The 115,343-nt window shown below is 47.4% G+C and carries 110 protein-coding genes (2 of these 110 running past the window's edge); 96 read left to right on the top strand and 14 right to left on the bottom strand.

Features of this window, described 5'->3' with window-relative positions; genetic code table 11:
• On the top strand, positions 1-259 hold the end of the coding sequence (locus tag U1I11_RS03400; protein WP_322903803.1) for a helix-turn-helix transcriptional regulator. The gene continues 683 nt to the left of window position 1, outside the view; 259 of the gene's 942 nt are visible here — the last part of the coding sequence; the start codon falls outside the window, past its left edge; its stop codon occupies positions 257-259.
• A gap of 190 nt (positions 260-449) precedes the next feature.
• Here U1I11_RS03400 and U1I11_RS03405 read toward each other — a convergent pair whose 3' ends face one another.
• The 4 genes from U1I11_RS03405 to U1I11_RS03420 all read right to left on the bottom strand — a co-directional run bounded on the left by U1I11_RS03405 (position 450) and on the right by U1I11_RS03420 (position 3,964).
• Positions 450-812 (bottom strand): hypothetical protein, encoded by a 363-nt coding sequence (locus U1I11_RS03405; RefSeq protein ID WP_322903804.1) that lies wholly within the window; start codon positions 810-812, stop codon positions 450-452.
• Positions 813-846: 34 nt separating this feature from the next.
• Complete coding sequence (locus U1I11_RS03410) at positions 847-1,569, bottom strand: hypothetical protein (protein WP_322903806.1); 723 nt, start codon at positions 1,567-1,569, stop codon at positions 847-849.
• Between the two features lie 421 nt (positions 1,570-1,990).
• Positions 1,991-3,214 carry an MFS transporter gene (locus U1I11_RS03415; protein ID WP_322903807.1) on the bottom strand — a complete coding sequence of 408 codons (1,224 nt, stop codon included), beginning with the start codon at positions 3,212-3,214 and terminating at the stop codon, positions 1,991-1,993.
• Between the two features lie 144 nt (positions 3,215-3,358).
• Complete coding sequence (locus U1I11_RS03420) at positions 3,359-3,964, bottom strand: TetR/AcrR family transcriptional regulator (RefSeq protein WP_322903808.1); 606 nt, start codon at positions 3,962-3,964, stop codon at positions 3,359-3,361.
• A 295-nt stretch (positions 3,965-4,259) separates the two neighbouring features.
• On the opposite strand from U1I11_RS03420, the gene rsmD reads away from it, so the two are divergent.
• From rsmD to U1I11_RS03435, 3 genes are all read left to right on the top strand, one after another.
• The gene (rsmD, locus tag U1I11_RS03425; RefSeq protein WP_322903811.1) at positions 4,260-4,877 is read left to right on the top strand and encodes a 16S rRNA (guanine(966)-N(2))-methyltransferase RsmD; all 618 of its coding nucleotides are present in this window, start codon (positions 4,260-4,262) and stop codon (positions 4,875-4,877) included.
• Positions 4,870-5,418, top strand: a complete 549-nt coding sequence (coaD, locus tag U1I11_RS03430) for a pantetheine-phosphate adenylyltransferase (RefSeq protein ID WP_322903813.1) — start codon at positions 4,870-4,872, stop codon at positions 5,416-5,418. The genes rsmD and coaD overlap by 8 nt, the downstream gene beginning before the upstream one ends.
• 212 nt (positions 5,419-5,630) lie before the next feature.
• Entirely contained in the window at positions 5,631-6,659 is a 1,029-nt protein-coding gene (locus U1I11_RS03435) for a YlbL family protein (protein WP_322903815.1), read from the top strand.
• 620 nt (positions 6,660-7,279) lie between these two features.
• Here U1I11_RS03435 and U1I11_RS03440 read toward each other — a convergent pair.
• From U1I11_RS03440 to U1I11_RS03450, 3 genes are all read right to left on the bottom strand, one after another.
• The gene (locus tag U1I11_RS03440) at positions 7,280-7,789 is read right to left on the bottom strand and encodes a DUF4188 domain-containing protein (RefSeq protein ID WP_322903817.1); all 510 of its coding nucleotides are present in this window, start codon (positions 7,787-7,789) and stop codon (positions 7,280-7,282) included.
• Between the two features lie 12 nt (positions 7,790-7,801).
• Entirely contained in the window at positions 7,802-8,437 is a 636-nt protein-coding gene (locus tag U1I11_RS03445; protein ID WP_322903819.1) for a TetR/AcrR family transcriptional regulator, read from the bottom strand.
• Between the two features lie 161 nt (positions 8,438-8,598).
• Positions 8,599-9,822: a nucleotidyltransferase gene (locus tag U1I11_RS03450; RefSeq protein ID WP_322903820.1), complete on the bottom strand. Its 1,224-nt coding sequence runs from the start codon at positions 9,820-9,822 to the stop codon at positions 8,599-8,601.
• Between the two features lie 398 nt (positions 9,823-10,220).
• Here U1I11_RS03450 and U1I11_RS03455 point away from each other — a divergent pair, with 398 nt between their 5' ends.
• The 29 genes from U1I11_RS03455 (at position 10,221) to U1I11_RS03595 (ending at position 39,474) form a co-directional block, all read left to right on the top strand.
• A complete protein-coding gene (locus U1I11_RS03455) occupies positions 10,221-10,727 on the top strand; it encodes a YceD family protein (RefSeq protein WP_322903822.1) in 507 nt (168 codons plus the stop codon).
• 62 nt (positions 10,728-10,789) lie between these two features.
• Positions 10,790-10,963: a 50S ribosomal protein L32 gene (gene rpmF, locus U1I11_RS03460; RefSeq protein ID WP_081604133.1), complete on the top strand. Its 174-nt coding sequence runs from the start codon at positions 10,790-10,792 to the stop codon at positions 10,961-10,963.
• Positions 10,964-11,645: 682 nt separating this feature from the next.
• On the top strand, positions 11,646-12,242 hold the full coding sequence (gene fapR / locus U1I11_RS03465) for a transcription factor FapR (RefSeq protein WP_322904487.1): 597 nt from the start codon (positions 11,646-11,648) through the stop codon (positions 12,240-12,242).
• Positions 12,226-13,209, top strand: coding sequence for a phosphate acyltransferase PlsX (plsX, locus tag U1I11_RS03470; protein ID WP_322903825.1), 984 nt, complete (start codon positions 12,226-12,228; stop codon positions 13,207-13,209). Before fapR ends, plsX begins: the two co-directional genes overlap by 17 nt.
• Positions 13,210-13,317: 108 nt before the next feature.
• The gene (locus U1I11_RS03475; RefSeq protein ID WP_322903827.1) at positions 13,318-14,304 is read left to right on the top strand and encodes a beta-ketoacyl-ACP synthase III; all 987 of its coding nucleotides are present in this window, start codon (positions 13,318-13,320) and stop codon (positions 14,302-14,304) included.
• A gap of 28 nt (positions 14,305-14,332) precedes the next feature.
• Positions 14,333-15,259, top strand: a complete 927-nt coding sequence (gene fabD, locus U1I11_RS03480; RefSeq protein ID WP_322903829.1) for an ACP S-malonyltransferase — start codon at positions 14,333-14,335, stop codon at positions 15,257-15,259.
• Between the two features lie 32 nt (positions 15,260-15,291).
• Positions 15,292-16,041 carry a 3-oxoacyl-[acyl-carrier-protein] reductase gene (gene fabG / locus U1I11_RS03485; RefSeq protein ID WP_322903830.1) on the top strand — a complete coding sequence of 250 codons (750 nt, stop codon included), beginning with the start codon at positions 15,292-15,294 and terminating at the stop codon, positions 16,039-16,041.
• An 81-nt stretch (positions 16,042-16,122) separates the two neighbouring features.
• Positions 16,123-16,356, top strand: a complete 234-nt coding sequence (acpP, locus tag U1I11_RS03490) for an acyl carrier protein (protein WP_322903832.1) — start codon at positions 16,123-16,125, stop codon at positions 16,354-16,356.
• A 116-nt stretch (positions 16,357-16,472) separates the two neighbouring features.
• Positions 16,473-17,711 carry a beta-ketoacyl-ACP synthase II gene (fabF, locus tag U1I11_RS03495; protein WP_322903834.1) on the top strand — a complete coding sequence of 413 codons (1,239 nt, stop codon included), beginning with the start codon at positions 16,473-16,475 and terminating at the stop codon, positions 17,709-17,711.
• Positions 17,712-17,723: 12 nt separating this feature from the next.
• Positions 17,724-18,416, top strand: coding sequence for a ribonuclease III (gene rnc, locus U1I11_RS03500; protein WP_322903836.1), 693 nt, complete (start codon positions 17,724-17,726; stop codon positions 18,414-18,416).
• Between the two features lie 160 nt (positions 18,417-18,576).
• Positions 18,577-22,149 carry a chromosome segregation protein SMC gene (gene smc / locus U1I11_RS03505; RefSeq protein WP_322903837.1) on the top strand — a complete coding sequence of 1,191 codons (3,573 nt, stop codon included), beginning with the start codon at positions 18,577-18,579 and terminating at the stop codon, positions 22,147-22,149.
• Between the two features lie 290 nt (positions 22,150-22,439).
• Positions 22,440-23,441, top strand: a complete 1,002-nt coding sequence (gene ftsY / locus U1I11_RS03510; RefSeq protein WP_322903838.1) for a signal recognition particle-docking protein FtsY — start codon at positions 22,440-22,442, stop codon at positions 23,439-23,441.
• Positions 23,442-24,180: 739 nt separating this feature from the next.
• The gene (gene trhA / locus U1I11_RS03515) at positions 24,181-24,828 is read left to right on the top strand and encodes a PAQR family membrane homeostasis protein TrhA (RefSeq protein WP_322903840.1); all 648 of its coding nucleotides are present in this window, start codon (positions 24,181-24,183) and stop codon (positions 24,826-24,828) included.
• A gap of 327 nt (positions 24,829-25,155) precedes the next feature.
• A complete protein-coding gene (locus U1I11_RS03520) occupies positions 25,156-25,521 on the top strand; it encodes a putative DNA-binding protein (RefSeq protein ID WP_322903842.1) in 366 nt (121 codons plus the stop codon).
• 165 nt (positions 25,522-25,686) lie between these two features.
• Positions 25,687-27,081: a signal recognition particle protein gene (gene ffh / locus U1I11_RS03525; RefSeq protein ID WP_322904489.1), complete on the top strand. Its 1,395-nt coding sequence runs from the start codon at positions 25,687-25,689 to the stop codon at positions 27,079-27,081.
• Between the two features lie 120 nt (positions 27,082-27,201).
• Positions 27,202-27,474 (top strand): 30S ribosomal protein S16, encoded by a 273-nt coding sequence (gene rpsP, locus U1I11_RS03530; RefSeq protein WP_322903844.1) that lies wholly within the window; start codon positions 27,202-27,204, stop codon positions 27,472-27,474.
• Between the two features lie 184 nt (positions 27,475-27,658).
• Positions 27,659-27,889: a KH domain-containing protein gene (locus tag U1I11_RS03535; protein WP_322903846.1), complete on the top strand. Its 231-nt coding sequence runs from the start codon at positions 27,659-27,661 to the stop codon at positions 27,887-27,889.
• A gap of 108 nt (positions 27,890-27,997) precedes the next feature.
• Positions 27,998-28,519 carry a ribosome maturation factor RimM gene (gene rimM, locus U1I11_RS03540; protein WP_322903848.1) on the top strand — a complete coding sequence of 174 codons (522 nt, stop codon included), beginning with the start codon at positions 27,998-28,000 and terminating at the stop codon, positions 28,517-28,519.
• Positions 28,519-29,424: a tRNA (guanosine(37)-N1)-methyltransferase TrmD gene (gene trmD, locus U1I11_RS03545; RefSeq protein ID WP_322904491.1), complete on the top strand. Its 906-nt coding sequence runs from the start codon at positions 28,519-28,521 to the stop codon at positions 29,422-29,424. Before rimM ends, trmD begins: the two co-directional genes overlap by 1 nt.
• An 11-nt stretch (positions 29,425-29,435) precedes the next feature.
• A complete protein-coding gene (locus U1I11_RS03550) occupies positions 29,436-29,810 on the top strand; it encodes a hypothetical protein (RefSeq protein ID WP_322903849.1) in 375 nt (124 codons plus the stop codon).
• 149 nt (positions 29,811-29,959) lie between these two features.
• Positions 29,960-30,304 carry a 50S ribosomal protein L19 gene (gene rplS, locus U1I11_RS03555; protein WP_322903850.1) on the top strand — a complete coding sequence of 115 codons (345 nt, stop codon included), beginning with the start codon at positions 29,960-29,962 and terminating at the stop codon, positions 30,302-30,304.
• A 487-nt stretch (positions 30,305-30,791) separates the two neighbouring features.
• Complete coding sequence (gene lepB / locus U1I11_RS03560) at positions 30,792-31,460, top strand: signal peptidase I (protein ID WP_322903851.1); 669 nt, start codon at positions 30,792-30,794, stop codon at positions 31,458-31,460.
• Positions 31,461-31,505: 45 nt separating this feature from the next.
• The gene (gene ylqF, locus U1I11_RS03565) at positions 31,506-32,366 is read left to right on the top strand and encodes a ribosome biogenesis GTPase YlqF (protein WP_322903852.1); all 861 of its coding nucleotides are present in this window, start codon (positions 31,506-31,508) and stop codon (positions 32,364-32,366) included.
• A 27-nt stretch (positions 32,367-32,393) separates the two neighbouring features.
• Positions 32,394-33,014, top strand: coding sequence for a ribonuclease HII (locus U1I11_RS03570; RefSeq protein ID WP_322903853.1), 621 nt, complete (start codon positions 32,394-32,396; stop codon positions 33,012-33,014).
• A 342-nt stretch (positions 33,015-33,356) separates the two neighbouring features.
• Positions 33,357-35,447 (top strand): hypothetical protein, encoded by a 2,091-nt coding sequence (locus tag U1I11_RS03575; RefSeq protein ID WP_322903855.1) that lies wholly within the window; start codon positions 33,357-33,359, stop codon positions 35,445-35,447.
• Entirely contained in the window at positions 35,444-35,761 is a 318-nt protein-coding gene (locus tag U1I11_RS03580; protein ID WP_322903857.1) for an EscU/YscU/HrcU family type III secretion system export apparatus switch protein, read from the top strand. Before U1I11_RS03575 ends, U1I11_RS03580 begins: the two co-directional genes overlap by 4 nt.
• A 293-nt stretch (positions 35,762-36,054) precedes the next feature.
• Positions 36,055-36,591, top strand: a complete 537-nt coding sequence (locus tag U1I11_RS03585; RefSeq protein ID WP_322903858.1) for a YraN family protein — start codon at positions 36,055-36,057, stop codon at positions 36,589-36,591.
• A gap of 341 nt (positions 36,592-36,932) precedes the next feature.
• Positions 36,933-39,002: a YifB family Mg chelatase-like AAA ATPase gene (locus U1I11_RS03590; RefSeq protein ID WP_322903860.1), complete on the top strand. Its 2,070-nt coding sequence runs from the start codon at positions 36,933-36,935 to the stop codon at positions 39,000-39,002.
• A 193-nt stretch (positions 39,003-39,195) separates the two neighbouring features.
• Positions 39,196-39,474 (top strand): hypothetical protein, encoded by a 279-nt coding sequence (locus U1I11_RS03595; protein ID WP_322903862.1) that lies wholly within the window; start codon positions 39,196-39,198, stop codon positions 39,472-39,474.
• 170 nt (positions 39,475-39,644) lie between these two features.
• On the opposite strand, the gene U1I11_RS03600 is transcribed toward U1I11_RS03595, so the two are convergent.
• From U1I11_RS03600 to treC, 5 genes are all read right to left on the bottom strand, one after another.
• Positions 39,645-40,073, bottom strand: coding sequence for a MarR family winged helix-turn-helix transcriptional regulator (locus U1I11_RS03600; RefSeq protein WP_322903864.1), 429 nt, complete (start codon positions 40,071-40,073; stop codon positions 39,645-39,647).
• Positions 40,074-40,202: 129 nt separating this feature from the next.
• Positions 40,203-41,282: a WD40/YVTN/BNR-like repeat-containing protein gene (locus tag U1I11_RS03605; protein WP_322903866.1), complete on the bottom strand. Its 1,080-nt coding sequence runs from the start codon at positions 41,280-41,282 to the stop codon at positions 40,203-40,205.
• 355 nt (positions 41,283-41,637) lie between these two features.
• On the bottom strand, positions 41,638-42,363 hold the full coding sequence (treR, locus tag U1I11_RS03610) for a trehalose operon repressor (protein WP_322903868.1): 726 nt from the start codon (positions 42,361-42,363) through the stop codon (positions 41,638-41,640).
• 506 nt (positions 42,364-42,869) lie between these two features.
• Positions 42,870-44,897 carry a PTS system trehalose-specific EIIBC component gene (gene treP, locus U1I11_RS03615; RefSeq protein ID WP_322903870.1) on the bottom strand — a complete coding sequence of 676 codons (2,028 nt, stop codon included), beginning with the start codon at positions 44,895-44,897 and terminating at the stop codon, positions 42,870-42,872.
• A 39-nt stretch (positions 44,898-44,936) separates the two neighbouring features.
• Positions 44,937-46,631: an alpha,alpha-phosphotrehalase gene (gene treC, locus U1I11_RS03620; RefSeq protein ID WP_322903872.1), complete on the bottom strand. Its 1,695-nt coding sequence runs from the start codon at positions 46,629-46,631 to the stop codon at positions 44,937-44,939.
• Between the two features lie 457 nt (positions 46,632-47,088).
• On the opposite strand from treC, the gene U1I11_RS03625 reads away from it, so the two are divergent.
• The 3 genes from U1I11_RS03625 (at position 47,089) to U1I11_RS03635 (ending at position 50,087) form a co-directional block, all read left to right on the top strand.
• Complete coding sequence (locus tag U1I11_RS03625; protein ID WP_322903875.1) at positions 47,089-48,168, top strand: NAD(P)H-dependent flavin oxidoreductase; 1,080 nt, start codon at positions 47,089-47,091, stop codon at positions 48,166-48,168.
• 298 nt (positions 48,169-48,466) lie between these two features.
• Positions 48,467-49,312, top strand: a complete 846-nt coding sequence (locus U1I11_RS03630; RefSeq protein ID WP_322903877.1) for an endonuclease/exonuclease/phosphatase family protein — start codon at positions 48,467-48,469, stop codon at positions 49,310-49,312.
• Between the two features lie 100 nt (positions 49,313-49,412).
• Positions 49,413-50,087 (top strand): sulfite oxidase-like oxidoreductase, encoded by a 675-nt coding sequence (locus U1I11_RS03635; RefSeq protein WP_322903879.1) that lies wholly within the window; start codon positions 49,413-49,415, stop codon positions 50,085-50,087.
• Between the two features lie 432 nt (positions 50,088-50,519).
• Here U1I11_RS03635 and U1I11_RS03640 read toward each other — a convergent pair whose 3' ends face one another.
• Positions 50,520-51,122: a hypothetical protein gene (locus tag U1I11_RS03640; protein WP_322903880.1), complete on the bottom strand. Its 603-nt coding sequence runs from the start codon at positions 51,120-51,122 to the stop codon at positions 50,520-50,522.
• Positions 51,123-51,576: 454 nt separating this feature from the next.
• Positions 51,577-52,005: an organic hydroperoxide resistance protein gene (locus U1I11_RS03645; protein WP_322903881.1), complete on the bottom strand. Its 429-nt coding sequence runs from the start codon at positions 52,003-52,005 to the stop codon at positions 51,577-51,579.
• Between the two features lie 409 nt (positions 52,006-52,414).
• Here U1I11_RS03645 and U1I11_RS03650 point away from each other — a divergent pair, with 409 nt between their 5' ends.
• From U1I11_RS03650 to infB, 60 genes are all read left to right on the top strand, one after another.
• Complete coding sequence (locus U1I11_RS03650; RefSeq protein ID WP_322903883.1) at positions 52,415-52,888, top strand: MarR family winged helix-turn-helix transcriptional regulator; 474 nt, start codon at positions 52,415-52,417, stop codon at positions 52,886-52,888.
• Positions 52,889-53,249: 361 nt separating this feature from the next.
• Positions 53,250-54,407, top strand: coding sequence for an ADP-forming succinate--CoA ligase subunit beta (gene sucC, locus U1I11_RS03655; RefSeq protein WP_322903884.1), 1,158 nt, complete (start codon positions 53,250-53,252; stop codon positions 54,405-54,407).
• A 41-nt stretch (positions 54,408-54,448) separates the two neighbouring features.
• Positions 54,449-55,378: a succinate--CoA ligase subunit alpha gene (gene sucD, locus U1I11_RS03660; protein WP_322903886.1), complete on the top strand. Its 930-nt coding sequence runs from the start codon at positions 54,449-54,451 to the stop codon at positions 55,376-55,378.
• A gap of 408 nt (positions 55,379-55,786) precedes the next feature.
• Positions 55,787-56,944 (top strand): DNA-processing protein DprA, encoded by a 1,158-nt coding sequence (dprA, locus tag U1I11_RS03665; protein WP_322903888.1) that lies wholly within the window; start codon positions 55,787-55,789, stop codon positions 56,942-56,944.
• Positions 56,945-56,972: 28 nt separating this feature from the next.
• The gene (topA, locus tag U1I11_RS03670; RefSeq protein ID WP_322903889.1) at positions 56,973-59,081 is read left to right on the top strand and encodes a type I DNA topoisomerase; all 2,109 of its coding nucleotides are present in this window, start codon (positions 56,973-56,975) and stop codon (positions 59,079-59,081) included.
• Positions 59,082-59,291: 210 nt separating this feature from the next.
• Complete coding sequence (trmFO, locus tag U1I11_RS03675) at positions 59,292-60,641, top strand: FADH(2)-oxidizing methylenetetrahydrofolate--tRNA-(uracil(54)-C(5))-methyltransferase TrmFO (protein WP_322903891.1); 1,350 nt, start codon at positions 59,292-59,294, stop codon at positions 60,639-60,641.
• Positions 60,642-61,008: 367 nt separating this feature from the next.
• Positions 61,009-61,551 (top strand): ATP-dependent protease subunit HslV, encoded by a 543-nt coding sequence (gene hslV / locus U1I11_RS03680; protein ID WP_322903893.1) that lies wholly within the window; start codon positions 61,009-61,011, stop codon positions 61,549-61,551.
• An 85-nt stretch (positions 61,552-61,636) separates the two neighbouring features.
• The gene (gene hslU, locus U1I11_RS03685) at positions 61,637-63,058 is read left to right on the top strand and encodes an ATP-dependent protease ATPase subunit HslU (protein ID WP_322903894.1); all 1,422 of its coding nucleotides are present in this window, start codon (positions 61,637-61,639) and stop codon (positions 63,056-63,058) included.
• A gap of 840 nt (positions 63,059-63,898) precedes the next feature.
• Positions 63,899-64,318, top strand: coding sequence for a flagellar basal body rod protein FlgB (flgB, locus tag U1I11_RS03690; RefSeq protein WP_322903896.1), 420 nt, complete (start codon positions 63,899-63,901; stop codon positions 64,316-64,318).
• Positions 64,319-64,321: 3 nt separating this feature from the next.
• A complete protein-coding gene (flgC, locus tag U1I11_RS03695) occupies positions 64,322-64,777 on the top strand; it encodes a flagellar basal body rod protein FlgC (protein ID WP_322903898.1) in 456 nt (151 codons plus the stop codon).
• 30 nt (positions 64,778-64,807) lie between these two features.
• Positions 64,808-65,122 (top strand): flagellar hook-basal body complex protein FliE, encoded by a 315-nt coding sequence (gene fliE, locus U1I11_RS03700; protein WP_322903900.1) that lies wholly within the window; start codon positions 64,808-64,810, stop codon positions 65,120-65,122.
• A 48-nt stretch (positions 65,123-65,170) separates the two neighbouring features.
• Complete coding sequence (gene fliF, locus U1I11_RS03705; RefSeq protein WP_322903902.1) at positions 65,171-66,802, top strand: flagellar basal-body MS-ring/collar protein FliF; 1,632 nt, start codon at positions 65,171-65,173, stop codon at positions 66,800-66,802.
• Positions 66,803-66,815: 13 nt separating this feature from the next.
• The gene (fliG, locus tag U1I11_RS03710; RefSeq protein ID WP_322903904.1) at positions 66,816-67,826 is read left to right on the top strand and encodes a flagellar motor switch protein FliG; all 1,011 of its coding nucleotides are present in this window, start codon (positions 66,816-66,818) and stop codon (positions 67,824-67,826) included.
• The gene (locus tag U1I11_RS03715) at positions 67,819-68,670 is read left to right on the top strand and encodes a FliH/SctL family protein (RefSeq protein WP_322903906.1); all 852 of its coding nucleotides are present in this window, start codon (positions 67,819-67,821) and stop codon (positions 68,668-68,670) included. Before fliG ends, U1I11_RS03715 begins: the two co-directional genes overlap by 8 nt.
• The gene (gene fliI, locus U1I11_RS03720) at positions 68,657-69,976 is read left to right on the top strand and encodes a flagellar protein export ATPase FliI (protein ID WP_322904493.1); all 1,320 of its coding nucleotides are present in this window, start codon (positions 68,657-68,659) and stop codon (positions 69,974-69,976) included. The genes U1I11_RS03715 and fliI overlap by 14 nt, the downstream gene beginning before the upstream one ends.
• A 6-nt stretch (positions 69,977-69,982) precedes the next feature.
• Positions 69,983-70,426 carry a flagellar export protein FliJ gene (fliJ, locus tag U1I11_RS03725; protein WP_322903908.1) on the top strand — a complete coding sequence of 148 codons (444 nt, stop codon included), beginning with the start codon at positions 69,983-69,985 and terminating at the stop codon, positions 70,424-70,426.
• 99 nt (positions 70,427-70,525) lie between these two features.
• Complete coding sequence (locus tag U1I11_RS03730; RefSeq protein ID WP_322903910.1) at positions 70,526-71,461, top strand: MotE family protein; 936 nt, start codon at positions 70,526-70,528, stop codon at positions 71,459-71,461.
• Positions 71,462-71,559: 98 nt separating this feature from the next.
• Complete coding sequence (locus tag U1I11_RS03735) at positions 71,560-72,975, top strand: flagellar hook-length control protein FliK (RefSeq protein ID WP_322903911.1); 1,416 nt, start codon at positions 71,560-71,562, stop codon at positions 72,973-72,975.
• Between the two features lie 21 nt (positions 72,976-72,996).
• Positions 72,997-73,902 carry a flagellar hook assembly protein FlgD gene (locus U1I11_RS03740; protein ID WP_322903912.1) on the top strand — a complete coding sequence of 302 codons (906 nt, stop codon included), beginning with the start codon at positions 72,997-72,999 and terminating at the stop codon, positions 73,900-73,902.
• Positions 73,899-74,279, top strand: a complete 381-nt coding sequence (locus tag U1I11_RS03745) for a TIGR02530 family flagellar biosynthesis protein (protein ID WP_322903914.1) — start codon at positions 73,899-73,901, stop codon at positions 74,277-74,279. Before U1I11_RS03740 ends, U1I11_RS03745 begins: the two co-directional genes overlap by 4 nt.
• Before the next feature lie 94 nt (positions 74,280-74,373).
• Positions 74,374-75,189 carry a flagellar basal body rod protein FlgG gene (gene flgG, locus U1I11_RS03750; protein ID WP_322903915.1) on the top strand — a complete coding sequence of 272 codons (816 nt, stop codon included), beginning with the start codon at positions 74,374-74,376 and terminating at the stop codon, positions 75,187-75,189.
• A gap of 149 nt (positions 75,190-75,338) precedes the next feature.
• Positions 75,339-75,563 (top strand): flagellar FlbD family protein, encoded by a 225-nt coding sequence (locus U1I11_RS03755; RefSeq protein ID WP_188776659.1) that lies wholly within the window; start codon positions 75,339-75,341, stop codon positions 75,561-75,563.
• Positions 75,560-76,045, top strand: coding sequence for a flagellar basal body-associated FliL family protein (locus tag U1I11_RS03760; protein ID WP_322903917.1), 486 nt, complete (start codon positions 75,560-75,562; stop codon positions 76,043-76,045). Before U1I11_RS03755 ends, U1I11_RS03760 begins: the two co-directional genes overlap by 4 nt.
• A gap of 57 nt (positions 76,046-76,102) precedes the next feature.
• A complete protein-coding gene (fliM, locus tag U1I11_RS03765; protein ID WP_322903919.1) occupies positions 76,103-77,101 on the top strand; it encodes a flagellar motor switch protein FliM in 999 nt (332 codons plus the stop codon).
• Complete coding sequence (gene fliY / locus U1I11_RS03770; protein ID WP_322903921.1) at positions 77,091-78,389, top strand: flagellar motor switch phosphatase FliY; 1,299 nt, start codon at positions 77,091-77,093, stop codon at positions 78,387-78,389. The genes fliM and fliY overlap by 11 nt, the downstream gene beginning before the upstream one ends.
• Positions 78,390-78,416: 27 nt before the next feature.
• The gene (locus U1I11_RS03775; RefSeq protein ID WP_188776663.1) at positions 78,417-78,782 is read left to right on the top strand and encodes a response regulator; all 366 of its coding nucleotides are present in this window, start codon (positions 78,417-78,419) and stop codon (positions 78,780-78,782) included.
• 12 nt (positions 78,783-78,794) lie between these two features.
• Positions 78,795-79,325, top strand: a complete 531-nt coding sequence (locus U1I11_RS03780; protein WP_322903923.1) for a flagellar biosynthetic protein FliO — start codon at positions 78,795-78,797, stop codon at positions 79,323-79,325.
• On the top strand, positions 79,322-80,089 hold the full coding sequence (fliP, locus tag U1I11_RS03785) for a flagellar type III secretion system pore protein FliP (RefSeq protein ID WP_322903925.1): 768 nt from the start codon (positions 79,322-79,324) through the stop codon (positions 80,087-80,089). The genes U1I11_RS03780 and fliP overlap by 4 nt, the downstream gene beginning before the upstream one ends.
• 59 nt (positions 80,090-80,148) lie before the next feature.
• Entirely contained in the window at positions 80,149-80,418 is a 270-nt protein-coding gene (fliQ, locus tag U1I11_RS03790; protein ID WP_322903927.1) for a flagellar biosynthesis protein FliQ, read from the top strand.
• A gap of 11 nt (positions 80,419-80,429) precedes the next feature.
• Entirely contained in the window at positions 80,430-81,224 is a 795-nt protein-coding gene (gene fliR, locus U1I11_RS03795; RefSeq protein ID WP_322903929.1) for a flagellar biosynthetic protein FliR, read from the top strand.
• Between the two features lie 32 nt (positions 81,225-81,256).
• Positions 81,257-82,345, top strand: a complete 1,089-nt coding sequence (flhB, locus tag U1I11_RS03800) for a flagellar biosynthesis protein FlhB (RefSeq protein ID WP_322903930.1) — start codon at positions 81,257-81,259, stop codon at positions 82,343-82,345.
• Positions 82,346-82,367: 22 nt separating this feature from the next.
• Positions 82,368-84,401: a flagellar biosynthesis protein FlhA gene (gene flhA, locus U1I11_RS03805; protein ID WP_322903932.1), complete on the top strand. Its 2,034-nt coding sequence runs from the start codon at positions 82,368-82,370 to the stop codon at positions 84,399-84,401.
• Positions 84,398-85,744, top strand: coding sequence for a flagellar biosynthesis GTPase FlhF (gene flhF / locus U1I11_RS03810; RefSeq protein ID WP_322903934.1), 1,347 nt, complete (start codon positions 84,398-84,400; stop codon positions 85,742-85,744). Before flhA ends, flhF begins: the two co-directional genes overlap by 4 nt.
• Positions 85,741-86,622, top strand: coding sequence for a MinD/ParA family protein (locus U1I11_RS03815; RefSeq protein WP_322903936.1), 882 nt, complete (start codon positions 85,741-85,743; stop codon positions 86,620-86,622). The genes flhF and U1I11_RS03815 overlap by 4 nt, the downstream gene beginning before the upstream one ends.
• A gap of 28 nt (positions 86,623-86,650) precedes the next feature.
• Positions 86,651-88,090: a protein-glutamate methylesterase/protein-glutamine glutaminase gene (locus U1I11_RS03820; RefSeq protein WP_322903938.1), complete on the top strand. Its 1,440-nt coding sequence runs from the start codon at positions 86,651-86,653 to the stop codon at positions 88,088-88,090.
• 44 nt (positions 88,091-88,134) lie between these two features.
• Entirely contained in the window at positions 88,135-90,213 is a 2,079-nt protein-coding gene (locus U1I11_RS03825; protein ID WP_322903940.1) for a chemotaxis protein CheA, read from the top strand.
• Positions 90,214-90,242: 29 nt separating this feature from the next.
• Entirely contained in the window at positions 90,243-90,701 is a 459-nt protein-coding gene (locus tag U1I11_RS03830) for a chemotaxis protein CheW (protein ID WP_322903942.1), read from the top strand.
• A 3-nt stretch (positions 90,702-90,704) separates the two neighbouring features.
• A complete protein-coding gene (locus U1I11_RS03835) occupies positions 90,705-91,331 on the top strand; it encodes a chemotaxis protein CheC (protein ID WP_322903944.1) in 627 nt (208 codons plus the stop codon).
• The gene (locus U1I11_RS03840) at positions 91,324-91,821 is read left to right on the top strand and encodes a chemotaxis protein CheD (RefSeq protein ID WP_322903946.1); all 498 of its coding nucleotides are present in this window, start codon (positions 91,324-91,326) and stop codon (positions 91,819-91,821) included. The genes U1I11_RS03835 and U1I11_RS03840 overlap by 8 nt, the downstream gene beginning before the upstream one ends.
• A gap of 3 nt (positions 91,822-91,824) precedes the next feature.
• Positions 91,825-92,280 carry a hypothetical protein gene (locus tag U1I11_RS03845; RefSeq protein ID WP_322903947.1) on the top strand — a complete coding sequence of 152 codons (456 nt, stop codon included), beginning with the start codon at positions 91,825-91,827 and terminating at the stop codon, positions 92,278-92,280.
• A gap of 15 nt (positions 92,281-92,295) precedes the next feature.
• A complete protein-coding gene (locus U1I11_RS03850; protein ID WP_322903949.1) occupies positions 92,296-93,084 on the top strand; it encodes a FliA/WhiG family RNA polymerase sigma factor in 789 nt (262 codons plus the stop codon).
• Between the two features lie 26 nt (positions 93,085-93,110).
• Positions 93,111-94,523 (top strand): DUF342 domain-containing protein, encoded by a 1,413-nt coding sequence (locus U1I11_RS03855; RefSeq protein ID WP_322903951.1) that lies wholly within the window; start codon positions 93,111-93,113, stop codon positions 94,521-94,523.
• A gap of 24 nt (positions 94,524-94,547) precedes the next feature.
• Positions 94,548-94,856, top strand: coding sequence for a hypothetical protein (locus tag U1I11_RS03860; protein ID WP_322903953.1), 309 nt, complete (start codon positions 94,548-94,550; stop codon positions 94,854-94,856).
• Positions 94,857-94,919: 63 nt separating this feature from the next.
• Positions 94,920-95,522, top strand: coding sequence for a hypothetical protein (locus U1I11_RS03865; RefSeq protein ID WP_322903955.1), 603 nt, complete (start codon positions 94,920-94,922; stop codon positions 95,520-95,522).
• Positions 95,519-96,217 carry a hypothetical protein gene (locus tag U1I11_RS03870; RefSeq protein WP_322903957.1) on the top strand — a complete coding sequence of 233 codons (699 nt, stop codon included), beginning with the start codon at positions 95,519-95,521 and terminating at the stop codon, positions 96,215-96,217. Before U1I11_RS03865 ends, U1I11_RS03870 begins: the two co-directional genes overlap by 4 nt.
• Before the next feature lie 206 nt (positions 96,218-96,423).
• A complete protein-coding gene (rpsB, locus tag U1I11_RS03875; RefSeq protein WP_322903959.1) occupies positions 96,424-97,122 on the top strand; it encodes a 30S ribosomal protein S2 in 699 nt (232 codons plus the stop codon).
• A gap of 255 nt (positions 97,123-97,377) precedes the next feature.
• The gene (tsf, locus tag U1I11_RS03880) at positions 97,378-98,028 is read left to right on the top strand and encodes a translation elongation factor Ts (RefSeq protein ID WP_322903961.1); all 651 of its coding nucleotides are present in this window, start codon (positions 97,378-97,380) and stop codon (positions 98,026-98,028) included.
• A 199-nt stretch (positions 98,029-98,227) separates the two neighbouring features.
• Positions 98,228-98,956, top strand: a complete 729-nt coding sequence (pyrH, locus tag U1I11_RS03885) for a UMP kinase (RefSeq protein WP_322903963.1) — start codon at positions 98,228-98,230, stop codon at positions 98,954-98,956.
• Positions 98,956-99,510, top strand: coding sequence for a ribosome recycling factor (gene frr, locus U1I11_RS03890; RefSeq protein ID WP_322903965.1), 555 nt, complete (start codon positions 98,956-98,958; stop codon positions 99,508-99,510). Before pyrH ends, frr begins: the two co-directional genes overlap by 1 nt.
• 64 nt (positions 99,511-99,574) lie before the next feature.
• Positions 99,575-100,339, top strand: coding sequence for an isoprenyl transferase (locus tag U1I11_RS03895; RefSeq protein ID WP_322903967.1), 765 nt, complete (start codon positions 99,575-99,577; stop codon positions 100,337-100,339).
• A gap of 51 nt (positions 100,340-100,390) precedes the next feature.
• Entirely contained in the window at positions 100,391-101,194 is an 804-nt protein-coding gene (locus U1I11_RS03900) for a phosphatidate cytidylyltransferase (protein WP_322903969.1), read from the top strand.
• A gap of 37 nt (positions 101,195-101,231) precedes the next feature.
• On the top strand, positions 101,232-102,377 hold the full coding sequence (locus tag U1I11_RS03905; protein ID WP_322903970.1) for a 1-deoxy-D-xylulose-5-phosphate reductoisomerase: 1,146 nt from the start codon (positions 101,232-101,234) through the stop codon (positions 102,375-102,377).
• Positions 102,378-102,553: 176 nt separating this feature from the next.
• Complete coding sequence (gene rseP, locus U1I11_RS03910) at positions 102,554-103,831, top strand: RIP metalloprotease RseP (RefSeq protein ID WP_322903972.1); 1,278 nt, start codon at positions 102,554-102,556, stop codon at positions 103,829-103,831.
• Between the two features lie 255 nt (positions 103,832-104,086).
• The gene (gene proS / locus U1I11_RS03915) at positions 104,087-105,544 is read left to right on the top strand and encodes a proline--tRNA ligase (protein WP_322903974.1); all 1,458 of its coding nucleotides are present in this window, start codon (positions 104,087-104,089) and stop codon (positions 105,542-105,544) included.
• A gap of 303 nt (positions 105,545-105,847) precedes the next feature.
• Complete coding sequence (locus U1I11_RS03920) at positions 105,848-110,167, top strand: PolC-type DNA polymerase III (RefSeq protein ID WP_322903976.1); 4,320 nt, start codon at positions 105,848-105,850, stop codon at positions 110,165-110,167.
• Positions 110,168-110,458: 291 nt separating this feature from the next.
• Positions 110,459-110,920, top strand: a complete 462-nt coding sequence (gene rimP, locus U1I11_RS03925; protein ID WP_322903978.1) for a ribosome maturation factor RimP — start codon at positions 110,459-110,461, stop codon at positions 110,918-110,920.
• A gap of 35 nt (positions 110,921-110,955) precedes the next feature.
• The gene (nusA, locus tag U1I11_RS03930) at positions 110,956-112,056 is read left to right on the top strand and encodes a transcription termination factor NusA (protein ID WP_322903980.1); all 1,101 of its coding nucleotides are present in this window, start codon (positions 110,956-110,958) and stop codon (positions 112,054-112,056) included.
• A gap of 135 nt (positions 112,057-112,191) precedes the next feature.
• A complete protein-coding gene (rnpM, locus tag U1I11_RS03935; protein WP_322903982.1) occupies positions 112,192-112,500 on the top strand; it encodes an RNase P modulator RnpM in 309 nt (102 codons plus the stop codon).
• Complete coding sequence (locus U1I11_RS03940; protein WP_322903983.1) at positions 112,493-112,834, top strand: YlxQ family RNA-binding protein; 342 nt, start codon at positions 112,493-112,495, stop codon at positions 112,832-112,834. Before rnpM ends, U1I11_RS03940 begins: the two co-directional genes overlap by 8 nt.
• A protein-coding gene (infB, locus tag U1I11_RS03945) for a translation initiation factor IF-2 (protein WP_322903986.1) crosses the window boundary here: on the top strand, positions 112,809-115,343 show its 5' portion. Its footprint extends 39 nt past the window's final position; the window shows 2,535 of its 2,574 coding nt (coding positions 1-2,535); its start codon is at positions 112,809-112,811; its stop codon lies beyond the right edge, outside the window. The genes U1I11_RS03940 and infB overlap by 26 nt, the downstream gene beginning before the upstream one ends.

Raw genomic sequence — 115,343 nt, forward strand, 5'->3', positions numbered from 1 at the left:
GTCTCAGCAAGCGATTTCGTTTCGCTGCCAACTGCCCGAGCTGACGGATGAAAAACGCTTAGAGGCACGTTTGCCACCTTCACTGCACTTAGAGCATAAGGATGGTGTATGGCAATTGTACGGCTGCTATGAGCCGGAGGAGATCGATTTTATGCTGGCGTATTTGGCAGGGCTAGGTACGGTTGTATCGGCGGTTGAGCCGTTGCAGTTAAAACAACAATTGCAAGCGTATTATCGTAAGTTGCTGGAGCGTTTATAAGGGAAGTGGAGAGATTGCTGTATATTCATCTGACCGAGATGAATTTTATTTTTGCAGTCGTTTTAAGTCCTTGTTGATTAAGGTTCCAGTACAAACTGATCATCAATTGAGTATTGTTCACTGCCAATGGCGAGGATTGGTTTAGACAGCAAGCGATTATAAAAGTATAGATAAGTGGAGTCGAGGCGTATCAACTAGAGAGATTAACTTTAATCTGTTGATCACCATTTTGATTTTCCAAATATACGGCATGTACTGCTCCAAATGAATTTGGTATTTGGATATCAAAACTGCCCCGTGGACGGAACAAAGCCAATGAACTGCCTTTCAATTGAATAAACACAGACCCATCCTTATAACTGACCTCATAACCCTTATAGTTATCTCCACTACCCATCAATTCTCCTTGCAGCTCGATCGTATGATTGGACAATTTTGCATGTTTAATCATAACTGTTGCTGGATCGATCACTTTATTAAAACTCATAACAATCCCCATTCCTAACAAGACAATCAATACTGCGCTTATTATTATAATTATTTTTTTTTTCATATTGAGTTGCCTCCAATGTTAAACGTTTTTTGATTTAAAAGGAGCGGCTGCGTATAGGGGCGTTTGCACCGTTTGCATAATAGACCAAATAGTCATTAGGAACAGCCATTCCTGAAATATATCCTGACTTGCTTTTAATAGAATTAGCTAAATTTTTAGGTGTATTAATAGTGCCTGCACTTAAGGTTGTAGCAGCAACAGTATTCCATATACCAACAGCAAATGATGAACAATTGTTAGTATAGCCCCAATCATCATGATTCTTAATATAATTATTTACTGCTTGTAGCTGCCCAGAGGATAAGTCTATTGTTAGAGAAACTCTACTTTTGTATGCATCTTGATTTGCAATAAATTTTTCTTCTAAATTATACCAGACTCCATTGTGTTCACTTTTATTTCCCCAAGTTCCGACTGAAACTGTTTTGCCTGGAGCTATGCCTGTTAATCCACCTACCTGTATAGCAGAAGTATTTGAATTTTTAATTGTTACAAAAGCATGGACACCAAAATCGGTAATATTACCGCTGCCAGAGGAACCTGTAGTATTTGAGCCGCCATCCGCAAAAATAGTTAACCTGGCAACATTATAATCGGGAGTTACTGCATTTGGATAAACAGTACCAGAATATACTGAATCTGTAACACTAATAGCTTCTGAAGCATAAATTTTTATAGCATTACTAGTAAAAAAAACTAATACTGTAAATACAAATAGTAGCAAAATCGGGATTTTAATTTTTTTTGGAAAACTCATATATATTTCTCCCCAATACAAAATAATTATGTATAACTTTGGCTGAAAGTTACAATAACAACATACTATCACGTAAAATACCAATTTAGCATAGTTCTAGCGATGTGTTTCCTTTTTGAAATTTTCATCTGTCAACATCACGTTTTCGTATCAACAAACACTGCTTCTTTCTACTTATCAACTCTTTTATCTATAAAATGAACTCAAAAGATTTTAAATTCATTAATATTAGCTGCTTATTTTCCCGTGTAAAAAACACCTTCAAACATCACGCCCCTATCTGCCGATAAGTGAACGTCACGCCCAAAGGTGTTCCGATTCCATTTATTAAACATACTCTATTATAACGATTAACGTTGTAACGCTCCATTACACATCAACCATCCACGAACGAGTAACGATGATCCTTATCCAGCGCTACTCAACTCGATTTCGCCATATCCGACTCCACTTCCCTACGCTGCGGCATTTGCGGCTTCACACGCAGTGACAACAGAAAGCAGAGCGTCAAAATAAACGCTGCCATCATATACGGATAATTCACATTCCAGTCGAACAATGCACCAGCCACAATCGGCCCAGCGATATTGCCAAGACTCGTGTAAGCGGAGTTCAGACCTGCCACGTACCCTTGTTCATTGCCTGCTTGTTGTGACAGCTGGGTGCCAATCGCTGGACGCAAAATGTCCATTGCCAGAAATACCGCAAATGTCACCGTAAAAATAAGGAAATACGTGTGTACGAGCAGTGTAAGCACGATAAACACCGCCGAAGCGAGCAGACAGATGATAATGAGCCGCTGTCCGCCAAATCGGTTGATCATCCAGCCGAAAATCGTCGCTTGCACGACCGCACCGGCGATTGAGCCAAACGTAATAATGATCGCGATATCCTGCGCTGTAAAGCCGAATTTATGATCGACAAATAGCGAGAATACGGTCTCATAATTCGCCAGCCCGAACGAAGCGACAAATACGATAATCAGACTGAGAAAATAAGGCTTGCGATACGATTGCAACAATTGACGCACCAGACTTTCACTATGGCTAGTGCTGTTCGCCAGCGCAGCACGCCGCTCCGGTGACAGCGATTCCGGCAACAGCAGCAACGTGGCAAGCGCGGCAACAACACCTGCAATCGCCGCCGCATAAAACGGGACACGAATGCCATATTCTGCGAGCAAGCCGCCGATGCCAGGGCCGATAATAAAGCCGGTTGTAATCGCCGCATTAATAAAGCCCATCGCTGCGCCGCGTTCTTCGTCAGAAGTTATATCGGCAGCATATGCCATTACGGACGGCATAATTAGCGCCGCCCCCAGACCGCCAATCGCACGTGATACAAATAGCAGTGCCGGCGCATACGCGATCGCAAACAACCATTCGGAAATCGCAAACACAAGCATACCGACAATAATGAGCTTTTTGCGCCCGATACGGTCTGACAAACGCCCGCTATAGGGCGAGAAAATAAGCTGGCTAATCGAAAAGGCAGCGACCATGAGACCGAGCACACTGCCGCCGATATGCAGCTCATTCATATACGTTGGCATAATCGGAATGACAAGCCCAATACCGGTAAACACCAGAAAAATATTAAACATAAGCAGCAACAGCGCTGCCCGATTACGCATTAACAGTGACATGATTTCCTCCATCAAATAACTGCGTGCCTGCTATAGCACGAGCCGAATCCGATCTATCGATTATATTGGAAACAATACATACTGAACATTCGGTCAGTAAAAAGCGATAAAAACACCGGATCACCAGCAGCGAGCTCGTTTACACTACGACTGCTTGGCTCCGGCTGCAATACCATACAAAAACGTATCGATCGCAAATCGATAATGCTCTAACACTTGCTCCAGCGGTTGGTTACGACAGACACGGCTCATGCCAACGACGATGCCTTCCAGCACGAGCGCTTTTTGCTCGATCTGTTCACCGCTAAATTCACCTCGATCTACGCCTTCTTGAATCAATTGACGATTAAATGATAGATGTTCTTGTATCATCGTGTTGATTTTGGCTTCAATCTCGCTTTTTTGCTCATCATTGCTAAAAAATTCATCGGCTGCACGGGTCAACGGATGGTTTAAATCTTCGCGCACAATCTGCTCGGCAAGTCCATACATTTTAGACGTGGCGGTGGAATAGGACGGCAAACGCGCTTGCCATTTTTCCAGCCAGTCATGATCCCATTCGTGCAGCAAGTAGGAAAACAGACCTTCTTTGCTTTTAAAATGGTAATAAATATTGCCTTTGCTGCTGCCGGTAGCGGCAACGATATCTTCGATCGAAGTCGCTTTGTAGCCTTTTTGCACGAACAGACTGCGTGCAGCTTCGCTTATTTTTTTGCGGGTTAGCTCGCTTTGAGCCTGTTTTTTGTTCATCGTCTCACCTCAACACTTTCGATACTGAACGTTTGTTCAGTATTGTAGCAGATGCGGCTTATAAAAGGCAAGCGAATGAGTGGATCATTTTGCAACGATCGCTCGATATGATACGATAACGTCGTGCATTTGCTTGCTGGGCAGCGTCCTGATGGGTAATGAACAGCAAACGGGAAAGTTGGATAGTGAACAGAACGTACACACGCAGGAACGGCATAGGTTGATGGTATACGTATACCGTCGTCTGTCTGAACTGTATGTCCTATACTATAGAAGAACGGGTGAATCGATCGGAATGAGAGTCATTTCTGGAAGTGCAAAAGGAAGACCGCTAAAGGCGGTACCGGGAAACGGAACCCGGCCAACGACCGATAAGGTCAAAGAGGCGATGTTTAGCATTATCGGCCCTTATTTTGCTGGCGGGCAGGTGCTTGATCTGTTTGCTGGAACGGGTGGACTTGGCATTGAAGCGCTCAGCCGTGGAATGGAACATGGCGTATTTATCGATATGGAATACAAAAGTATTGAAGTGATCAAAAGTAATGTACAGTCCGCCGGGCTGACGCAACAGGCGGAAATTTATCGCAATGAAGCAGGACGTGCGCTTAAAGTGCTGCAAAAGCGTGGTACGACATTTGATCTCGTCTTTCTCGATCCGCCATACCGGATGAAAAACGGAATTTTGCTAATGCAAGATATGCATGAACGAAACTTATTGCAGCCGGATGCTACAGTTGTGCTGGAATTTGAAACCGGGCATCCGTATCCGCCGGAATGTCCCCATTTTGTCGGTGTTCGGCAGGCGGTATATGGAGAGACATCGATTTATGTGTACCGGTATGAGCCGGAAGCCCAATTTGATCGATCAGCAAATGAGACAGCAGCACAGCAGGGAGGAACGATCGATGAATAACGATACGAGCAATTTGATCCAGATGACAGTAGCGAATGAACGGGGCGGCAGGCGCATTGCCGTCTATCCGGGCAGCTTTGATCCGGTGACGATGGGGCATTTGGACATTATTCACCGTGCGGCACGCCAGTTCGATACACTCGTCGTTGCTGTACTGAACAATATGAGTAAAAAGCCGCTGTTTACCGTCGAAGAACGGGTAGAGCAGTTGAAACAGGTTACCGCTGATCTGCCTAATGTGGAAATCGACAGCTTCCGCGATCTGCTTGCCAATTATATTCGCGAGCGTGAGGCACATGTGATCGTACGTGGCATTCGCTCGGTGACTGATTTTGAATATGAACTGCAAATGGCATCGATTAATCGTGAACTAAACCCGGATGCCGAGACGATTTTTATGATGACAAATCCGCGTTATTCGTATTTAAGTTCCAGTATGGTGAAGGAAATCGCCCGTTTTGACGGCCCGGTAGCAGACTTTGTACCGCCGCTAATTGAGCGGGAATTGCAGCTTAAATTTAGCGCGTCAACAAGTTCATAACAGACCAAAGCGGTTTGCCGCAGTCAAAGTGGATTTGCGACGTCTGGCATGGGATAATAGACGGACAGATAGGTCGTTATCGACATCGTTTTGTCCGTTTATTCCAGCCGTTGCGGCAACCGTGTACAGTATGCTTAAGCTGTACCGTTGCAGGTAGCGCAGGATAAAACTTGCCGTGGCGAATATCATCACAATGTAAAGGAGAGAACAGCATGTCCGGCCGATCCCTTAAATCCCCGTTTTCGCAAAAGCGAATATGGGTTTATTTGCTTTGTTTGATCCTGTTTGTGTATGTGCTTGTGTATATGCCGACTCCGTATGTAATTAATGCGCCGGGCGTTGTGGATGAGCTGAAGCCAATCGTACATGTGACCGACGGTGATCCGACCGAAAAAGGAACATTTATGTTGACGACGGTCTCGATCCGTTATGCGAATGCGGCGATGCTGCTCGCCAGCCTGTTCGATCCGTATGAGGACATTGGACCGAAGCCCGCCCAAAATGATCGCGAAGATTATGCCGCCGAGCAGCTCTACTATATGAGCAGTTCGCAGTCGAATGCGATCGCGGCAGCCTACAAAAAGGCAGGCGTTGCGTTCAAAATCGAACCGCAATACGTATTTGTCGTCGCCGTACCGCAAGGCGATAAAATGATCTATGCGGGCGATAAATTTGTACGTGTAGATGGACAGAACATTACCTCGATCCAGCAATTGGAACAAATGTTAAGCGGCAAAAAAGCAGGCGATACGGTCGATGTCGTCCTTGATCGCGCCGGTACGAATGTCGACGAAAAAATTAAACTGACCGAATTTCAAGATTCGATCGGACGCATCCGTGTCGGCTTTGGCGTAGCGATCGGAGAAGTGCAAAAAGTTACACCGGATGATCCCGCCCATGAAGTGAAATTTGCCGATACGAATATCGGTGGCCCGTCGGCAGGACTTATGTTCAGCCTGGAAATTTACAATCAACTCACACCAGGCGATCTAACCCGAGGTTATCGCATCGCTGGCACCGGTACGATCGATCCTGACGGTACGGTCGGTATTATCGGCGGAGTGCAGCATAAAATTGTGGCTGCACAGAACAAAGGGGCGGAAATCTTCCTCGTGCCACAAGGCAACTACGCCGATGCCAAAGCAGAGCTTGATCGTATACACTCTACGATGAAGCTCATTCCGGTCAAGACGATGGATGATGCGCTAAAAGCGATTGCCGCGCTGCCAGCCAAGTCGTGAAAGGTATGTTTATACCGTCAACCCGTATCATAGTTGAACCATGTACCGTGTTTGTAAAATAAGACGAGGACAGTTATGTATAACGATTAGCCTGCTCTTGGTAATGTATATGCGATCTGCTGTACAGTTTGCTGCCTGTTGTTCGACAACCATAACCGTATCATCAATCGCATCACAAAAAGGAAGCGGACATGATCCCGCTTCCTTTTTGCTGATCTGTAGTATAAACATACGTTGCATACCGGAACGATAAACTGTAAAGCTAGACAGAATACATTGTGGCACGGAACGTTGTTGCCGATGAAACGAGAAATGGCTGCAAATAACGCGCGCTTTATGTTGCAATGCCGAATGTTGTTGCCGATGAAGTGCGCAAGCTTGCTGAACGCAGTACTAGACAGAATACATAATGACACGACACGGAACGAACGCATCGTATTAAGCTAACCAATACAATATGTTGTGAGCATTGCGTTTCGGTAGTCAGCAGCAATAGAACACAGCTATGAGCTAGGCGACAGCATGACACAACTGGGCAGCATAATCGATTGCAACATAAATAGGCTTGAATAGGAAAAGAGCAACTGTATCGATCATCCAGCGATTGTACGGTGATACGTTTACTCTCCCGATTGCTGCATTGTTCCGGCTTCATGCTGTTTACCGAGCCGCGTCCGTTCGCGTGACGATTCACGTCCTGCGCCAATCGGACGCAAATCGCCTGCTTTGCCAAGCCCGGTCGCTGGCATATTGACGTAAATCGATTCATACGCTCCATTTTCGACCAAATACGTCTCATGATAAATGCCGACCGCTTGCCCAGCACGCGATTTGCGATTGAAGTTTTGCCATGCTTGCAAATGTTGGGCGCCATGTGCGTAATGCTCCAGTTGATCGTAAGAGCGCCAATACTGCACGATCGATACACCGCGCCCTGATACAAAAGGAGCAGCATCCAAAAATCCAAGCTCCGGATTGGCATACAGCTCTTTGAGCATCGGTCCCATCGCTTGCAACACCGGCAACCATTGACCGATCGCCAACCATTTGTTAATGCGCACACCGATAATAAATACGACAAACGGCCCTTCAATAGACGCCATCTGGCGTCCCGCAATAATCGGATTCATCGTTTTGCCTCCTTAGTGTCGTTCCAAACGGGCTAAATGCAGTTCGTAAAATCCGTGAATATCAGGTGACGCATACATACGCGCAGTCAAAAATGCGCCGTAAAACACCGTACAGAGCAGCTTAACCGCATCATCAATTTTTAGCTCAGGCGCAAGTGTACCTGCCGCCTGCGCCTGCATCATACAATCGCGGAACAGCGCATGCAGATTAGGCGAGACCGTCGCTTCTGTTTCACGCCCCGGAAACAGCAGATGGATTTCCGCTGCGCTCAGCTCCGGCATACACGGGTGCATATCGATTTGCGCCAAAAAAGCGATCAAACTTGGCATTACACCCGGAATATGCTGGTAGCATTCGGTAACACTGTCCAGCACATGCCGCACCGCCGCAAAGCCTTGTTTGCCGTTTGTATGGAGTTCCAGTATGCGTTCCGTTAACCAGACACGCATAAAATAGACGAGCAGCGCTTCTTTTTGCGGAAAACATTTGAAAAAAGTAACTTTGGATATTTCCGCTTCCCGACAAATTTCATCGACCATAATTTCGTTAAATTTGTGCGTTTTCATCATTGCTAAGCCGGTTTCGTATAGCCGGATGCGTGTTCTTGCTTTTTTAATATTCCGTAACGAATGCGTTTGTTGCGCCAATAGTTGACCTCCTTGTTTGGATTAACTTATGTTAATTAGTTTACTTGAGTTAAATTAATAAAACAATGCTATTTGACGCGTATGCCTATCTTATAGTCGTTTCATGATGAACAGGTTGAAGTGCGTTCGAACCGGATTTTTAATGGAGACAATGTAATCGTCTACTCTACACGTACAGGCGCATAATAATAATCCGCATACATGTCGCGCATCTGTGGCGTCGTAAAGCCTGCTGCCTGCATAACCGTCGCTTGTACATCCAGCTCCATTTGCTCATGCTCGCTATCGGCTGCGCGCATCATGATCGGCAACGTAGCGGTGCTTTTCATCCGTTTGAGCAATGTGCGTCCTCGCTCTGTAAAGCCAAGTACACGCAAATAACCCGGACCACGGCGCAGCATCGGCTCGTTCAGCAGTTCCCGGCGATGACTGAGCAGTAGATGGGCGAGCAAGCGCTGTAAACGTGCACGCGTATACCGTTTCGTTTTTAGACGGTCGATCAGCATGCTGACCGTTGGCTGTTCCAGTGTAGGCAACAATCGTTTGAGCCGATGTTCAATACCTTCGTTCATATCGTAATATTGCGCCAGTACAGTGGGGGATGAGGTGGCGATCGTGTGCAGCAGCGGCAACCATAGGCTGTCCATTTGTACCGGGCCGCGTCCAGCCGCCATCTCGCGCTGCATAATGTCCAGCGTAGCAGAGGGCACGTAATTGCTTACCCGCAGCGGCTCTTGCAGCAGCATTTGCCGCAGCGCTGTAGCGCTGGCGATTTGTTCATGCGTTGGCTGTGTATCATGATAGCCGGATTGTTCGCGCTGGATCGTCAGCGGGATAATACGGCTTCCAAGCTGGCGCAGCGCCCGTATGTATTGCAGTCCAAGCGTATTGTTCGGTTCATGCAAAAGCGCCGCCGTTTCTGCCGATAACAAACCTGATGCCAGCGCTGCCCGGCTTAGTGCGGCTGGATAACTAAGCCCGTAGCTAAGCTGCTCTCGTAGCGCTGTATGCAGTTCGGGCGGTTGTTGCTCCAATAGCTGGGCGAGCGGCTCCAATCGTTCCAGCGCACCGGATTCGCTGCCAAATACGAGCTGGTTCACGATGCCAGTCGCTTCCAGCACCGCTACCGCACCATAGGCGAACCATTCGGCAGGCTGCACCGCATAGGCGGAAGGGAGCTCCAGCACGACATCGCAGCCGGCATGCAGTGCCATTTCAGCGCGCGCCCATTTGTTAAAGCTGGCAGGCTCGCCGCGCTGGGTAAAGCTGCCGCTCATAACCGCTACGATGCCATCGCATTTTGTCAGCTGCTGTGTGCGGTGGAGGTGAAGCTGGTGGCCGTTGTGGAATGGATTATATTCGACGATAATGCCGGCGATATTCATACATTTGTGCTCCTTTGTGCGCGGTATGCTATAATTGTTATTTTTATAACATATCCGAGTTCAAGATATGGTAAAATCAATGCGATCTGTGTCGTTCGCTACCGTGGCGGATTTGCTGTATACGTCGGTTGCTCCATTATATTGTATTGGAGAATAAAGGTAATGCAAGCGATATCCGGGCGCTTTTTTGACAGGCAGAGCAGCGGTGGCGAAAAGCGGATTTGGACGGAGTTTGGATCGATTTTGCATGAATAACAGATGCCAGAAACCCGCATCAACACTGGGAATCCCGCTGTAGTAAAGGAATTTACCCTTACAGGTTGTTAAAATACAAAATTAGATTGACAAAAGCCGCTATTCATTGGTAAAATAATTTTTGTTTGTTTGGAGTGATAACTATGCAATTCCAATTTCGAAAAATGGCGCAGAGCGATCAGCCTATAGAGTTTCACCAGACACTCGATTCCGAATTTGTAAAAATCGACCGCAATGATATCCTGAATGCACAACCATTGCAGGCGGATTTGACGGCACGGTACAGAATCGATCGGGTTGTGGAAGTGAACGGAACGTTGAAGCTTGATCTGCAAGTGGCATGCGCTCGCTGTCTGAAAACCGTTGAACTCCATCGCGAATTTAGCCTGGAGGAGGAATTCAGGCACGGCGAAGAACCGGAAAATGTAGCGGAAGAAGATAATATGGTATACGTGAATAGCGATACGGTAGAACTTCGCCCTTATCTGGAGGAAGCTGCATTGATGGACTTGCCGGCGATTGTTCTGTGCAAGGACGATTGCAAGGGCTTGTGCCAGACATGTGGGGTCAACCTGAACGAACAGGATTGTGATTGCGATAACCGGCCGATCGATCCTCGACTGGCAGGGCTCAAAGATTTTTTCAAGTGATTTGATAACTCTGATTTCAGAGTGTTAAATGGCATTCAATTAGATGAAGGAGGTGTTTAACGATGGCAGTACCTCAACGGAGAACTTCCAAAACACGCCGTGACAAACGTCGTACACACTTTAAACTGGCAGTACCAGGTATGGTGAAATGCGAAAACTGCGGCGAAATGAAATTGTCTCACCGCGTTTGCAAAGTGTGCGGAACTTACAAGCAAAGAGAAATCGTACAACAATAATTGTTGTAAAGGCAGCGTCTCGTCGTTTGATGAGACGCTGTTTTTTTACGCAGAGGCAGCTAGTCGCTTGTTTTAGATACAGTTATGATGGGTCGATCCCGTCAGCGCTTGATCGTAAAGGCGCTCGGATACGTTCGAACTTGATGTTTACTTGAGCCAGCCTACCAGTACACAGACCAAGTTGAATTTCAACTTTGATTATCGACTGAAATCTTCATCCATAAGAGCTTAAGCCAGCTTCAAACATCAAATTAATTTTGGTCAAGGTGTTAGCTGGGAGCGGGATCGCTGTTATGTAGACCCGGATCATCGTGCAAATGCGTAAATGAATGCGTGCACACATCGATATCGACTGCGCGCTTTCCGTGCAAACGCCATTTTCCAGTCGTGGCATAGTCTGACACCGAAATTACATAATAACGAAACACTGCCTCTTTCCTTTTGCGGAAATATGCTTTATACTACATTCTTAGTACCAGGTTCTAAAACGAAGCGATAATTGCTGGGACGATGCTGTATGCATCGTGACGAGCGTTTTGTGCTGTCATTGTTATACGGAAACCGAAAGGTTGATATAGATACGAATACGCTCATATACGGACGAGCACCAGACAGGGGAAATGTTTCGGTGCTGCGGAAAATCCATCTGAAAGTGGGGGGAGGCTTTGTGACCATCGAACGATTGCCCAAACGGCAACGCCAGCAGCGGCTTGTGCAGATTATTGAAAACAACCCGTTTGTGACTGACCAGGAGCTTACCCGTCAGCTTAAGGTCAGCATCCAGACGATTCGTCTGGACCGAATGGAGTTAGGCATTCCCGAGCTGCGCGAGCGCATGAAACTGATGGCAGAGCGTTCCTATGATCAAGTTCGATCCTTACCGCTGGATGAAGTGATCGGGGATATTGTCGATTTACAGCTTGACCGGAGCGGAATTTCGCTTTTTGAAATTCGGGAGGAGCATGTGTTTTCACGCACTCATATCGCACGGGGGCATCATATTTTTGCCCAAGCCAATTCGCTCGCGGTCGCTGTCATTAACGATGCGATTGCACTGACGGCTTCGGCGGATTTGCGTTTTGTCCGACCGGTTAATCTAGGGGAAAAATGTATCGCCAAAGCGTATGTACAGCCAAGTTCGGGGCGAAAGGGCAAAGCTAAAGTAGAAGTGTTGACGTATGTTGGCGAGGAAATGGTATTTCAAGGCAACTTTGTGATATACCGATCAGACGGGGGAGAACAAGATGAAGGAGGACTTGATCATGCGAATCGCGATTGACGCGATGGGGGGAGATCATGCTCCAGATACGAATGTATTGGGCGGCTTGGAAGCAGCCAGAGAGTGGAAAGATACGGAGATCATTCTTGTCGGTGACGAAGCGAAGATGAAAGCACTGCTGCCGGATATGCCGTCCAACTTAAAGCTGGTGCATGCTTCCGAAGTGATCGAGCCTGAAGATGAGCCAGTACGATCGGTGCGCCGCAAAAAGGACGCTTCGATGGTTGTTGCAGGTCGGATGGTCAAAGAAGGGCTTGCCGAAGCGATGATCTCGGCAGGCAATACCGGGGCATTGATGACGACCGGCTTGCTCGTAGTCGGACGGATCAAAGGCATCGAGCGTCCCGCGCTGGCACCGATCATTCCAACGATTGATGGCAAAGGCGTACTGGCGCTTGATTTGGGCGCGAATATGGACGCTACCGCCGAACATTTGGCGCAATACGCGCTGATGGGCAGTTTGTACCGTGAAAAAGTGCAGGGTGTAAGCCAGCCGCGTGTCGGTTTGCTGAACGTAGGCACCGAAGCGAAAAAAGGCAACGAACTCGTCAAACAAGCGTACCCATTGCTAGAGGCGTTACCGATTCAATTTGTCGGCAATGTCGAGGCGCGTGATGTACTGAATGGGGTATGTGATGTGCTCGTCTGCGACGGTTTTGCCGGCAATATTTTGCTAAAGTCGATGGAAGGTACGGCGGCAGGCATTTTCTCGATCCTGAAGCAGCAATTTTCCAAATCGCTCAAAACGAAGCTCGCTGCCGCACTTATTATGCCCGAGCTACGCGGTTTGCGCGATATGCTCGACTACAAAGAGCATGGCGGCGCACCGCTGCTCGGTTTGAACGGGCTTGTGTTTAAAGGGCATGGTTCTTCCGATGCCGGCGCGATCAAACATGCGGTACGACAAGCACGAATTGCGATTAGCGGCAATCTGGTGGCGAGCATTTCACAGGAAGTTAGTGGCTGATTCACAGTTTCATTGGTCTGTTTTGGAACGAGCATAGACTGTCCAAGCTCTATTTGATCCTTACCGTAGCGATAAGGAAATTCGTACGCATAGAAAAGAGTGACAACGATGAGTGTTTTGCCTATCGGAATTATCGGCACTGGTAAATATGTGCCTGAACAAATATTAACAAATGCCGACCTTGAAAAAATGGTCGATACGAACGATGAATGGATCGTTAGCCGTACCGGTATTCGTGAGCGTCATATCGCCGCACCGGATCAAGCGACTTCCGATCTTGCCTATGAAGCGGCGCTCAAAGCGATCGAAACGGCAGGGCTGACGGCAGCCGATCTCGATTTGATCGTGGTCGCTACGATTACGCCGGATATGTCATTCCCGTCGACCGCTTGTATTTTGCAGGACAAACTAGGTGCGAAAAAAGCGGCGGCATTCGATCTGTCCGCAGCTTGTTCTGGTTTTGTGTATGCGCTCGGTGCGGCAACAAGTATGCTGCAAATGGGAATGTACAAAAACGCGCTTATTATCGGTGCGGATACATTGTCCCGCATTACGGATTATAGCGATCGCAACACATGTGTATTGTTTGGTGATGGTGCAGGCGCTGTTGTCATCGGTGAAGTGGGCGCAGGACGCGGTTTTAAAGCGTTTGACCTCGGTGCAGAAGGCGCTGGTGGCGAGCTGTTGAAACTGCCTGCGGGCGGTTCCCGTACGCCAGCTTCTGCGAACACGCTGGAAGCGAAGCAGCATTTTATCCAGATGAGCGGCCGTGAAGTGTTTAAGTTTGCGGTGAAAGTGATGAATACAGCAACCGAGGATGTATTGCGCAAAGCAGGCATGTCCAAAGACGAGATTGACCTGTTCATTCCGCATCAGGCGAATGTGCGTATTATCAATTCTGCAATGGAACGTTTGAATTTGACCGAAGACCGCGTTATGATCAATGTGCAAAAGTATGCGAACACTTCGGCGGCTTCCATTCCGCTCGCATTGGTTGAAGCGGTGGAAGAAGGACGAATTCAAGAAGGCGACAAAGTCGTTATGGTCGGCTTTGGCGGCGGTCTGACATGGGGCGCGTCCGTGATCGTCTGGTAACTTTCGGCATTCAGGAGGTAACTGTCAAATGGGTAAAATAGCATTTGTATTCCCCGGTCAGGGAGCGCAAAAAGCAGGGATGGCTAAAGACGTCTATGATGCTCAGCCTGCGGCAGCGCAATATTTTGACAAAGCGGACGAAGTGCTCGGCTTTGCGATCAGCAAGCTGGCGTTTGAAGGTCCCGAAGATGAATTGAAGCAGACGGCGAACACGCAGCCTGCGCTGCTAACAGCAAGCATCACGCTGCTAGAGGCGCTCAAAGAGCGTAATATTCAGCCGGATTATGTAGCAGGTCACAGCCTCGGTGAGTATAGTGCATTGGTAGCAGCTGGTATGCTGTCGTTTACAGATGCGGTAGCGATCGTACGCGCCAGAGGACAGTTTATGGAGCAAGCGGTACCGGCTGGACAAGGTGCGATGGCAGCCGTGCTCGGCGCAGAACGCGCTGCACTGACTGAATTATGTACAGCGGTGACCGCGGATGGACATGCGGTGGAGCTTGCCAATGTCAATTGCCCAGGTCAAATTGTCATTTCTGGTACGCGTGAGGGTGTCGAAACGGCAGGTGCGCGGGTAAAAGAAATTGGTGGCAAACGTGCGATTCCGCTGGAAGTGAGTGGGCCGTTCCATTCGTCCATGATGAAGCCTGCTGCCGAGCGTCTGGAAGAACGTCTGCAAGGCATTCCATTCCATGATGCGGCTGTGCCGGTCGTTGCCAATGTAACGGCACAATCCGTCACTTCCGGAGACGATGTTCGCAAGCTGCTAGTTGAACAAGTATACTCGCCTGTACTGTGGGAAGATAGCGTCCGTTATCTGATCGAACAAGGCGTGGATACATTTATCGAGATCGGGCCAGGCAATGTGTTGACCGGTTTGATTAAGAAGACGGACAAAGATGTGCGTCTGTTCAACATTAGCGGTCTGGACAGCCTGGCTTCGCTGGAGCTGTAATTGCGAATATTCGGTGAAGGAGGTGCGTAGGAATGAATAAACCACTGGCAGGGCAAGCGGCACTCGTTACCGGTGCATCACGCGGAATCGGTCGCAGCATTGCGCTCGCACTGGCGTCAGCCGGAGCGGATGTCGCGGTTAACTATGCGGGCAGTGAGTCTGCCGCACAGGAAACGGTGCAGCAGATCGAAGCGCTTGGTGTGAAAGCATTTGCGGTACAAGCGAATGTAGGTGTAGCGGCTGAAGCGGAAGCGATGGTCAAGCAGGTGAGCGAGCAATTTGGCAAAATTGACATTTTGATCAACAATGCCGGCATTACGCGCGACAACTTGATTATGCGGATGAAAGAGGAGGAGTTCGATCAAGTGATCGAAACGAATCTGAAAGGCGTGTTCAACTGCCTGAAGGCGGTCACACGTCCGATGATGAAGCAGCGTTATGGCCGCATCGTCAACATTTCATCGGTCGTTGGGGTGCTCGGTAACCCTGGACAAGCCAACTATGTTGCCGCCAAAGCAGGGGTAATCGGTCTGACCAAAGCGTCTGCACAGGAGCTTGCTTCACGCGGAATTACCGTCAACTGTGTTGCACCCGGCTTTATCGCTACCGATATGACGGATGAACTGAACGAGGAGCAGAAGGGCCGTATTCTCGGTCAAATTCCGCTGGTACGTTTGGGACAACCGGATGAAGTAGCACAAGTCGTCACTTTTCTCGTGTCACCTGCCGCATCTTACATGACGGGACAGACGTTACACGTTGATGGTGGCATGTACATGTAACAAACAGGAGATGCTTACAGATGCCTGTATGGATTTTTAAGTATAATTTCCGTATAATACTTGGCAGAGGAGGTGAACCGGATGTCTGATGTTTTGGAACGTGTAAAACGCATCGTCATTGACCGCTTAGGCGCTGACGAAGCTGATATTAAATTGGAATCTTCTTTCAAAGAGGACCTTGGCGCAGATTCCCTTGATGTAGTGGAACTCGTTATGGAACTTGAAGAAGAATTTGATCTTGAAATTTCTGATGAAGACGCGGAGAAAATTACGACCGTAGGTGAAGTTGTGAACTACATACAATCTCATACCTAAGGCTCAAAAGTCCCGTTACCTGCATATGATTGCGGGTCGGGACTTCTCCTCATTCATGGCGTCTATCGGAATTGAACCAAAAATACACACATGCAGTCGATATGAGGTGAATGTGTTTGAAGCATAGAGTAGTGATTACAGGTTTGGGAGTGACAACGGCTCTCGGTAAAGACAAAGATACATTCTGGAACAACCTAATGGCAGGCAAATCCGGAATTACCCCGATTGAGGGATTTGATGTGAGCGCCTATACGACACGCATTGCGGGTCAGGTGCATGATTTTAACCCGGAAGATTATATGGAGCGCAAAGAAGCGCGCAAGCTGGATCGTTTCGTTCAGTTCGCCGTTGCTGCAACTGCGGCAGCACTCCAAGATAGCAAGCTGAACGTAAGCGAGGATACCGATCCTGAACGTGTGGGCGTCATTATTGGCTCCGGCATTGGCGGGCTGGGTACCTTCGAAGATCAGCACAGCATTTTGCTGGAAAAAGGTCCAAAACGCGTTAGCCCATTTTTCATTCCGATGATGATTGCCAATATGGCTTCCGGCCATGTATCGATCATTCACGGGGCGAAAGGCCCGAATGTGGCGCCGGTTACGGCGTGTGCAAGCGGTAGTCATGCGATTGGTGATGCGTTTAAATATATTCAAACCGGCGAAGCCGATGTGATGATTACAGGCGGTGCGGAAGCGACGATTCGTCCGACTGGACTGGCGGGCTTCTGCTCGATGCGTGCGATGTCGACGCGTAATGACGATCCAACGACCGCAAGCCGTCCGTTTGATACCGGACGCGACGGTTTTGTAATGGCGGAAGGATCAGGCATTTTGATTCTCGAATCGCTGGAACATGCGCAAAAGCGCGGTGCACACATTTATGCCGAAGTGATCGGCTATGGGCTGAGTGCGGATGCATTCCATATGACCGAACCGAATCCGGATGGCCCGGCACGCTGCATGAAGATGGCGCTGCGCACAGCTGGCATTGCGCCGGAAGAAGTGCAGTACATCAATGCGCACGGCACATCCACACCAGTCGGTGACAAATCGGAGACGAGAGCGATCAAGCTGGCGCTTGGCGATCATGCCAGCCGCATTGCGGTTAGCTCCACCAAATCGATGACCGGGCATTTGCTTGGTGCTGCCGGTGGTGTCGAAGCGGTCATCTGTGCGCTGTCCTTACAGCATCAGATTATCGCACCGACGATCAACCTGCATGATCAAGACCCGGAATGCGATTTGGATTATGTTCCAAATGTGGCGCGCAAAGCCGATTTGAACATCGTAATGTCCAACTCTTTTGGATTCGGGGGCCACAATGCCTCGATCGTCCTGAAGAAATTCGAAGCGTAAGGGGTCAGTTTCTTGAACGGAGATGTGAAACAGCTACAGCAACAAATTCAAATTCAGTTCCACAATCGTCAGTTGCTCAAGCAGGCGTTTACGCATGCCTCTTATGTGAATGAACATCGTTTCAGTCAACATCAGGATAACGAGCGACTGGAGTTTCTTGGCGATGCGGTACTGGAACTGACGGTGTCGGAGTATCTGTATAACGAGTATCCCGACCGGCCGGAGGGAGAGCTGACCAAGCTGCGTGCAGCGATCGTTTGCGAACCTTCGCTGGTCAAGTTTGCGGAGGCGCTCGATTTCGGACGTTATGTGTTGCTCGGTAAAGGGGAGGAGCTGACCGGTGGACGGCAGCGTCCTGCTCTGCTGGCGGACGTATTTGAATCGTTTATCGGAGCGCTGTATTTGGATCAAGGTCTGGATGCGGTCAAAGCCTTTCTGGAAAAGCATGTGTTTGCAAGCCTTTCGCCCGGTGGACAGCTGCAAATGATGGATTTCAAAACCGAGCTGCAGGAGTTTACCCAGCATCACAATATGGGTGTACTGGAATACCGCATCATTGAGGAAAAAGGTCCTGCCCATGAGCGGGAGTTTGTCTCGGAAGTCTGTATGGGAGATGAAAGTCTAGGCCAAGGATCAGGCCGTTCCAAAAAGGAAGCGGAGCAGCGTGCGGCAGCGGCAGCCTTGAATCGGTTAAAGCTGAAATAACATCTCTTTCTTTTCTGGCGATTACAGGACAAACAAAGAGCAAAGAGCAGTCATTGCCCCCTTGCGAGCGTACAAGAGGCACGACCGCTTTTTGCTCTTTTTCCATTAATGGCAATATACGCAATTATGCTACAATAGCAGTAGAGGTGAACAATACATTATGTTCCTGAAAAGAATTGAACTATCCGGTTTTAAATCATTTGCCGACAAAACGGAAATGGAGTTTGTCCAAGGTATTACAGCGGTAGTCGGTCCTAATGGCAGTGGGAAAAGTAACATTTCCGACGGCATCCGCTGGGTGTTGGGGGAACAATCCGCCAAATCGCTGCGCGGCGGCAAAATGGAGGATATTATTTTTGCCGGAAGCGATTCGCGCAAGGCAGTCAGTTACTCTGAAGTGTCGCTCACGCTTGACAATGAAGACCAAGTGCTGCCGCTCGATTACAATGAGGTGACGGTGACCCGCCGTGTGCATCGTAGCGGGGATAGCGAATATTTAATTAATCGTCAAGCTTGCCGTTTGAAAGATATTACCGAGCTGTTTATGGATACCGGGATCGGTAAAGAGGCGTATTCGATTATCGGACAGGGCAGAATCGAAGAAATTTTGAGCACACGTTCCGAAGATCGGCGCGGTATTTTTGAAGAAGCGTCCGGTATCGTCAAATATAAATCACGCAAAAAAGACGCGGTACGCAAGCTGGATGATACCGAGCACAATTTGCTGCGCATTTATGATCTGGTGCATGAATTGGAAGATCAGATCGTCCCGTTGCGGGAACAATCCGAAAAAGCGATTCATTTTAAACAGCTTAAAGAGCAGCTTAAACAATCGGAAATCGGGCTGTATGTGCATGATATCGAACGCATTCATAGTACGTGGACAGCCGCTGGTGAGCAATTGGAGCGTTACAAAGGGGTGCAGCAGAAGCTTGCCGATGTGGTAGCAGGGCATGATGCTAAGCTGGAAGATGAACGCACCGCGCTGCGCCAAGCCGAGCAAACGGTCGAACGTCTGCAAGCGTTACTGTTGCAATATAGTGAGCAGGCAGAAAAGGCGGAAGGACAAGTTGAGCTGCTCAAGGAACGCCGTCACAATTTGGAGCAAAACCGTAAGCAGCTTGGCGTTGCGCTCGAACGTAGCGAAGAACGCACCAGTCAGCGCACTGGCGAAACCGAGCAGCTACAAAGTAAACTCGCAGAGCTGAACGGGCAATTGGAGCAGCTGCGCAGCACATTGAATGCGGAAGAAGCGCGTTTGAACGACATTAATGGCGGTATTAGTCAGCAGCAGGAAGAAAGTTTGAAAGGCGATCTGCTGCAACTTATGAACGATATGGCACAGCTGCGCAATGAGATTCGTTATGCCGATCAGGAAACCGAGTCGACGCAGCGCCGGATGGCACGTGCCGAAAGCGAATCCGGCAAATGGCGCGCAGAAAAGCAGCGTCTGGAAAATAGCAAAACCGCACTGCTTGAACAGATGGGTAAGTTTGCCAAAGACATCGCCGGTGTGCGCACCGATTATATCCAGCAAAGCGAACAACTGCATGCGCTGCAAAAATCAGCCGAGCAATTGCAAGCATCGCTGCGGCAGTGGGAGCAGCGGCGCGAAGCGCTCATTTCACGGCGTGATACGATGCAGGAGATGCAGGAGGATTTTGAAGGTTTTATGCTCGGTGTCAAAGAAGTGCTCAAAGCATCGCGCAACACTACGCTTACCGGTGTACATGGTGCGGTTGCCGAACTCGTACGTGTGCCGGAACATTTGGAACAGGCGATGGAAACGGCGCTCGGTGCTTCGGTGCAGCATATCGTCATGGAAAATGAAGATGTGTCGCGCCGGGCGATCGCTTTTCTAAAGCAGCGTCAACTTGGACGTGCGACATTTCTGCCGCTCGACGTTATTCGTGCACGCCGGATTCAAGACAGTGACAAACGTTTGGCAGAAAGTGCGGAAGGCTTTGTCGGCATCGGCGCTGAGCTAGTGCATTATGATGAGCGCTACGCATCGATCGTCGGCAGTTTGATCGGTAGCGTCGTGATCGCGGAGACGTTGGAACAGGCGAACCGGATCGCCGCTAAACTCGGTTATCGTTACCGTGTCGTAACGCTGGAAGGCGATGTCGTTAATGCCGGTGGTTCCATGACCGGCGGTAGCCAGTTTAAAAAGAATAACAATTTGCTCGGACGCAAACGTCAACTTGATCAGTTGGGCGAGCAAATTGCCGAGAGTGAGCACGAAATCAAGCGTGTGCGCGGAGAGCAGGAAAGCGTGCGCGAGCGCTTGCAAACGACCGAAAGCAAGCTTGATCGACTGCGTGCTGAAGGCGACCGTAAACGCGGTGAGGAGCAGCAGGCAGCAGGCGAGCTCAAACAATTGGAACATGAATTCCGGCATGTGAACGAGCAATATGAGCTGTATGGACAGGAAAAAACGACGTACACGTCCGAGCTGGAAGCGATCGCGCAAAAGCGCAAACAAGCCGAGCAAAAGTTGGCGGAGCTGCAAGGACAAGAGCAGCAGTTGCAAACGGACATTCAATCCGCCGAGCAAAAGCGCAAATCGAACGAATCGGTCAAAGAGCAATTACAAGAGCAGGTGACCGATCTGAAAATTCGTGAGGGCAAGCTGGCACAGGAAATATTTTCGCTGGAAGAACAAATGTCCCGTACGCGCGAAGAATCGCATGATTACGGGCGTGAGCTGCAAAGTAACCGCGAGCAGCTTGCCGTGTTAGAACGTGATTTGCAAAAAAACACGACCGATCAGCAGCGGCAACAAGAGCAATTGGAGCGCCTGCGCCGTCAGCGTACTGAAACCAGCACCGAGCTGGAACAAGCGCGTACTGAGCGCCTGCGTTTGCAACAAAAGCTGGAACAGGAAGAAAACAAAACGCGCGAACAGCGTACCGAGCTGAAAGCGGTCGAGGATGAAATGCGCAAAACCGAAATTCAAGTCAACCGTCTCGATGTGGAGCTTGAAAACGTGCTCGCAAAGCTACAAGCGGAATACGAGCTAACATATGAACAAGCAAAACAGCGCTATGGCTTGCCAGAGGACGTTGCCGCGACCGGTGAACAAGTGCGCGCGTTCAAACGACAAATTGCCGAGCTAGGTGAGGTTAACCTGGGGGCGATTGAAGAATATCAGCGTGTGAATGAACGCTATGAATTTCTGACCGAACAGCAACATGATCTGATCGAAGCGAAGACTGCATTGTATCAAGTCATCAAAGAGATGGACGATGAAATGTCCAAGCGGTTTAAGCATACATTTGATGCGATTCGCAGTCAGTTTGGCACCGTGTTTACAAAGCTGTTTGGCGGTGGACGGGCAGATTTGGTTTTGGCAGACCCGGAACGTTTGCTGGAAACTGGCATCGATATCGTCGCTCAGCCGCCCGGCAAAAAGCTGCAAAATTTGCAATTATTGTCCGGTGGAGAACGCGCGTTGACGGCGATGGCGTTGTTGTTTGCGATTTTGCAGGTGAAGCCGGTGCCGTTTTGCGTATTGGATGAAGTGGAAGCGGCGCTGGATGAAGCGAATGTGACGCGTTTTGCGCAATATTTGCGCGAATTTGCCGGACAGACGCAATTTATCGTTGTAACGCATCGTAAAGGCACGATGGAAGAAGCGGATGTGCTATACGGTGTGACGATGGAAGAAGGCGGCGTATCGAAGCTCGTGTCTGTGCGTCTTGATGATGTGAACGAAGTGGAGATCGCTTGAGTGCACGATGAAAATGACAGGATGCGATGACAGGCACGGCTGGCTAAGCTGTGTATGTGCGTGTACATGATGCCGAGCGCTCGTTGTCACCCTAAACAGGTCAAATGATGAACTTTCAGCGCACAGATAATCCGTATACCGAGCGCTCATTGTCAACATAAACAGGCAACATAGCGAGCAAAGTATAGCGGTATAGCGATAAACGTGCTGATTGTGTATGCTAAATAAAGCGTTGATCGCCAATAAAATCAACAGATGAATGATGACTATGATGGTGACGGAGGAATCCTATGAGCTTTTTCAAAAAATTGCGGGAAAGCATTTCCCAAAAAACCGAAGCGGTAACCCAGCAGTTTCGTGACGGTCTGGAAAAAACACGCAAAGGTTTGGTTGATGCGGTAACCGATTTGGTCGTACGCCGCAAAAAGATCGACGATGAATTTTACGAAGAACTGGAAGAAATTTTGATCGGTGCAGATGTCGGTGTAAACACAGTGATGGCACTGATCGAAGATTTACGCGACGAAGTGAAAAAACGGCGTATTGAAGATGCGGCTGATCTGCAACCGGTACTGTCGGAGAAGCTGACCGAGCTGCTGCGTGGCGATGAAAATCCGGGTCTGAATATGAACCCGAACGGCATCACCGTCATTTTGTTTGTCGGCGTCAACGGTGTCGGCAAAACGACGACGATCGGCAAAATGGCACACCGTTTCCAACAGGAAGGCAAAAAAGTGATGCTCGCCGCAGGCGATACATTCCGCGCCGGAGCGATCGAACAGCTGGAAGTATGGGGACAGCGTGCAGGCGTCGAAGTGATCAAGCAGCAGGCAGGCTCTGATCCGGCTGCCGTCATGTACGATGCCGTGCGTGCAGCAAAGCAGCGTAATGTGGATGTATTGCTATGTGATACCGCCGGACGACTGCAAAACAAAACGAATCTGATGGACGAGCTCAACAAAATTTTCCGCGTCATCCAGCGCGAAATTCCGGATGCACCGCATGAAGTGCTGATGGTGCTAGATGCGACAACCGGACAAAACGCACTTAGTCAGGCGAAGCTGTTTGGCGAAAAGAGCGGCGTAACCGGGCTCGTATTGACTAAGCTCGACGGTACTGCCAAAGGCGGCATCGTCGTCGCGATTCGGCAAGAGTTAAATCTGCCGGTCAAATTCGTCGGTCTGGGCGAGAAAATCGGTGATTTGCAGCCATTTGACAGTGAACAGTTTGTACATGCCTTGTTTGCCGGACTGATTCAGCAAGAAGTGGAACAGGAAGACGAGCACAACTGATGATGCAGATGCAATAAGGCAAACTGCTGGAATATGCTGTTTGTAATGGTGCGCCTTCATTTTTATAGCTTTTGCTTATTCATTATGTACGATTGCATTTTACCAACTCACTTTATACAATGCCGAACTGCCCAAGCACAGACGTTTCCAATCTGCGCTTGGGCAGTTTATTATTTTTGTTAGTTTGCTCGATTGCATGCGTTATCGTATGAGATTATTGCGCATAGACAGCGTGATAGCTCGTTGTTTATTTACAGCTTCTCCAATTGCATGGTGGAAATGGAAGTGTTGAAAGAGTTACAATAGAAACAGCGCTACATGATGTAGCAATGAAAGGACGCTATGTAACTTCGGCTTACGTTTGGATAGAGATAAGTGAACTAGTGCGGCAACTAGGTGGTGTCTTTAAACGATCCTACGTCTCATTTTATTGTTCACAAAGGTCGGAAATAAGATTATGTACAGCTTAGTCTGACGCAAATTACCCGTATCGAACGATCTGTAAAGTAGTTTGAAGACACGTCCTAGTAGCTTGTCTCAAATCGATCTAGGGATTGCGTTCGTCTGAACGTTGCACGGTTCAAGCAGAACGCAACCTTACATCTTCCTGAGACAGGTCACTAGGCAAACTTACAGTAAGCAATGGGATGTTGCTGAGCAGGCAAAGTTGTCTACACTACGCTGGTAGACGGATGAAACAGACACAGAAGATCGACAGGTGGAAGAAGGGAAGTGAATCATGGCTGATACGTATACTTATACTCGCCGTGAAGAAGTTGCGAATGCAATCACACACGGCATTGGTGCTGTGCTTAGTATGGCTGCACTCGTCATTTTGATTGTATTTGCAAGTTTGAAAGGCACACCGTGGCATATCGTCAGTTTTACCATTTACGGATTTACGATGTTATTGCTGTACAGCTGCTCTACGCTTGTGCACAGTTGGCGTGATGGCAAAACTAAAGATTTATTCGAAATTTTTGATCATTCAGCGATTTATCTGTTTATTGCAGGTACGTACACACCATTTATGCTGCTGGCGGTAAAAGGGCCACTCGGCTGGTCGATTTTTGGTACGGTATGGGGCATGGCAGTGCTTGGCTGCGCATTTAAAGCTTTTTTTGCCAAACGATTTTTGTTTATGTCCACGATCTTCTATGTGTTAATGGGCTGGCTGATCGTATTGGCATGGGGGCCGTTGACCGCATCGATCGCCACTGGCGGCATCGTATTGCTCGCTGTAGGCGGTATTTTGTACACGTTTGGCACGATCTTTTACGTATGGAGAGGGTTTCCTTTCCACCATGCGGTTTGGCATCTGTTTGTGCTGGCAGGCAGCATACTGCATTTTTTCGCGGTATTGTTCTATTTGCTACCGTGGCGTTAAGTTTTGCTGTAGTATGCCGAGATAGACGGATATGAATGAAATGTAGAGTAAAAACTCGTTAGCTGCTTATGAATATGAAATGATATCCACAAAGTGCACAACCGTTAAATATAGCAGGTACAACATAACTACCAGAGACGAGCGCAGTAAAATGATGCTGTGCGTATGCTGGTAGTTTTTGCTATGGTAAAGCAGCTTCACACAAAGCAAATCACTCCTAAAAAGATGTTAAGGAAAAACACTTGACATGACGTGCAGATTTGGATATGATATAAAACGTTGAATGTGACTGTAAAGTGTTTTTCCTTGACGGAGGGAGTGCTCCGGATGAGTCAGGAGAATCGGCTCGAAAAAACGACCCGAATTAACTTATTATTCGATTTCTACGAACCGTTGCTGACCGATAAGCAACAAATGTTCCTTAAATATTATTTTCATGACGATTACTCGCTCGGTGAAATCGCTGCTGAATTTAGCATTAGTCGCCAGGCGGTATATGAGCACATTAAACGCGCCGAACAAGTGCTGGAGATGTACGAGCATAAGCTTGGACTGATGGACAAGCATTATCGCCGCTCCCGTCAATTAGACAAGCTCAAACAAGAGCTGAATGGAAACGATTTTTATAATAAGCAAGCAAGTGTTATGCTCCATATGATTGAGCAGCTTGAAGCGATCGATCGGATAGATTGACTGCACATTGTGCAAGCCCTATTTCCAAATAGAACTGTACTACCGAATAAGGTATACTATATAAATACTGTGCTCTCTTACAGAGAAGCGGTATGATGAATGAGATAATGAATGGCTGCATCGGCAGCATACAGCATCAAAGCAGGAAGCGAGGTGAAGACAGCGATGGCATTTGAAGGATTGACAACACGACTGCAGAACGTATTCAGCAAGCTGCGCGGCAAAGGTAAAGTGTCCGAGGAGGATGTAGGCGAAGCGATGCGTGAAGTACGACTTGCGTTGCTGGAAGCGGACGTTAACTTCAAGGTCGTTAAAGAATTCATCAGCAAGGTGAAGGAAAAAGCGATCGGTCAGGAAGTAATGGAAAGCTTCACCCCTGGTATGATCATTATCGACATCGTTAACAAAGAATTGACTGAACTGATGGGCGGTACACAGGCGAAGCTTGCCAAAGCGACTAAGCCACCTACCGTGATCATGATGGTCGGTTTGCAAGGTGCCGGTAAAACGACCACCTCCGGCAAACTGGCACGGATGCTGCAAAAGCAAAATCATCGCCCACTGCTTGTGGCAGGCGATATTTATCGCCCGGCTGCGATCAAGCAATTGCAAGTGCTCGGTGAACAGATTAAAGTGCCTGTGTTCTCGATGGGCGATCAAACAAGCCCGGTAGAGATTGCTCGGCAAGCGATGGCGGAAGCAAAAGCGAACAATAACGATTATGTGATTATCGATACCGCTGGACGCCTTCATATCGATGAAGAACTGATGGATGAGCTACGTCAAATTCATGAGCTGACCAACCCGGATGAAGTATTGCTCGTCGTTGATGCGATGACCGGTCAAGATGCGGTCAATGTCGCGGAAAACTTCAACAATCAGCTGTCATTGACCGGTGTCGTACTGACGAAGCTAGATGGCGATACCCGTGGTGGTGCGGCATTGTCCGTCAAAGCTGTCACCGGCTGTCCGATCAAATTTGCGACGCTTGGTGAAAAGCTGGATGCACTGGAAGTGTTCCACCCGGAACGGATGGCATCCCGTATTCTCGGTATGGGCGATATGCTGTCCCTGATCGAAAAAGCGCAAATGAATATCGATGAAACAAAGGCAAAAGAGATGGAGCGCAAAATGCGTAACGCCGAATTTACCTTTGAAGATTTTTTGGAACAGATGGAGCAGGTCAAAAAGCTCGGTCCGCTTGACCAAATTATGGATATGCTGCCCGGCATGGGCAAAATGAAACAAACGCAAAATTTGCAGGTCGATGACAAGCAGGTTGGACGGATCGAAGCGATCGTGCATTCGATGACGATCGAGGAGAAACAACATCCTGAAGTGATCAACCATAGCCGTCGCAAACGTATTGCTGCCGGAAGCGGTACTTCGGTTGCCGAAGTAAACCGTCTGATCAAACAATTTGATGAGATGCGCCGTATGATGAAGCAGTTTTCGGATATGATGGACCCGAAAGCGATGAAAGGCGGCAAAGGCAAAATGATGAAACAAATGCAAAAGATGAGCAAAGGCGGCGGAGGCTTTAAGTTCCCGTTTCGTTAAGCCCGATTTTGCAGTTGGCATGGATGACCCGATAGCGGAAGTCCTGATCTCAATGAATCCCGCGTCTCTTTTATAGAGCGTTTGATATGATGTTGAATTAGTTTAAGGAGGTGAATTCTCTTGGCAGTACGCATTCGTCTGAAACGTATGGGTGCCCACAAAGCGCCTTTCTACCGTATCGTTGTTTCCGATTCCCGTTCTCCTCGTGATGGACGTTTTATCGAAGAAATCGGTACTTACAATCCAGTTGCAGAACCATCTGTAACTAAAATTGATGAAGAAAAAGCTCTGAAATGGCTTCAAAATGGAGCACAAGCTTCTGATACTGTTCGCAACTTGCTTAGCAAAGCGGGCGTTATGAAAAAATTCCATGAGCTGAAACAGCAAAAATAATTGCTGAACAAGTTTAGCCCTGTAAAGCGTGTGCTCGTTAACGCTAGATTGGCTGGTCGAAACGCGGTTTTGTGTATACAGAACTGCGTTTTTGCGAGCCAATCGGCTACAGCGTCGCATCAGGCTGTGGCATTGACAACTGATTTTGCTTCGCAAAATATTGCCTATTCCGGAGGATGAAACGATGGAACAATTAGTAATCGTTATTGCTAAAGCTCTGGTGGATCATCCGGAAGATGTGTCTGTCCATGTGGTGGAAAAGGAAAACCTGATCGTATACGAACTGAGCGTCCATCCGGACGATGCCGGCAAAGTGATCGGCAAGCAAGGACGTATCGCCAAGGCGCTCCGCACAGTAGTGACCTCCGCCGCTGTCAAAACACATAAACGGGTTACGGTTGATATCATGTCTTAAAAATGTACGAAAAAGGGCTAGGGTTATTCCTAGCCCTTTTTCGTACATTTTTTATAAAAACTAATGATGAATATGAAATGATACCAAAACGATACAAAGGAGAACGATATGTCAAAACAATGGCTAAATGTTGGTAAAATCGTCAATACACACGGTATTCGCGGCGAGCTGAAAATATATCCAAATACGGATTTTCCGGAGGTACGCTTTGCTCCGGGCAATAAGCTAATGATGCGAAATGAAGACACAGGCGCTGTCCAGGAAGTTGAAATTCAAACGTCACGTCTGCAAAAAAACATGTATGTTATTCGTTTCAAAGGTTTTGGTGACATTAATGAAGTGGAGCAATACAAAGGCTGGGAACTGCGTGTGTCCAAAGACGACGCGGTTGAACTGGAAGAAGACGAATATTATTTCCATGAGATTATCGGCTGTGAAGTCATTACCGATGCGGGGCAGTCGCTTGGCGTCATTCAGGAAATATTAACGCCAGGTGCGAACGATGTATGGGTCGTTAAGCCCGCCAAAGGCAAAGATATTTTGATCCCGTACATTCATGATGTCGTGCAACAGATTAATATCGATGACAAAAAGATCATCGTACAAGTAATGGAAGGTTTGCTCGAATGATGAAGATCGATGTGTTAACCTTGTTTCCGGAAATGTTCACAGGGGTATTTGGCTCCAGCATTCTCGGCAAAGCAGCAGCTAAAGGAATCGTGGAGCTGAATGCGGTCAATTTCCGCGCGTATTCGCAAAGCAAGCATGGTACGGTTGATGATACGCCATACGGTGGCGGTGGCGGGATGGTGCTTAAACCTGATCCGATTTTTGCGGCGGTGGAAGATTTGCTGGCTGGCAAAGATGCAGCATCCGGCGATTTCGCTGCGAGTAAACATTCGCTCAACGATACAACAGAGCAGGCTCTAGCCGAAGCGACAGACGCTGCGGATGAACTTAATCCCGCTGTCAGTGCGATGCACATGTATGAAGGCGTTCTGTCCACGTCTGTAACGGCGTCTACGCCACGCATTATTTTAATGTGCCCACAGGGTGAGACGTTCACACAGGCGAAAGCGGAGGAGCTGTCCCGTGAGCAGCATCTTATTTTCATTTGTGGTCATTATGAAGGCTATGACGAGCGCATCCGTGAGCATCTGGTGACCGATGAGCTATCGATTGGTGATTATGTATTAACCGGGGGCGAGCTGCCGGCGATGACTGTTGTGGACAGCGTAGTGCGTCTGCTGCCGGGTGTACTCGGCAATGAGACGAGTGCGGTAACCGACTCGTTTAGCACGGGTTTACTGGAATATCCGCATTATACGCGTCCGGCGGAGTTTCGCGGGATGAAAGTACCGGATGTACTGTTATCCGGTCATCATGCCAATGTGGAAAAATGGCGCCGTGAGCAATCGCTGCTGCGCACATGGCAGCGTCGTCCCGATCTGCTGGAATATGCTAAGTTGACGGAGCAAGAGCGTGCATGGTTGAAACAACAGCAGCAAAGCGATACCGGTAACATAAGCGAATAGGAGATATAGACATGACACAATTCCAGAAGCTACAGCAGACGCCTGAATGGATCGAGCGTCTGCGTAGCGATTTGCGCAGCCAGGGTTATGCGTCTGTACTCGATACTGGCTTTTCCGATGGGGAGGCTGATTCGGTTATCGGGCAGCTTTTGCCTGAGTTTAAATATTTGTTATACGTGGAAGCGGATCAACGCAAAAAGTATTTTATCGCTGATTATGCCGGACGCAATACGGTGATCAAGCTGTTAGATCGCTTGCGTGATCACAAAAAAACGACCCGTATGCAGCTTCAGGCACAGGATCGGCTTAGTTTTGCCCGTTATAGCGAGGAGATCGATCGTTTGCATCAACTGGAAAAAATGCTGTTGCAGGAGCGTTTCGGCTAATTTTTTTGAAAAAACTATTGTCATCTACTATGTAAGTATGATAGAATTCGTATGTTGTGTGAATACGATGGTCCTCTGCGATCAATGATGAGAAGACGATCCGTCTTCCTGAGACGCAAGAACATCTGTGCGGAAGGAGGGAGTCATAGATGAATATCATTCAGGCGATTACTCAAGATCAACTGCGTAAAGATATCCCTAATTTCCGTGCCGGTGACACTTTGAAAGTGCACGTTAAGGTTATTGAGGGAACTCGTGAGCGCGTTCAGTTGTTCGAAGGGGTTGTAATCAAACGTCAAGGTGGAGGCATTGGTGAGACTTTTACAGTTCGTAAAATCTCTTACGGTGTAGGTGTGGAAAGAACTTTCCCAGTACACTCCCCTAAGATTGATAAACTCGAAGTGGCTCGCCGTGGTAAAGTGCGTCGTGCGAAGCTCTACTATCTTCGTGAACTGCGCGGTAAAGCAGCGAGAATTAAAGAATTGCGCCGTTAATCCTTTGGGAGCTACGGTTGAGAAGGGCTTGGTCATACAAGCTCTTTTCTTTATTTCTGAAACATTTCAATTGCATAGGAAAGCGATAATTCCGCCGTACAGTTGTAAGGTCACGGCATTTTTCCAGAGCAACAAACCTGGCAATGATCGGCTTCTTAACAGGATGGAGATGATGGCTCCAAAGCCGCCGATAGAGTAGCATAACCGGTTTATTTCTGTGGCAAAATGACGCCAAAACTGCACACGGAATTTTTTGTATCATCTGTAATCTGTATAGTGGTCAGTATGTATACATTGTCATGCTACAATGGAAGCGGCGCTTGACAAATATGAATCCTTCAAAATTTGGTTTTTGCAAAATTGTGTGTAAAATAGATTAAGGAATCGTATAGGTACTTGGTAATATTGACACTGGGCTATTTCCGGATGATTCATACCACCGGTACATATACAAAGCGCCAATTCAACCAGGAAAGAAGGCATTGCGATGGAGCACGATAAACAAAATCAAAACCGAGCCGAAGCGGCTGAGCTGGCAAGCGTACAGGAGCCTGTAGTAACGGGACCGACCGACTCGGAACAAACCCCTCCCAAAAAGAAAAAAAGTGAAGCAAAAGAGTGGATTAAAGCGATTGTGGTCGCTCTTGTGCTCGTGATCATCATTCGCGGCTTTTTGTTTGAGCCGTTTATTGTAGATGGTCCATCCATGCAGCCGAACTTTTATACCGGCGAGCGTGTGATCGTAAACAAAATTTTGTACGATATCCGTCCACCGCATCCGGGCGAAGTGATCGTACTCAAAGTCCCTTCACAAAACCGCGACTTTATTAAGCGCGTTATCGCTGTAGGTGGAGATACGGTAAAAGTAGAAGGCGATACCGTAACGGTCAATGGCAAGGTCATTAGCGAGCCGTACATTCAGGCAGCGATCGATCAAGCGCATGCACAAGGCCATGATTACAACATTAACAATTTCCCGACACCGCAAATTCCGGATGACAAAGTGCCGCAAGGCTATGTGTTTGTCATGGGGGACAATCGTTCCAACAGTCAGGATAGCCGGATGATCGGTTACATTCCGCTCAGCAACATTATCGGACGTGCGGATGTGATCTTCTGGCCGCTAAGCAAGGCGGAATGGATCAATCATTATTGATCCGCAGTAGCCGGTTATTATTTTAGAAAGTAAGGGGGAAAACCTGTGACTATTCAATGGTTTCCCGGGCATATGACTAGAGCAAGACGCCAGATTGAAGAAAAGCTAAAGCTGATCGATATGGTGATCGAGCTGCTGGATGCGCGCTTGCCACTGTCAAGCCGCAATCCGATGATTGATGAGATTTTGCAAAATAAACCGCGATTGATCATTTTGAATAAAGCTGATCTGGCTGATCCGGCAATTACGGATGCCTGGGTACAATATTTTAAACGTGATGGACATGAAGTGCTTACACTGGACGCAGCAAGCGGGCAGGGAACACGTGAAATTCCTGAGCGTGCTAAGCTGTTATTAAAAGAACAGCGCGACAAGCGTGCTGCTAAAGGCATGAACCAGCGTGCGATTCGCGCACTGATCGTCGGCATTCCAAACGTCGGCAAATCGACGCTGACGAACCGGCTCGCTGGCAAAAGTATCGCTGCTACAGGCGATCGTCCGGGCGTGACCAAAGGACAGCAGTGGATCAAAGTCGGTACAGAGATGGAATTGCTTGATACACCGGGTATTTTGTGGCCGAAATTTGAAGATCAAAATGTCGGTTATCGCCTAGCGGTAACCGGTGCGATTCGCGAAGAAATTTTGAATGTCGAAGATGTTGCTTATTATGGCACCAAATACATTTGCGAACATTATTGGGATCGACTCGCGGAGCGCTTCGAATTGGATGAGCCGCCACAAGATATGGAAAATCCAAACGATGTGGTGGAAATTATGGAATCGATCGGTCGCAAACGCGGCTGTTTGATGAGCGGAGGGCGCGTTGATTTGGAGAAATCATCCAAAGTCATTTTGCGCGAGCTACGTGCGGGTAAACTGGGCAGAATCTCGATGGAAAGACCCTGAATCGAATCGATGACGGGAGGAGATACGATGTCTGAATTGCTGAAATATGAACGCGAGTGCTGGGATGCAGGCTACCTTCATATCGCCGGTGTGGATGAGGTGGGACGCGGTTGTCTGTTCGGTGATGTGATTGCGGCGGCGGTTATTATGCCGCAAGAACTTGTCATCGAAGGGGTGACCGATTCCAAAAAACTAACCGACAAAAAGCGTGAACGTCTATATGTCGAAATTATGGAACAGGCGCTGGCAGTAGGGGTAGGTTATGTTTCCGCTCAAGTTATCGACGAGATCAATATTCGGCAGGCGGCGCTGCGCGCGATGAAACAAGCGTTAGAACAGCTTGTCGTCGTGCCGGATTACATCCTAGTTGATGCCGAAACGGTCGATATGCCGCAGCCGCAGCAAAGTATCATTAAAGGCGATGCTAACAGTCATAGCATTGCTGCCGCTTCGATCATTGCCAAAGTGACCCGTGATCGGCTATGTGCAGGCGCATGGGAACAACTTCATCCCGGTTATGGCATTGCCGGACATAAAGGTTATGCGACCAAGCTGCATCGTGAGCGTATTCTCGAACTGGGCATTACACCGATGCATCGTAAAAGCTTTCTGGGCAATTTGCTGTTGGAACAGCCGACGCTGTTTTAAGCATAGTCGAGCGCACTGCTGTAACAACTGCTGCGAGTATATTGACCGAGATGAATCGATTTTAACGCATGCTGTCAAAACGATATTGCTCTTTAGGATACAATCCGTTACGATAGGAACAGAGGTGCTTATCGCACAGGGAAGAACCCGAATCTTGTTTGTTCAAGATCGGGTTCTTTTTGTATATATGGATGCCGAGCAAGCGGGGGAGTTTGTCATTTTTGACTCATCATCATGCCGGTTTTGACCGATAAATAAACATATCAACGTTTAGGAAAACGGCGCTACATACGAAGCCGCTATGCCGATACTTGGGCAGATTAACAGACAGGAGGAGAGATTATGAATATTGGTTCACTGTTCCGTGGCATGATGGGCGATAACAAGCCCGGTGAGGCCAAACAGATGGAGTTAAAAGAAGGTCAGGTCGTTCGCGGAGTAGTAACCAGCGTGTCTGAAGACGGGCAGGAGGCAGTTGTGCAAATCCAGGGCGTCAAAGTACGTGCGCAATTGGAAACGCCTTTACAGCAAGGGGAGACAACATTGTTGCAAGTACAGCCACCAGGCAAAGATGGTATGCCGGTATTGAAACCTGTCACCGCCAGCCAAACACCGCTTGCTCCGTCGACGATGAACGAACTGCTCAATTCTTTTCAATTACCGGATACGAAAGATAATCGTGAGCTGCTTACCCAGATGCGAGCTGCCGGAATCGCCTTAACAGCAGATAATGTAAAAAATATTCAAACATCGCTGGCGCAAAAGCCTGCTACAGTATCGGTCGGTGAATGGGTGCAATCCGCCGCCGTAGCGATCCAGCGCGGGCTACCGGTTACCGGGCAAAGTGTAGCCGGTTTGCAGCAAGCGATCTTTGGCCCACCGCTACATGAGTCACTGGACAATCTGCAAAATTTGCTGCGCACGGTCTTGCCGCAACTTCAAGGAGGGGCAGCTGCGTTATTAGATGAACCGCTTAACGGTTCAGGGATGTCACAAGCGCAAACGTCAGCAGCTACTCCGCCTGGTAGTACAAATACGGGAGCGGGACAGAGTGCAGATACAACTCAGCCAAGTGGACAGCAGGCAGCTTCTGCAGGGACAAATGTTGCTGCTGGAAGCGCAGCGGCAGCGATCGTCGCCAAGCTGCAACAAGTATTGCAACAATTGAACAATCTGATCCCGCCTCCGGCAGCGGGTGGAATGCCAGCAACAGGCGCTAACGGACAACAAGCCGCAGCGACAACATCACCTGCGATGACAACAGAGGAGCAACATGCAACACATAACAATGCTGCAACAAATTTTGCTCAAACGGCTCAAACTACAACTTCCACACCATCATCCGGCTCTACCACACCGTGGCTCGGTCAGTTGTTCAAGCTGATGGGCGCCGAATATGAACAGCAAAGTGTTCGTGCCGCATTAACACTGACCGCTCAAAATGCGGATGCTGCCAAAGAACAAGGAACAGCTAATCCAGCTGGCTTGCCAACGAATGCACAGCAGCAATCCGCGACAAGTGCAGAGAATACGCGTCTAGCAGCTCAGCCGAACCAGCCAACGGTGCCGTTGGCTCCTGTGACACCGAACGCTTCAACTGTACCGACACCAGCACAGCCAACACCAGCTGGTACAGCCTCATCCGCGAATACGCCGGATGCAGCTGCGACCAAAACAGCGAACAGTACCGTAGCAGCGCAATCATCGACTGCAAATGCTTCAACTCCGGCTACAGCCGCCAATTTAGCCGGTCATGCTGCAAGTTCTGCGCTACAACCATTACAGGTTGGAGACGGACGTACCGATACATTGCCTAATCCTGCTCAGAGCGGAGCAGCACATACAGCTGCGGCGGAAGACGCGTTAGCAAAAGCTCAAGATACGCTCAAAGGACTGCTGCTGCAACTTAGCACATCTCCTGACGCGCCACCTGTATTAAAAGATGCTGCACAGCAGCTTGTCCAGCAATTGACTGGACAACAGCTTTTATTAAATACCGATCGTACCGCTCCATTCGCGCAAGTGACGATGTTCGTTCCGTTTAACGGCCCGGATGGGCAGGAGACCGCTTCCGTGCACATTCAGTCACGCCGTGGCAATAAAGGCGAACTGGATGCTTCCAATTGCCGATTATGGTTCGATCTGAATATGAAAGCGCTCGGTCATACATTGCTTGATGTGCACGTTACCGATCGGATCGTATCGCTCAAAGTGCATAACGATTTGGAGCAGCTCGGTGCTGTGATTGAGAGCAAGCGCCAAGAGGTGGCGGATGCGATTGGCGGACTTGGTTATCAATTGTTATCACTGCATGTTGCTCCATTGCCGGTACGCAGCACAACCGATAGTTTGATCGGGACAGCGGGCAATGCGGGCGAATTAATCGATCAATTTGCACCGTCCGAGTACAAGGGGGTAGACATGAAAATATGAGCCAGTCCAAACCTCCCAAAGACACCGAATCTTCATTTGTTGGCAAACGAGCGGTTGCGCTCAAATATGATCCTGCTCGCAGTGATGCACCTGTAGTTGTCGCCAAAGGACGCGGTCGTATCGCTGAAACGATTCTCGAAAAAGCACATGAAGCAGGCGTACCAATTCAGGAGGATGCCGCACTCGTTGAAGTGCTGTCCAAGCTCGATCTGGATCAACAAATTCCCGGTGAATTATATGATTTGGTCGCTGAAGTGTTAAGCTTTATTTATCGCGCTGATAAAAATTTTGGCACGAATCCGCATGATTGGTAACAGGTGCGTGTCTGCGGACTGCTTTATAGATTGTTTGCTGTATTTGGTTTGTGTTAGATTGTGCTGTACAGGCGGTACGGTTCGTTTCATTGATTGGCAACGGCACTATTTCTACCGCCAAAATGACGGTATTGCAGTTTAAAGACACTGCTTAGAGCAGTGCGTACATGCTCTCTATAAAGTCGTGCTTTTTAATGTGTAGCCGTCAATGTTATTATTTTCAGACTAAAGCAAGCATAATATTTACGATAGCTAATCAATAGGCAGTCTAAATCGTATACGTTGAGGAGCATATGATGCAGCATAACGATAAAGCTGTTCGTGACAATCGTAGGCAAAAAGGACGGATTGGCGAAGATGTTGCTGCTTATTATTTGCAGCAGCAAGGCTACCATATACTGGAACGCAACTGGCGTTGTCGTAGCGGAGAACTTGATATTATCGCCGTAGCACCAAGCGAGTCAGCACGGCAGTATGCAGCTCATGATTGGATCGTTGAAAATGATGCCGCGTATAACGCATCCATCGATATCATTAGTGAACAGGCTGACCATTTCCAAACGATGCTGCTCCATAAACACCTTGCTTTTGTAAACCAAAGCGCTATCATTGTCATTACGGAAGTGCGTAGCCGTACAGGCGATACACATGGCACTGCCGCCGAATCGGTCGATTGGCGCAAGCGCAAGCAATTGCGAGAAACGGCTGCTTTTTATGCTCATCATACAGGTTTGCATGAAGTGGCGTTTCGCTATGATGTGATCGCTGTACGACTGAATGAGCATGATCAGGCTGTAGAGTTGGAGCATTGTATCGAAGCATTTACGTAATTTGAGTAGAGTAGGGCGTATTTTTAAATTGTTTTAAAGGCAATTCGATACCGTTTGTTGTTATTGAATTATGTTGCGCATGCCGTTAATTGTATTTGCAACGTGACCATTTTGAACGTTTGCAGACATCGCCTAATGCACGGGATAAACAATAAAATAAGTAATCGAAAATAGAGGAAGCACCCTTTTTCAAAGATGAACGCTATTACGTTAGCCGAGGCTGAATATGTCAAACGATGTATCAGCTATCGCGTGAGCACTGGCAGACCGTATGCTGAGCCAGTACCGATCCAGCAAGCGGACGTAAAATGGCGACAATCAACAGAAAGGGTGTTTTTGTTATGTATGGCAAACAATTCAGTGCGTGTATTCAAGGGATTCACGGTGTGCTCGTCGAGGTAGAAACCGATCTATCTAACGGCTTGCCGCTCGTGTCGATTATCGGTCTACCGGATTCAGCGATACGTGAGTCGGTGGAGCGAGTACGTTCAGCGATTAAAAATTGCGGCTTTACTTTTCCATCTCAGCGGGTAACGATCAATCTGGCACCTGCTGATTTGCGCAAAGAAGGCTCTGCTTTTGACTTAGCGATTGCGATCGGCATTTTGGTCACGAGCGATCAGCTCGTATTTCCGGAACAGCAAAATTTTTTGCTGCTTGGTGAGCTGGCGCTGGACGGCAGTTTACGTCCGGTGCATGGTGTGCTGTCGATGGTTGATATGGCGCGTCAACGAGGTTTGACATCCGTTATCGTACCGTATAATAATGCAGCAGAAGCTGCGCTTGTGGATGGGATGAATGTGTACGGTGTCAAACATATGCGTGATCTGTTACAAGCGTCAGAGCGCCAGTCGATTGTGGAACAGCTTACTGCCTCTGTCTCAACTGAAGCTATCGATTTACGTTCAAATACAAAGCCAATGGACATAGCCTCTAACTTAAATAAAATGGAGCCACAGCAATTTCAAATGCACATCCCCGGTCAACCGGATATCCAAGTACGTGTGTTAGCGCCAACAGATTATGCCAACTTGAACAGCCATCATCCTGCTCAATCGCCTGTATATGGTCAGCGTCAACTTAAACATACAAACGATAATTTAGACTTAAGTAAACTGAAAGAGTTAAATAAAATTAACAGTATGCGTGAAGTCAAAAACATAAACGAACCGAACATAAACAAACTTCAAAGTCTAACTAAACTTGAGCATGTGTATAACAATCAACATACAAGCGAACTTGAAAATACGCCCAACAGGACACCAACAATAGCTCAGTTCTCGTCGACTAAGCAGGTCGATCAGCCAACTAATTCAGCAGTCCATCCGTCATCCAAGCATGCGAAAAGCTCTGATTCACGTCATCATATTCATCTGCGTCCCCATCTGTTCATCCGCGCTGCCCAATCGTCTGCAACCGATACAGCGCCTGTAACTGCCGAAGATTATGCCGATGTATTTGGTCAACAGCATGTTAAGCGGGCGCTAACAATCGCCGCCTCCGGTATGCACAATATTTTGCTGATCGGCCCACCCGGTACAGGCAAAACGATGCTGATCAAACGCCTTCCGACTATTTTGCCGCCATTAACCGATGAAGAAGCACTGGAAGTGACCAAAATTTTAAGTGTAGCTGGCAGATTAAAAGATGGTGGCACCGGATTGATGCGCAAACGTCCTTTTCGTTCGCCGCATCATAGCATTACCGCTTCCGCACTTATCGGCGGCGGCACTATTCCTAAACCGGGCGAAGTTAGCCTGGCACATCAAGGCATTTTATTTCTGGATGAATTTCCTGAATTTCCGCGTACGATTTTGGAACTATTGCGCCAGCCGCTGGAAGATCACGAAATCCACATTAGCCGCTCCAGAGCTGTATTTACATTTCCGGCTAATATTTTGCTTGCCGTATCGATGAATCCGTGTCCGTGTGGTTTCGCCGGTAGCCGTCATCCCCTCCATCCGTGTACATGCACGGATGCCAAAATCGCTCGCTACCGCGCTAAAATTTCAGGCCCGTTGCTTGATCGGATCGATTTGCAAGTCGAAGTACCGCGGCCGAGCGAACAGGAGTTGCAATCGTCCCGTATGGCGGTAGCGGATGGGGATGATTCCGCCGCTATGCGCGAGCATGTCCGGCGTGCACATGAACGACAAATCCAGCGCTACCAACCGATCGGTATCCATTGGAACAGCCAATTGTCCGGCAAATGGCTGCGCCAGTATGCCCCGTTAACGAAAGAAGCCGACTCGCTGCTAAACACTGCATTTGAGCAGCTCGGTATGAGCATGCGCGCACGAGATCGTATTTTAAAGCTGGCACGCACGATTGCTGATTTGGAGCAGCAAGAACAGATCGATACGGTACATATTGCAGAGGCGATTCAGTATCGGCAGCTGGATCGGGGATAGGGATGTAGTATATTTAAAAAAGATTGCTTTTATAAAATAATAGAAATCCATCATTATGAGCGCTTTTTGGCAATCTGAAGATATCATTAACATGAATGTTGATGTAGCAGACATCCACTGGAAAGTCAGTTACTGGCATTCTATTATGTATAATTTTATAAAATATAAAGGAAAGGAGAAGTTTGTGAAGTTTATGAATATACCAGAAAAGCAAGCTTGGATTCAATGGAAAGACGAACTGAAAGAATTTGAAACGTATCGTGAATCGCACGAGTGGGTATACAATGGTGATCCGTATAATGAGATCGGTTACAATTGTGATGGGTATCGTTTTAAAGACCCAAAGATGGCATCTGCTTTAGTTTATGAGTTGACTCGAAAGCAGACGTTTGGACATATTACTTACAAGATTTTGGCAGCCGAGGATTATACGCTCTCGACTCCTTATTTAGTTTGGATTGAAAAAATATAAACATAATTATTGAAAATCAAGTGTTCCTTTTTTACATGAACAAGGAGCACTTGATTTTAGGATACTTTGGCTTTATTTGCACCTGTTACAATAGCTACTTTGTTTGCAAGCAACTTTATGCCTCCATTTCACTACGTATCAATCGATAAATATGCAGTTTTATTGTTTATTTATTCATCGTCTATGACATTGGTATACAGTCGATCCAGAAACGTACGCAACTGTTCGATTTCTGCGCGCGAAAAGCCGCGTGTGACATGTGCATGCGCTTGTTGCACAGTAGCGAGCAATTGTGTTTTGATCGCTGCGCCTTTGGCGGATAAATACAAATGGTAAGAGCGTTTATCGTCCAGATTATGAATCTTTTTGACCATTTGTTTGCGTTCAAGTGAATGAATCATACGTACCACGGTCGTTTGATCGCGGTCGATTGCCTCGGCAAGTTGTTTTTGATTGCAAGCACGCTCTGTATCCAGCACGTAAATGATCCCCCATTGATCAGGTGTAATCTCATATGGCCGTAATTGTTTCATAAAATAATTGGTCATTTTCACATCGGTACGATGAACAAGAAATCCAGTCAAGTCGTATAAATTCATAGTGTTACCTCGCATTTCTTCGGATCATTTATAGTGTCTGAATCATACGAGATGTACTATAAACTGTCAACGTTGAACTGTACAGAATGAACAGCTGGAGCTTACTTGTCCAGCACATCATTGCATAGCTTACTTGTCTAGCACAATGATCGCATACGGATGCTGATTCATATAACGTGTTTGCCAAGGGATATTAAGTGACTGCCATGTTAATCCGCGATCGACGGAACGATATACGCCTTTATTGTTAAATGCATAGAAATCCCCTTTTGCATTGACACATAAAGCTGGAATTAATGAGCCTTGCGCATCTGGTAGCCCATCTGTCAGCCGTGTCCACGGTTTGCCTTTTTGCTTGCGATACAGGAATGATTCACAGCGTCCAGCTTGATAATCGTGAGCATGCTGCGGATTGGAGGAAGTGGCTAAAATAACGATATCCGGGTCTTGCGGATGGACAGCGAGATCATAAGCATAATGATGCTCCAGCCCGTCAATATTATACTCCCATGTCAGCCCATGATCGATACTTTCCGCATAAGCGTGACCGAAGTGATCTTGTTTAAGAAATGAATCTCCGAGTGCTCCGTATAAACGAGCTGGAGCTTGAGCATGTGTGCACAGGCGATGAATATCCCGGGGAGCGTTGACCGCTTCCGACCATGTCGCTCCACGATCAGTACTATAAAATAAACCACCGACCTCGATCGTAGCATAGAGCAAATTCGGATCACTACGGTGTACTTCGATATGTTTCACATGATGCGTGTAAGGGCGTGGTGGGAAAAACCAGTTTGCTTTTGAAGGAGCATGGGCAAAATCGGTCAGCATTACAAACGAATCACTCCCATCTGCACAATAGACGATCGAGCTTGGTTCAGTGCCGGCATAGATGATAGCAGGCTGCCCGTGTGCAGATGGTGCTGCCACATTCAGCGTCGTATACGTAGCTCTGGCGTAATCTTTAGCTTCGGTAAAGTCTCCGAATGACGGAGATACATCAATCGCTTCCCAGCTATGACCGCCATCGACTGTTTTCCATAAGCCACGGTCAAAAGTTGCGCAATACACGGTATGCTGATTATGTGGGTCGGCGGCAAGCGACACCGGATGAGCGCCTTTAAAATGGGAGCTGACATGCCAGTGTTGCTCGCGTTGCTCGGCAATGAGCAGTTCACGATCAAAAGCCAAAAATAATTTAGTCATCATTGTCCTCCTTTTTATGCTATAGCATATAAATGAATTGCAGTTGCCTTTTACTGGATTACACAGCAGCATAGGATGCGAAACATAGCTGTATGTTGATCGATGTATGCAATACGGAAGTGTCTGGAGCGCATTTTTATCGTGCAACGAACGAAATAGGCTGCGATTTGAGTCGATGTTGCAAGGCGAAACAGAGTGAATTAATAATTGTATGCTATAGCATATATTAAATTTAATCTTTGCTGCTGTCAAATGAAATTCACTGTATTCGGAAATTGGACAAAACTAGCAAAATTTATGTATAAACATAAACCAATGGCGGAATCACGTTCATTGTGCTCGTAATCCCGCCATTTGCTCATTCCTCATTCGTCATTCTGCGTGCAAACTCGACAAACTGGAACTTGTCCAGTCGGTGCCGAGATTCGGTATACTGAAACAATGTAGTGTCTTCCAAATGCACATAATTACGCACGACGACGATATGTGTATCGCGTTTTAAGTCCAGTAGCAATTTATCTTCGGCAGTCACTTGTTCGACCGAGATTTCTTTTTTAGCATACGCGATTTTGAGCGCCAGTTCGCCTTCCAAGTATTCATAGATCGATTGGCTAGCAATGTCGTGAGACAAGGAGGGGATGATGGACGCGAGAAAATAATCTTTATCCAAAATAATCTTTTCATCCTCAATCTCACGCGCACGCACGACTTTCCAGATCGGTTCTTGTTCCCCTGTGTTGAGCTGCTTGGCAATACGGGGCGGACACGGAATAAGCGACACTTCGTGTACAAGCGTACGCACATTGCGTCCAAGTCGCTCGGACAGCTCTTTGAAACTGACCAGACCGGAAATAGGGAATTCCATCCGGTTCATATCCAGCACAAACGAGCCTTTGCCGCGCATTTTGTGAATGTATCCGTTCTGGGATAACAGGTGGAGCGCTTTGCGTACCGTTTCTCTAGATGTACCATATTGCTCTGCCAATTCATTTTCGGACGGCAGTTTAATCCCAGGTTTGATCGTGCCTGCTTCGATTTGCTGTGTATAATCACTATAAATTTGCGAAAAAATATTTTTGTTCATCTGCATCACCGCCATCTATTTTACGGATAATAAGGCAAAAATGCAAAATAATCCAGTCAGGATGAAGTAATCCAAGTATATGTCATATAACAACAAAGTATAAAGCGGGCGGAAGCGGTTGGAAACGATATGATTTGGGGTCATGTACACGAATACATAGCGATAATAAGTACGTTAAACACGACAAGCTTTGTCATCTAGTGGATTACAGTACGTGTTTACATTTGAGCCAAAGCTGTATTGTTAATGATTGTATTTGGTCAGTACATGTTGCCAACCAAGCATGTTTTGACCGAATTCCCGCTTGCGCTAGCATTGATCGGATCGATCGTAAGCGATACTACGCCAAAAATGCCTGTCGCTAGCAGCAGAAGCTGGACGACAGGCGCTTTTAATACATCGTTTCAATCATTTACCACATAACGGTCAATGAACACGCATATACACGATAATTTTATAATCATTTAACATCGTTTAAGCTTATGCCAATTCATTCCAATCCGTAATTAGGAAGCATGTGCCTTGCTCAAATGAATACGCAGCAGCGGTGTTTTACCCGCTTCAACCGTTCCAGGCATGTCTTCGATCGTGTCGATCATTTCCTGACCGATCGGTACGATGACTGGGGAGATGGTAGCATAACCAGCCGCTTGGATCGTATCGATATCAAATTCTAGTAGCAATTGACCTTTGCTGACGTGATCGCCGGTAGCGACATGGACATTAAAACCATTGCCTTTTAGCCCTACTGTATCGATGCCGACATGCACAAGAATTTGTACACCACTCGTATGTTCCAAAATAAGCGCATGTTTACTTTTATCAATGACATGCACGACCGTACCATCGAATGGAGCGTACACTTTGCCGTCTGTCGGCTCGATTGCGATACCTTCGCCCATTTGTTTGCCAGCAAATGCCGGATCAGGTACATGTTCCAATGCAACCGCTTGTCCGGAAATCGGTGCAACTAGCTCCAGCACATCAAGTGCAGCGGAAGTAGCCGCTGTTGCAGTCGTGGTCGCAGCGCTAGTTGGAAGCGGGCTTTGACTGTGTTCGACTTTTTGTACATCGTTATCGGCAAGCTCCAATTCGGCTGCTTGTGCATCTCCGCCAGCAGCTTGTTTGCGCATATTCAGTCTGCCCCACAGTAATGTTCCGACAAAAGGCACAACAAGCGCAATCGCCATGCCGATGAAAAAGATACCCCACTGTGCAACATTAATAGCAAGGAAGCCTGGGAGACCGCCTACACCGATCGCAAATGCACGTACATGGTTGATCGTTAGCCACACACCACCGATCGCTGAGCCGAACATCCCCATAAACAGCGGATATTTAAAGCGTACATTTACCCCAAATACAGCCGGTTCGGTTACGCCGAGGAAGGCGGTTAACGAAGTTGTCGCTGACAGGCTTTTCATTTTTTGAGTACGAATAACAAACATCATCGCTAGTGCAGCCGCACCTTGTGCGATATTGGACAATGCCAGCATCGGCCACAGGAATGTGCCGCCAGTAGAGTTAATCAATTGCAAATCGACTGCCAGGAACGTATGGTGCATGCCGGTAATAACGAGCGCTGCATACAGACCGCCATACAGTAGCCCACCCAGCCACGGAACCGTTGAGAAAATCCAAACGACTCCAGCTGTAAGCCAGTTACCAATTGTAAAAGTAACCGGGCCGATAACGACAAACGCGAGGAATCCTGTCACCAGCAGTGCAATTGGCGCGACGAGCAATAATTTGAGTGAATCAGGCACTTTTCGAGTTAGCCATTTTTCGATCACAACTAGCACATAAGCTGCGACTAACATCGGCAATACTTGTCCTTGATAACCGACCGCATTAATATGAAGACCAAATAAATTCCATGTAGGTACGGTGCCTTCATTATAAGCTTTGGCATAATCGTAAGCGCTTAACAAAGATGGATTGACGAGAATCAAACCGAGCACAACGCCGAGTAATGGGCTACCGCCAAAACGGGTTGCCGCTGACCAGCCGACAAGTGCAGGCAAGAAAGTGAACGCGGTGCTGGCGATCGTATTAACGATGGCGGCAAAATCCGCCCATTGCGGATACACTTGTACAAGCGATTTGCCGGCATAAAAAATATTGGCGCCGGTTAGCAGATTGTTAATACCGAGCAGCAAACCGGCAGTGACGATCGCCGGCAACAATGGGATGAAAATATCGGACAATGTTTTAATAAATTGCTGGATCGGGCTTTTATGTTTGATCGCAGCGGCTTTGACGTCTTCTTTGGTGGCGCGTTTGCCACCGGTAATCGCTATCAATTGTTCGTACGCTTTATCAACGATACCGGGTCCGATAATGACCTGGAATTGTCCTTGGGTGGAGAAATAACCTTTTGCCAACTCATTGTCATCCAGCGCTTGTTTGTTTACTTTGCTTTCGTCCACGAGGGAGAAGCGCAGCCGGGTAACACAATGTGTAGCGACTTCAATATTGTCTTTACCGCCAATCGCTTCAACAATTTTCTCGACGTCTTCTTTTTTTACCGACATATGCTCAGCTCCATTCTTTGTCGCAAAATACCGGGGGCTTTACCCCCGAATGACCCACATATAAGATGCATAAGGTTCAAGCCATACGGTACTGTCCAGAGCGGGCGCATACTCTGTATTGGAGGCAAGCAGCTCAACTGTCACCGGTTTTACATTGTTTATCTCGTCCGGCAAGTTTAATTCGGCAGGCTGATCGGTAAAATTGGATATAACGACCAGTGTATCGCGTTCCGTTTGGCGGGCATAGGCATACACTTGTGAATGCTGGTTGTCCAGACGAATATAATTGCCATCGGTCAATACAGCTTCGGTTTTACGCAGGGCAATCAACCGTTTGTAATGGCTGAAAATCGAATTTGGATCATGCTGTTGCAGGCTGACGTTAATTTCCGGATAGCGTTCATCCAGTTTGATCCACGGTGTGCCATCGGTAAAGCCGGCGTTTGGTCCGTAACCCCACTGCATCGGTGTACGGGCGTTATCACGCGAACGGCGGGCGATAATCGCAAATGCTTCCTCCGGTGATTTGCCCAGCTCGACCATAATGCGATACATGTTTTTGGATTCGACATCGCGAAATTCGGTAATATCGTTCCAGTGCGGATTGGGCATCCCGATTTCTTCGCCCTGAAAAATGTACGGTGTGCCTTGCAAACCGTGTAATGTAGTTGCCAGCATTTTAGCGCTTTCAACCCGATAACGTCCATCATCAGCAAAACGCGATAAAGCGCGTGGCTGATCATGATTGTTCCAGAACAGAGCATTCCAGCCGCCGCCTATATACATGCCGGATTGCCATTGTGAAAGCAGTGTTTTCAGCGCTTCAAAATCGTAAGGCATCAATTCCCATTTCTGACCGTACGGGTAATCAACCTTAAGATGATGAAAGTTAAACGTCATCGAAAATTCCCGTTCCGCTGGATTGGAATAACGAATACAGTGTTCCAGTGTCGTGGACGACATCTCGCCAACCGTCACCAGCTCATACGGACCGAATACATTGTCGTACAACTCTTTAATGTATTCATGCACTTTTGGCCCATCGGTGTAAAATCTGCGACCATCGCTAATGATCAGATCATCGCCTTCATCATTAGGAAAATGTTGATCTTTGGAAATCAGATTGATCACATCAAGCCGAAAGCCATCCACCCCTTTGTCCGTCCAAAAGCGCATCAATTCGGCTGCTTCATGCCGAACTTGTTCATTTTCCCAGTTTAGATCAGCTTGGGTCGGGTCGAATAAAGCGAGATAATATTGCCCGGTCTGCGCATCATACTGCCATGCCGAACCACCGAATTTGGATTGCCAGTTGTTAGGAACGCCGCCGCCTGGTGTAGGGTCACGCCAAATATAATAATCGCGATATGGATTATGTTTAGATTGACGCGACTGCTTGAACCAGACGTGCTCTGTTGACGAATGATTAACCACAATATCGAGCATCAGACGCATATTGCGCTGATGAATTCCGCTCAGCAACTCGTCAAAATCGTCCATCGTACCGTACATCGGATCGATCGCGCGATAATCGGCAACATCGTAACCGTTATCATTTTGCGGTGAAACATAAACGGGCTGTAGCCACACAATATCGATGCCCAAATCGTGCAAATAATCAAGCTTTTCGGTCAAACCTCGAATGTCTCCGATTCCGTTACCTGTTGTATCGTTGAAACTGCGCGGATAAACTTGATAAACGGTCGATCTGCGCCACCACTCCGTTCTATTCATCTGTATAATTCCTCCTGTAAATGCGTTAACCCGATCCCCAAGTTAGCTGCGCTACGCTATTAGTATGTGTACATAAATGCAGCTGCATCCATCATCTAACCTGTATATACAAGATCATCTGCAATGTTGATTCTATACCTGTATATACAAGTTGTCAATTGAGGGAACGGAAAATATTTTAGAAACTGAGCTTTTTTGGCTGAAACGTTTACAAAGGAGGAGCGGGTTCGCTTTTTTTATATAGTTATAACGTGCATCCAAATGGATACAATCTACATCAATCGCCCAACAATGAGGCGATTCAGTGCTACGATGATGAAGCTAAATATCGTAGTATATACTATTGGTTGATTAGACTGTGCCACTCAGACAGATGAAGATGCATCTATACACCGATGTGGAAACTCATTTGTAGCTGTTTTTGCGCTTAACCAGACTCATAATAGGAGGTTTAGAAATGCCAATTCAGTGGAATACTGACTTTTGCCAAATGATGGGGATTCGTTATCCGCTCGTGCTTGCCGGGATGGCAGGCATTGCCAATATGCCGACATTGGTGGCGGCAGTCTCAAATGCAGGTGGACTGGGTACGCTTGGGGGCGCTTATGTTAATCCACCACAGCTTCGACAGATGATAAAGGAAATTAAAGCGAAGACGGATGCACCGTTTGCGGTAAATTTGTTTGCACATATCGGCAGTGATCAGTACGATGGATGGGAGGCGGTGTTGAAACAATTGGAGCCGATTCGACAAACGCTACGTATTCCAGCACCTGCCCGCAATGAGATCGTGACACCTAACCATTTTGAAGCGCAATTTGCCGTATTGCTGGAAGAACATGTGCCTGTCATTAGTACTACATTTGGCTTGTTGTCCGCCATGCATATGCAACAGGCAAAGTCGGCTGGCATGCTAGTGATCGGTACAGCAACGACGGTAGCGGAAGCGATGCAAGCGCAAGCAAGTGGCTGTGATGTAATCGTGGCACAAGGCAGTGAGGCAGGTGGACATCGAGGTACATTTGATATCCGCACGGAGCCGCTTGGTTCTAATATCGGGACGATGGCGCTCGTTCCGCAAATCGTTGACCATGTTCGTATTCCGGTGCTTGCTGCAGGCGGCATTATGGATGGGCGTGGACTGATCGCTGCACTTGCGCTTGGTGCACAAGGCGTGCAAATGGGCACACGTTTTCTCACTTCTGCTGAATCGGGTGCACATGAAGTATACAAGCAGGCGCTACTGCAAAGTACAGAGGAGAGCACGGTCATTACGAATGCTTTTTCCGGGCGTCCTGCACGTGGAATTTGTAATGCATTTATACGACATTGGAACACTGCTGGAATGGAGCCGCTAGCTTTCCCGACGCAAAATACGTTAACACGCGCTATCCGTAACGCAGCCGCTGACCAACATAATCCCGAGCATATGGCATTATGGGCAGGACAAGGAACGAGACTGCTCACCGATCGCCAGCCTGCTGCCGAAATTGTGCAGCAAATGATGGAGCAAGCGGAAGCATTGTTACAGCGCTAACCTAAATTGGCGCTTACGATTGGCTGTCCTATACCGTAAAAGCGACGAATACGTTATGTTTGCAATTGACCACATGAATGGACTGAAATGGATAATCGATAACATCAATACGATAGCAACGCTGTTGCAGCAGCAAATGGTACGGAAATGCCATTACATTTGGCAACTATCGCTATGAAGATTGCGATGATGCACAAGGTCAATTTGCTTGCTTTAAGGTTCATCCTAAGTTGGAATAGTAAATTACAGTGTAACAAACGATAATAGCAGCACACCTATGGAAAGGACTGAATACTCAATGGTAGAACATGAATCTAAACCGCTGCCCACCGCAGTAAAAGTAATGACCTTTAATTTGCGTACGTATACGGCGTATGATGCAGGCAATGAATGGGCAAATCGTGCTTTATGGGCAGCGCAGACGATAATGGATCAATCGCCTACGCTAATCGGTGTACAGGAAGCGTACCGTGTGATGCTGGATGATTTGCAGCCGCAACTTCCACGGTATGACTGGATTGGTGAAGGTCGGCGCGGAGGCAGTGAAGATGAGCATTGTGCGATCTTTTACCGTAACGATGAGCTTGAATTGTTGGAGCAGGGACAATTTTGGTTATCGGAAACGCCGACAGTTGCAGGCTCACTCGGCTGGGATAGTGATTTTCCACGTATTTGTACATGGGGACGATTCCGCCATCGCCAGAGCGAAGCGATCATGCGGGTGTACAATGTGCATTTTGATCATATCGGAGAGCAGGCACGGCTGGAAGGTGCCAAGCTGGTCGTGACGATGATGAAGCAACATGCGGCAGCTGATCCGAACAGTGCCGGTATTATAATGGGCGATATGAATGGACAACCGTCGGAGCCGCCGCTGCAATATTTGCACGGACAATTGCCTCATTTGGGCGAATTGCCTGGATTGTATGATGTGTATAACAGCTTGCAGGGCGAATACGGACGAACATTTCATGATTTTGCTGGAGGGGTGGAAGGCGAGCCGATCGATTATATATTTGTTGAACCGATATGGCATGTGCTGTCCGCTACAATTGAGCGCCGCGATTTTGAAGGCAAATATCCGTCGGATCATTACCCGGTTATCGCTGAGTTAGCATTGCGTACTGAACGAGATGAGCGATAGCAATCATCAAGGGTAAGGATGACTTGTAGTATTGGTCGTTTTGAAATGCTGGAATCAAGTGCTTCGATCAATAGCAGTAAACGAATGAGGAGGAATGGTAATGTCCGACAAAGCGGATCGTTTGAAAAAAGCACCTGCACCGAAACCAATCGAACTGGGCAGTGAATTACAGCATCGTTTACCACCTGGGCAAACATTGACCGACAGCTTTCCGATTTTACATTATGGTGATGTGCCGGAGTATGATCTGGCGTCTTGGAATTTGCGCATATTTGGTGAAGTGGAGCAGGAGCGTCTGTTTACGATGAAGCAACTGCAATCATTGCCGGTGACACGAACAGTGAGCGATATTCACTGTGTAACCCGTTGGTCCAAATTTGATACCGTTTGGGAAGGGGTTCGTTTTGCTGATTTGCTGCATGAGCTTAAGGTCAAGCCGGAAGCGCGTTATGTGATGCTGCACGCTGACCCTGATTATGAAACTAATTTGCCACTGCAATCATTGCTGCGAGATGATGTGCTGCTCGCCTGGAATTATGATGGCAAACCGCTTACCGCCAAACATGGCTCGCCGCTGCGGATGGTCGTGCCACAGCTGTATTTTTGGAAAAGTGCCAAATGGTTGCGTGGGATTGAGTTTATGAAAGACGATCGACGCGGATTTTGGGAAGATCACGGGTTTCATAATGTGGCTGATCCGTTTGTGGAGCAGCGGTTTTCATCGGATGAATATGAGATGCCGGAGGATGAGTGGAAATATTGCGAAGCGGATTGAAAACGTAGTCCATTTTCCGTAGAGTCCATCTTCACCGTTATTGTTCCGATGAGCAGAGCAAAGTACACGTTATTTGCGCTTACGATAAACAAGCCGACAATGATGAATTAGTGTGCAAACCAAGTTGAATTTTAATTTTGATTATGTACCGAAATTTTTATAGATAAGCACTTGAACTAGCTTAAGAAATGAAATCATACTTGGTCAAGCTATTGGTCGTATACTACGATCAAAATATGCCCGCAGTTCGATAACTATCTCCAGTGAAGCACGAGTTTATCGTATGCGGGCATATAGGTTTGAATGGATGAAGCTAGCTTCTGCTCCATCTAATGGGGGTGTATATGATCCAGTTGTATCGCATCATGATCATATCGAATGTTGCTGCACGATCCGGTAATGCCAAATGATAAACTTATCGCTGTACGCCGCTTACAGGCTGTTTACAGCTTTGGCGATTTTGGCATCCAGTACGCCTTTTTCGGTGTTGCCTTTGTTCAGGTCAGGATCGAACCAGTAGATGACAAGCACATTGCCTTTTGTATATTCCGTTTTGCGGAATGGGACACCGTTCACCTGTTTTTCCAAGTCTTTCAGACCGGTTTGCAGGTCGGATTCGGATTTGAATACATAGATCGATACCGGCTCCGCTTGTTTGGCATTACTATTCGTTACATAACGATCTGGTTTTACATTGTTTAGCGTCCAGCCTTCTTCCGGTTTGGAAATGAGCTTGATGCCTTGTTTTTCAATTGCGGCAGCAACTTGTTTAGTCGTCAGATCACTGTTTGCCGTTGCCGAGCTGCTACCTTGATCCGTTGATGTTGTACTTTCGGTGCTGCCGGTCGTGTCCGTTGTCGATTCGGCGCTCTCGGTTGCAGCGTTATCTGGTGTAGTCATGCTTGTACTTTCGCTACTTTGTTCACTCGTTGTCGGTGTGCCGGAATTGGTAGTGTTGCTGCTGTTGTTAGAGCAGCCTGTTGCTGCAACTACAGTTAGCGCAAGCAGCAATGTTGTGATTTTTAATTTTGTCATGATTGACCTCCTGTGAATACCGTATGAATTTACTGAAAAAAGCTGCAAGCCTTGATGTGGCTTACAACATCATAACATACATAAACGGCAGAGCAAATTTTGACACAATGCTTACATTATTGAAACCGACACAACACAATCTGGATACTTGAATGAACGTGAACGAAGCTCCAAGAAAGCGCACAAAAAATACACCTGCTACAATAGAGACGGATAAACAACATCGTTTATGCCGGTACGTATTGCTACAGGTGCATTACAATAGGTGTTATGGATGTGAATTTAGAGTTGTTTATGTTTGTCAGGAGACTGCACTAGCCATTTGATCTGTTCGATTAGCGACAAACGTATAGATTGCGATACAAATACATGTATACATGTTTATCAGTTTTTGTCGTTCATTAGCCTTCGTCGATCAACGTGCCGTCCCGAATGGCTACAATATTTTAAAAGATTACAATACGTTCAGCTCAACCGCGATATTGCCGCGTGTTGCACGCGAATACGGACATACATCGTGAGCTGCTTGCACAAGCTGCTCTGCCGTTTCACGTTCTACACCTTTAACGAGCACATCCAGCTTCACAGCAAGCGCGAAGCCGCCATCTTCTGCTTTACCAAAACTTACAGTGCCGATCACTTCGGTGCCTTCATGTTTTACTTTTTGCATACGTGCGACCAGATTGAGCGCACTATCAAAACAAGCGGAATAGCCTGCCGCAAACAGTTGCTCCGGATTCGTGCCGGCACCGCCTGCGCCGCCCATTTCTTTTGGCGTAGATATATCAAGACGCAGTTCAGGGCTGGATGACTCGATATAACCGTTACGACCGCCTACCGCTTTGACAGATGTTTCGTACATTTTTTGTTGGATAGTTAACATTATATAAACCACCTTTTTATAATTTGATTTTACAAAATTTAATTTATCACAATTAATTAAAAAAGTAAAATGGTGACTATTATATTAATGTCAAACAATTGATTTTATGATACAATATGCTCTAAGCATCATGTATTCTCATCCGTTCATATATTAGAAAACGGAACCTCTCGTAATTGCTTTAGATAACTTGGAGCTGGAGAGAGCTAGAGACCACGTATGTCTTCTGCCCGAACGTGTTGATCGATCCAATCGGGTAAGGAGGACATGCTTTCCGATCTGCATGATGTTCCTATAGACACCACCTTTTTGAATTATCGTTTTACAAGCGACATGCACGTTAATATGCGCATGATTTTGAATACATTTTATTATCACAAATTTATCTTAAAAGCAGGTGATCACATTTATGGATACTTCCCAGGAATATCCTCATCCGCAATTAAAGCTGGAAAATCAGCTTTGTTTTGCGATTTATGCATCCTCGCGTGAAATGACCAAAATGTACCAGCCGCTGCTGGAGCATCTTGGGCTCACATATTCGCAATATCTTGTTATGCTTGTACTGTGGGAGCAACGTGAATGTACAGTAAAAGAACTGGGTAACGCCCTTTATCTTGATTCAGGTACATTGACGCCGCTGCTTAAACGTCTGGAAGCAGCCGGATTGATTATTCGTAAGCGCTCTACTGAAGATGAGCGTAAAGTTCACATTACGCTGACTGAAGCAGGCTGGAATTTGCAGGAGAAAGCCGTGTCCATTCCGGATGATTTGCGTCGCAGAACATGTATGGATGTGGACAAGCTGGATGAATTGTTGCATGAATTCCGTCATTTGCTGAAGACGGTGCACGAAGTGAATGCAAGCGGTAGCGGTAAGTAAACCGCTGCGAACATTATACGATGTTCGCTTTATATTAAACCCTGCGCAGGGTCGGTAAGTTATAGTCCTCTTTGGCGTTTAACGCGAAAGAGGATTTATTTTTTTACTTTGTTAACGTATACATGGTATATTAGCTATAGGCCTGCTGCCCTGTAGGCGCACCTGGTCAAAAGGAGCATACAGCAGAGTGATTTGTCCAATATGTGGAAATCTCCCGGCTGTTTAATTTTGGCTGTGGCGTGGATTAAAATGGTAAAATTTTTAAGGAAAGCGTTTTAAAAACGTGGTACAATAGCAAAGGTTGTTGATTTGCCGGGCAATATTGCCGGAATGCATTCATGCCGATAGGAGGATTTACCAGATGAATATCCATGAATATCAGGGAAAACAAGTGCTTAAACAGTATGGTGTGGCAGTACCCGAAGGTAAGGTTGCTTTTACGGTGGAAGAAGCTGTAGCAGCGGCTGAATCGCTCGGAAGCCCGGTTTGTGTCGTTAAGGCACAGATTCATGCCGGCGGCCGTGGTAAAGCAGGCGGCGTCAAAATAGCAAAGAGCATTGAGGATGTGCGTACGTATGCACAGGAACTGCTCGGCAAGGTGCTCGTAACGCATCAGACCGGCCCTGAAGGCAAGGAAATCAAACGTCTGCTCATCGAACAGGGCTGTGATATTCAAAAAGAATATTACATAGGCGTAGTTATCGACCGTGCCACTGGCCGCGTCGTTATAATGGCTTCCGAAGAAGGCGGTACCGAGATCGAGGAAGTGGCGGAGAAAACGCCGGAAAAAATCTTCCGCGAAGCTGTTGATCCAGCGATCGGTTTGCAGCCATTCCAAGCACGTAAGCTGGCTTATGCCATCAATATTCCAACTAAGCTGGTGAACAAAGCAGCTCAGTTTATGATGTCTTTGTACGCTGCATTTGTAGACAAAGATTGCTCGATTGCCGAGATCAACCCGCTCGTCGTAACCGGCGATGGTCAAGTTATGGCATTGGACGCGAAGCTGAACTTTGATTCCAACGCATTGTATCGTCATCCGGAAATTTTGGAGCTGCGTGATTTGGAGGAAGAAAACGAAAAAGAAATCGAAGCTTCCAAATTTGACCTTAGCTATATCGCACTCGATGGCAACATCGGTTGTATGGTTAACGGTGCAGGTCTGGCGATGGCAACGATGGATATTATTAAATATTACGGCGGCGAACCCGCGAACTTCCTTGATGTAGGGGGCGGTGCGACGACCGAGAAAGTAACCGAAGCGTTCAAAATCATCCTGTCCGATGAGAACGTAAAAGGTATCTTTATTAACATTTTCGGCGGCATCATGCGTTGTGATGTGATCGCTAACGGTGTAGTGGAAGCGGCGAAACAAGTAGGTCTTAGCCGTCCATTAGTCGTACGTTTGGAAGGTACAAACGTCGATCTCGGCAAACAAATTTTGGCTGAATCCGGCTTGAATATCGTCGCTGCCGACTCTATGGCTGACGGTGCACAAAAGATCGTTGCACTCGTATAACATCCGAACCCAATTTAAGTGATAGGAGCTGTGACTGGACAATGAGTATTCTGGTAGATAAGCATACAAAAGTTATCACTCAGGGCATTACCGGTGCTACGGGATTGTTCCACACCAAGGGCGCGCTCGATTACGGTACCCAAATGGTAGGTGGCGTAACACCAGGCAAAGGCGGCACAACCGTTGATATTACATTGGAAAACGGCGAAAATGTGAGCCTGCCAGTATTTAATACCGTTATCGAAGCGAAGGAGAAAACCGGTGCAACCGCAAGCGTAATCTACGTTCCGCCTGCATTTGCAGCCGACTCGATTCTGGAAGCTATCGATGCGGAGCTTGATCTTGTTATCTGTATTACAGAAGGTATTCCAGTACTGGATATGGTAAAAGTATCCCGTTACTTGGAAGGTAAAAAGACCGTCCTGATCGGACCAAACTGTCCAGGTGTTATTACACCAGGCGAGTGTAAAATCGGTATTATGCCGGGCTATATCCACAAACCGGGTTATGTTGGCGTTGTATCCCGTAGTGGTACATTGACCTATGAAGCGGTTCACCAACTGTCTACTCGTGGTATCGGTCAATCGTCTGCAGTCGGTATCGGTGGAGACCCGGTTAAAGGCTCCGAATTTATCGATATTCTGAAACTGTTCAACGAAGACCCGAACACACGCGCTGTCATTATGATCGGTGAAATTGGCGGTACGGCAGAGGAAGAAGCGGCTGAATGGATTCAAGCGAATATGACGAAGCCGGTTGTTGGCTTTATCGGCGGTGCAACAGCGCCTCCAGGCAAACGTATGGGTCACGCGGGCGCGATCATTTCCGGCGGTAAAGGTACAGCAGCTGAGAAAATCGCCAAGCTGGAATCTTGCGGTATTAAAGTCGCTCCAACACCTTCCGAAATGGGCTCTACGCTCGTTGAAGTGTTGGAAGAACGCGGTCTGCTAAGCGAATGCACCACGCACTAAGTGTGCAGTAGCGGCATGAACATATTCATTTGATTATTGATGGAGCCGTTTTGCGCTGATACAGTATATCATCCGATACGTATTTCGATGAAAATGAGATACGTGTCACACTGTGAATGTACCGGAACGGCTGCATAAATATACAGAAAGTCTGTCTCGAAATGGGATGGACTTTCTGTGATGTGTTCATCTATAATGAATGAAGCAACTATACGAAATTTATAATCATTTATACAAGGTAAGCAACCTTTGAAGCCATAGGGCAGAGAAGGTTGCTTTTTTGCATTTTAAGCTATATGCCATCTGTTGATAGATCGTTTCGATCGAGTAAACGCTTGCAATCTAAATGAACTTACGATTAAATGGAGTAGGTGATTTCATCCGACTCCGATTTGGGGGAGATGGACTATGCTGGATGAACGTGATGTGTTGATCGGTTTGCATGAAACAGCAGGTATTGGCTGGAAAAGGATATATGGTATACTACAACAGCATGTGGACCTGCGCGAACTGCCGGCATGGAGTGCCGGACGCTGGCGTAGCTTAGGCATGCCCGAAAAAGTGGCGCAATGGTTGCCATCTGAATTAAGCGAAAGCGCTATTACTAATAAGTTAGCCCGATACACCGAGCAAGGCATCGATATCGTGACGATGATGGACGATACGTACCCTCTATTAATGAAGCAAATCGCTCAACCGCCGTGGGTATTGTATATGCGTGGGCGGAGCGAATTGCTTCATTCCTTCTGTATTGGCATGGTCGGAACACGCGTGCCGACAGCGTACGGGCGACGTGTTGCTGAGCTGTTGGCGGGAGGATTAAGTGAACGTGGGATAACGATCGTAAGCGGGTTGGCGCGCGGAGTCGATAGCGTGTGCCATGAGGCGACATTGCAAGCAAATGGCAGCACGATTGCTGTACTTGGAACCGGGGTCGATGTAATTTATCCGTTGGAAAATCGGTTGCTATATGAACGTATTTGTCAGCATGGATTGATCATATCGGAATATCCGCTCGGTACACGAGCTTCGCCAGGCACTTTTCCACAGCGCAATCGCATTATCGCCGGTTTGGCGCATGGCTCAATCGTCGTTGAAGCGGATGAGCGCAGCGGTTCGCTCATTACGGCTGACTATGCGATGGAGAGCAATCGTGATGTGTTTGCCGTTCCAGGTCCGATCACTTCACCGAAAAGCAAAGGCACATTGGCACTGCTCAAACAAGGTGCCATTATGGTTACCGATGTACACGATGTCATCAATGAATATGATTCAATCGCACACGATTTGTGTGATAAAACATACGTGAAACAGGAAGATAATGGAATAGTTAACAACGTGAATTATACGCCTGAACCGAAGCTTACAAATATTTCTCATTTGACAGAACAGGAAAAGACGATATACCTTATATTGGAGCAGGGTGACGCAACGATCGACGAAATTCAAACGAAATCACAGTTTGATTTTGGACTTTTGCATACGGTTCTGTTATCTTTAATCATAAAAAAACAGATCAGTCAGCGCTCTGGTGCCATATATAGCTTAATATCATGCAAATTATAGATAGCATAACGGAAAGGGGGACAAACCTGTGGCAGATTCACTCGTCATTGTGGAATCACCAGCAAAAGCGAAAACGATTGGCAAATATTTGGGCAGCAAGTTTATCGTTAAAGCATCTATGGGTCATGTCCGTGATTTACCAAAAAGCCAAATTGGAGTGGATGTCGAAAATGACTTCGATCCCAAATATATTACGATTCGTGGCAAAGGTTCCATTCTGAAAGAATTAAAAGATGCACGAAAAAAAGTGAAAAAAGTTTATCTCGCAGCTGACCCGGATCGTGAAGGCGAAGCGATTGCCTGGCATTTGGCGCATGCGCTAGATGTGAATGAAGGCGAAGCATGCCGTGTCGTATTTAACGAAATTACGAAGCAAGCGGTAAAAGATGCCTTTAAAACGCCGCGTCAAATTAATATGGATTTGGTCAATGCCCAGCAGGCGCGCCGTATATTAGATCGGCTCGTCGGCTACAAGATCAGCCCCCTATTATGGAAGAAAGTTAAAAAGGGTTTGTCTGCCGGTCGTGTACAATCGGTTGCCGTCAAAATTATTATCGATCGTGAAAATGAAATTTCAGAGTTTACGCCTGAAGAATACTGGAGCATTACCGCCAGATTGACGATCAACGATACGACGTTTGAAGCGAAGTTTCATCAATTGAACGGTGAGAAAAAAGAGCTGCACAGCGAGCAAGATGTGAATGAAGTATTGGCAGCGATCGCTGATGCTACGTTTGAAGTGAACGAAATTAAAGAGCGCGAACGACTGCGCCATCCAGCCGCTCCATTTACGACGTCTTCGCTGCAACAGGAAGCCGCGCGTAAACTGAACTTTCGCGCAGCGAAAACGATGTCTGTCGCCCAGCAATTATATGAAGGGATCGATTTGGGCAAAGAGGGCACGGTCGGTCTGATCACCTATATGCGTACAGACTCTACCCGAATTGCCGCCTCAGCACAGGAAGAAATTCGGGAATATATTACAGGCAAATACGGCAATGATTATATTCCGGAAGAACCGCGTCAATATACGAAAAAAAATGCCAACGCACAGGATGCGCATGAAGCGATTCGTCCAACCTCTGCGAGCCGTGAGCCGGAATCGGTAAAAGAATATATGAGCCGCGATCAGTTCCGTCTCTATAAGTTAGTGTGGGAGCGTTTTGCCGCCAGTCAGATGGCTTCTGCCGTACTGGATACGATGTCCGTTGATATCGCCGCCGGGCCTGCAACATTCCGCGCTGTCGGTTCGAAAGTTCGGTTCCAAGGTTTTATGAAAGTGTATGTAGAAGGCAATGATGATGGTAAGGAAGAAAGCGAAAAGTTTCTACCACCGCTTGCCAAAGGCGATAAACCGACGCCGGAAAATATTGAGCCAAAGCAGCATTTTACACAGCCGCCACCACGTTATACGGAGGCAAGATTAGTAAAAACGCTGGAAGAACTCGGGATCGGTCGTCCGAGTACGTATGCGCCAACACTCGAAACGATCCAAAAGCGCGGCTACGTAGCGATCGAGGAGAAAAAGTTTATGCCGACCGAGCTGGGTGAGCTTGTTATTCAGCAAATGGAGGAATTTTTCCCTGAGATTCTGAATGTGGAATTTACCGCTAATATGGAGCAAGACCTTGACCATGTAGAAGAAGGTCAAGAAGACTGGGTACAGGTGCTGAATGATTTTTATGAATCATTCGAAAAGCGGCTTGAATTCGCTGAAGAAGAAATGAAAGAAATCGAGATCGAGGACGAAGTGTCCGATGAGATTTGCGATAAATGCGGACGTCATATGGTGTACAAGCTGGGACGTTTCGGCAAGTTTCTCGCTTGCTCCGGTTTTCCAGATTGCCGCACGACAAAGCCGATTATCAAAGATATCGGTGTCAAATGCCCAACTTGTCATGAAGGTGATGTCGTTGAGCGCCGCAGCAAAAAAGGCCGTGTATTTTACGGTTGTAATCGTTATCCTGAATGTGATTTTGTATCATGGGATCGCCCATCGCCTAAACCTTGCCCGGTATGCACATCGATGATGGTCGAAAAGCGGAATAAGCAAGGTGTCAAGCTACAATGCACAAGCTGTGACCATACGGAAATGGTAGAGGAAAATGACAATGAAGATGCGGTGGAAATGGATTAAACTGCTATACCGCATACGTATACGGTGCAGTCATCTGCCGCAGCGGAATGATCGTCCGCTGTCTCATTAGAATTTCCATATCATTTCACGTATACTATAAATACGACAAAGGCAGCACAACGACTGACTTGTATTCAGCATATGAACTGGATACAAGTCGTGCTATTTTTCACTCATTATCTACGGGAAGACATTCAGGGGGTTTTTATCGTGTCAGAGATTCAAAAGGTAACCGTTATCGGAGCTGGACTTGCAGGCAGTGAAGCTGCATGGCAGATCGCCAGTCAGGGCGTACCTGTACAGTTATATGAAATGCGCCCGGTTGTGAAAACACCGGCACACCATACGAACCAGTTTGCCGAGCTTGTATGCAGTAACTCGCTGCGTTCCAACACACTCGCGAATGCGGTTGGCGTGATGAAGGAAGAAATGCGGATGCTGAATTCGCTCGTGCTGGGAGCGGCAGATCGCCATGCTGTACCGGCTGGTGGGGCGCTTGCGGTTGACCGTGATGGTTTTTCCGGTGAAATCACATCGACATTGCACAATCATCCATTAGTGACGGTATTAAATGAAGAAGTGCAGGAGCTGCCGAAAGATGGCATCGTGGTGATCGCTACCGGCCCGCTCACTTCGCCGGCATTATCCAAACAAATTCAAGAACTGCTCGGGGAACAGTATTTTTATTTCTATGATGCGGCGGCACCGATCATTGAGAAAGATTCGATCGATATGAGCAAAGTGTATCTCGCTTCCCGTTATGATAAAGGGGAGGCAGCCTATTTGAACTGCCCGATGAATGAGGAGCAGTTCAATGCGTTTTATGAAGCATTGGTTGGAGCAGAGACCGCTCAATTGAAGGAATTTGAAAAGGAAATTTATTTCGAAGGCTGTATGCCGATCGAGATTATGATGAAGCGTGGCAAGCAGACTGCATTGTTCGGTCCGATGAAGCCGGTTGGACTCGTGAATCCGCATACTGGGGAATTGCCGTTTGCAGTCGTGCAGTTGCGTCAAGATAATGCCGCAGGCACGCTGTACAATATGGTTGGTTTCCAGACTCATTTGAAATGGGGCGAGCAACGTCGTGTATTTTCAATGATTCCTGGTTTGGAAAATGCCGAATTTGTGCGCTTTGGCGTAATGCACCGTAATACGTTTATTAATTCGCCACGCCTGCTGGAACCTACGTATCAGTTGAAAAACAATCCAAATGTCTTTTTTGCGGGTCAGATGACAGGGGTAGAAGGTTATGTAGAATCTGCTGCTTCCGGTTTGATTGCCGGCTTGAATGCTGCTCGGCTCGCTAAAGGGGAACAATTGCTAGTATTGCCACAAGCGAGCACGCTTGGTAGTATGGCGCATTATATTACCGAAGCTGATCCAGAGCATTTCCAGCCGATGAATGCAAACTTCGGTCTATTGCCTAAACCGGCAAAGAAAATCCGCAACAAAAAGGAAAAAAACGAAATGTTGGCGCAGCAGGCGCTGGACAGTATTCGTACTTTTTTTGAACTGCCGGAAGCAGAGCCGGTTGCGACTGCCGAATCCGCCGATTAAGGTCAAGTAATGATAAGGCGTTTACGAAGCGGCTCGTATATGGTCTGTATTATGCATATGACGTAAACCGCAGCTTTATAAACGTCCGATATGTGATCGTAGTGGTATAGGTCGCTTGTGTATGTCATCTCTGTTGACTAATATGGGCTTCCATTGTTTGCATGGGCAACTGAATATAGATATATGGCGATCAAAACAAGCGGATGATCCTATTGCCGTGTCGTTAGGCAAACAACCGATTTTACTTCAGTTTAACTGTTGGTTTACACAGCTTAGTATGAAGTTGCTAATTTACATGCACTTAATCATGGAACCAATTGCCTTGTCATCCGTAATGCTGAGAGACGACGAACAGGAGGGAAATTAGATGGAGCTTTCATTTCACGCAACAACAATCTGTGCCGTACGTCATCATGGTAAAGCAGCGATTGCCGGTGATGGACAAGTAACCTTTGGACAAAACGTCATTATGAAGCAACATGCCAAAAAAATCCGTCGTCTGTATCGTGGTCAGGTACTGGCTGGATTTGCCGGTTCGGTTGCTGATGCGATTACGTTGTTTGAGAAGTTCGAAGCCAAATTGGAAGAACATCATGGCAATTTGCAACGTGCTGCTGTTGAACTTGCCAAAGAATGGCGCTCGGATCGTGTGCTACGCAAGCTGGAAGCATTGCTAATCGTAATGGACAAAACCGGTATGCTGCTTATTTCCGGTGGCGGAGAAATTATTGAGCCTGATGATGATGTGATTGCGATCGGTTCAGGTGGTAATTTTGCTCTGTCGGCTGCACGTGCGCTCAAACGCCACGGTAAAGACTTAGAAGCGCGTGATATCGTGCAATCTTCGTTGCAAATTGCAGCGGAAATTTGTGTGTACACGAACGATAACATTATTGTAGAAGAACTATGAGCCTGGCCGGTGCGGTCCGTACTCCACTTGCAGGGGCGGGACTGTACCGGTTTTTGTTTCTGAATTTAGGATGGAGGGACACAGCATGAATAAAGATGCCCAGGCGTTAACGCCAAGACAGATTGTAGCAGAATTAGACAAATATATTGTCGGTCAAAAACAAGCTAAAAAATCGGTAGCCGTGGCACTTCGTAATCGTTACCGCCGCAGCCTGCTTCAGGAGGATATTCAGGACGAGATCATTCCTAAAAATATGTTAATGATCGGACCGACCGGTGTCGGTAAAACGGAAATTGCCCGTCGCTTGGCAAAGCTAGTGCATGCGCCGTTTGTAAAAGTGGAAGCAACCAAGTTTACAGAAGTCGGTTATGTCGGCCGTGATGTAGAATCGATGGTACGCGATCTGGTGGAAACGTCCATTCGTGTCGTGAAAGCTGAACGTACGGAAAAGGTAAAAGATAAAGCGGAAGAAGCCGCCAACGAACAAATCGTTAACATTTTGGTGCCATCTTCGTTTAAAGCCAAAAATCAGCGTAATCCGTTCGAAATGCTGTTTGGCGGCGGTGGAGGAAATACGCATTCCACGGAGGAACCGAGTTCCGATCCTCATGAACAACAATCGATCCATGAAAAGCGTAGACAGATTCGGTTTGATTTGTTGTCCGGCAAGCTTGAAGATGAAATTATCGAAGTTGAAGTAGAAGACACAACGCCGAATATGATGGATATGTTTATGGGTCAAGGAAATGATCAGATGGGCATGAACATGCAGGAGATGTTAGGGAATCTGCTGCCTAAACGGATGAAAAAGCGTAAACTTCCGATTAAGGAAGCACGTAAAGTATTGACCCAACAAGAAGCGAACAAATTGCTTGATATGGATGATGTGAATCAAGAGTCGGTGCGCCGTGCAGAGCAAAGCGGTATTATTTTTATCGATGAGATTGATAAAGTGGCAGGCACAGGGCGCAGCAGCTCAGGCCCGGACGTATCCCGTGAAGGGGTACAGCGCGATATTTTGCCGATCGTAGAAGGTTCCACCGTTATGACCAAATATGGTCCAGTCAAAACGGATTATATTTTGTTTATCGCGGCAGGCGCATTCCATACGTCCAAACCGTCCGATCTAATTCCAGAGTTGCAAGGGCGCTTCCCGATTCGGGTCGAATTGGAAAGTTTGACGATGGAAGACTTTATTAACATTTTGAAAGAACCGCAAAATGCGCTCACTCATCAATATGCCTATTTGTTGCGTGCGGAAAATATCGAGCTGCAATTTTCCGATGAAGCGATTCGCGAAATTGCCAGCATTGCGGCAACGGTCAATCAAAATACGGAAAATATCGGGGCACGTCGTTTGCATACGATTATGGAGAAGTTGCTGGAAGACATTTCGTTTGAAGCGCCAGAACTTACGCTTGATACGTTTGTGATCACACCGCAATATGTACAGGAAAAGCTGAAAGACATTGCCCAAGATCGCGATTTGAGCCAATATATTTTATAAGCAATGCTCATCGCTTGTTTAGTGGAGTAGGAATAGATTAAAAACGATAGGTTTTATTTTAGGAAAAAGGTGGGGGGCTGGATTGGGCAGTTCCCCGCCTTTTTCCTATGTTTTCAAATGTGTGAAAACGGTATGATAAGTATAATAGTTCAGTAAGCAATACCAATTATGAAGCGACGATTTAAAAGTGCGCGTATCTTACTTTTTGAAATGATATAAATTGATATAGATTTTTTAGCGAACTTAAGTTATGATAATGGCGTTTGCGTAAATATGCAAGTTATCGACAACATACAGTACAGATTTAAGCACTGTTAAAAAAAGTCGATAATTTGGAATAAATTAGTATATTTTTGACAAATTCATTTGAACTTCATATTGTTTAAGTAATCCGAACTAGGATTTGGGACGTAAAATAGTATATTTAGATCGAAAAGAAAGCTATTTTTCAATAATCTGTAACAAAATGACTATTTTATTTCCTTGTTTATTTCCAGTTTTTCCAGACGCTGAATTGCTTGAAAATGTAAAAATAAAGTACTTTTTCTAATTAATTGATAACAATATTTGTTTTAAATGTCATATTATTTATACTATTTGGAAAAAAATATTCAAAATAAGACAAAAACTGATTTTACTTGCTAAAAGATAGTCCTTTCTTCTTATTGTCTTAAGACCAATTCTCTAGGAAACTTATGGTATCACTTTTTTAGGAAAAACGACGCAGAACGAGTAAAAACAACATAATTCCGCAATATTTGTCGAATGATTAGATGAAATGAAAAAAATGCAAGTTACATTTGTTAGTTTAAATATATTTTAGTGAAAGGAGTGGCGTAAGTGAATTTGCTTAATGATGTGGGTTTTCGTCGATTAGAAGGTGCGCTAAGTGCAGCTAATCTTAGACAACAAGTCATTACAAACAATATCGCCAATGCAGACACACCTTATTTTAAACGTTCTCAAGTTTCATTTGAAAACATGCTTCAGTCCCAACTTGATGATGGCACTAGTTCATTCCGTGGCATTACTACTAACCCGCGTCATTTCCAAATTGGAAGTTCGCCAGACAGTGTTCCACAGCCTACCGTTGTTACAGATGAGGGAACGGTAATGAACAACAACCTTAATAATGTAGATATCGATGTGGAAATGTCGAATTTGGCTGAAAATCAGCTTCGCTACAATACGTACATCGAACAAGTTAATCATCAGATCAAAATGATGCGTACCGCGATTCAAGGCACAGGAGGAGCGTAACAGATGAGAATCAGTAACAGTTTTGATATTAGTGCTTCTGCACTGACTGCACAGCGTCTGCGTATGGATGTCGTTTCCTCCAATATCGCCAATGCCGAAACGACTAGAGCAAGCGTGCAAAATGGCGAAGCGGTGCCATACCGCCGCAAAGAGGTTGTGCTTGCGCCTAACAAGTCTTCATTTGCTGATTCCCTTGATAATGCAATGAACGGATCAAATAGCTCAGGTATAAATGGCGTCAAAGCTGTCGGCATCGAGGAAGATAAAGAACCGTTCAAGTTGGTGTACAATCCAACACACCCGGATGCTGACAAAAACGGCTATGTAAAAATGCCAAACGTCGATACTTTAAAAGAAATGGTGGACATGATATCGGCTTCGCGTTCATATGAAGCTAACGTAACTGCACTGAATGCCACAAAAGCAATGCTAATGAAAGCAATGCAGATTGGTAAGTAATGAATCAAAAATTGGAAGGAGGGGTAATTAATGATAGAAAACACAATGTTTAATATTGGCGCTGGCACTTCACCACTTCAAATGAAAAATGCGGTTTCTCCGACTCAAACGACCCCGGGAGAAGCGATGAATCAGTTCGGTTCTTATTTGGCTGATGCATTGGAGCAAGTTAATGCACAAGAGCAAAACGTACACAAGTTAAATGATCAGTTCCTGATCGGTAAAGCAGACGTAGACCAGGTGATGGTTGCAGGCGAAAAGTCGATGTTAAGTCTGCAATTGACTGCCCAGATTCGAAATAAAGCCATTGAAGCGTATCAAGAAATTATGCGGACACAAATGTAAATGGACTGAGATGAGGTTTCATAGCAAAGTTTCGAGTGGGGTGGCATTGTGAATGAAAGAATTGTCCAGTACAGAGACAAACTCGTGCAATACTGGAAAAACTTTAACAAAAATCAGAAAATTCTACTGATCTCAACGCTTGCATTTATTATTATTGCAATTGTTGTGCTAACGATGCAGTTTACCAAAACCCAATATGAGGTTGCATTTCAAAATCTGGATGCGACCGATTCTGCGGCGGTCATGCAATACTTGGATGGGCAAAAGATTCCTTACCAGCTCAGTCAGGATGGCACGACCATTTCGGTGCCTTCCGAAAGTGCAGCTAAAGTGAAAGTAGCGGTAGGTTCTCAAGGACTGATTCAGAACGGTACGATCGGTTTCAGCGAATTCAATACGAGTTCATCTGCGATCGGGATGACGGATAATGAATTTAATATCAAATACAGAAATGCACTCAACGGGGAAGTTTCCCAATTGCTTCGCAATATGAACGGTGTTCAAAATGCGAAGGTGCTCATTAACTTGCCACAAGAAAGCTTGTTTGCAACCGATGAGAATAAGGATACAGCAAGCGCATCCGTTGTTATGCAGTTCAAACCAGGCTTCCGCGCTTCGCAGGAAGCAATTGACGGTTATTTTAATCTCGTGCATACGGCAGTACCTCGCCTTCCGATCGATAACATCACGATTACGGACGGAACAGACGGAAGCGAGCTGGTCGCTACAGTAAAAGGCGGCGGTTCAGGCAATCTGATCGGCGCGGTGCAAGACAATATGGCATTGCAGAAAAAGTATGAAGCTGATGTTGAAAATAACGTAAGACAATTTTTGGCTCGCTTGCTTGGTCCGGATAAAGTAAATGTACTCGTAACGTCCACACTCAATTTTGATCAGCGCACAACGAAGGAAGATCGCGTTGAACCGGTTGATACAGACAATATGCAAGGGATTGCAATTAGCGCCCAGAAAATTCAGGAATCGTACACAGGCACTTCTACTCCTGATAGCGGTACAGCAGGTACAGGTTCCACCGATACACCGACTTATCCTGGAGGCTCCTCCAGTGGAAATACATCATCCGAGAAATCGCAGAGCACGATCAATTATGAAGTGAACCGAATTCATAATGAAATTGCCGCAAGTCCGTATCATGTACAAGATTTGAGCATTAACGTTCTGATCGATCCGAATCCGACTCTTGTTGCAGCAAGCGCTCAAGACCCAAAAGATAATACTGTTAAAACGCAACAAGATGAACTGAATGCTAATATCAAAACGATGCTTGAAAACATCGTTAGAACATCATTGGCAGAAAACGGAATCACTTATACTGATGCGACAGCGATTGCAAGTAAAGTTAGCGTAATGTCTCCACAACCATTTGCAACTAACGATTACAGCGGTGACGGCTTCCTTGCCTCCAACTGGCAGTGGATGGCTGGCGTAGCAGCGGCACTAGTAATCGGGATTATTGCGCTCGTCGTTTATCGTCGTCGCAAACAGCAAGCTGAAGAAATGGGCGAAGATATGATGCTTCCGCCAGTTACAGAATTGCCTTCCATTAGTTTGGAAAACTTGACCAATGACAGTCAAGTACGTAAACAGCTCGAATCGCTGGCGAAAAAGAAACCGGACGAATTTGTAAACTTGCTGCGTACATGGCTTGCTGACGAATAAGAGGTGAATACGTTTGGCAAAGGGAGCTATACTGAACGGACGACAAAAAGCGGCCATCCTGCTCATCTCACTTGGCCCTGAAGTATCCGCACAAATTTTCAAACATTTGCGCGATGAAGAAATCGAGCAGCTTACTTTGGAAATTGCCAATGTGCGTAAAGTGGATAGCTCTGAAAAAGACTCTGTCGTATCCGAATTTCATCAAATATGCCTGGCGCAGGAATATATCTCCCAGGGCGGTATCAATTATGCCAAAGAAATTTTGGAAAAAGCGCTTGGCGAATCGAAAGCAATGGAAGTTATTAATCGCCTGACTGCTACACTTCAGGTACGACCGTTTGATTTCGCACGCAAGGCTGATCCAAGTCAGATTTTAAACTTTATTCAAAATGAAAATCCGCAAACGATCGCGCTCGTGCTGTCCTATTTGCAGTTCGAGCAGGCGGCGGTTATTCTATCGTCTTTGCCGCAGGAAAAACAGGCAGAGGTTGCGCGCAGAGTAGCGGTTATGGACAGCACGTCACCGGAAATTATCGCACAGGTGGAACGTGTGTTGGAGCAAAAGCTTTCCTCTACCGTCACACAGGATTACACAAATGCTGGCGGTATCGAGTCGATCGTACAAATTTTGAACGGCGTCGATCGCGGAACCGAGCGTACGATTTTGGACTCGTTGGAAATTCAGGACCCGGAATTGGCGGAAGAAATCAAAAAGCGGATGTTCGTATTCGAGGACATCGTCAATATCGACAATCGTTCAATTCAACGTATCATTCGCGATGTGGAAAATGCCGATTTGCAGCTCGCGCTCAAAGTGGCAAGCGAAGATGTGCGTGAAGCTGTATTTTCCAATATGTCCAAACGGATGGCGGATACGTTCAAAGAAGAAATGGAATTTATGGGGCCTGTACGGCTTAAAGATGTCGAGGAAGCTCAAAGCCGTATCGTAGGTATTATCCGTAGACTCGAAGAATCTGGAGAGATCATCATAGCGCGTGGCGGAGGAGATGATATCATTGTCTAATTTGATAAAATCATCCCAATATATTCCAGTTGAAATTTTGAAAAAACTCGATCTGAGCAAAGATTATTTTAAAGCGAACGATCTTGCAGGAACGTCCCAGCATATCCCGCACATTGTATATGATCAGCCTAGAGTAGATGAGCAAACGGTTTTGATGAAAGAGCAGATGCTGGCTGATGCACGCGAATTTGCCGAACGGCAAGTGCGCGAAGCGGCTGAAGAAGCGGAACGTATGCTGCAACAGGCGCAGGATACGATCGCGAGCTGGTGGCAAGAGCGGCGTGAGCAAGATGAGCATCTGATCGAAGCGGTAAAAGCGGAAGCTTTTCAGCAAGGTTTTGAAGAAGGCAGACAACGCGTAGAATTGGAATTGCAGGAACATATCGGGCAGACGATGGAAGAAGCGCAGATGGTATTAACGCAAGCGTATGAAGCGAAAGAGCAGATTATTCAGGAAGCGGAGCCGTTTCTCGTTGAATTGAGCTGCGGAATTGCTGAAAAGGTAATCGACAAAGAGCTTGGTGAACAGCCGGAGCTGGTCGTGTCGCTAATCAAAAAGACGCTGCTACGCAAACGGGAGCAAGGTGTCATTACACTTTGTGTTAGCCCTTCACAATTTGATTTTGTTCATGCGGCGCGTGAAGAATTGGTGCTGTCGATCGATTCACAGGCAGAGCTGCAAATTTTGCCGGATGCAACGGTTCGCGATCGTGGCTGTGTGCTTCGGTCTGCATTTGGTAGTGTAGATGCACGGGTCGATACGCAGTTGGTCGAACTGAAAAAGGAACTGCTGCGTTTAGCACTTCATGATGAGGAGCGGGGGAATGGCAATGCAGGAACTTAATGCAAGCCGTTATCTGGACTATCTGAAGCAGCTTGATCCGGTACGCATCAATGGTAAAGTGACCCAGGTCATCGGCTTGATGGTAGAGTCGGAAGGGCCGGACGCAAGCATCGGTGATGTTTGTTACATTTATCCAACTAAAGGATTCGATCCGCTGCGTGCAGAAGTGGTCGGATTCCGTGACAATAAAGTATTGTTAATGCCGCTTGGCGAGCTGCAATCGATCGGACCTGGTTGTGATGTGGTCGGAACGGGCAAACCGCTGACGGTACAAGTCGGATCGGAGCTGTTAGGCAAGGTGTTGGACGGATTGGGACAGCCGCTGGATGGCTCGGTGCTACCAGCGCGCATGACTCATTACTCCACCTTCAATTCACCACCGAATCCGATGACAAGACCTAGAGTACAGGACCCGATGAGCGTAGGCGTAAGAGCGATCGACGGGCTACTCACGATCGGTAAAGGACAACGTGTCGGCATCTTCGCCGGTTCCGGTGTTGGTAAAAGTACGCTGATGGGCATGATTGCCCGTAACACCGAAGCCGATGTGAACGTAATCGCCTTGATTGGAGAGCGTGGACGCGAAGTGCGTGACTTTATCGAACGCGATCTTGGTCCGGAAGGCTTGCAGCGATCCGTAGTCATTGTTGCGACATCAGATCAGCCGGCGCTGATTCGGATCAAAGGGGCGTTGATTGCCACTACGATTGCTGAATATTTTCGTGATCGCGGTATGAATGTAATGTTTATGATGGACTCGGTTACCCGTTACGCGATGGCACAACGTGAAGTCGGATTGGCGATCGGTGAACCACCAGCGATGAGAGGGTATACGCCATCCGTATTTGCCGGATTGCCGAAGTTGCTTGAACGTGCAGGAACCGGACCGTCAGGCTCAATTACTGCATTTTATACAGTGCTCGTCGATGGGGACGATATGAATGAACCGATCGCTGATGCCGTACGTGGGATACTGGATGGTCATATTGTGCTCAATCGTTCGATCGCTAACAAAGGGCAATTTCCTGCCATCGATGTACTGGCAAGTATTAGCCGGGTGATGAAGGATATTGTGGAAGATGAGCAAAACGATGCTGCCAACAATATGAAACGTCTAATGTCCGTTTATAAAGAGTCGGAGGATTTAATCAATATCGGAGCTTATCAACAAGGATCAAGCCCGGACATTGATGAAGCGATTGCACGAATTAGGGATGTGTGGAATTTTACCAAACAAAAAGTAGATGAAAAAACGACGCTGCATGATGCACAGGAGCAGATGATTGTCCAATTTGCGAGGAGCTGATAATTTATGAATTTCCAGTATAACTTCCAAAAAGTCGTCGATATTAAATCAGGTGCTAAAAACCAAGCCGAATGGCTATTATCTTCTGCACTTGGTGAGCTGCAAGCGGAAGAACAGTCGCTCGATCAATTGCTGGAAGATCAGAACCGCACACTGGAAGCGATCAATCAGGCGATTGAGCAATCCGCTCCTATAATGGAGCTGCAAAATATGCAGCGTTATGTCGTCTATCTCGATCAGGCAATCGCCAAAAAAATCGCTGCTGTACGTAAAGCCCAATTAAATGTAGATCATAAAAAGCTTCATTTAACTGAGAAAATGGTCGATGAAAAGGTATGGCTGCAAGCAAAGGATAAGGCAAAAGCCAAATTCATGCATGAGTACATGCTTCGTGAGCAAAACGCACTGGATGAGATGGCAACCGTTCGGTTTGCAATGCAATCGAGATAAATTCCCGGACTGTATCGTTCCCTGTTTGGCAGTAAGCAGCTAGAATTGCTAAAAGGAAGCGACGATACAGTCAAGCATGAGGGCTCAAGGAGGTTTACCGTGGCGAAGAAAACAATGGAGATGGACATGGAAAAAGAAGGCGGAGGTCTGGGAAGATTTCTAGTCATCGCCACGCCCATTCTGTTTACACTAGTGTTAATCGGCGCAATTATTATGCTGTTTAATGTGAATTTGCGCAATACGATGTTCAACACACTCGATAAAATTCCTGTAGTGAAAAATTTGGTGCCATCTGCCGATAATAGTAGTAGTGCAGACCCAGCGACCAATCAAGCGGAAAGTACAGCCGCGACAGTGGATCAGCTAAAGCAGCAACTAAGTGATGCACAAAAGACAAGTACAGATCAAGCGAAACAGATTCAAGAACTGAAAAGTGAGCTGAACAGCAAATCTGGCACAACAGGGAATGGGACGTCAGGCACGACTGACACGACAACGACAGGCAACACAAGCGCAGGAAGCACTTCCAGCTCTACGACGCAGACGGCACAGGACAAGCAACTGAAAAATCTGGCGAGTGTATATTCCAACATGACCGCTGCCAAAGCCGCAGCGATTATGCAAAATATGACAACAGATGAACAGGTGCTCATATTCAGCAAGATGAACGCGGAAAGTCAAGCTGGCATTTTGCAGAAGATGGACCCTAAGGCAGCTGCGGTAACGTCGTTGGCGCTCAAAAACGCTACACCTGCTAGCCTTGCTGCTATGCAAGCAGCCGCAGCCAATGAAAAACCTGTGCAGCAAAAAACCGTTACAAAGCTAGATACGGCGGCGATGGCGCAAACTTTTACGACAATGCCGGCAACAAGTGCAGCATCATTATTGCTGCAAACCGCCAAAGTCAGTCAGACGAAAGCGATTCAAGTGTTGAACAATCTTGATGACGCAACAAGAGCAGGCATTTTGTCGGCAATGTCCACACAGGACCCTGCTGCAACCGCCCAAATTGTTAACCGCTTGCTGGGCAATTAACTTAACGGGGTGATCGGAATATTTTCCTACTCTTATGCCAAATGCAATACTTGGGAATTCCTTCTTATACATTTTTCGCTTCAGGGAGGTGATAATAGATGAGTATGACACTTCAAAATTTTGCGGCTAATTCCAGTTCGACTCCAGTAGCGAAAATGAAAGGTGGAGCGACAACGACAGGCAACAGCGCAACAGGTACAGGGTTTACGCAGACGCTTACGTATGCGATGAATGCAGGCGGGACTAACGCAGCAGGCGCTAGTGCAGGGGCAGCAGAAGGGCAAGCGCTCTCCGGTTTGATGGGCAGTGCGGCATCGTTGCTCGAAATGTTGCAGGCGTTAATGTCGGGGGAGCAAGGCGTCAGCGGTGAAGGTCAAGGTGACGCCAAAGTACAAAAGGTGGGCAAATTGCTGGATGATCTGCTCAAAAAATTGCAGGATATGGACGCTTCTATTATGAACGATCCGACGCTCGTACAGGCGCTGCAATCATGGCTTGTACAAGTACAACAAGTACTTGGCGGCGGTAATCAGGCAACAGAAGCTAACGGTACTGCCGACGGCGCTACAGCTTCTTTACCGGCGCTTGCACAGCATGCAGATACGCTTCGTTTTGCAGTAGCGGATGCGGTATCCCAAATCGTTGAAAAGATGCAAGCCGTACAAAGTGGCAATCAGCCAGCAGACCCGAAGCTGGAACAACTGCTCAACAATTTGCAAAGCATTTTGCACAAAGCAGGTGGTGAAGGCGGATCAACTTCTTCCGGTAATAATCCGAATGGTCAGCAAAGCAATAACCCGGCTGAAATTATTGTGAACAATGACTCCAAGTCAGGTGAAGCGGGAACGGCTGCTACAGCATCTACAGCGCAGGCTTCAGTCGATATGGCAGCAACAACCGCTGCGGACGACCAACCGCCATCCGGCGTAGTAACGGCAGGACAGCTGGCAATGCGCGCTCAAGCTTCGATGACATCTACACCAATGCAGGCACCAGCAGCAACGATTCCGATGCAAAGCTTCCCAAGTGAGATGAGCAAATTTATCGTCAACAAGTTTGACATTCATCAGCTCGGCGGTTTGTCCGAAGCACGTATTATATTGAATCCGGAGCATCTCGGTCAGGTGGATGTGAAAATTTCGATTCAAGATGGACAGCTACTCGCTCAGTTCATTACTGAAAAGCACGGTGCCAAAGATGCATTAGAACAACAAATGGCACAGCTTCGTACCGCACTTCAAGCGCAAGGCTTGCAAGTAGACAAGCTTGAGGTTGCGCAAAGCTCGGGAGCTTTCTCCGATATGTATCATGGAGGACAAGGCTTTGAATCCGGCGCAGGTCAGCAGCAATCCGGTCGTCGCTCCAAGTCCAAAGATGAGCAATCCGATGATGCGATGCTAACAGCTGAGATTGGTGGCGAGCTGAAAGAATGGCGTGATGACCAACGTGCCACCGGTACGCCTGGCGTCGCTAATATGATGAACTATGGCAGTACGTATGTAGCTAAAGCTTAATAAGGATGGAGGTGAAATCAATTGCCAGACGCAATTTCAACATCTAATGTATGGCCGAACTATTCGACAGGTAATGTGCAAAAAGCGGCAGCGACCAAACAAAAAGAGATGGGTAAAGATCAATTTCTGGCTATTTTGGTGGCACAGCTTAAAAATCAGGACCCTACATCCCCGATGGATAATGCACAATTTGTCGCTCAGATGGCGCAGTTCTCCTCTGTCGAGCAGTTGATTAGTATTAATGAAAAAATGGATAAGGTGCAAGGCTCAATGGACACATCGCTGGGCAGCGCTTCCGAATTGATCGGCAAAAAAATCACATGGCTCAATGAAACAACCGATTCCAAAACCGGAGCGACCAACTCAACGTACGAATCCGGCACCGCTGAATCGATCGTTTTAAAAGATAAAGTGCTATATGCGCAAGTGGGCGAAAATGCGATTCCGATCTCCTTGATTACGAAAGTAGAACGAGGTACGACAAGTGCAGCTACGAATGCGGCAAGCGAAACGCCTGCAACGAGCAGTACAACAACGCCAGCAGCAACGAGCACTACAACGACACCAGCGGCATCAACGACAAGCGGTACGAGCACGTCAGCCAGCGATACTTCAACATCGGCGAAGTCGACTGAAACGCCAGCTTCAACGAGCACAGGCACAGCGTCAACATCCAGTTCAGCAACGAGCACGTCTGCTGCTTCCGGTACTACGGATAAAGCTACAACTACAACTTCGGATACGACTTCTACAGGCACAACGACTGGAAATAGCACATCCGGCAATATGGCAAACGAAAGCACAACCGCACCGGCTGCAACCGCTACAGCGAGCAAAACTACAACAGAGCCAGCGAAAAGCGCAGATAGCTCCACATCGACTTCTAGTACGAGTACAGCTTCCACTTCTGGGGAGAACGCGTCATGAATGGGCCGATTCAAGTAGGTCAGCTTTATCCTTCCAAGCTGAATTCGAGCTTGATCGGACGGCCTAACACTCCGGCGGCAGCAACACAAGGCAATGAATTCAAAGCTATTTTTGACCAAAATCTATTGAAGTTTAGCAATCATGCTTCCAAGCGGTTAGAGCAAAGAGGCATCCAGTTTAGCAGTGAGCAGATTGCCAGCCTCAATCAGGCGATTGATAAAGCAGCAGCTAAAGGAGCGAAGGATTCGCTCATCTTAATGCAAAATCAAGTCGCGTTGATCGTTAACGTACCAAACCGAACCGTCGTGACCGCCATGGATGGCAAATCGATGAAGGACAATGTATTTACACAAATAGACAGCGCCGTCATTCTTTGATTGCTGGCTGGACCTTAAACGGGAAGCCAGTGGACTGCTGACCGACTGAAGCAGTCCAAGTTACAATTTTGCATCCATTAGGAGGAAGAAATTTATGTTAAGATCGTTATATTCCGGTATTTCGGGTATGAAAGGTTTTCAAACTAAATTGGACGTTATCGGTAACAACATCGCGAACGTGAATACAGTTGGCTTTAAAAAATCCCGCGTTATGTTTCAAGATATTTTGAGCCAAACGACTAAAGGCGTCACCGCTCCTGTAGACGGAACGAGCGGCGGTGTGAACGCACAGCAAATCGGTTTGGGTAGCCGTGTATCATCGATCGATACGCTGCATCTGGCAGGTAGTGCACAAACGACTAACAATCCGACTGACTTGCGGATCGATGGTGATGGCTTTTTCGCTGTTAAGCTGTCCGCAGACCAGGAAGTTCCTTACTTGACTCGTGCCGGTGACTTTCATGTCGATGCTTCACGTAACCTTGTTACTTCTGATGGCGGTTTTGTTGTAGATAGCGGCGGTGCGCCGATTCAGATCGATGATGGTGTCGTCTCGTTCAGCATTCAGGCAAACGGTACACTATTGTATACGAATGCCGACGGAACGACCGCTCAAGGACCTCAGCTTGGCGTTGCCAAAGTAACGAATCCGGAAGGTCTGGAGAAAATCGGCGGTAGCTTGTACCGTGTAACGCCGAATGCGATTACTGACGATTTGACGCTGACAACTGCCGGTGATACAACGGCTGGAACCGGCTCAATCGTCGCTGGTCAGCTGGAAATGTCAAACGTTGATCTGACGGATGAATTTACGGAAATGATCGTGGCACAGCGTGGTTTCCAGGCGAACTCACGTATTATTACGACTTCCGATGATATTTTGCAAGAGATCGTTAACTTGAAACGTTAAGAGTGAAGATGCCATAGAGGGAGAGTTGTTATGCTCCCTCTGTTTGGCGGTCAAGGCTCCAGCTTACGATCTGCATGATGCATATGCTCTAGCTCTAATACCGAGGCACAGTATGCTTGTTACAGACAGACATTCAAGGAGGGGTATTTATGATCCCGGTCACGCGGCTCAATGGTTCTCCCATGTGGCTTAACGCCCTGCTGATAGAAATGGTGGAAGAAACGCCAGATACGTATATTACCTTAACGACAGGCAAGCGTTTGATCGTGCTTGAAAAAGCCGAGCAAGTGACGAACCTGATTCGTGAGTATAATAAAAGCATAGGCACACTTACCGGAACGATTAAGGTGCAGCATATGGAGGAATTGGAATGAAGAAGTTATTACCCTGGTTAATCAGCGGGGTGCTCGCATTGGGATTAATCGGTGTCGTTGCTTATTTCCTGCTGTTTGGAAATTTATTTGGCAACAAGCAACCGATGACAGCAGCCGAAGTCGCAGCGGCCGAAAAAGCAAAGCTTGCCAGCATGAGCGCTTCCGAGATTGCGGAAGTATCATCCAGTATTACAGACTTGACGACAAACTTGGGTGATCCGTCTTATGTCGTGAAAATCAGCTTTTCTTTCCAACTTGCAGACAAAGATGCAAAGGCTAACTTTGATCTGATTAAAGATTTGAAGGTTAAGCCAATCATCATCAGAACGCTTGCCGATACACAGCCGGATGCTCTGCGCAGCGCGGATGGTATTCAACAACTGGATGCCAAGCTGATGAAGCTGATCAATAGCTCGTTGCCGGAAGAAAGCGGCAAGGTGGTGGATGTTGAGGTCTCTGATCGCATTATCAGTTCCCTCTAATCAAGCGATCATCCACAACTACAACCGAATCCTTTTATATCGCAAGGGGGTGAGATTATGGTAGATGTATTATCCCAGGGAGAGATTGATGCCCTACTCGCAGCATTATCTTCCGGCGAAATGGATGCGGAGGAACTCAAAAAAGAGGACACCGAAAGAAAAGTTCGCGTCTATGATTTTAAACGGGCAGTTCGCTTTTCTAAAGATCATATCCGCAGTTTGACGCGCATTCATGAAAACTTTGCCCGTTATTTGACGACTTACTTTTCGGCGCAGCTTCGTACATTTGTGCAAATTAGTGTCGTACAAGTGGAGCAATTGCCTTATGATGAGTTTATTCGTTCCATTCCGAAAATGACGATTTTGAACATTTTTGAGGCAGAGCCGCTTGAAGGAAGAATGGTGCTGGAAGTTCATCCTAATATCGCTTTTGCTATGTTGGATCGTATGTTGGGGGGAACAGGAACGGCGCCCGCCAAAATTACTGCCCTGACCGAGATCGAAACGACGATTATCGAGCGTATGTTCAGCCGTACTTTTGAAAGTTTGCAGGAAGCTTGGAAAACGGTCATTGACCTTTCGCCACGTATGGAAGCGCTGGAAACGAATCCACAGTTTATGTCGCTCGTATCGCCAAACGAAACCATCGCCCTGATCTCGCTTAGCACGAAGATTGGTGATACGACAGGGATGATTAACTTGTGTATCCCGCATGTAGTTATTGAACCGATTATGACCAAGCTGTCTGCCAATCATCTTTTTTTCTCGCAAAAAAAGGAGCCGGCACTGGAAGAAGTGGAAGCGCTGAAACAGCGTGTTCATCGCGCACAGCTGCCAGTTATCGCTGAGCTGGGCGAATCTGGTCTATCGATTCAGGAGTTTCTCAGTTTGTCGGTAGGCGATGTAATTTCGCTCAACAAGCCAATCGGACAGGATTTGTCCATCAAGATAGGCAACCAGCTCAAGTTTTATGGCAGTCCCGGTACCGTCAAAGATCGGGTAGCGATTCAGATTAACGAAATCGTCAGTGAAGGAGTGGAAGGACTTGACGAGTAAAGATTATTTGTCGCAGGAAGAAATCGACGCTTTGCTTAAACAGTCGTCAGGTGAGGATAGCGGTTCTGCCGTTTCCGCTGCCCAGACGGTTGACGATTTTCTGACGCCGCTAGAGCAGGATGCTCTGGGCGAAATCGGAAATATCACCTTCGGCAGTGCGGCGACAGCGTTATCCACGCTGCTGGGGCAAAAAGTGGATATTACGACACCTCGTGTCGGTATCGTCACACGCTCGCAATTTGAGGAGGAGTTTCCAAAGCCTCACGTTGCTGTGCATGTCGAATATGTAGATGGCTTTCAGGGAATCAACTCCCTCGTTATTCAAACCCGTGATGCTCAGATTATTGCGGATTTGATGCTCGGCGGAAGTGGGGAACCAAAAGATGAGGAATTGAACGAAATTCATATTAGCGCTGTGCAGGAAGCGATGAACCAGATGATGGGCTCCTCGGCAACATCGATGTCGACGATCTTTAATCGCTTCGTTAACATCTCGCCTCCAGGCATCGATATCCTTGATGTGAGCAATGACAAAGGGGTTAGCATGTTGCCTGCGGACGAGACGCTGATCAAAATTTCGTTCCGTCTCCTGATCGGTGATCTGATCGATTCGACGATTATGCAATTGTTGACGGTAGAGTTTGCCAAATACATGGTCGATATTTTGATCAACGGTGGAGAAGAAAGCACACCTGCGGTGGAGACACCAGCAGCCAGCACACCGGCTCCTCAAGCTGCTGCGCCACAGGCGACACAACCAACAGCTCAGCAAGCGCCTGAGCAGTCTAATATGCCGCCGATGCCACCGCCAGGAGGAATGCCGCCTTATGGTCAACAACCTCCGTATGGCATGCCTGAGCAGCCGTATCCGCCTTATCAGCAACAATATCCGTATCCTCCACCAGGCTATGGTTATAACATGCCTCCGCAGCCACCACAGCATTATGGTGCACCTGCTGGGCGTGAAGTGAATGTCCAACCGGTTCAATTCGCCAACTTCGGAGCAGGTGCTGCCCCGAACCTGGATGAAAATAATTTGAACTTATTGATGGACATACCACTTAAAGTCACCGTAGAATTAGGAAGGACCCAAAAGCAAATTAAAGATATCCTCGAATTGTCCCAGGGCGCAATCATTGAACTGGACAAATTGGCGGGCGAACCGGTAGACATCTTAGTCAACAACAAACTGATTGCCAAAGGTGAAGTAGTTGTTATTGATGAAAACTTTGGTGTTCGCGTAACGGATATCGTCAGCCAGTGGGACCGAATTCAAAAAATACAATAAAGATCACTTAGGGAGGATTTTAAATCAATGGCAAATCGTATTCTTATCGTGGATGATGCAGCTTTTATGAGAATGATGATCCGGGATATTCTGACAAAGAACGGATATGAAGTAGTAGGAGAAGCACAGGATGGAGCACAAGCAGTAGAAAAATTCAAAGAGCTTCGCCCCGATTTGATCACTATGGATATCACGATGCCAGAGATGGACGGTATCGCCGCTCTGAAAGAAATCAAAAAGCTCGACGGCGGAGCGAAAGTTATTATGTGTTCCGCAATGGGCCAGCAGGCGATGGTTATTGATGCCATTCAGGCAGGTGCCAAAGATTTTATCGTAAAACCTTTCCAAGCGGATCGTGTTATCGAAGCGATCAGCAAAACGCTGGGCGTATAGGAGAATATTCCCATGTCAGGTGAAACAGCCACAATGGGAGGAACAGGCGGTTATATCCTAAACCTTGTTTGGGTTATAATCGTCTTGGCTGTAATAATAGCCCTTATTATTTTGTTGCTTCGGTTTCTTGGTCGTAAAAATCAATCCTGGTTATCCCGTCGCGCCATTCGTACAATAGGTGGTATGGCACTGGGACCGAATAAATCATTACAAGTGATTGAAATTGGCAATACATTGTATTTGATCGGTGTCGGAGATGATATTACATTGGTTGATAAAATTTCCGATCCAGAGGAAGCGATGCTGGTTATTCAGTCTTTTCAATCCGAGTCGGCGGAGAACGAAAATTTTTTCACTCCGCTGATCTCCAAACTCAGCAGCAAGCTACGTCCTAAGTCCAACGTCCAAGAGGAGGAGCTTAAGCATACGGACGCTTTTCAGGAAGTGTTCGAAAGCAAGCTTCGCGAAATTCCGAATCGACGGGAAAAGATGGAGCAGTTGTTGAAGGAGGAAGATTCTACAGATCGGTCGAGGGATTCATGAAAAAAAAGCTGATTTTATCTATTATGCTGCTTTTTGCCGTTAGTGTGCTGTCAGTGCATCCGATATTTGCAGCAACTGCCGATCCAATACCTAATATCGATATTCAAATCGGCAATAATAATAGCTCATCCGGTGGTGCGGCGACAAGCTCATTGTCCATTTTGCTGCTTATTACCATCATTAGTATAGCTCCAGCGTTTATGGTGCTTATGACCAGTTTTACACGTATTGTGATTGTGCTCAGCTTTGTCCGTACTTCATTAGGGACTAACCAGATGCCTCCCAATCAGGTACTGGTAGGGCTGGCTTTATTTTTAACATTATTCATTATGTCGCCTACATTGTCACAAATGAATCAAGTTGCCTTACAGCCGTATCTGCAAGGGAATTTGACGCAGATGCAAGCATTGCAAGCTGCGGAGAAGCCGATCAAGGAATTTATGTTCAAGCATACCCGCGAGAAAGACCTGCTGCTTTTTCTGGAATATACCGGTACGCCTAAGCCATCTAATGTACAGGATATCCCACTTACGGTCATGGTTCCTTCTTACGCGATCAGTGAGCTAAAAACAGCATTCCAGATGGGCTTTATGATTTTTATACCGTTTCTTGTCATCGATATTGTCGTCGCCAGTGTATTGATGGCGATGGGGATGATGATGTTACCGCCGGTGATGATCTCACTTCCATTCAAGATTCTGTTATTTGTATTGGTGGATGGATGGTATTTGATCGTCAAATCATTGCTTATGAGTTTCAATTAGCGCAGCTCTTCACGATGAATCTGCGCCTTATCCATTTGCCGGGTAAAGGGAGGTAAATTATGAGTTCGGAGTTTATCATCGGTATGGCAGGACAAGCGGTATATACCGTGTTAAAAGTGAGCGCACCGATGCTGATTCTTGGACTTGTAGTCGGCTTGTTAGTCAGTATTTTTCAAGCGACTACTCAGATTCAAGAGCAAACTCTTGCCTTTGTGCCAAAAATCGTAGCTGTCATGCTTGCGCTGCTGCTGTTCGGTCCGTGGATTTTGACGGTGTTGGTCGATTACACGTCTGATATTCTTGGCAATCTGTATAAATATATCGGTTAGGCTGAGGGCTTATGGAGACATTACTGCAAAGCTTTCCTGTTTTTTTGTTAATTTTTTGTCGAATGACCGCTTTTTTTGTAGTTTCACCTGTTTTTTCTTCCAGAGGGGTACCTAGCCGTTTTAAAATTGGGATTGCGGGTTTTATTTCTGTCCTTATTTATTTGATCAAAGGAACAGCGATTAAAATTCCTGACGGTACGGACATTTACGTGTTGATGGTATTTAGAGAAATATTGATTGGCTTGCTGCTCGGATATATCGCATATTTAATGTTTATGGTGATCCAGATTGCCGGCTCCTTTATTGATATTCAGATTGGTCTTGGTATCGCCTCGGTATTTGATCCGATGACAGGCGCTTCTGCTCCGGTCATCGGTAACTTCAAATATATGTTTGCGATGTTGATCTTTCTCAGTATGAACGGTCATCATTATTTGCTGCAATCGGTGCTGTACAGCTATGACTGGGTGCCGATGAACAGCGATATTGTGAGTCAAATGTTGAACGGCTCGCTAAGTGAGTTTTTGATTCGCACATTCAGCAATTCGTTTTTAATCGCTTTTCAGATGGCGGCTCCGCTCGTTGTGGCGATGTTTTTGACGGATGTGGGATTGGGCTTTCTAGCGCGTAGTGCGCCGCAATTCAATATTTTTGTAATCGGGGTACCGGTGAAGCTAATCGTAGGTCTGTTCGTACTTATGCTACTGACACCGAGCTTCGCTTTTGTTTTTGAACATTTGTTTGAGCAAATGTTTCAGGCGATGCAAGGATTGTTGCAGGTGCTAGGCAAACGTCCGGCATCATAATGACCGATTCTAGGGAAAGGAGTCCGTGAAACGTGGCATTTCGTTTAAAATTGAATCTTCAGTTGTTTGCCGGCGAGAAAACCGAACAAGCGACCCCTAAGAAACGTAATGAAGCCCGCAAAGAAGGTCAGGTCGCCAAAAGTATGGATATACCGGGTGCATCGATCCTGCTGGGCGGTATCGCCTGTCTGATGATTTTTAATGATTTTTATATGAAGCGCATTAGCTGGTTATTCACGGACACTTTTTTGCACCGGATGACGATGGATGTCACGGTCGCAAACATTATGCAAATGCTTGGACAATATGCAATCCAGATTTTATTGTTATTGGCACCGATTTTCGTTACGATCGTATTGTTAGCGATTATTACGAGCTATATGCAAATCGGCTTTTTGCTCACAGGTAAACCGCTCATGCCGCAGCTTAGCAAGCTTGATCCGATCAAAGGCTTCAAAAATTTAGTTTCGCTACGTTCGCTCGTGGAGCTGTTCAAAGCGATATTAAAAATGTCGGTCATCGGTTATCTCGTTTATACGACATTGAACGGAGCTAGTCACGAAATATCCAAAATGGCGTATATGTCGGCTGAATCGATTTTGCATTATGCTGGTAGTTTGACGGTTACGCTGGGGCTTAAAGTTGGTGTCGCCATGTTTATTTTAGCGATTATGGATTATATGTACCAGCGCTACGAGCATAACAAAAGTTTGAAAATGTCCAAGCAGGACATTAAGGACGAATACAAAAACATGGAGGGTGACCCGCTCATCAAAGGTAAAATCCGTGAACGGCAACGTCGGATGGCGATGCAGCGGATGATGCAAGATGTTCCGAAAGCGGATGTGATCATCACGAACCCGACGCACTTTGCGGTCGCGCTTAAGTATGATAACAGTGAAATGGCTGCCCCACAGGTTATCGCCAAAGGACAGGATTATACAGCGCTTCGCATTCGAGAAATTGCCAAGCAAAACCGGGTCGTCATTATGGAAAACAAGCCGCTAGCCCGGGCTTTGTTTGCTAGAACGGAAATCGGTGATTCCATTCCTGCCGATCTGTTTCAGGCGGTAGCCGAGGTGCTCGCTTATGTATACAAGATCAAGGGTAGAACGAAGTAAGGGATCGGAGGGCTGAATAACAGTGAAGAAAAAAGATTTGGTTGTCCTTGTAGGCGTCATTGGAATTATTATGATGATGATTCTTCCGATCCCAACATGGCTGCTTGATATTTTGTTAATCGTTAATATCTCGCTGGCAATGATTATTTTGCTGATCGCGATGAATACAAAAGAAGCGCTGGAATTTTCGATTTTTCCTGCCATGTTGCTCATTACGACATTGTTTCGGCTGGCGCTTAATATTTCCACAACCAAATTGATTTTGGGACAGGCGAACGCAGGCTCTGTTGTAGCAACGTTTGGTAGTTGGATTGCCGGCGGCCAGATTGCGGTCGGTTTTGTCGTCTTTCTGATTCTCGTTGTCGTACAGTTTATCGTTATTACAAAAGGCTCGGAGCGGGTAGCGGAAGTTGGAGCACGTTTTACGCTCGATGCGATGCCAGGTAAACAGATGAGTATTGATGCCGACTTGAACGCCGGTATGATCAATGAGCAGCAAGCCCGTGAACGCCGCAGCAAAATCGAACGTGAGGCGGATTTTTACGGAGCGATGGACGGTGCAAGTAAGTTCGTAAAAGGGGATGCTATTGCAGGCATTATTATCCTCCTTATTAACCTGGTTGGCGGGTTTGTGATCGGGATAGCGATTCATGGAATGGCATTCACAGAAGCGCTCTCGACGTATTCGGTACTAACGATCGGGGATGGTCTGGTCAGTCAGATTCCGGCGCTGCTCATTTCTACAGCAGCCGGTTTGATCGTTACACGCGCGTCATCAGACGGCAACCTGGCTGACGATATTACAAATCAGCTATTCTCGTATCCGATGATGCTTTACATCGTTGCAGCTGTGATCACATTGCTCGGTCTGTTCACACCGATTCATTTTATTACGACATTTCCGCTAGCGATTTTGCTTGTGTTCGCAGCGCGCAAAATGCAGGCGAATTTGAACAAAAAAGTGGTGGAAGCTGAGCAACAGGTGGAGGAGCAGCAAATCGAAGAAGTGCGCAGCCCGGAAAGTGTTATTAATTTGCTGCAAATCGATCCGATCGAATTCGAGTTTGGTTATGGACTAATTCCGCTGGCGGATACGCAGCAGGGCGGCGATTTGCTCGATCGGATCATTATGATTCGCAGACAGTGTGCACTTGAGCTTGGACTGGTCGTACCGGTCATTCGGATTCGTGATAATATCCAGTTAAAACCAAATGAATATGTCATCAAAATTAAAGGGAATATCGTCGGTGGTGGTGAATTATTACTAAATCACTACCTGGCCATGAGTCCTGGGTTTGAAGATGACTCTATAACGGGTATAGAGACTTTAGAACCAGCTTTTGGTCTTCCAGCCCTATGGATTGATGAAATTACCAAGGAGCGTGCGGAGCTATCGGGTTATACCGTTGTCGATCCGCCATCCGTTGTAGCTACCCATCTGACAGAACTGATCAAAAAGCACTCGCACGAGCTGCTAGGACGTCAGGAAACGCGTTCGCTTATCGACAATTTACGCGAAAACTACCCTGTACTCGTGGATGAGCTAATTCCGTCGGTGCTGTCGATCGGTGATATACAGAAGGTGCTCGTCAAGCTTCTAAAAGAGAAAATTTCGATTCGCGACATGGTAACCATCTTTGAAACTCTTGCCGATTACGGTACTTATACCAAAGACCCGGATGTGCTGACCGAATATGTGCGTCAAGCACTCTCACGTCAGATTACGCAGCAATTTACGAGCCAGGGTGAAACATTGCGTGTGATCACGGTAGGACCGAATTTGGAAAAGAAAATCGCCGAGAGTATTCAGCAATCAGAGCAGGGCACGTACCTTGCGCTAGACCCGGTTTCCACGCAATCGATGTATCAGAAAATCAACGAGCAGGTGAATCGTCTCCTGCAAATGGGACAACAGCCGATCGTACTCACTTCACCGGCAATCCGTATGTATTTGCGCCAGTTAATTGAGCGCACGATGCAGGATATTCCGGTGCTGTCGTACAGCGAGCTGGAGCCTAACGTTGAAATTCAGAGTGTCGGAGTGGTGAACTTATGAGAGTCAAACGCTATATTGTAGACACAATGCCCGACGCCATGCTCAAAATCCGTGCTGATCTGGGAAGCGATGCCGTCATTTTGAGCACCAAAGAGCTGAAGACCGGCGGGTTCCTGGGCATGTTCCAGAAAAAACAAATCGAAGTCATCGCAGCGGTGGATAAAGGGCAGGCAGCTGAAACGCCTGCCGCTCCGCCGGCACGCACAGAACAGGCGCCTCTGCCAACTATGCCTGTTCCGCCGCGTGCGGTGCCGGACGCTTATCGCAAGTCCAGCCAGGCATTTGCCGAGTCGATGCGGCAGCCAGCGGATAGCGTTGCTCATGAATCGATCTCAGCGCCGCGTGCCACAAGCAATCAAGCGGAAGCTAACGCACCGTTTCAGGCTCGTGATCTGCAAGAACCAAACGCTTTACAACAGTATGCGACGCGTTTTACGGAAACGAAGCAACCGGAAAATGAGCAGCAACTAAGCGAGGAAAATCTGCTTGAGGAGCTTCGGCAGATGAAGCAAATGATGGCGGAGTTGTCCCGCGAAAAAAAAATCATCGATCTGCCCAAGTCTCTGCAGCAATTGCAAGCGCATTTAAAGGCGCAGGGAGTCGAACAGAGCCTTATTGATGGCTGGTTGGAGGCAATCGTACAGCAGGCGCCCAAATCGACGCAGATGACCTTACCGAAAGCCAAGCGAGCGATGAGGGAACAAATTGAGCGCTTTACCGCGCAACGGATTGGAGGCGGAATCAATCCGTCCACCAAAATCGTATATGTTGCCGGTCCAACCGGAGTAGGCAAAACGACGACGATTGCTAAACTTGCTGCCGAACAACTGTTCAAATATAAGCGTAAGGTCGGTTTTGTCACGTCGGATACGTATCGTATTTCGGCAGTGGAACAACTGCGCACTTACGCTTCCATTTTGAGCGTGCCGTTGGAAATCGTGCAATCGCCTGGTGATTTTCAGCGTGCATTGGAGCAGATGTCCGACTGTGATCTGATTTTGATGGATACAGCCGGACGTAACTATCGAAATGAATTGCTCGTCTCGGAGCTGCAAAGTTTGCTTGCCCCGATGGAACAGAGCGAAACGTATCTTGTGCTTTCCCTGACATCCAAAACGGAGGATATGCGTATTATTACCAATCATTTCAACAAATACCCACTAGACAAGGTAATCTTTACGAAAGCTGACGAAACGGGAAGCTATGGAGCGATGTTTAATATGTTACAAGAGTACCCGCTACGTCTTTCCTATATGACGAATGGCCAAAATGTGCCGGATGATCTGCTTATGCCAAGTCCGGACTTTCTCGCTGGAGTGTTATTGGGAGAGGTATTGCCATGATGGATCAGGCGCAGTCATTACGCAATCTGATTTCTGCCAAAGCCAGAGCGTTGAATGATGAGCCTGGAGGCGTCAAATTTATCGCGGTTACAAGCGGTAAAGGAGGCGTGGGAAAGTCGAATTTCACATTGAATTTTGCGCTGGCATTACAGCGACTCGGACAACGCGTACTCGTATTTGATGCGGATATCGGCATGGCTAATATCGACGTATTGATGGGTGTTCGTTCACAATTCAATCTTTCCCATTTGCTTAGCGGTGAAAAAGAAATTGGCGAGATCATTGAAAAAGGTGCCGGTTCTCTGCCATATATTGCCGGCGGTTCCGGTCTAAGCTCGCTATTTTCACTGTCTGAAAAAGATTTAGTTTACTTTACTACTCAAATTCAAAAAATTGCTGCCGATATGGATTATATCCTGTTTGATACGGGAGCAGGGCTGTCAAAAGAAACATTGCAATTTATTATGTCATCCGACGAATGCATCGTCGTCACTACGCCGGAGCCAACGGCGATTACCGATGCCTATGCGTTGATCAAGGTGGTGCATGGACTGGAGGACAGCACATCCTTCAAACTGGTTGTGAATCGTGCGGAAAGCCAGCGCGAAGCCGAGCAGACTGCCGACAAAATCAGACTGGTAGCAAGCCGGTTTTTGAATCTGGATATTCCGCTGCTCGGTTTTGTCAGTGAGGATGCGCACGTAAGCCAGTCCGTCAAAAAGCAAATTCCTTTTTCAATCAATGCTCCTGGCTGTCTTGCTGCTAAAGATATCCAACACTTGGCCATGCAGTATGTGGTTTCGCCAGATATGCGGCAGGAGGGTACCTTATCAGGAATCAAGGGATTTATACAAAAATGGATGCGGCGTACTAAATGATTCTGTAAGGAACAGAGGTGCTATTATTATGGCAACTTATAAAGTGCTAGTTGTAGACGATTCCCCATTCATGCGAAAAATTGTCTCCGACCTGATCGAGGCAGACCCGGCATTTCAAGTGATCGCTACGGCAACCAATGGTTTGGAAGCTACCCGGAAGGTGTTGGAGCTAAAGCCGGATGCAGTCACGATGGATGTGGAAATGCCGGAGATGAACGGGCTTGAGGCGCTCAAAATCATTATGTCTCAACGCCCGCTTCCCGTTATTATGCTGTCTGGCATTAATGAACAAGGTATGCGCGAGACGATTATGGCGCTCGAAAGTGGAGCGTTTGATTTTATCCGCAAGCCTTCGGTAAGCAACTCCCAGGATATCGATGAAGTGGGACAACAGTTGCGCAGACAGCTTCATACTGCGATGCAGGTGCTAGAGCGTCGCCGTAAGCGCAGTGAACAGAAGCATGTGACACCTGAACAGCCACAGAGCGTATCTGCCGAGCTGGATGTTCAGCAACAGCCGCCGCAGGCGCTTCAAACGCCGCCGGTTAAGCCCGCACCGCCTGCTGCATCGGGCAAACGTCCAGCTGAAGTTGCTGTCAAGTCCATTTCACCGCCTTCCTCGCTAAGCGGGCGCGTAAGTCGTCCGGTGAAAACCGAGGATATCAAAAAGGCAAAGCTGGACAAGTTGCCGACACAGACGCGTCCGACGCTGGCGGGTAGCGAACAGCGAGCACCAGGTCGTCCGGTTCCGGTATCGCCAGCAGAACTAAAGCAGTCCAAAACGCCGCCGGTCAAGCCGACAGCCGCTCCGACAAGTCGTACCGACACATCGCTGCCATCCATGCCGGCAACACCGGTAGGTCATACGGCGCATACGGATCGGCCGGTAACCGCGATCAGCAAGCTGGTCGCCGTCGGTTGTTCCACCGGCGGGCCGCGAGCGCTCAAAAGCTTTCTGGAACGAATCCCGGCTAATTTTCCGGCACCGATCGTCATCGTGCAGCATATGCCGCCTAACTTCACCCGATCACTGGCACAGCGTTTGAACAGTCTCAGTCAGATCAATGTAGTAGAAGGCGAGCACGGTATGCCATTACAGCCAGGCACCGCTTATATTGCCCCAGGTGGCTACCACATGACTGTCGTTAAAAGCCAGGGTGGTTATCGCCTGCAATTGACGCAGGACCCTCCACGTAACGGACATCGTCCTTCGGTGGATACGCTTTTCGCCTCAATCCGCCCGTTTACTGATCTACAACGCTATGCGGTGATCATGACCGGAATGGGAAGTGATGGCGCACGGGAAATGAAAAATTTATACGATAGCGGCGTAATTCCAACCTTTGCCGAAAGCGAAGATACATGTGTCGTGTATGGGATGCCGCGCTCGGCTGTAGAGCTTGGATGTGTCAATCACCTCCTGCCATTACCTGAAATTGCGCCAAAACTTGTACAAATCGTTAGATAGCTTACAACAAGGACTATGTTATTTTATGGAGGAGGTGTCTCACGATGGACATGAATCAATACTTGGCCATGTTTATTGATGAGTCGAATGATCATCTGCAGTCATTAAATGAAAAAATGCTGGAATTGGAAAACAACCCGACCGATCTTGGGATCGTGCAAGTTATTTTCCGCTCGGCACACACATTAAAAGGTATGGCAGCAACGATGGGCTTTGAAGATTTGGCAGCGCTGACGCACCAGATGGAAAATGTACTTGATTTGGTGCGTAATGAAAAGCTGACTATGCAGGAATTTATTTTTGATACGCTGTTCAAAGGTTTGGATGCGCTGGAATCGATGGTTCAGGACATTACGCAAGGCGGCGAAGGTAAAGCGGATGTAACGTCGATTGTCGAATCGCTACAAGCGATCGTACGTGGCGATATCCCTGGGGATGGAGTAGCTGCCGCAGCTAATACGACAGCCGTTCGGGTTGCCGTGATTATGAATGATAAAGGCATCGAACTGGATGAGTTTCAGCAATCCGTAATTGAGCAGTCGCTATCGGCAGGTCATCAGGCATTGTATATGGAAGTGTCCATTCGTGAGGATTGTCAACTGAAAGCGGTTCGTGCCTATATGGTGTTCGATCTGCTGGAACGTTATGGCGATGTGATTAAGTCTGAGCCATCTACACAGGATATTGAGCAGGACAAATTTGAGCGTAGCTTCTCCTTGTACTATGTTACACAAAAGGATGCTGCTGAGCTTGAGCCGATGATCATGAGCATTTCCGAAATCGAGAGCGTGAAAGTGACATTGCTGGATGCGCGCTCGTTGAAAGAGATGATTACGTCCAAAGAGCCTCAATCGATCGCTGCACCTGCGGTAGAAACGCTAGCACCTGCTGCACCGGTAGCGACCGCCGTCAAAACGGAAACCGCTGCACCTGCGGCTAAAGCGACGGCAACAAAGGCACCTGCACCTGCACCATCCCGTACGATTCGCGTCGATATCGATCGTCTGGATGTACTGATGAACTTGTTCAGCGAATTGCTGATCGACCGCGTACGTCTGGAGCAACTTGCCAGCGAGGTGAAAGTTCCAGCACTGACAGATACGGTCGAGCATATGGGCCGCGTCAGCAGTGATCTGCAAAATATCGTTCTCAAGCTGCGCATGGTACCGGTAGACACCGTATTTAACCGTTTCCCGCGTATGGTACGAGACCTTGCTAAATCGCTTGATAAAAAGCTGGAATTGATCATTACAGGTGCCGAAACTGAGCTTGATCGTACCGTTATCGATGAAATCGGTGATCCGCTCGTCCACCTGCTGCGCAACTCGGTTGACCACGGTATCGAATCTGTCGCTGCACGCGTGGCGGCTGGCAAAGATGAAGTCGGTACAGTGAAGCTAAGCGCATTTCATAGCGGTAACCACGTATTTATCGAAATCGAAGACGATGGTAACGGAATTGACCGTGATGTCGTACTGCGCAAAGCGCTTAAAAACGGTGTCGTAAGTCCGGAAGTTGCCAGCTCGATGAAAGATGAAGAAGTGTATCAACTGCTATTTGCACCAGGTTTCAGTACAGCAGAAGTCATTTCGGACATTTCCGGTCGCGGCGTAGGACTGGATGTCGTTAAATCCAAAATCACTTCGCTCGGCGGTCATGTTACCGTATCATCCGAGCTTGGCAAAGGTACGAAATTCTCGGTACAATTGCCATTGACATTGTCTATCATCTCCGCGATGTTGATCCGTGTCGGTTCGGAAAAATATGCGATCCCGCTCACTTCAATTGTGGAAACGGGCATCATCAAAGCGAAACAGGTTCGCGACTTGCATGGCAGTCAGTTGATTCCTTACCGCGATACGCATATTCCACTCGTTTCCCTGAGCCGTGTGTTTGAAGTTCCAGACTTCGACGAGCGCGAGGAGGAAGAAACAGAGATCGTTGTCATTCGCAAAGGTGACAAGCTGGCGGCGATTGCCGTTGAAAACTTTATCGGGCAAAACGAAATCGTTCTGAAAAGTCTGGGCAGCTATTTGCCGGATACGATGGGCATTTCCGGTGCGACCATTCTTGGCGATGGCCAGGTGGCTTTGATTCTTGATCCGAATGCATTCATCAAATAATGCAGTCCATTATTGAGGAGGATTTACCCATGGATGAATTGAAAGTTATCGTGTTTAAACTGGCAAGTGAGGAGTACGGCATCGAAGTCGATAAAGTACAAACGATCGAGCGTATGATGCCGATCACTCGCGTTCCTAAAACGCTTGATTTCGTAAAAGGTGTTATTAATTTGCGCGGTGTCGTGATCCCGGTCATCGATCTGCGTGGACGCTTCAATCTGACACAAACCGAATATAACGATCAAACCCGTATCATTATCGTGGAAGTGGAGAAAGTGCAAGTGGGCTTTATCGTAGACTCCGCTAATGATGTGGTCGACATTAAACGCAGCAGTATTGAAAAACCGCCTGAAGTAGTAGGTGGCGTAAAAGCAAGATACCTTGATGGTGTAGCAAAGCTTGACGAAGAACGGCTGCTGATCATGCTCAACCTCGCGGAAGTGCTTAACAAAACCGAGGTTGTACAGCTCGAAGGTATCGAGGATTAAAGCATGAGTTTCTTTAAGAAACTCGAAGGCTTCAAAATGGATGTGCTCAAGGAGGTTGGGAATATAGGGGCAGGCAATGCAGCCACTGCCCTTTCCCAGCTTTTGGACAAGCCCATCGATATGGCAGTACCGAAAGTACAAATTTTACCGTTTGAAGAAATTGCCGAGAAAGTCGGCGGGCAGGAACAGATCGTACTGGCGGTATTTTTCCGCGTTGAAGGCGAAGCGCCAGGCAATCTGTTTTTTATCCTGACGCCGGAAGCAGGCAAAGGATTGCTTCATCGTCTGGCAGGTCTTGAAGTCGTCGACGATGAGCAATTTAGCGAAATGGAACAGTCCGCATTGTCGGAAATCGGTAATATTTTGGCGGGATCATATCTTTCCTCGCTTGCCGATTTTACCGGTTTGTCCATGACGCCGACCGTACCGGGTCTAGCTTATGATATGGCGGGTGCGATCCTCAACTACGGACTGCTCCAATTCGGAGAAATGGGCGATGATGCATTGTTGATCGATACGACCTTTCTTGAAGGCAAAGATGAAGTTGAAGGACAATTTTTTCTGATTCCCGATCCCGAATCATTTGAAAAGATCTTCATCGCGCTAGGAGTTCCGTTACAGGATGATTGAAGAACAAGCTGTCGTTAAAGTGGGTATGGCCGATTTGAACGTCGTGAAAACAGCCGGAATTATCCGTACGACGGGATTGGGTTCATGTGTGGGTCTTACCCTCTACGACAAAAACATTCAACTGGCCGGCATGGCACACGTCATGTTACCATCATCGGATATTGCCCGTGAAGGGCAGCTGAACATTGCCAAATACGCAGATACGGCACTGCCGGAATTGCTGAAAAGAATGACCGATCTCGGTGCGCTTCGCTCCAGATTGGTCGCCAAAATGGCTGGCGGTGCACAGATGTTCTCCTTTTCCAGTGGTGGTGACCATATGCGGATTGGTCCCCGTAATGTGGAAGCCTGCAAATTATTTCTGCAAGAGTACAGCATTCCGCTCCTGGCGGAAGATACCGGCGCTAATTATGGACGTACGATCGAAATGGATTGCACAACAGGAATGTTGGCGATTCGAAGCGTACAAATGGGTAAGAAGGAAATATGAAGTATGATAGGGAATATTAAGTTCAACGTCTGGTTTGGGGTGCTGGGGTTTCTCATCACCTTTCTGTTCTCTCTCGGAAATAATTTGTGGACCACCAGCCTCGTAAGAGGCTGTTTAGGCTTTATGCTATGGTTTGCGTTAGCATTCTTGTTGCGCTTTATTCTCGGAGTGCTTGCAACTCCGGGCAGCGCTGCAGGAAAACCGCCTGCAAGCGGAGCGGCAAAGACGATGGACGAAGCGGAGGGACAGCCTTCAACCGATGAGCAAGGGCGAGGCAATCTGCTTGATATCACCACACCTGATCAAGATCATGAACTAAACGATTTGCTGACACCGAAGCCGTCCCATTCTGGAGGCGACAGCGGTTTCGCTCCTCTAAATCCTCCTAAGCTCGTTTCAACCAAGGAACAGGACGCTGAGGAACTGGCGAAGGCGATACGCCACCTGACACAAAAGTAAGGAGGGTGAAAGCAAGTGACCGAGCAAAAAGGAAGCCATTTAAACCACATTGAACTGTGGGTACAGTGGAAGGAACATGGTAATGTAGAAGCGAAAAAGAAGCTAATTGAGAATTATCTCGGCACGGTTGAATATGTGTCCAGTCGACTTGCTATTGGCCTTCCGAAAAATGTATCTAAAGATGATCTGATGAGCAATGGTGTGATGGGTCTGATCGATGCAATCGAGAAATTCGATTATAAACGCGGATTGCAATTTGAAACGTATGCGTCATGGCGGGTACGTGGAGCGATTTTGGATGGATTAAGACAAGGGGACTGGGTACCTCGTTCGGTCAGAGAAAAAGCCCGCAAAATCGAGGATGCCTATCAGCAATTGGAGCAAAAATATTTGCGAGCTGTATCGGATGCTGAAATTAGCGCATATTTGGATGTGAGTGAACGCGAATTTCAGACGATGCTTCAGGATGTGGCAGTGATGACAATTACATCGCTGGAAGACCCGATCCGTGAAGAAGAATCCGAAACACGCATGTCGCTGATCGTAGATGAAAAAGCAAAAAATCCCGATCGTACGGTAAATGATTTTGTACTGAAGGAAATGCTGATGAAGGGGATTGAGAAACTTACTGAAAAAGAAAGAACGGTTGTATCTCTCCTTTATTATGAAGACCTTTCACTCAGTGAAATTGCGGAAGTGATGTCGCTATCCCCGTCACGCATCTCACAACTGCACTCCAAAGCGATCCTTCGTTTACGCGGAGCGCTGGACAAACAAAGAGGTCTGTTAATGCAGGATATGTAACGCCGTTTTGAAGGGGGAAATAAGGCGTGACATCGAAATTGACGCTTGATGCATATGTCAAAATTAGTTTTTCCAATGACAAATCGGTTGCTTATATGGAGTTTAATGGGCTTGAGTTTGAAGAAGATTTTGAATGTACTGTCGAATTAATGGAGGGATTTTTGCGTACACAAGGCATTACCTATGGCATCCAAATGGATCAGCTGCAAAAAATGGCTGAGCGTCCCGAGGCATACCGTTCCGAAACGGTAACGGTAGCCTGCGGTACACCAGCGGTGCCTGGCACGGACGGCTATATTCATTATGCCGTAACATTGAACGACCAAAATAGAGGTCCACTTGAAGCCGAAGATGGCAAAGTGAACTACAAAGAGCTTGTACGATTGAACAATACGCTTAAAGGTCAACTAATTGCTGAGAAAGTTGATCCATTGCCTGGCGTAGAGGGTACAAATGTAAGAGGAGAGCCGATACCATACAAGCCTGGCAAAGAAGTTCGTTTCAAAATCGGCAAAAATATCGTACTTAACCCGGAGCAAACGGCTATTTATGCAGCGATTGACGGGATGATCTCCTTTACCGAAAACGAAAAGATCAATGTATTTCCGGTCTATGAAGTCAATGGTGACATCGATTATCATACCGGCAATATCGATTTTGTAGGCACGGTTGTCATCCGCGGCAATGTATTGTCCGGTTTCCGCGTATGCGCTTCTGGCGATATCCGTGTCGTCGGCGGAGTGGAGGGCGCCGAAATCGAAGCAGGCGGCTCGATTGAAATTACCGGCGGCATTATCGGATACCATAAAGGGCTCGTCAAAGCGGCTGTCGATGTTAAAACCGGCTTTATTCAGGACGGTAATGTACAGGCAGGCGAATCGGTGCATGTGTCGCAGAGTATTATGCATTCCAACGTACAGGCAGGTGTTAGCATTCATTGTGACGGTCCTAAAGGATTGATCGTCGGTGGACATTTGCAGGCAGGAGAAATCGTTGTCGGACGTACGATTGGCAATACCGCTTTTACTATGACCGAGATCGAGGTAGGCGTACTACCAGAACTGCGTAATGGGCTGGTCATGCTGCGGCAAGAACTCAAAACACATAACGAAAACTTGGATAAAACGGAAAAAGCGCTCTCCTTGCTCGATCAACTTGCCGCTGTCGGGCAGCTTCGGCCGGATAAAATGGCACTGCGCATCAAGCTATCGGCAACGAGAAAAAGCCAGCTCCGCGAGCGCGATAACATTCGCGATAACGTACTGGAAATCGAAAAGCGGCTGGAGGAGTCAAGCAAAGCCAAAATTGAAGTGTTGCATACAATTTATGGCGGAACGAAGCTGGTCATCGGCCGCTATACGAAGTATATTAAAGATACAGCCCAACGCGTTAGCTTCGTCTTCAAGGATGGAGATATAAGGCTGGTGCCATATCATTAATTAAAGTGAAAGCGGGTGTTCACAATGGGTCTGAGAGCTGTGGAATTGCAAATTGCTGTACCGCGTACAAGTGAAGCAAGTAGAGTTCAACAGGAGCATCTCGTTCGCCCCTCGATTGAACAGTCCATGCTTGCCGATCGCACGAGCGAAGAAACGGAACGTATGCGCACGCGCAGTGCTAATGTAAAAGAATCGGCTTCCGGCTTAATTTATGATGGTCATCCTGGTGAACAGCATGCTCCGGGGCAACATCATGAGCAGCAACCTGAAGATCAGCATAAGACCCCTGCTGAACATCCGTACAAAGGCAAACATATCGACCTGTCTTTTTAATAAGGCAGGTTTTGTTTGTCATCGAATCACATTTTGACGATAAACGAATACGGGTGAGCGAATATGAGTGATTTCCCTTCATGGGTGTATATCGTTTTGGTGGGAGCAGTTGCCATAGTTTTAGGCATGCTGCTTCCCAAAAAACGAGCGGTAAAACCGCAGGAAACAGCATTATCCTCTACCGTGGAAAAAGTTGAGGATACATTGGAACATTATATGACCGAAATCGAAAAGGAAAATGAAGAAATTATCGATCTTGTTTCCAAAATCAAGCAGGAATCAACAGCCAAACAAATCGCTTTACAAGAACAGGTTAGCGAAATGCGTCAACGTCTGATGGAACTGGAACAGCGCGCTGTCACTGTACCGCAACCCATTATCGTAGAAAAGCCAGCGGTCGAAACGGTTACTATTCCAGTGACAGAAACAATTATAATCGGACGACAAGGGGAAGCATTGTTGGAATCAGCGGTTCGTTTACAGCAGGAGCAAGCAGCTGAGCTGGAGCAGGACGCCGCCAAAGAGCGCATTGAGAATCGTTATCCCGAGCTGTTCCAGTTGCATCGAAACGGAAAGTCCGTCGATGCAATCGCACGTGCGCTTAGTTTGCACCGTGGAGAAGTGCTATTGATTTTGCAGCTGGCGAAACAGGAGGAACAATCGTGATCAAAAATCGTGCGTTTATGATCGGCATCGGGATCGGCATTATGATCGGTGCGGTGCTGTTGCAGCTAGTAAATATCGGCAAAGGCGAAACGATGCTAGGCGGTATGCAGCTGACACCAGAACAGATTCAGCAAGCGGCACAGGCGCAAAATATGCAAGTATATACAGCTGATCAAAAAGTATATACGCGCGAACAATGGGAAGCACTGGCGAAACAGGAAGCGGAGAAAAAGACGCAATCCCAAAATTCACAGCAATCCCAGCAACAGAGCACAACTACAGAACCGGAAAGCACAGAGCCAGAGCAGCCGGAAAGCCCGGAACAGCCGAACGTATCAAATTCCAGCAATGCCGGCACTACGAGTTCGACAACGAATAAAGCGCAAGCTAGTAGCGGCACAGTTAGCAGCCCAGCGGAGCCGACGACTAAAGCGACATCAACACCACAAACGCCGACGACTTCCACTACAAAGACGGCAGCAAGCAAATCGTTTACGGTCAATCGTGGTGAACTGTTAAAAGATGTCGCTTATAATTTAAAAAAACAAGGCATTATTGCTAGCCAGACCGAATTTATTAAACGCGCTTCCCAGCTTAAAGTGAACAAAATATTACAGGTAGGCAGTTACCGATTTAGTCCGGGCGAGGATTATGATCAAATTTTGAATGCATTAACCGAAAAGTCATCTCCATAACGTGTGCTTTACACACGGCAGCCGGAGATGGCTGTTTTTTTGTAAAAAAAAGTTGCGAACACGTATACGCCTATGCTATATTATTAACTGGTGTTAAAACACACGCTTTCTGATTTCAGGCAGAGGTGCTTTTCTGCGGAAAAGTTTTGCCGAAAGATGACGATGGCGGAGGCACACAAAAAACCAAATCTAGGAGGAACACACACATGGCAGTTATTTCCATGAAACAGCTTCTCGAAGCTGGCGTACATTTCGGTCACCAGACTCGTCGTTGGAACCCGAAAATGGATCGTTACATCTTTACTGAAAGAAACGGTATCTACATCATCGACTTGCAAAAAACGGTTAAAAAAGTTGACGAAGCTTACAACTTTGTAAAATCCGTTGCAGCAGACGGCGGTACTGTACTGTTCGTTGGTACGAAAAAGCAAGCTCAAGATTCCGTTAAGGAAGAAGCTGAGCGCGCTGGTCAATTTTACATCAACCAACGTTGGTTGGGTGGTACATTGACTAACTTCGAAACGATCCAAAAACGTATTAACCGTCTGAAAGAACTGGAAAGATGGGAAGAAGACGGCACATTTGAAGTGCTGCCGAAAAAAGAAGTTATCTTGCTTCGCAAAGAGAAAGATCGTCTGGAAAAATTCCTCGGCGGTATCAAAAACATGAGAGGTTTGCCTAGCGCCCTGTTCATCATCGACCCTCGTAAAGAGCGTATCGCTGTTGCAGAAGCTCGCAAACTCGGTATCCCAATCGTAGGTATCGTTGATACAAACTGCGATCCGGACGAAATCGACTACGTTATCCCAGGTAACGACGACGCGATCCGCGCTGTTAAACTGTTGACTGGTAAAATGGCTGATGCAGTGATCGAAGCGAACCAAGGCGAGCAAACAACTGCCTAATTGCTGATCACGTATCGATACGAAATACACGTTATGCAAAATAAAAGGGTGGTTGGCAGGTGTAAAACCTTTCACTGCCCTTTTTTTAAGGTGTCGGGAATTTTATTTCCTGATGAAATATGGTAAGCTTCTACTGGATGTTCATCATCATGAGGAAGCTACAATACTTGTCCACCAGCCGTAACAAGCGCTGCTTGGAACCGTGTGATAGGCAAGGTACTTACATTAATTCTCAACTATATGGAGGTTACACTAATGGCAGTTAACGCAAGCGCAGTAAAAGAGCTTCGTGAAAAAACAGGCGCAGGTATGCTGGATTGCAAAAAAGCGCTGGAAGAAACAAATGGCGATATCGCCAAAGCGATCGACGTACTTCGTGAAAAAGGTCTGTCCGCAGCAGCAAACAAAGCAGGTCGTGCAGCAACAGAAGGTACGGTTGAATCTTACATCCACGCTGGCGGTCGGATCGGCGTACTGGTAGAAATTAACTGCGAAACAGACTTCGTTGGTAAAACGGATCAGTTTAGAGACTTCGCACGCGATATCGCAATGCAAATCGCAGCAGCTAGCCCGCTGTACGTTCGTCGTGAAGAAGTTCCTGCTGAAGCGATCGAGAAAGAAAAAGAAATCCTGAAAGCTCAAGCACTGAACGAAGGCAAGCCTGAAAAAATCATCGAAAAAATGGTTGAAGGCCGCATCAACAAATACTACGAAGAATATTGCCTGCTTGAGCAATCTTTCGTTAAAGACCCAGACAAAACAATCAGCCAACTGCTGAACGAAAAAATCAGCACGATCGGTGAAAATATTTCGATCCGTCGTTTCGCTCGTTTCGAGCTGGGCGAAGGTTTGGAGAAAAAAGAAGATAACTTTGTTGAAGAAGTTATGGCACAGGTTAAACGCTAATCTTCAATCGTTGAAGATAACCATACCGGATTGCGATTCGGGAATACAAACAAGGGAGGGGACACAGACTGTGTTCCTTCTTTTGTAAAATCCTACAGAAAAATCGCAAAATAATGAGCATTTGTCGTTTGTCTATCGTTGGCGATGCTCGCTCATTCCGGTAAACCTAACTAAATTCACAAAGTGGAGGGTATGCATTTTGAACAAGCCTGTATTTAAAAGAGTAGTTCTGAAGGTCAGTGGTGAGTCGTTATCGGGCACAACGGGATACGGCATCGAAGCCGATATGATCTCGTCGATCGCTGAGCAAATTAAGGAAGTTGTCGAGCTGGGTGTGGAAGTTGCGGTCGTATGTGGCGGCGGGAACATTTGGCGCGGCATTGCAGGCAGCCAGAACGGGATCGACCGTGCCACGGCTGACTATATGGGCATGCTGGCTACAGTGATGAACTCACTGGCACTGCAGGATGCGCTAGAGCAGATCGAAGTGCCTACACGTGTACAGACTTCTATCGCAATGCAGCAGATTGCCGAGCCATACATTCGTCGTAGAGCGATTCGCCATCTGGAAAAGGGACGTGTTGTTATTTTTGCGGCAGGTACGGGCAATCCATTCTTCTCCACAGATACAACAGCAGCACTGCGTGCGGCTGAGATCGAAGCAGAAGTAATTTTGATGGCTAAAAACAAAGTAGACGGCGTGTATTCGGCTGATCCGTTCAAAGACCCGACTGCACAAAAATTCGAGCAATTGACCTACATGGAGGTACTGAACCAGAATCTGGGCGTGATGGATTCAACGGCATCCTCACTATGTATGGATAACAATATTCCATTGATTGTGTTTGCCATTACCGAGCAAGGCAACATCAAGCGCGTTGTGCTTGGTGAAAAAATCGGAACGATCGTTAAAGGGAGTGTAGATTAATGCCACAAGGGATCAAGAAAAGTGCAGAAGAACGTATGCAAAAAGCGATCCAAGCGCTAAGCCGTGACCTTGCAACATTGCGTGCAGGTCGTGCAACTCCATCCATTTTGGATCGTGTACAAGTAGAATATTACGGCGCGATGACGCCGATCAATCAGCTTGCTAACATCAGTACACCAGACCCACGTACATTGTTGCTGCAACCGTGGGACAAAACGTCGCTGAGCGATATCGAGCGTGCGATCATGAAATCTGACCTCGGTTTGACGCCTGCCAATGACGGCAACATTATCCGTCTATCGATTCCAGCGCTGACGGAAGAACGTCGTAGCGAACTCGTTAAACTGACCAAAAAATTTGGTGAAGAAGCGAAAGTAGCTATCCGTAACATTCGCCGTGATGCAAATGATGATATTAAAAAGCTTGAAAAAACAGATATCTCTGAAGATGAATCACATGGTCATCAGGAGGATGTACAGAAGCTGACCGACCGTTTCATCAAGGAAGTCGACAATGTACTTGCTGCGAAAGAAAAAGAGATCATGGAAGTGTAAGAGACTGGCGACCCCTCCAACCTGGTGGGGTTTGTCTCTTTTCACACCTTATGGAGGAAAAGCAATGTTCAAGCGTGTTCGCTCGTGGTTGGATAAAGATGAACAGGAGCAATCCAGCGAGCTATCGCCGGATAATATTCCAGAGCATATTGCCGTCATTATGGATGGAAATGGGCGCTGGGCCAAAAACTTCGGCATGCCGCGTGTGATTGGGCATCAGAACGGTATGAAGGCGGTCAAGCGTGCAACGATTGCGGCTGACGAGCTTGGTGTCAAATATTTGACGATGTACGCGTTTTCGACAGAAAACTGGAAGCGTCCGAAGGATGAAGTCGAATTTTTGATGAAGCTGCCCGCTGAATTTGTAGCAACCGAGCTGGATGAACTAGTAGAGAGAAATGTGCAGGTTCGCCTGATGGGTGATAAAAGCATACTGCCTACTTATACGCTGGAGCCGCTTGAAAAGGCTATCCGCGATACGAAGCACAACACCGGACTTGTACTTACATTTGCGCTGAATTACGGTAGCCGCATCGAAATTACTGAAGGCGTCAAAAAAGCGGTGCAGGCAGTGCAAGCAGGTTCGATGTCCATAGATGAGATCACACCTGAAACATTTGGCGGGATGCTGCAATCATCCGGTTTGCCTGATCCCGATTTGTTAATCCGTACTAGCGGAGAACTTAGACTTAGCAATTTTATGCTATGGCAACTGGCATACAGTGAGCTCTGGTTTACACCGATTTATTGGCCGGAGTTTGGCAAGGAGCATATGATTGAAGCAGTAGCGGAGTATCAGCGCAGAATACGCAGATATGGCGGCTTATAAGCCGTAACCCCGGTGAGGGTCGCCCATGTTGTTTCGGATGGAGGATAAATTGTGAAAGAGCGGATAATCACGGGGCTTTTAGCCGCAATCTTATATCTGGGATTTTGCCTGGCTGGAGGGTATGCGTATGAAGCCTTTCTCCTGGCGATGGCACTGGTCGGGTATTATGAGTTTGTAACGATGACAAAGGCGGCTCCGTTTGGAGCACCGGCGGTGATCGGTTACATTAGTGTCGCATATATGCTTTTTCCCTGGACACTAATGGGGCTGACACCGCCATTGTCTGTTGATCATATGATATGGATCGTGATGCTGTTGCTAATGGCGGTAACGGTCATTTCGAAAAATCGCCTCGATATTCAATTGATGGCGATGCTTTTTATCGGAGCCTTTTATGTTGGCATGGGCTTTACCTATATCGCGGATACGAGACAGGCGCCGGATGGACACGGATTGTTCTGGACATTTATGCTGTTATGTACGATTTGGGCAAGCGATATTGGAGCGTATTTTACAGGGAAAACGCTCGGCAGGCATAAGCTTTGGCCTTCGATCAGTCCGAATAAAACGATCGAAGGAGCGGTCGGCGGTATCTTTTTTGCGATGGTGGCGGCAGTTGTATTTTCGCTAGCATCTCCGACGCTGTTTCCGCTCTCCAACGCATTATGGATCGGTCTAGCGGCAGCGGTCGTCGGACAGATGGGCGATTTAATTCAATCGGCATATAAGCGCATATATGGCATTAAAGATTCGGGCAAAATTTTGCCAGGGCATGGCGGCATATTGGATCGGTGTGATAGCTGGCTGATGGTGTTTCCGTTTGTGCATATTCTGATGCTATTGCCATTTCAATAAATAGATCATATTACAGAAAGCGACGATGGAGGCAAGCATGAAAAAGATTGCAATTCTTGGTTCGACCGGTTCGATCGGTACACAAACGCTGGATGTCGTGCGTGCGCATCCGGAGCAATTTGCTGTGGAAGGCATTGCCGCAGGTAGCAATATCGAGCTTGTGACAGAGCAGGCGCTGGAATTCCGTCCGCGTATCGTTTCGGTCGCTACACGCCAGCTTGCCGAACAGCTTCGCTCCAGCTTGCCGCACGATATCGCCGTTCATTATGGTGACGAAGGGTTGATTGAGGTCGCTGCCGGTACGGATGCGGATACGGTCGTTACGGCAGTGATGGGCAGTATGGGCTTGCCATCGACACTTGCCGCTATCGATGCCGGCAAAACGATCGGGCTTGCCAACAAAGAAACGCTCGTTACAGCAGGGCATATCGTGACCGAACGTGCACGTCGTCAAGGCGTAGCGCTGCTGCCGATCGATAGTGAGCATTCGGCATTGTTCCAAGCGCTGAACGGTGAACCGCGCGAGCGTATTGCCGAGCTGACATTGACCGCTTCCGGCGGCTCGTTTCGCGATCGCACGCGCGCGCAATTACGCGATGTGACCGTAGCTGATGCACTGAAACATCCAAACTGGTCGATGGGCGCCAAAATTACGATCGATTCGGCAACGATGGCGAATAAAGGGCTGGAAGTGATTGAAGCGCACTGGTTGTTTACGATGCCGTATGAGCGCATTGCGGTTGTGCTGCACCCGGAGAGCATCATTCATTCCTATGTCGAGTTTGTCGATACGAGCATTATCGCACAGCTCGGCAATCCGGATATGCGTGTGCCGATCCAGTATGCGCTCACGTACCCGGATCGTCAGCCTTCGCCTTCCGCCAGATTGTCGCTCGCCCAAATTGGACAGCTTACATTCCGCGAAATGGATGAGCAGCGTTTCCCTTGTTTGCAGATGGCATTTGAAAGCGGACGCCTTGGCGGAACAGCACCAACCGTATTTAATGCAGCGAACGAAATCGCTGTCGCACGCTTTTTGAAAGGCGAAATTTCGTTTTTGACGATTGAAGACATTATTGCGGATGCGCTGGAACATCATGACACGATCGCGATGCCTGATCTGGAAACGATTCACGAAGTCGATCGTCTGACGAGAGCGCGTGCTACCAAAGCATTTGCCTGAACGATACCGGTCTTCTAAACGGCGAAAATGGTAGCAAAACAGAATATGGAAAAAATTTCATGATTCCGCGCTGTCGCTGCTTGTAACCGGACTTACAAAAGTGATAATCTAAGAACGTACAGACTATCCGGTCTTACAGACTTCGGTCGCAAGCATATGAAGGAGGATTTGGCAATTTGGAGACAATTCAAGTAATAATTATGACGGTACTTATGTTTTTCGTCATTGTCACGGTGCATGAATGGGGACATTATTTCTTTGCCAAACGTGCCGGGGTACTTGTACGCGAATTTGCAATCGGATTTGGACCTAAGCTGTTTTCATATAAAAAGGATGAGACGGTATTCACGCTGCGGCTGTTGCCTTTTGGCGGTTATGCCCGTATGGCAGGCGAAGACCCGGAACTGGCGGAAATTCAGCCTGGGCAGACGATCGCCGTACGTACAGTCGGTGAACAGGTCAAATCGATCTTTGTCGATCAGCTTGACAACCGTCGGAACGTCATTCGCGGTGAAGTACAGTCGATTGATTTGGTCGATGATCTGCGTATCGTTATGGATGTGGACGGTGAAGTGCAGACGTTCCCGGTACATCCGCAAGCGATGATGACGGTCAAAGGTCAGGAAATTCAAATTGCGCCGCGCAATCGTCATTTTAACAGCGCTTCAGTTGGGCATCGTGCATTGTCTATTTTTGCCGGGCCAGCGATGAACTTTATTCTCGCCTTTGTGTTATGTGTCGTGTTTGTACGCATGACTGGCGTACCGGTCGACAATCCGCAAGGTGTTGTGCTTGGACAAGTGACCGCAGCTTCGGCAGCACAGGCAGCTGGTTTGCAAAAAGGCGATATCGTCGAAAAGATTAACGGCGTTAGCATCGGTGGCGACTCCACCAAAATGATCAGCATGATCGAGCAGTCTCCAGGCAAAGCGATGCAATGGACGATCGATCGTAACGGTCAGCAGGAGACGATTACCGTCACACCAAAAGCTGATCCGAACAGCAACAATGTCGGTAAAGTCGGCGTGTCGGTAACGGCGCAAACGCGTCCGGCTGGTTTGGTGGAAACATTTACCCAGGCAGGACATCAATTTGTTGATATGAGTACCGCCATTTTGACTGGGTTGAAAAAGCTCGTCTTTGGTGAGTTCCATCTGAACGATCTTGCCGGGCCGGTCGGTACGGTTGATATGACCGCACAAGTAGCACGTCAAGGACTGGCGAGCATGATTTTGTGGACAGCATTAATTAGTACGAACCTCGGTATTTTTAACCTGTTGCCAATTCCGGCGCTGGATGGAAGCCGATTAATCTTTATTTTTGTGGAATGGATTCGTCGTAAACCGATTGAACCGAGCAAGGAAGGTCTTGTGCATGTGATCGGGTTTGCGATGCTGTTCCTGCTTATGATCGCGGTGACGTATAATGATATTGTGCGTCTGATCAAAGGGTAATGACCGGACAAATACGGCAGCCAGGCACAACGTGCAGCAGCATCAACGTTGGCCTGGCTGTTGTTTGGCTGGATGTATATCGTTCTTTTGCGCAACAGCTTCAACAAAAATGATGAATCATGCTACAATGGATGAACAAACAAGCACAGCTGCACGCTCGAAGCACACGTACTGCTGCGCTGCAATTACAGAGACACCGTGTATCACGGTTGTCGATTTTAATTACGGGTCACTTACGGGAGGATATCCACTTTTATGTCGAACGAAAAGCAGGACAAACAATTTGTAACCGAAATTACACCACAGAGCGAAGATTTCTCGCGCTGGTATATCGATGTGATCAAAAAAGCCGAGCTGATGGACTATTCACCAGTACGTGGCTGTATCGTATTCCGTCCAGACGGCTATGAAATTTGGGAGCATATTCAGCGCGATTTGGATCGTCGTTTCAAAGAAACCGGTCACCGTAATGCGTATTTCCCACTGTTCATTCCAGAAAGCTTTTTTGAAAAGGAAAAAGAACATGTTGAAGGGTTCAACCCGGAGCTGCCGTGGGTAACCGAAGCGGGCGGCGATCCGCTGGAAGAACGTCTGGCGATTCGTCCAACGTCGGAAACGATGTTCGGTCATATGTACTCCAAATGGATTCAGTCGTACCGTGATCTGCCGGTACTTATTAACCAATGGGCAAACGTCGTACGTTGGGAAAAACGTACATTGCCATTTCTGCGCACAAGCGAATTCCTGTGGCAAGAAGGTCACACCGCGCATGAGACAGCTGACGATGCGATGGAAGAAACGATGCGTATGTTAGATGTGTACACCGAGTTTGTGGAGCAGTTCCTGGCAATTCCGGTAATTAAGGGTCAAAAGAGCCCGTCCGAGAAATTTGCTGGCGCCAAAGCTACATATTCCATCGAGGCGATGATGAAGGATGGTCGTGCGGTACAAGCGGGTACGTCCCACTATATGGGTACTAACTTTGCCGAAGCGTTCGATATTCAGTTCCTTAGCCGCGACAATACACAGGAATATGCACATACAACATCTTGGGGCGTCAGCACACGTCTGATCGGTGCGCTCATTATGGTACACGGCGATGACCGCGGACTTGCATTGCCGCCAAAAGTAGCACCAAAACAAGTAATGATCATTCCGATCGGCCCGCCAAAAACTCGCGATCTAGTCGTTGGACGTGCGGATGAACTGTTTGCCGAGCTGAAAAAAGCTGGCGTTCGTGTCGGCATTGACGATCGTGCCGATGTGCGTCCAGGCTGGAAATTTAACGAATACGAAATGCGCGGCATTCCGGTTCGGCTCGAAGTCGGCCCACGCGATATCGAAAACGGTATTTGTGTACTCGTCTCCCGCATTACAGGTGAGAAAAAACAAGTACCACTGGACAATATCGTAGCGGAAGTACAAACGATGCTCGATCAAGTACAACAGGAAATGTACAACCGTGCGCTCGCATTCCGTGAGGAAAACATGCATGTCGTTGACACGCTGGACGAAATGAAGGCGATTATGGAAGAAAAACGCGGCTTTTTTATCGCCGGTTGGGATGGCACAGAGGAAACGGAGCGTCAGGTCAAAGAAGAAACCGGCGCAACGATCCGCAATATCCCGTTCAAGCTTGATGTGCACAAGGAAACTTGCCTCGTTACCGGTCAGCCGGCGAAGCATACGGTCGTATTTGCCCGCGCGTATTAATCGATGGGCTGGTGTTGATCGTTGTATAGGAATAGCTAAAATCGATCTTTTAATACGGATCGTGCAATGCAAATGTGCAAAAGATCGTCGATCATTCGTGGTAGCAAGTGGCGATCTTTTGCACATCATATATTAAGCAAACGAATCTTTGGATTGATATGTAAAATCAGCCTGATTGAGCGGTTAGAATCCGGCTATACAAGCAAGCAGAACTCAAGCAGGCAAGCTTCCGTCAAACGGAATGGACATCATGTCCGGTACCGAATGGTTAGGGGGCTTGTCGCTTTTTTGAAGGGGGACCTCATGAGCGCAAGCGGGGAAAGAAGACAACGTTTTGAGCTGCTGATGAAACAGGCGGAAGTGCCTGCCAGTCTGATGGAGCCCTATTTTGCGGATGGTGCGATTGAACAGGTCGAAGTTAGCCGCAGTAATAAGGAATGGAAGCTGATCATCGCTAAGGAGACGCTCGTACCGTCGGTGACGTACCGCACATTTTGTCGGCATATTCAGGACAAAATGGCGCATATCGCCAAAGTGCGGTTTCGTTTTCACTATAGCCAAACGATCGATCACGTGCAAATTGTCGAAGAATATTGGTCGCTGTTTCTGGAATGGGTACAGCGTGAAATTCCATCGGTTAACGGCTGGATGACCCGTGCCAAGTTTGCGCTGGCAGGGGATGTGCTGACACTGACGATGAGCGACAATATGGCGCTTGAGCTAGCTAAGAAAAAGCAGATCGATCAGGCGATCGTCAAATTTTACGACGATTATTTCAATATACAGCTTCGTATAAAAATTGAAGTGGGCGAAAGTTCTTCTGAAGATGTGCAAGCTTTTCACGAGAAACGCCGTCAGGAAGAATTGCAAGAAATTGAACGCTTGATGACGAGCATAGAATCCGAGCTGGAAGATGAAGTAGATGAAGATGGTGAGCCGGTTCGTTTGCAAGTCGGCTATGAGATTAAAGAACCTGCCGTACCGCTGCAACAGCTGCAAGATGAGGAAAAGAAAGTTATCGTGCAAGGTACGATTTTTGGACTGGACAGCAAAGAGCTGCGTAATGGCAGCACATTGTTTACATTTTTTATTACCGATTTTACCGATTCATTGCAAATGAAAATGTTTGCGAAAACGAAGGAAGATTTGAAAATTATGAGCCTGCTTGCCAATGGTAAATGGGTGAAAGCACGCGGACGGGTAGAATACGACCGCTTTATGCAAATTCCGGAGCTGGCGATGATTCCGTCCGATCTGTCCGAGATTAAAGCGCCACCTGGACGTAAAGATGATGCTGCCGAGAAACGGGTTGAATTTCATCTGCATACGACGATGAGCACGATGGACGCGGTAACAACGATTGATAAATATGTGAAAACGGCTGCCGACTGGGGACATACTGCGATTGCAGTGACCGATCATGGCGGTGTGCAATGCTTCCCTGAAGCTGCCAAAGCCGCGAAAAAGCACGGCATTAAGCTCATTTACGGATTGGAAGCGAACGTAGTGAACGATTCGACTGCGATCGTATTGGAGCCACAGCCATTGGATTTGAAAACAGCGACTTACATCGTATTCGATATCGAGACGACCGGTTTGTCGATCACGCAAAATAAAATTATCGAGATTGCAGCGGTCAAAATGGTCGATGGCAAAGAGCTTGACCGTTATGCGACCTTTGTCGATCCACATGAGCGCATTCCATACAATATCCAGCAATTGACTAATATTACCGATGAGATGGTGCGCGGTGCGCCGGAGATCGATCAGGTGATTCGTGAGTTTGTGCAGTTTGCTGGTGACGGCATATTGGTCGCACACAATGCGCGTTTTGATATCGGTTTTATTCAAGCTACGCTGAAAAATCATCATTTGCCAGAGCTGACTAATCCGGTGTTGGATACGCTGGAGCTGGCGCGTCTGCTCCATCCAACGCTCAAAAACCATCGTCTGAACACGCTTGCCGCCAAATATAAAGTGGCGCTGGAAAGCCATCACCGTGCGATTGACGATACGATTGCACTCGGCGGCATATTGTTCGGCTTGCTGAAAGATGCTGAGCAAGAGCGTCGTTTGACCCGCTTGGATCGGCTGAATGATTTTGTCGGTCAAGATTTGTCCAATGCGCGTCCATTCCATTGTACATTGTATGCGCTCAATGAACAGGGCAAGAAAAATCTGTTCAAGCTCGTCTCGCTGTCCCATACCGAATATTTCAAACGGGTACCGCGCATACCGAAGTCGGTATTAAGTCAGTATCGCGAAGGTTTGGTCATTATGTCAGGCTGTGAAAAAGGCGAATTTTTTGAAACGGTGCTGAACAAAACGGTGGAAGAAGCGGAAGAAATTGCGCAATATTACGATGTGCTGGAAATTCAGCCGCTGACGATGTATATGCATCTGGTTGACAAAGGTCTCGTCGGCACGCCGCGTGAACTGGAAATCGCCGTGCAAAAAATCGTCGATCTGGGCATGAAACTGGACAAGCCGGTCGTAGCGACAGGTAATGTGCATTATTTGGAGCCACGTGAGAAAATTTTCCGCGATATTACGATCAACGGTATTACCGGCTTTAGCCCGCTCAAAGATCAGCGTAAACCGGATGCCCATTTGCGTACAACGACCGAGATGCTGGATGAGTTCAAATTTCTCGGCGAGGACAAAGCGTATGAAGTCGTCGTGACCAATACGCAAGCGCTGGCGGAACGGTTTGAAGTGTATCCGCTGTTCCCGGACAAGCTGTTTACGCCGAATTTAGAAGGGGCGGATGAGGAAATTCGCAACACCTGTTATGCGACAGCGCGTTCGATTTACGGTGAGGAACTGCCGGAAGTCGTCGTGGCACGCCTGGAAAAAGAATTGGAGCCGATTATCAAATACGGCTTCTCTGCCAACTATCTTATTTCCGAAAAGCTGGTGAAAAAGTCCAACGAAGACGGTTATTTGGTCGGCTCGCGTGGTTCGGTCGGTTCGTCGATCGTCGCGACATTTCTCGGCATTTCCGAAGTAAATCCGCTACCTGCGCATTACATTTGCATCAATTCGGACTGCCGACATAGCGAATGGTTTCTCGATGGCAGCGTGCCGAGTGGATTCGATTTGCCGGAGAAGGAGTGCCCGAATTGCGGTGGTCGTTTGAAAGGGGAAGGGCAAGATATTCCGTTTGAGACCTTTCTCGGCTTTAAAGGCGACAAAGTTCCCGATATCGACTTAAACTTTTCCGGCGATTACCAGCCGATCGCGCACAATTATACAAAAATACTGTTTGGTGAGAAAAACGTATTCCGCGCCGGCACAATCGGTACGGTCGCGGAAAAAACCGCCTACGGTTTTGCCAAAAAATATGAAGAACTGCATCAGAAAAAATGGCGTGGCGCTGAGCTGAGTCGGCTTGCGTCCGGCTGTACAGGTGTTAAACGCAGCACCGGTCAGCATCCCGGCGGGATCGTCGTCGTGCCGGATTATATCGATGTGGAAGATGTTACACCAGTGCAATATCCGGCAGATGATACGAGTGCCGAGTGGAAAACGACCCATTTTGATTATCATGCCTTTGAAGCGAATTTGCTCAAGCTTGATATTCTGGGGCATGATGATCCGACGATGATGCGGATGCTGCAAGATTTGACCGGCGTCGATCCGACGACGATTCCGATGAATGATCCGAAAGTGATGAGCATGTTTAACTCGACCGATGCGCTTGGCGTCGCTCCGCATCAATTGCGCAGCCCGGTCGCTACGTATGGTGTACCGGAGATGGGCACAAAGTTTGTGCGTCAAATGCTGGTGGAATCACAGCCGTCGAGCTTTGCCGATTTGCTGCAAATTTCCGGTTTGTCTCACGGTACCGGCGTATGGCTCGGTAATGCGCAAGAATTGATCAAAAATGGCACTTGCTCGATCAAAACGGTTATCGGCTGTCGTGACGATATTATGTTGTTCCTCATTTACAAAGCGGGGATGGATGCAAGTTTGGCGTTTAAAATTACGGAAAGTGTGCGTAAAGGTAAAGGTTTGACACCGGAATGGATCGATGAGATGAAAAAATGCAAAGTGCCGCAATGGTATATTGACTCCTGTCTCAAAATTCAGTACATGTTCCCGAAAGCGCACGCCTCTGCCTACGTGATCTCGGCGGTGCGTACCGCTTACTTTAAGCTGTATCATCCGATCGAATATTATGCGACGTATTTTACCGTGCGTGCTGAAGATTTTGATATCGATTTATGCTGTCAAGGCTATGAAGCGATCTATCGCAAAATCGAGGAGATCGAGCAGCTTGGGTTCCAGGCATCACCGAAGGAAAAAGCGATGTTGTCCATTTTGGAAATGGCGCTGGAAATGACGGCGCGCGGCTTTACGTTTAAGCCGCTTGATCTGTATCGTTCACATGCAACTTCATTTACGGTAGATGGCAACAGTCTAATTCCTCCATTTTCGGCGGTGCAAGGGATTGGCGATAATGCGGCGCGCAACATTGCCGCTTCCCGCGAACTGGGCGAGTTTCTATCGATCGAAGATTTCCAGCAAAAGTCGAAGGCGAGTAAGACGATTGTCGAGCTGATGACCCAGATGGGCTGCTTCCGCGGCTTGCCGGAAAGCAATCAATTGTCACTGTTTTGATCGGGGTTGTTATGGGCAAGTAGTCAAGGCGTATTACTTGTCACCACTACGGGATTATGGTATAATTCCAAGGAGTGAGAAAAGAAATAACGATCCGGTAAAGAGTGGGGAAACCCACTCTTTACTGTTTGGTATGAGGCTGCCAGCCGCCTATTCACATGAAATTGCCCTGCACAAGATCGAACCGAGCGTTATGTCTGGTTCGATTTTCTTTAAGCTGGGCATCCGATTAGAGTGGGGCGAGGTGGCTGCCAGCCAAAAGGATACTACGTTGATGGAGGGTTGGATTGTTTGAGCACACCAAAGATTAAAGCGACCGTCGAGGAAATGGTACAGCCATTTTTGGAGGAGCATGGATTTGAGCTGGTCGATGTGGAATACGTAAAAGAAGGCAAAAACTGGTTTCTTCGCGTATTCGTAGATAAAGAAGGCGGCATCGATATCGATGACTGTGGCCGTGTGAGTGAATATATGAGCGAACAACTCGATAAACACGATCCGATCAAGGACCCTTATTTTCTGGAAGTGTCCTCCCCAGGAGCCGAACGTCCGCTCAAAAAAGAAGCGGACGTGCAAAAGGCAGTCGGCAAAGATGTATTTGTAACGACCTATGAGCCGGTGGACGGAGCGAAGGAATTTGAAGGACGACTGCTTTCATTTGAAGCAGATGAGCTGTTGATCGAAGCGGGTAAAAAACGCTATACGGTTCCATATGCCAAAGTCGCCAGCGCCAGACTGGCAATCATTTTTTAAAACGGTGGTTTTTTGAAAGGGGGAGTTTGAGAGCTATGAGTATGGATTTTATCGAGGCAATGAATGAGCTGGAACGTGAAAAGGGAATTAGCAAAGACGTGCTGTTTGAGGCGATCGAAGCTGCCCTAATTTCCAGCTATAAGCGTAATTTCAATACCGCACAAAATGTGCGTGTAGACATGAACCGCAATACCGGTGCAATCAAAGTATTTGCCCGCAAGATGATCGTTGAGGAAGTGCTCGACGAGCGTACCGAAATTTCGCTGGGCGATGCGCGCGACAACATCAACCCGCATTTTCAGCTGGAAGATGTGGCTGAAATTGAAGTGACGCCACGCGACTTCGGTCGGATTGCCGCTCAGACAGCCAAGCAAGTTGTGACGCAGCGTATTCGTGAAGCCGAACGTGGGCTGATCTACAATGCGTTTATCGATAAAGAAGAAGACATCGTAACCGGTATCGTGCAGCGTCAAGATACACGCAACATTTATGTTGATCTCGGTAAAGTCGAAGCGGTATTGCCGCTAACCGAACTGATGCCTAACGAAAAATTCACGATGAACGAGCGTATCAAAGCGTACATCACCAAAGTGGAAAACACGACCAAAGGCCCGCAAATCGTGCTGTCACGTACGCATCCGGGTTTGCTCAAGCGTCTGTTTGAGCTGGAAGTGCCGGAAATTTTTGACGGTGTTGTGGAGATTCGTTCGGTTGCACGTGAAGCTGGCTTCCGTTCCAAAATCGCCGTTTATTCCCGTAATCCAGAAGTTGATCCGGTCGGCTCCTGCGTCGGTCCACGCGGTTTGCGTGTACAAACAATCGTAGGCGAGCTGCGCGGTGAGAAAATCGATATCGTGCGTTATTCCGAAAGTGTGGAGGAATACGTAGCCAATGCACTTAGCCCATCCAAAGTACTGGAAGTGCAAGTGTTTGAAGAAGAAAAAATGGCACGTGTAATCGTGCCGGATTACCAGCTATCGCTTGCGATTGGCATCAAAGGTCAAAATGCCCGGCTGGCTGCTAAGCTGACCGGCTGGAAAATCGACATTAAAAGTGAAACACAGGCAGAGGAAGAATTTGGACGTCCAAAAGAAATGGGCGAAGAAATGCATCAAGATTCCGTATCGGTCGACTAAACCTTCCCGTTTTCTGCCTGACTGGATGCTTCGGTTTGTTCTCCTTATTGCGGTATGCCGCGCGCAGATCGCAGCGCATAAACGGATGAATAGTGTTGCCGAAGTTCCATACGTTTGAAAGGGGTTGGTTATCAAATGAAGACGAAAAAGATACCGCTGCGCAAATGTGTCGCTTGCCAGCAAATGATGCCGAAAAAAAGCCTGGTTCGAATCGTGCGTACGCCGGATGAGAACGTTGAGATTGATTTGACCGGTAAAAAATCGGGCCGGGGAGCTTATGTATGTGCAACACAGGCATGTTTCCAGCTCGCACAAAAGAGCCGCGCGTTTGATCGCGCGCTCAAAGTGTCGGTAAGCCCGGACATTTATACACGGCTTGCCGGTGAACTGGGCAGTGTGAAGCAACCAATAAGTTCAGTGCAGGAGAGAGACGCTAATGAATAACGAACTATCCCTACTCGGACTTGCCATGCGTGCCGGAAAAGTATTGTCCGGGGACGAATTGGTGCTAAAAGCGATCCGTTCCCGCGAAGCTGCGCTCGTCATTTTGGCTGGTGATGCTTCCGCCAATACGCAGAAGAAATTCCGCGATAAGTGTAGCAGTTATGCCATTCCGCTGCTGATCGGTTACGACCGTGATCAGCTGGGCACCAGCATTGGAAAGGAAGGTCGCGTCATTATTGCGCTGACCGATCAAGGGTTCGCAGGGCTTCTCCGGAAACGAATAGGGGATTCGTCGGAGGTGGAATATATTGAGTACACAGGAGCAGAAGGATAAACGTAGAGTTTACGAATATGCCAAATCTCTCAATATGAGTAGCAAGGAAATCATTACGATCTTGCAAAAACTGAATGTGCCGGTCAACAATCATATGAGTGTTATGGAAGATGGCGCAATCGCCAAAGTGGAACAATTTTTTAACCATATTAAATCAAATGCCGCTGACAAACAGGACGGCATAGGCAAGACTGCGGAATCGACGCAGGAAAAAAATAGACAGGAAAAGCAGGTAGGTATGGATATAAAAACTCAGAACAACTCAAACAACGGGAATAACAGGTCCCAAAGCGGTTCTAGCAACCGCTCTAACTCGTCGGCAGGTCAAAATGGTAACCGTAGTGGACAAGGTTCCACTTCGCAAGGTAACCGCAGCAATTCACAAAGTTCCGGTTCACAGGGCGGCAACCGTTCGCAAAGCTCCAATTCGCAAGGTGGAAACCGTCAGCCAAGCACTGCATCACGTCCACAAAGCGGTTCGACTCCAAATCGCCAGCCTTCCGGCTCGGTGAGAACATCCCAAGGTGGAGATTCCTCCGGCGGCAACCGCAGCGGCGGTACGAACAGCAGTCGTGGCGGTACGGGCAGCGGCGGTAACAATAGCAACCGTGGTGGCAATAGCGGCGGTGGCGGTAATCGCGGCAATAGTAACAATCGCGGTAGTAACGGCGGTAGTAACCGCTTTGATAACAACCGTGGCGGTGGCGGTAATCGTAACAGTCGTGGCGGCGGCAAAGGTCGCGGTGGCAGAAACTTTAACAACAATCAGCCTCCACGCGAGAAAATTGACAACACACCGAAAAAGATCATCGTGCGCGGTGAGATGACGGTTGGTGAAACCGCCAAATTGCTGCACAAAGATGCTTCCGAAGTGATCAAAAAGCTAATTAGTAGCGGTGTGATGGCGACGATCAACCAGGAGCTTGATCTGGATACGATCCAACTGATCGCTGATGATTACGGTGTAGAAGTGGAAATCAAAATTCCGGTCGAAGAAGATCGTTTTGAAACGGTTGAAGAAACCGATGATGAAGCCGATCTGCAAACACGTCCACCAGTCGTTACGATCATGGGTCACGTTGACCACGGTAAAACGACATTGCTGGATGCGATTCGCTCGACTAACGTAACCGGCGGCGAAGCAGGCGGTATTACCCAGCATATCGGTGCATACCAGATCGAAATTAACAAAAAGAAAATTACGTTCCTTGATACACCGGGTCACGAAGCGTTTACCGCTATGCGTGCGCGCGGTGCACAAGTAACCGATATGACAATTATCGTTGTAGCAGCGGACGATGGTGTAATGCCACAAACGGTCGAGGCGATCAACCACGCGAAAGCGGCAGGTTTGCCGATTATCGTCGCTGTTAACAAAATCGACAAACCGGGTGCAAATCCGGATAAAGTCAAACAAGAGCTGACCGAGTATGAACTCGTACCGGAAGAATGGGGCGGCGATACGATCTTCGTTAACGTATCCGCTAAACAACGTATCGGTCTCGAAGACTTGCTGGAAATGATTCTGCTCGTCGCTGAAGTGAACGACTACAAAGCGAATCCGGACAAACGCGCTCGTGGTACGGTAATCGAGGCGGAGCTGGACAAAGGTCGTGGTCCTGTCGCTCGTATTCTCGTGCAGCATGGTACGCTCAAAGTCGGTGACGCATTTGTTGCCGGTAACTGCTTCGGACGTATTCGTGCGATGGTCAATGATAAAGGACGCCGCCTCAAAGAAGCTGGACCTTCGACACCGGTGGAAATTACCGGTCTGACCGAAGTTCCGCAAGCAGGCGATCCGTTCCTCGTGTTTGAAGATGAGCGTAAAGCTCGTGCAATTGCCGACAGACGTGCAATTACACATCGTCAATCCGAGCTGGGTGCCAATACCCGCGTAACGCTGGACGATCTGTTCCAGCACATCAAAGACGGCGAGATCAAAGACTTGAACGTTATTATTAAAGGTGACGTACAAGGTTCTGTTGAAGCGTTGAAAGGCTCGCTTGAAAAGATCGAGGTGGAAGGCGTCCGCGTCAAAATTATCCATCGCGGCGTAGGTGCGATTAACGAATCCGATATTATTTTGGCAGCTGCTTCCAATGCGATCGTCATCGGCTTTAACGTTCGTCCGGATGTACAGGCAAAACAAACTTCTGAGCAGGAGCAAGTAGACATCCGTCTGCACCGCGTCATTTACAACGCGATCGAGGAAATCGAGCAGGCGATGAAAGGGATGCTTGATCCGGAATACAAGGAAGTTGTTATTGGACATGCTGAAGTCCGTAACACGTTCAAAATTAGCCGTGTAGGTACAATCGCAGGCTGTATGGTAACATCCGGCAAAATCACACGCTCTGCTGAAGCGCGTCTGATCCGTGAAGGTATCGTTATTTTTGAAGGCAAGATCGATTCCCTCAAACGCTTCAAAGATGATGCCAAAGAAGTGGCGCAAGGCTATGAGTGCGGTATCACGCTAGTTGGCTACAATGATATGAAGGAAAACGACATC

The organism is Paenibacillus campi (assembly GCF_034659835.1).
In the GTDB taxonomy this organism is placed as follows: Bacteria; Bacillota; Bacilli; order Paenibacillales; family Paenibacillaceae; genus Saccharibacillus; species Saccharibacillus campi.

What these genes read in the sequence shown, in the direction of transcription:
- rimM (WP_322903848.1), top strand. Translation starts at nt 27,998, where the DNA reads ATGTCAAAACAATGGCTAAATGTTGGTAAAATCGTCAATACACACGGT.
- U1I11_RS03755 (WP_188776659.1), top strand. Translation starts at nt 75,339, where the DNA reads ATGATCCCGGTCACGCGGCTCAATGGTTCTCCCATGTGGCTTAACGCC.
- acpP (WP_322903832.1), top strand. Translation starts at nt 16,123, where the DNA reads ATGTCTGATGTTTTGGAACGTGTAAAACGCATCGTCATTGACCGCTTA.
- flgG (WP_322903915.1), top strand. Translation starts at nt 74,374, where the DNA reads ATGTTAAGATCGTTATATTCCGGTATTTCGGGTATGAAAGGTTTTCAA.
- U1I11_RS03450 (WP_322903820.1), bottom strand. Translation starts at nt 9,822, where the DNA reads ATGAATATCGCCGGCATTATCGTCGAATATAATCCATTCCACAACGGC.
- U1I11_RS03735 (WP_322903911.1), top strand. Translation starts at nt 71,560, where the DNA reads ATGAGTATGACACTTCAAAATTTTGCGGCTAATTCCAGTTCGACTCCA.
- U1I11_RS03420 (WP_322903808.1), bottom strand. Translation starts at nt 3,964, where the DNA reads ATGAACAAAAAACAGGCTCAAAGCGAGCTAACCCGCAAAAAAATAAGC.
- U1I11_RS03820 (WP_322903938.1), top strand. Translation starts at nt 86,651, where the DNA reads ATGGCAACTTATAAAGTGCTAGTTGTAGACGATTCCCCATTCATGCGA.
- ffh (WP_322904489.1), top strand. Translation starts at nt 25,687, where the DNA reads ATGGCATTTGAAGGATTGACAACACGACTGCAGAACGTATTCAGCAAG.
- trhA (WP_322903840.1), top strand. Translation starts at nt 24,181, where the DNA reads ATGGCTGATACGTATACTTATACTCGCCGTGAAGAAGTTGCGAATGCA.
- U1I11_RS03840 (WP_322903946.1), top strand. Translation starts at nt 91,324, where the DNA reads ATGATTGAAGAACAAGCTGTCGTTAAAGTGGGTATGGCCGATTTGAAC.
- U1I11_RS03455 (WP_322903822.1), top strand. Translation starts at nt 10,221, where the DNA reads ATGCAATTCCAATTTCGAAAAATGGCGCAGAGCGATCAGCCTATAGAG.
- U1I11_RS03630 (WP_322903877.1), top strand. Translation starts at nt 48,467, where the DNA reads ATGGTAGAACATGAATCTAAACCGCTGCCCACCGCAGTAAAAGTAATG.
- U1I11_RS03780 (WP_322903923.1), top strand. Translation starts at nt 78,795, where the DNA reads ATGTCAGGTGAAACAGCCACAATGGGAGGAACAGGCGGTTATATCCTA.
- U1I11_RS03825 (WP_322903940.1), top strand. Translation starts at nt 88,135, where the DNA reads ATGGACATGAATCAATACTTGGCCATGTTTATTGATGAGTCGAATGAT.
- fliQ (WP_322903927.1), top strand. Translation starts at nt 80,149, where the DNA reads ATGAGTTCGGAGTTTATCATCGGTATGGCAGGACAAGCGGTATATACC.
- fliJ (WP_322903908.1), top strand. Translation starts at nt 69,983, where the DNA reads ATGAATTTCCAGTATAACTTCCAAAAAGTCGTCGATATTAAATCAGGT.
- U1I11_RS03920 (WP_322903976.1), top strand. Translation starts at nt 105,848, where the DNA reads ATGAGCGCAAGCGGGGAAAGAAGACAACGTTTTGAGCTGCTGATGAAA.
- U1I11_RS03440 (WP_322903817.1), bottom strand. Translation starts at nt 7,789, where the DNA reads ATGAATCCGATTATTGCGGGACGCCAGATGGCGTCTATTGAAGGGCCG.
- U1I11_RS03405 (WP_322903804.1), bottom strand. Translation starts at nt 812, where the DNA reads ATGAAAAAAAAAATAATTATAATAATAAGCGCAGTATTGATTGTCTTG.
- coaD (WP_322903813.1), top strand. Translation starts at nt 4,870, where the DNA reads ATGAATAACGATACGAGCAATTTGATCCAGATGACAGTAGCGAATGAA.
- U1I11_RS03860 (WP_322903953.1), top strand. Translation starts at nt 94,548, where the DNA reads ATGGGTCTGAGAGCTGTGGAATTGCAAATTGCTGTACCGCGTACAAGT.
- U1I11_RS03575 (WP_322903855.1), top strand. Translation starts at nt 33,357, where the DNA reads ATGAATATTGGTTCACTGTTCCGTGGCATGATGGGCGATAACAAGCCC.
- U1I11_RS03940 (WP_322903983.1), top strand. Translation starts at nt 112,493, where the DNA reads ATGAATAACGAACTATCCCTACTCGGACTTGCCATGCGTGCCGGAAAA.
- nusA (WP_322903980.1), top strand. Translation starts at nt 110,956, where the DNA reads ATGAGTATGGATTTTATCGAGGCAATGAATGAGCTGGAACGTGAAAAG.
- lepB (WP_322903851.1), top strand. Translation starts at nt 30,792, where the DNA reads ATGGAGCACGATAAACAAAATCAAAACCGAGCCGAAGCGGCTGAGCTG.
- U1I11_RS03835 (WP_322903944.1), top strand. Translation starts at nt 90,705, where the DNA reads ATGAGTTTCTTTAAGAAACTCGAAGGCTTCAAAATGGATGTGCTCAAG.
- U1I11_RS03435 (WP_322903815.1), top strand. Translation starts at nt 5,631, where the DNA reads ATGTCCGGCCGATCCCTTAAATCCCCGTTTTCGCAAAAGCGAATATGG.
- fliE (WP_322903900.1), top strand. Translation starts at nt 64,808, where the DNA reads ATGATAGAAAACACAATGTTTAATATTGGCGCTGGCACTTCACCACTT.
- U1I11_RS03650 (WP_322903883.1), top strand. Translation starts at nt 52,415, where the DNA reads ATGGATACTTCCCAGGAATATCCTCATCCGCAATTAAAGCTGGAAAAT.
- U1I11_RS03895 (WP_322903967.1), top strand. Translation starts at nt 99,575, where the DNA reads ATGTTCAAGCGTGTTCGCTCGTGGTTGGATAAAGATGAACAGGAGCAA.
- U1I11_RS03570 (WP_322903853.1), top strand. Translation starts at nt 32,394, where the DNA reads ATGTCTGAATTGCTGAAATATGAACGCGAGTGCTGGGATGCAGGCTAC.
- U1I11_RS03550 (WP_322903849.1), top strand. Translation starts at nt 29,436, where the DNA reads ATGACACAATTCCAGAAGCTACAGCAGACGCCTGAATGGATCGAGCGT.
- sucC (WP_322903884.1), top strand. Translation starts at nt 53,250, where the DNA reads ATGAATATCCATGAATATCAGGGAAAACAAGTGCTTAAACAGTATGGT.
- hslV (WP_322903893.1), top strand. Translation starts at nt 61,009, where the DNA reads ATGGAGCTTTCATTTCACGCAACAACAATCTGTGCCGTACGTCATCAT.
- proS (WP_322903974.1), top strand. Translation starts at nt 104,087, where the DNA reads ATGTCGAACGAAAAGCAGGACAAACAATTTGTAACCGAAATTACACCA.
- tsf (WP_322903961.1), top strand. Translation starts at nt 97,378, where the DNA reads ATGGCAGTTAACGCAAGCGCAGTAAAAGAGCTTCGTGAAAAAACAGGC.
- U1I11_RS03475 (WP_322903827.1), top strand. Translation starts at nt 13,318, where the DNA reads ATGAGTGTTTTGCCTATCGGAATTATCGGCACTGGTAAATATGTGCCT.
- sucD (WP_322903886.1), top strand. Translation starts at nt 54,449, where the DNA reads ATGAGTATTCTGGTAGATAAGCATACAAAAGTTATCACTCAGGGCATT.
- U1I11_RS03830 (WP_322903942.1), top strand. Translation starts at nt 90,243, where the DNA reads ATGGATGAATTGAAAGTTATCGTGTTTAAACTGGCAAGTGAGGAGTAC.
- U1I11_RS03520 (WP_322903842.1), top strand. Translation starts at nt 25,156, where the DNA reads ATGAGTCAGGAGAATCGGCTCGAAAAAACGACCCGAATTAACTTATTA.
- U1I11_RS03580 (WP_322903857.1), top strand. Translation starts at nt 35,444, where the DNA reads ATGAGCCAGTCCAAACCTCCCAAAGACACCGAATCTTCATTTGTTGGC.
- fabD (WP_322903829.1), top strand. Translation starts at nt 14,333, where the DNA reads ATGGGTAAAATAGCATTTGTATTCCCCGGTCAGGGAGCGCAAAAAGCA.
- dprA (WP_322903888.1), top strand. Translation starts at nt 55,787, where the DNA reads ATGCTGGATGAACGTGATGTGTTGATCGGTTTGCATGAAACAGCAGGT.
- fliI (WP_322904493.1), top strand. Translation starts at nt 68,657, where the DNA reads ATGCAGGAACTTAATGCAAGCCGTTATCTGGACTATCTGAAGCAGCTT.
- U1I11_RS03590 (WP_322903860.1), top strand. Translation starts at nt 36,933, where the DNA reads ATGTATGGCAAACAATTCAGTGCGTGTATTCAAGGGATTCACGGTGTG.
- fliP (WP_322903925.1), top strand. Translation starts at nt 79,322, where the DNA reads ATGAAAAAAAAGCTGATTTTATCTATTATGCTGCTTTTTGCCGTTAGT.
- fliR (WP_322903929.1), top strand. Translation starts at nt 80,430, where the DNA reads ATGGAGACATTACTGCAAAGCTTTCCTGTTTTTTTGTTAATTTTTTGT.
- U1I11_RS03585 (WP_322903858.1), top strand. Translation starts at nt 36,055, where the DNA reads ATGATGCAGCATAACGATAAAGCTGTTCGTGACAATCGTAGGCAAAAA.
- rplS (WP_322903850.1), top strand. Translation starts at nt 29,960, where the DNA reads ATGAATATCATTCAGGCGATTACTCAAGATCAACTGCGTAAAGATATC.
- U1I11_RS03415 (WP_322903807.1), bottom strand. Translation starts at nt 3,214, where the DNA reads ATGTCACTGTTAATGCGTAATCGGGCAGCGCTGTTGCTGCTTATGTTT.
- frr (WP_322903965.1), top strand. Translation starts at nt 98,956, where the DNA reads ATGCCACAAGGGATCAAGAAAAGTGCAGAAGAACGTATGCAAAAAGCG.
- U1I11_RS03775 (WP_188776663.1), top strand. Translation starts at nt 78,417, where the DNA reads ATGGCAAATCGTATTCTTATCGTGGATGATGCAGCTTTTATGAGAATG.
- trmD (WP_322904491.1), top strand. Translation starts at nt 28,519, where the DNA reads ATGAAGATCGATGTGTTAACCTTGTTTCCGGAAATGTTCACAGGGGTA.
- treP (WP_322903870.1), bottom strand. Translation starts at nt 44,897, where the DNA reads ATGTCGGTAAAAAAAGAAGACGTCGAGAAAATTGTTGAAGCGATTGGC.
- flhF (WP_322903934.1), top strand. Translation starts at nt 84,398, where the DNA reads ATGAGAGTCAAACGCTATATTGTAGACACAATGCCCGACGCCATGCTC.
- U1I11_RS03815 (WP_322903936.1), top strand. Translation starts at nt 85,741, where the DNA reads ATGATGGATCAGGCGCAGTCATTACGCAATCTGATTTCTGCCAAAGCC.
- rnpM (WP_322903982.1), top strand. Translation starts at nt 112,192, where the DNA reads ATGAAGACGAAAAAGATACCGCTGCGCAAATGTGTCGCTTGCCAGCAA.
- U1I11_RS03760 (WP_322903917.1), top strand. Translation starts at nt 75,560, where the DNA reads ATGAAGAAGTTATTACCCTGGTTAATCAGCGGGGTGCTCGCATTGGGA.
- U1I11_RS03905 (WP_322903970.1), top strand. Translation starts at nt 101,232, where the DNA reads ATGAAAAAGATTGCAATTCTTGGTTCGACCGGTTCGATCGGTACACAA.
- U1I11_RS03845 (WP_322903947.1), top strand. Translation starts at nt 91,825, where the DNA reads ATGATAGGGAATATTAAGTTCAACGTCTGGTTTGGGGTGCTGGGGTTT.
- fliM (WP_322903919.1), top strand. Translation starts at nt 76,103, where the DNA reads ATGGTAGATGTATTATCCCAGGGAGAGATTGATGCCCTACTCGCAGCA.
- U1I11_RS03600 (WP_322903864.1), bottom strand. Translation starts at nt 40,073, where the DNA reads ATGAATTTATACGACTTGACTGGATTTCTTGTTCATCGTACCGATGTG.
- U1I11_RS03745 (WP_322903914.1), top strand. Translation starts at nt 73,899, where the DNA reads ATGAATGGGCCGATTCAAGTAGGTCAGCTTTATCCTTCCAAGCTGAAT.
- rpmF (WP_081604133.1), top strand. Translation starts at nt 10,790, where the DNA reads ATGGCAGTACCTCAACGGAGAACTTCCAAAACACGCCGTGACAAACGT.
- fabG (WP_322903830.1), top strand. Translation starts at nt 15,292, where the DNA reads ATGAATAAACCACTGGCAGGGCAAGCGGCACTCGTTACCGGTGCATCA.
- U1I11_RS03640 (WP_322903880.1), bottom strand. Translation starts at nt 51,122, where the DNA reads ATGACAAAATTAAAAATCACAACATTGCTGCTTGCGCTAACTGTAGTT.
- smc (WP_322903837.1), top strand. Translation starts at nt 18,577, where the DNA reads ATGTTCCTGAAAAGAATTGAACTATCCGGTTTTAAATCATTTGCCGAC.
- treC (WP_322903872.1), bottom strand. Translation starts at nt 46,631, where the DNA reads ATGAATAGAACGGAGTGGTGGCGCAGATCGACCGTTTATCAAGTTTAT.
- ftsY (WP_322903838.1), top strand. Translation starts at nt 22,440, where the DNA reads ATGAGCTTTTTCAAAAAATTGCGGGAAAGCATTTCCCAAAAAACCGAA.
- U1I11_RS03535 (WP_322903846.1), top strand. Translation starts at nt 27,659, where the DNA reads ATGGAACAATTAGTAATCGTTATTGCTAAAGCTCTGGTGGATCATCCG.
- plsX (WP_322903825.1), top strand. Translation starts at nt 12,226, where the DNA reads ATGCGAATCGCGATTGACGCGATGGGGGGAGATCATGCTCCAGATACG.
- U1I11_RS03625 (WP_322903875.1), top strand. Translation starts at nt 47,089, where the DNA reads ATGCCAATTCAGTGGAATACTGACTTTTGCCAAATGATGGGGATTCGT.
- rpsB (WP_322903959.1), top strand. Translation starts at nt 96,424, where the DNA reads ATGGCAGTTATTTCCATGAAACAGCTTCTCGAAGCTGGCGTACATTTC.
- hslU (WP_322903894.1), top strand. Translation starts at nt 61,637, where the DNA reads ATGAATAAAGATGCCCAGGCGTTAACGCCAAGACAGATTGTAGCAGAA.
- rsmD (WP_322903811.1), top strand. Translation starts at nt 4,260, where the DNA reads ATGAGAGTCATTTCTGGAAGTGCAAAAGGAAGACCGCTAAAGGCGGTA.
- treR (WP_322903868.1), bottom strand. Translation starts at nt 42,363, where the DNA reads ATGAACAAAAATATTTTTTCGCAAATTTATAGTGATTATACACAGCAA.
- U1I11_RS03605 (WP_322903866.1), bottom strand. Translation starts at nt 41,282, where the DNA reads ATGATGACTAAATTATTTTTGGCTTTTGATCGTGAACTGCTCATTGCC.
- U1I11_RS03635 (WP_322903879.1), top strand. Translation starts at nt 49,413, where the DNA reads ATGTCCGACAAAGCGGATCGTTTGAAAAAAGCACCTGCACCGAAACCA.
- U1I11_RS03645 (WP_322903881.1), bottom strand. Translation starts at nt 52,005, where the DNA reads ATGTTAACTATCCAACAAAAAATGTACGAAACATCTGTCAAAGCGGTA.
- U1I11_RS03865 (WP_322903955.1), top strand. Translation starts at nt 94,920, where the DNA reads ATGAGTGATTTCCCTTCATGGGTGTATATCGTTTTGGTGGGAGCAGTT.
- U1I11_RS03595 (WP_322903862.1), top strand. Translation starts at nt 39,196, where the DNA reads ATGAATATACCAGAAAAGCAAGCTTGGATTCAATGGAAAGACGAACTG.
- U1I11_RS03410 (WP_322903806.1), bottom strand. Translation starts at nt 1,569, where the DNA reads ATGAGTTTTCCAAAAAAAATTAAAATCCCGATTTTGCTACTATTTGTA.
- flgC (WP_322903898.1), top strand. Translation starts at nt 64,322, where the DNA reads ATGAGAATCAGTAACAGTTTTGATATTAGTGCTTCTGCACTGACTGCA.